This is a genomic window from Pedobacter metabolipauper (genome assembly GCF_004362715.1).
In the GTDB taxonomy this organism is placed as follows: domain Bacteria; phylum Bacteroidota; class Bacteroidia; order Sphingobacteriales; family Sphingobacteriaceae; genus Pedobacter; species Pedobacter metabolipauper.
Genome location: NZ_SNYC01000008.1, coordinates 1 through 96,763 on the forward strand (window position 1 = coordinate 1; position 96,763 = coordinate 96,763).

Sequence of the window (96,763 nt, forward strand, 5' to 3'; positions counted from 1 at the left end):
AATGCAAAACTGGATAAGTTTGTAAGCAAAAATACCACATCAGCTGTTGTAGCAATGAAAGCGGTTAAGTTAACTGCAAACGAAGCAAAATAAGATATAGTTTTTTAGTAAAGTTGAAGAGGGCACCTGGCGAGGTTGCCCTTTTTTTATTGTTAAAATTATACCGATTGGGATGAATAATTAGATTATTGTTGTTGCAATCATGGGTTTACGAAAGGTAGAATTGCGGTATTTGGTTATTCATTAAATAATCATTAAGGTTAACGGATGTAATCGTATTATGTAGATACCCGATATCAATTCTTATTCACGAATTAGTGAATATAGTACTCCACCCGCTGAGATCAGCGATATTAAAAAGAAGCAATGAGCAAAGTTATAGTGGTATCTGAAGATGTTATCATCAATAAAATATACCTGATTAGAGGTTACAAAGTAATGCTCGACAGAGATCTTGCAGAAATGTATGACGTGGAAACCCGCGTGTTGAACCAAGCTATAAAACGGAATGAGAAACGCTTTCCAGGCGATTTTATGTTCCGGATGACCAGCAAGGAATTATTGGATTGGAAATCACAGAATGTGATATCCAATAAAGAAAAGATGGGGCTAAGGAAGCCACCAAATGTTTTTACTGAACAAGGTGTGGCGATGTTGTCTAGCATACTTGGCAGCGAAACTGCAATTGAAGTAAACATACAGATCATCAGAACATTTACCCGTATTAGACAGATGCTAAGCGAACATACCGAACTTCGCCTGGAAGTAGAGAAAATTAAGAAGAAACTGGATAATCAAGATAAAAATATGGAAGTAGTATTTCAATATCTGGATGAATTGCTGGAGAAAAAAGACCAGCCACTGCTGGAACGTAAACTTATAGGTTATAAGATTAGCCCCAATAAAAAATAATTGGATATCACATTCTGTGACATCCAATAAATAAAAGATATGGGTATGACAGAATTCTTTTTTTAATCCTTTAATCTATTCTATAATAACTATTTGCATATATTTGAGCAACAACTTCTATTTTAATGGCTCCAAACTGCTTAAACTGTTCCTCGTCGATCCAATACAACTATTGTCCAAATTGCGGTCAAAAATCAACTACGCACCGGTACTCCATCAAACATTTTATTGAGCACGACTTTATACATGGGGTTTGGCATGTTGATAAGGGGATTCTTTACACCCTTAAACAACTCTTTACGAGACCCGGGCACGGTATAAGGGAGTTTGTTCAGGGTAAAAGGGTCAACTACTTTAGCTTTGTTACTTTAATTCTGCTTTTGGTAACGCTATCAAGCTTGATAGCACCCTATTCGCATGTTCATTTGGCTGATTTGATGCCTAAAGAGAGCAAAGAATTAATGAGTGCTGTAGAAAAGTTCATGGCAAAGTATCCGAAACTCGTTTTGATCATTACCATTCCGATATACTCGTTTTTTAGTTTCATCTGGTTTAGAAAGACAAAGCTAAATTTCTCAGAACATTTGGTTTTGAACTCCTACCGGATTATTCCTGAACTGATCATTGGTTTATTAATGACAGCGCTTACCGTTTTCTATACGAATACAAAGGTGTTGCTCTTTCTATACGTTGTAGTGGTAAGCGGATTTGGATTGGTGTACAGTATATGGGTTTATTATCAATTCTTTTCAGGCTACAATTATTCTAAAAAAGCACTGTTTTTAAGAAGTATCGCAGTTCCTGTTTCCTACATGCTTTTATCGTTTGTGATTGGAATCATTTCTGGGATTGTACAGCAAATGCAACGGTAGTATAAGAGAGAATAATCAATATAGTGAAGATTTTGAATTCGGATCTTATATAAAATATATCTAGTTTTTGTGCGGTGCTATTCCCCATTAAGTAGAATGAAAGAAAAAAGATTATACATTCAAATAACTGGAAATTCTGAAAGGATATCTGATCACGAAGATTTTATTGATTATTCAGCATTGGTAACTAATCTATATACTTTTTATTTGCCGATAGTTTTAATTATAAAAACCCAGAAACTAATAATTGAATTTTCCAACGAAACTAATGCTTTACTTATCTCCCCTAAAGAAATTGGAGAAAGTATTTATACTATAGCTGAGACCTTTCCTTTTGATCTTTTTAAAACATGCGCTTCGGCAAAAAAAATAGAATTGCTGGTTGATCATAGTTATGAATGTTTATTGAAACTTTATAAACACCTTAGACTCGATCTTACGAATGTTGATTTTGCACATCACCTAATTAAGGAAAATAATAATAAATTAAGTTTAAAATTGTGTGGTGGGCTGAAGCACAATAAAAATAGGACTTTTAGCGCTATAGTAACTGCCGGGCATTTTATAGGATATACATTAATCCAAATTGCTTTTTTAGATGACCATCATAAAGTGATTAAAATTCTGCCATTATTTAAAACAGCACCTGTGTATTTCTTTTACTACCGCCTGGCGAAGTCAGCTAAGTGGATGAATAATGATGTGTTTGAAATATTTAATGACTCAAAAGAGTTTTGTATTCAGGTGAATTTAAACGGGGATTATCGTATTATTTATAATCCTAAAGATAGAAATAGTGAGGATATAAGGGAAGAAATCAGATTTATTGCCAAAGAGGTATTGGTTCAAATTTAGATACCGGCGGTAGCTCAATATGAAAGCCGTTAGCACTATAATCCAGTGCGGGTTGCAAGAGCGATTATAGGTGCTGGCTTCGTTATTTATTCAGTTGGCGTAATTGCAGACGAGGCAACTAAATATTATTATGAAACTAAGAGAGAAGAAGCGTTCCAGCAACAACTTGTTATGGCAAGTGGAAAAGGTGAACGCAATCAAGCTGGAAGTGCAGGCGGTACAAATAATCCCTTTAAAAAGTTAAAACCTGATCCGGATAAACCTGGAAATGTTTTAGAAAAGAATAGCCATACAGGTAAAACCACTAGTAAAGTAGCACCACCGGGCTTTTTTGATTGGTGGAATAGCAAATAATCTTAGATGATATGAAAGGAAAGAAAGCATATTTTTTTGCGACGTTATTACACGAAAAGCTTCATAAGTATCCAAATGATCTAGATGAAGATGAAAGGATCTCAGTATATTATGAATACTTTAAATTAATAAAGGAATCAGCTTATTTAGGATACACTGACGCTTTTTTTGATCTGGGACAACAATATGAATCTATGGGTTTTTTGGGAATTAATAATCCAAAATATAACCCTAAAAAATGTATTTATTGGTATTCTAAAGCATGTAATAATGGTCATGCAGAAGCTTGCAATAACTTAGCATCGTTTTATGAAGAGGGAATAGGTTGCGAATTGGATTTAAATAAGGCCTTAGAGTTATATAAACGATCAGCTGAATTAGGATCTGTTAATGGTAAAAAGAATTATAGAATAATGATCAAAGATATATCTAAGGGAGATATTTATGAAAAAAAAAATGTCACCAAAGATGGGGATTCTTAGGTTTTATAAAACTCGACATACCTTGTCACACCCTGGAACAATTCCATGCCACCCTGAGGTGGATTCAAATAATTGTATTCCTGCTTCAATGACCTCCAGAACCTTTCAATAGACACATATCCAGCGCTCTTCCCTTTCCATCAGCACATCCCGACACCATTCTACCGTCATGGTATTAGAAATGCTCCAGCCAACGATCTTGCGACTGTACATATCTATGATGGCAAACATATACATAAACCCCTGAGCATGGGAATATAAGTGATATCTGCCTGCCAAACCTGACTAGTCATTTCTTATATCAGTTTAGTTGTTATCTTTGCCGGTATGAATATTCTACTATTAGGTTCCGGGGGCAGAGAGAGTGCTTTTGCCTGGAAGATCAGCCAATCTGATCAATGCTCACAACTATTTATCGCACCGGGTAATGGGGGTACAGGTGCTTACGGTAAAAACGTAAACTTGAATCCCAATAATTTCGAAGCGGTTAGAGCTTTGGTTCTTAAAGAAGGTATTGAGCTGGTTGTAGTTGGTCCGGAAGAACCATTGGTAAACGGTATTCATGATTTTTTTGCTGCAGACAGTGCCTTATCGCAAATTCCGGTAATCGGCCCTAAAAAGGAAGGGGCTATTTTAGAGGGAAGTAAAGATTTTTCTAAGCAGTTTATGGCCAGACATGGCATCCCTACTGCAGCATCACGCTCTTTTACCAAAGACAACCTGGAAGATGGCCTTGCTTATTTGCAGGCTCATGCGATGCCGGTTGTGTTAAAAGCCGATGGATTAGCTGCTGGTAAAGGCGTATTGATTTTAGACAACCCGGCAGAAGCACAGGCAGAATTGAAATTAATGCTGAGCGGTAAGTTTGGCGATGCCGGAACTACCGTAGTTATTGAAGAGTTTTTAAGTGGTATTGAACTTTCGGTGTTTGTACTTACCGATGGCGATAACTATGTGATCTTGCCGGAAGCAAAAGACTATAAAAGGATTGGACAAGCAGATACCGGCCTGAATACCGGCGGTATGGGTTCTGTATCTCCCGTTCCATTTGCCAGCCAGGCATTTTTGGACGAGGTAGAAAGAGACATCATCATTCCTACCGTAAACGGATTAAAGAAAGATGCGATTGATTATACCGGTTTTATATTTTTTGGACTGATTAAGGTAAATGAGAAACCTTTTGTAATTGAATACAATTGCCGTATGGGCGATCCGGAAACGGAAAGCGTTATACCCAGGATAGAAAATGACCTGGTAGAACTGTTTGTAGCTGCCGGAAAGCGGAAACTGAAAGACTATAAGTTAAACATCAGTCCGAAGAATGCCGCTACCGTAATGATTGTTGCCGGGGGTTATCCTGGTGATTATGAAAAAGGCAAGACCATAACAGGGATTGAGAATATCCGCAAGTCGCTGGCTTTCCACGCAGGTACCATTTTGGAAACTGGTGTGATCAAAACAAACGGCGGACGCGTAATTGCGATCACAAGTTTACAGGATACTCAGTTTGAGGCCCTGCAGTCTGCCACGGCTGATGCGGCACGCATCTATTTTGACGGTAAATATTTTAGAGAAGATATTGGGTTTGACCTGGTTTAAATATTATGAAAAAGATTAGTCTACTACTGCTGTTTACGCTCCTGTTATCTGTAACCATGGGTTTTGCGGCTTCAAAAGATTTTTATCAGATAAAGATCTATCACCTTAAGAGTGCCGCACAGGAGAAAAAAGTTGAAGACTTTTTACAAAATGCGTACCTGCCCGCTTTACACCGTGCAGGGATTGCAAAGGCCGGCGTATTTAAAACGGTAAAGAAAGCAGACTTCAATGTAAACACAGACGAACGCTTAATCTATGTGTTTATCCCTTTTCGCTCCATGGCCGACTTTTCTAAACTGGATAAAAAACTGGAAAAGGATGTTGTCTATAATAAAGATGGCGCTGCGTATTTGGATGCCGCCTACAATGAAACACCATACGACCGGATTGAAACCATTTTGTTAAATGCATTTGATGGCAACCCTCATTTTAACCTGTCTGCAGTAAATACGCCTAAGGCAGACCGCATCTATGAACTGCGCAGCTATGAAGGGCCTACTGAAAAACTATACCGTACCAAGCTTAAAATGTTCAATACCGGCGATGAGATCGGCCTTTTTAAACGCCTGGGCTTTAATGCTGTTTTTTATGGCGAAGTAATCGCCGGAGCGAGAATGCCTAACCTCATGTACTTAACCACGTTTGACAATAAAGCGGCAAGGGATGCACATTGGGATGCATTTGGCAAAGATGCTTACTGGAAAGAGCTTTCGGCCATTGAAGAATATAAGAACACCGTTTCTAAAAGTACCATTACCTTTCTGTATCCGACAGATTATTCAGACATTTAACCGCCTTTAAAGGGCTTTATAACCCCAGATTTTAATATATAAAAGATTAAAGTTAGATTTGCCGCGCACATGAGACATATTTTAACCTTATCACTCGTTTTTTTTAGCCTTACCCAATTGGCAAGGGCAGAGCGTGTGGAAGGCTATAGACTCTTAACCAAACAGTACTGCGACAAGCAACAGGTAAGCACTTCTTCGGCCTCAGTAAATCAGGGACAACCCGAAGATCCACGGTTCCCGTTCTTCTTATCTTACAGTGAACTAACCGCTATTGGCGTACAGCCTCAGCAGGATGTTAAAAGATATTGCGTAAGTGACCACATTATCGTTGACCTGACGATAACCGATACCCCTAAAAATAACAGCCCTTAACTCCCCATTCTTTACAGGAAATTTTTGATACCTGATACCCCCACGGCAACTGACATTGTGGCTTAATAGCTGATATGGCCTGGTTGTTGTGATTTGATCATTTTTTAATTACAAATACTAAAAACACATATATACACATGTTAGGATTTTTAACCAAGATTTTTGGAAGCAAATCAGAAAGAGACATTAAGGTTTTACAACCTATAGTAACTCAGATAAACGAAGAATACGCCAAACTCTCTGCACTTAGCAACGACGAGCTGCGTAATAAAACGGTTTACTTTAAAGAAGTTATTGCTACAGCTTTAGCCAGCATTAATGAAAAAATTGATGGCTTAAAAGCGGATGGCGAAAGTCAGGAGCTTTCTTTAGGTGAGAAAACTGCACTTTACGATCAGATCGATGAACTGATTAAAGATCGTGATAAAGAACTGGAAGTAGTTTTAACCCAGATTTTGCCTTCGGCATTTGCGGTAGTTAAAGAAACCTCCAGACGTTTTTCTGAAAACGCATTTCTTGAAGTTACTGCTACCCAGTTTGACAAGGATTATGCTGCCCGTAAGCAAAATGTAACCATACAGGGTGATAAAGCACTTTGGGCCAATAAATGGGATGCGGCAGGTACCGAGGTTCTTTGGAACATGGTACACTACGATGTTCAGTTGATTGGTGGTATGGTGCTGCATAACGGTAAAATTGCAGAGATGGCTACTGGTGAGGGTAAGACCCTGGTAAGTACGTTGCCTGCATATTTAAATGCACTTGCCGGACAAGGTGTTCACATTGTAACGGTGAATGATTACCTGGCACGACGTGACTCGGAATGGAATGGCCCTTTGTTTGAATTCCACGGGATTAAAGTGGATTGTATTGACAGGCATGAACCAAACTCTCAGGAGCGCCGCGATGCATACCTGGCAGACATTACCTATGGTACCAATAATGAATTTGGTTTTGACTATCTGCGTGATAACATGTCGCAAACTCCAGATCAGCTGGTACAGCGCAAGCTGCATTTTGCCATGGTGGATGAGGTCGATTCAGTTTTGATTGATGATGCCCGTACCCCATTGATCATTTCTGGTCCGGTTCCTTTTGGTGACCAGCACGAGTTCTATGAGTTAAAACCGCGTATTGAGCGCCTGGTTACGGCACAAAGAGAGTACATTACCCGCGCGTTAAATGAAGCTAAGAAGTTAATAAACGATGGTAAAACCGGTCCTGAAGAAGGAGAAGGTGGTTTGGCATTATTGCGTGCCCACCGTGGTTTACCTAAAAATAAAGCTTTGATCAAGTTTTTAAGTGAGGGCAGCGTTAAGCAAACTTTATTGAAAACAGAGAACTACTACATGGCTGATCAGTCTAAGAACATGCCTAAGGTAGATTCTGAATTGTTTTTCTACATCGATGAGAAAAACAACCAGGTTGAGCTTACTGAAAAAGGTATTGAGCTGATTACCAAATCTGGTGAAGACAGCAGTTTCTTTGTGCTTCCTGATGTAGGTACTGAAATTGCCGAGATTGAGAAATCAACCCTGAGCAGCGAAGATAAGATTAGCCAGAAAGATGCATTGATGCGTGATTATTCAATCAAAGCGGAACGCATCCACTCGGTAAATCAATTGCTTAAAGCCTATACCTTATTTGAGATTGATGTAGAATATATCATTGATGAAGGTAAAATTAAGATTGTTGATGAGCAGACCGGTCGTATTATGGATGGTCGCCGCTACTCTGACGGTTTACACCAGGCCATTGAAGCTAAAGAAAATGTGAAAGTGGAAGATGCTTCACAAACCTATGCTACGGTTACGCTTCAAAACTTTTTCCGGATGTACCACAAGCTTTGCGGTATGACGGGTACGGCAACAACAGAAGCTGGTGAGTTCTGGTCTATCTATAAGCTGGATGTGGTTGAGATTCCTACTAACCGGGCTATTTCAAGAACTGATCACCAGGATTATGTATACCGTACAGTACGTGAAAAATACAATGCAGTTGCTGAAGAGATCGTTAAATTAACAGAAGCTGGCCGCCCGGTATTGGTAGGTACTACTTCGGTTGAGATCTCTGAGCTGTTAAGCCGGATGTTAAAGCTTCGCGGTATTAAGCACAATGTGCTGAATGCGAAGATGCACCAGAAAGAGGCGGATATTGTTGCTGAAGCTGGTCAGCCAGGTCAGGTAACGATTGCAACCAACATGGCTGGTCGTGGTACGGATATTAAATTAGGCCCGGGCGTTAAGGATGCCGGTGGTTTAGCGATTGTAGGTACTGAGCGTCATGAGTCCCGTCGGGTAGACAGGCAGCTGCGCGGTCGTGCAGGTCGCCAGGGAGATCCGGGTTCATCCCAGTTCTTCGTTTCACTGGAAGATAACCTGATGCGTTTGTTTGGTTCTGAAAGGATCTCTAACATCATGGTGAAAATGGGTATTGAGGATGGCGAAGTAATTCAGCATTCTATGATCACCAAATCTATTGAGCGTGCACAGAAGAAAGTGGAAGAGAACAACTTCGGGATCCGTAAGCGTTTGCTGGAATATGATGATGTGATGAACTCTCAGCGTACCGTGATCTATGCAAAACGCAGAAATGCATTGTTCGGTGAGCGTTTAGATGTTGATATGAACAACATGGTATATGATGTGGCCGAAGATATTGTTGCGGAATATAAAGCAGAAGGTAATTACGAAGGCTTTAAGCTGGAAGTGATCAAAAACTTCTCTGCCGACACCACCATTGATGAAAATGAATTTGCTTCTAAAGGTATTCCTCATTTAACAGAGAAATTGTTTGAAGAGGTTACTGCCTTCTACGAGCGTAAATCTGATGCGATCATTAACCAGGCCCTGCCGGTATTGACACAGGTTTATGCGGAGCGCGGTGAACAGGTTGAGCAGATCGTTGTTCCGTTTACCGATGGAATTCGTCATGTACAGGTTCCGGTTAGCTTAAAGAAAGCCATCGACAATGGCGGCCGTGAGGTAACTAAATCTTTTGAGAAAACCATTGTACTGGCTTTAATCGATGAATCTTGGAAAGAGCACTTGCGTGAAATGGATGAGTTGAAGCAGTCGGTTCAAAATGCAGTTTACGAGCAGAAAGACCCGTTGATCATTTATAAAATGGAAGCATTTAACTTGTTCAAGAACATGCTGAATGCGGTAAATAAAGAAGTAGTAAGTTTCTTATATAAAGGCGGGATCCCGGTACAAACAGATCCCAATGATGTACGCGAGGCACAGGCAGCAAGGCCGGCTCCTAACCGTTTAAAAATGTCTAAGCCTGAGTTTGCACAATCCAGCAGCTCTGCAGGTGCGATGCCTGAAATGGACGATACACGGGAACTTGCCCCGCAGCAGCCGGTTCGTAAGGAAGTTACTGTTGGAAGAAATGAGCCCTGCCCTTGTGGTAGCGGTAAGAAATACAAAAACTGCCACGGAGCAGGATTGTAATTTGTAATACACATAAAGAATGCCGATTTTTGTAAAAGGAATTCGGCATTCTTTATTTAAAGACCTTTCATGAAATTAGCGTTTACCGGTATCTTTTGTTGTCTTACGTTTAGCCTGCTCGCTCAAACGCGCGGAGTGGTTACCGTAATTAAAGACCCCATGATTGACAGTCTGATCGCCAGGCGTATTCAACTGAATGTTGCTGCGGTAAAGCCTGCGGGTGTAAGTGGAAGCAATGCAGCCAGGCCGTTGCCTGTGGTATCTCAAATAGGCTACAGGGTACAGGTTTTTTATGGCTCAAACCGAAGGGAAGTGTTTAATGAACAAGCACGGTTTAAATCGCTTTTTCCAACCTTTAATACCTACATTACCTACAAAGAGCCCAATTATTATTTACGCGTTGGCGACTTCAGGACCAGGCTGGAAGCCCAGCGGATGATCAATGAACTGAGACCGGTATTTCCTACCCTTTTTATATTCAGGGAAAAAATTAATGCACCTAACTTAGAATACAGCAATGATAAATAAAGATAAGATCCAGGCAATTTCTAAAGATATTTTTGAGCAGGTAGTTGGCTATCGCCAGCACATTCACGCCAATCCGGAACTTTCATTTCATGAATACAAGACTTCTGCATATATCAAGGGACATTTAACGGAATGGGGAATTCCTTTTTCTGATATGGCCAATACCGGTGTGGTTGGTTTGATCACAGGTGATCTTCCCTCTGATCAGATCATCGCCCTGCGTGCCGATATGGATGCCCTTCCAATATTGGAAGCCAATGAAAAGCCTTATGTGTCTAAAACCCCTGGTGTGATGCACGCCTGCGGACATGATGTACACAGCTCTTCTTTGTTGGGTACTGCTTATATTTTGAACAGCTTAAAAGCTGAGTTTGGCGGAACGGTAAAACTAATTTTTCAACCTGCGGAAGAGGTGCTTCCCGGTGGCGCAAGCATCATGATTAAGGAAGGTGTGCTGGAAAACCCGAAGCCGCAGTCTATCGTTGGCCAGCATGTAATGCCGTTGATCGATGCCGGTAAAGTAGGTTTCCGTTCGGGGATTTATATGGCTTCTACGGATGAACTGTATGTTACCGTTCATGGTAAAGGCGGACATGGTGCGCAACCGCATCAGAACATTGATCCGGTATTGATCGCTTCGCATATTATCATTGCTTTACAGCAAATTGTAAGCAGAAATGCAGACCCGCGTTTACCTTCTGTTCTTTCTTTTGGAAAGGTACAGGCTAACGGGGCTACCAATATTATTCCGAATGAGGTAAAGCTGGAAGGTACGTTTAGAACGCTGAATGAAGACTGGCGTAAAGAGGCCAAGCGCCTAATGAAGAAAATGGCCGAAGGGATTGCCGAAAGTATGGGTGGCAGCTGCGAGTTCAGGATCATGGACGGCTACCCGTTTTTGATCAATGAAGAAAAGCTGACTGCCAATGCACGTGCGCTTGCCGAAGATTACCTGGGTAAGGAAAATGTGGTTGACCTGGATATCTGGATGGCCGCCGAAGATTTTGCCTATTACTCTCAGGTTACCGACGCTTGCTTTTACAGGCTGGGTACCGGTAATAAAGAGAAGAATACTACATATTCGGTACATACGCCTAACTTTGACATTGATGAAGATGCCCTTCAAATCTCTACCGGTTTAATGGCTTACATTGCACTTAAGCAACTTGGAAACTAGTAATGAAGAGATTATTGATATTTGCTGCCCTTATTGTAGCTGCACACGCAGGCTTTGCCCAGGAGATTAACCGTTTTAACCCGGATACGATTAAAACCATACAACTGGATTCTAATGTAAAGATCACTGGTCAGAAATTTGGGATTGAAACATTCATCAATGCCATCATTACCGATGAGAGTTTTTACCAGTCGTTTAAGAATATGAAGAGATACAGCTTCATTGCTGAAAACCGGATCTATACCTACAACAAGAAAAATAAGGTTGAAGGACGTATTTACCGTAAGATTAAACACAACAATGACGGCCCGTATAAGATGGAATTCCTCGCTAAACAGGATACCGGAAATGTATATAAGAAGAATGGCAAATACCAGTTGTATACCGTGGAGATGTTTGATTACATTTTTATGAATGCCTACAGTACCGATTTTGTTTCTGATGCCCCTGCAGATGGCGGCAAATCTGGTGGCAGTAACGAAAGTTACAAGGATAAGCTGAAGACCCTGATCTTTGCCCCGGGCAGGCCCATTAAAGGATTACCGTTTATTGGCAACAAGACCCAGATCTTTACCGCCAATATGCGCCAGTATTATGACTATTCTTACGATAGCGGTATATATCTGGACTCGATCCCGGTTTACCGTTTTAAGGTTGCCGTAAAGAAAGATCTGAGCAATGGCACTAAGGACGGGCTGATGATTAAAACACTGACCACCATTTTTGACAGGCGTAACTTCGAAATTCTTGGCCGCTATGTGGATATGAAATACAGCAACATGCTATTTGATTTTGATGTGCAGATGAACATTGAGATGAGCTATTTTGGTGGAGAGAAACTGCCTACCAAGATTACCTATCAGGGTAACTGGGATTATCCGCTTAAGAAGGAAGAACGGGCGAGTTTTTTAATTGTCCACAAAGATTATCACCTTGGAAAAGGGAAATAATTTTCTTTAACTTTATAACCCCGGCTATTCACCGGCTAAAAAATTGGTATGAAACTTTACACTAAATCACTGGTACTGCTGCCCGTATTCTTACTGGTCTTACTTTTCTCTGCTATGAACTATAAACCTAAAAAGATCATTTTCTTTGGCGACTCTATTACGCAGGCCGGCGTAAAGCAAGGTGGTTATGTGAATTTGATCAAGAAGTCGCTGGATTCTACTAAATATGAAGTGATCGGAGCCGGTATTGGTGGTAATAAGGTTTACGACCTGTATCTGCGCATGGAAGAGGATGTATTGAACAAGAAACCGGATTTGGTGGTGATCTATATTGGTGTTAATGATGTATGGCATAAGCTTTCTTCGAAAACAGGTACAGACTATGATAAGTTCATTAAGTTTTATCAGGCACTGATCAATAAAATTCAAGCTAATGGTGCTAAGGTTGTGCTGTGCACTCCGGCTGTAATTGGTGAGAAAAAGAACAATGCCAATGAAATGGATGCCGACCTGGATAAATATTCAGATGCCATCCGTGACCTGGCCACAACAAATAACCTTCCGCTATGCGATTTAAGGAACATCTTTAAAACGTACAGCGCTGAAAATAACCCGGACGATGCTGAAAAAGGAATCCTGACTACCGATAAAGTACATTTAAATGCGAAGGGCAATCAGATCCTTGCAGAGAAATTGCTGCCGCTGGTTCAATAGGAATTTAAAAACGCTCATTACGATCCAGATCACAGGATTTTATCTGTTAACAAATTAATGTATTGTATTGTCGATTAAGGACGGTTTTTGAATAAGTGATAGCTTATGCAATGTGAAACCGGAAGGCATAATAACCAGATAAAAGGATGCATAATCAATGGGAATAACCCGGTTTGGAAAGCGGGATAACCAGTATAAAAATAAAGTATTTACCGAATAGCCTCATCGCTGATGCGAAGGGGATAATAATCATAGAGAGAAGGAAAGCGTAATAGATGATCAATCAGGATACCATCAACAAAATTATGGATACCGCCCGTATTGAAGAGGTGGTGGGTGATTTTGTGTCTTTAAAAAAGCGGGGAACCAGCCTGATTGGGAATTGTCCTTTTCACAATGAAAAGACCCCCTCGTTTAATGTTTCGGTAACCAAGGGTATTTATAAGTGCTTTGGTTGCGGTAAGGGGGGTGATGCGGTCCATTTTATTATGGACCATGAGAAGTACTCCTACCCGGAAGCCCTAAAGTTTCTGGCCAACAAGTACAACATTGAGGTTGAAGAGACGGTGCAGTCGCCGCAAAATATCGAACTTCAAAATGCCCGTGAAAGTTTATACATTGTTTCTGAATACGCCGCAAATTTCTTTGCCAATGAACTGTGGACTGGCGAAGATGGCCGGGCCATTGGTTTAAGCTATTTTAAGGAACGTGGTTTTAGGGAAGACATTGTTAAGAAATTTCAACTGGGCTATTCGCCCGATGTTTGGGATGCGCTGATCAACGGCGCCGTTGCTGCCGGCCATAAGGAAGAATACCTGGAAAAGACCGGACTGGCGATCAGAAATGATAAAGGCAAACTGTATGACCGGTTTAGAGGGCGGGTAATGTTCCCGATCCATAACTTTACCGGAAGGATCATCGGCTTTGGCGGACGTACCTTAAAGACCGATAAAAATGTTCCTAAGTATGTAAACTCTCCGGAAAGTGATATTTACCACAAGTCTAATGTGCTGTATGGTTTGTTCCATGCTAAAAAGGCCATTAGGGAAACTGATAACTGTTACCTGGTAGAAGGTTATGCCGATGTTTTATCGGTACACCAGGCCGGTGTTGAGAACGTAGTGGCCTCTTCCGGTACATCACTTACTACAGAGCAGATCCGTATGATCGGGCGCTTTACCGAGAATGTAACCATCTTGTATGATGGTGATGCTGCCGGTATTAAAGCCTCCTTGCGTGGTCTGGATATGATCCTGGAAGAAGGCCTGAATGTTAAGGTGGTCTCGTTTCCGGATGGTCATGATCCTGATTCGTACATGCATCATGTTGGTGCCGGCGATTTTAAGAAATACATTGAGAATAACCGCAAGGACTTTATTCTTTATAAGGCGAATATCCTGCTTAAGGAGGCCGGCTCTGATCCCATTAAACGGGCAGGTATTATCCGCGATATTGTGGAGAGTATTGCTAAGATTCCGGATGATATTAAGGCTTCTGTATTTATCAGGGAATGCAGTAACCTGCTGCAGGTAGAAGAAAGGGTGCTTCTTTCTGAACTCAATAAAATGCGCGCTGCTAAATTTAAAAAAGCATCCGCAGGAAATAATACATCATTTGCCCAGCAATCACAATATCAGGCACATCCGCAGGATGGTCCGCCAGATAACCTTTTTGAAAACCCCGATCCTTTTTCTCAACCAGAGTCTGACGCCTCGCCGGATAATGACCAGCTGCAGGAACAGGAAATTGTCCGCTTATTACTTGCGTTTGGACATGAGCTCGTAAACTGGGATAAAATTGATAACATGTACATCGGCTCTTTCATCATGCAGAACCTTTCTGATGTAGTATTTGAAGACGGGTTGTGCAAACGCATTATTGAAACCTATAGGGACGAGATTGAAAATGGACACTTACCGGTGGCCAACCAGTTTATTAAAGGTCAGGACCGTGAAATTGCAAATCTGGCCATTACCCTTTCTACCTCCCCATATAGCTTGAGTGAAAACTGGTATAACAAGCATAAGATCTATGTTCGGGATGAAACGGTAAACTTGAAAGCAACAATATTGGGTGGCATATTTCACCTGAAGAAGCGTAAGGTTGACCGCATGCTCCTTCAGATCCTGAGTGAAATTAAAACAGAGATTGACCCGGTAAACCAGGAGATCCTGATGGGCCGGTATTCATTTATAAAAGGCGTAGAAAAAGAGATCTCCAAGTTTCTGGGTTCTGTGATCTTAAAATAATGGCTATTCACAATGACCTGGGCAGAAGGGGCGAAGAGATTGCCAGAGATTACCTGCTAAACCTGGGTTATCACATTGTAAAAATGAACTGGAGGTGCGGAAGAGCCGAAGTTGACGTCATTGCAAACCAGGATGGTAAACTCATCTTTGTTGAGGTTAAGACCCGTACATCGGTGCATTACGGACAGCCTGAAGAGTTTGTAGACCGGAAAAGAGAGCGACAGCTTGAATTTGCATCCGGGATATATATTGACCGCGTGAACCACCAGGGAGAGATTCGGTTTGATATTATTGCAATTGTTTTTGAAAATAAGGATATTTATAAAATTAATCATATCGAAGATGCATTTTGGCCGAGTTAATATCAAAGCATTAGTTGTATTGTGTTCTGTATCCAGCATTTTGCTGATCAGTTCCTGCAATAAGAATACGAACGGAGGTTCTTATCTGAGCTTTAAGCTGCCTGAACAAGGACAAACCTTTAAAGTTGGTGACCCTGTTAAAATTGAACTGGATATTCCTAAAGGTGAAAAGCTGACCGGGGTAAGCTACCTCCTGGATGGCAAGCCGGTTGGAAACAAAGACAGCTCAGAGCCACTGGTGCTGCAGACAACTGGTCTCTCTGTAGGTTATAAGCTGATTACCGCAATTATTGATACAGAGAATAAGAAAGATACCGCAACCATTAATATTGTACTTAATGCAGCAAACAAACCACAGGACTATAGTTATAAGGTCGTAAACGTTTATCCGCATGATACCACTTCATATACCCAGGGCTTAGAGTTTCACGAGGGCAGGTTCTTAGAAAGTACCGGAGAAAAGGGTAGTTCTACATTGCGTTGGGTAGATCTGGCTTCTGGTAAGGCCTTGCAGCGGATTAACCTGGACAACCAGTATTTTGGGGAAGGTGCAACCCTGGTTGGCGATAAGATTGCGATGCTGACCTGGCAGGAAAACATCGGCTTTGTCTTTGACGCCAGGACCTTGAAGCAGTTGAGCACTTTTCCGTATAAAAATAGCCGTGAAGGATGGGGCCTGTGCTTTGATGGCAGAAGATTAATTAAGTCTGACGGTACAAACCGCCTCTATTTCTTGAACAAGGATACCTTTGAAGAAGAAAGCATGATTGATGTTTATGATGATAAAGGTGCTGTTGAATACATCAATGAACTCGAATACATTGATGGCAAGATCTATGCGAATATCTACCAGCAGGATTATATTGTAGTGATAGACCCGGGTACAGGTGTAGTTGAAAAGAAGATTAACCTAAGCGGATTACTGGCAAAGGGATATTTTAAAAATGATAATGAAGCGGCCAATGATGTGCTGAATGGCATTGCCTGGGACAATAAGGGCAAGCGCTTGTTTGTAACCGGAAAGAAATGGCCTAAGCTTTTTGAAATTACCTTAGTTCCGCAATAACGGAACTAAGGTAATGCCTTTTATTTGGAAGCAACAGTTGCCGGATCGCTGATATATCCATTAAAAGAAATCGATTGTTTACTGTTGGAGTTTACAGTAACTGATGCATAGCCCTTGGTGCTTACATGGATCGTTAAACTGTTAATATCCCTTGTGTCTTTTGGTCTGATGGTAATGACCCAGTTTCCTTTTTTCTTTTTTGTATTGGTATAGCTAAATTTCTTTGAGCTAAACTTAATGCCGGAATCATTCGGGTTCAATGGCGCGGTATACGACCTTCCATAATATGGCAGATAAGCATCCACACTGTCTGGAGTTACGGTCAGTTTATATTGTGATCCTGAAAGTTGTACAACACCTGCGCTGCCTATGCCGCCCTGCATCTTACTCAATACTGCATTTAACTCCATATTGGAAAGTGGAGATGCCGTAGTTGCATTGAAGATGAAGTTCTTTGCATTTACCAGTCTGATGGTGGTTGCGGTATCTGTCTGTGCAGACACCTGGATTGCTGTAAAAAGTGCAGCAATGACGAAGAGGTTTTTAATTAGTTTCATACCATTTCAGTTTATTGGTTTAATTAGCTCAATTACAGAGCCTGGATACGTTGAAGCTTCAGCACTTTAGCAAAGGCAACATCAACTTACCCCCATCACAACATTAAAGTGTTCAACGCGCTCAAGGTATTACATTAGCCAGTGCGATTGCTGTTATTTAGTACTCAAGGCGCACGCTCAATCTTTTTAATGCGCTCACGTCTCAACTCAACGCGCTCAATATTCTCAACGCGCTCTTGGTATTAGAACAGATCAGCGCCCTAAAGGTTTAATTTAGAACGCTAATTTGTTAAATATGTTGCACTTACCTCCAGGATTTATATTGATTGATCAATCCATTTGTTGATCCGTCATGAGAAGTAACCGCTGCATCACCTTCCAGTTCTGGAAGAATACTTTTTGCGAGTTGTTTTCCTAATTCTACTCCCCATTGATCAAAGCTGAATATGTTCCAGATTATGCCTTGTACAAAGATCTTATGTTCATAGATCGCAATGAGATTGCCCAGGCTAAATGGTGTCACTTTCTTTAACAGGATGGAGTTGGTAGGGCGGTTTCCTTCAAATACTTTGAATGGCGCAAGTATTTCGATCTCTTCCTTAGTTTTACCGTCTTTTTCCAGCTCTGCAACTACCTGTTCCTTGGTTTTTCCATTCATCAGTGCTTCTGTTTGGGCAAAGAAGTTGGATAACAGGATCGGGTGATGCGCTCCAATTGGATTTAAACTTTGTGCTGGTGCAATAAAATCGCAAGGGATTAAGCGTGTTCCCTGGTGGATCAGCTGATAGAATGCATGCTGTCCATTGGTTCCTGGCTCTCCCCAAATGATCGGGCCGGTTTCATAGCTTACTTCATGGCCATTGCGGTCTACATGCTTACCATTACTTTCCATATCTCCTTGTTGGAAATAAGCAGCAAAGCGGTGCATGTATTGATCGTAAGGCAATATAGCCTGTGTTTCTGCATTAAAGAAGTTGATGTACCAAACACCGATCAAGCCTAAGATTACCGGGATATTGATCTCAAATTCAGCAGTTTCAAAATGCTGATCGGCAGCATGTGCACCAGCCAGCAGTTCTTTAAAATTGTCATAACCAATGCTCAGGGCAATGGGTAGTCCAATTGCACTCCACAAGGAGTAGCGTCCGCCAACCCAATCCCAGAATTCAAACATATTCTCGGTATCGATCCCGAATGCCGAAACGTCTTTCGCATTGGTAGATAGTGCCGCAAAATGTTTAGCAATATCATCTTCTTTAGCACCGTTGTCTAAGAACCATTTCCTTGCGGTATTGGCATTGGTCATGGTTTCTTGTGTGGTAAAGGTTTTTGAGGCAACCAGGAATAAGGTGGTTTCCGGATCAACAAGCTTCAGGGTCTCTGCCATATGTGTGCCATCAATGTTGGACACAAAGTGCATGTTTAAATGATTTTTATAAGCCTTTAATGCTTCTGTTACCATAACGGGGCCAAGGTCTGAACCACCGATACCAATATTAACCACATCGGTTATGGCTTTGCCGGTATACCCTTTCCAGTTTCCGGAAATGATCTCATTGCTGAATTTCTCCATTTTGGAAAGTACCTTATGAACGTCTGTAACCACGTTCTTTCCGTCTACCAGAATCTCTCCGTTTGCAGGCTCACGCAACGCAACATGCAGCACTTGTCTGCCTTCAGTCTGGTTGATCTTTTCTCCGGTAAACATCGCCTTTATGGCTTCGTCAAGTTTGCATTCACGGGCCAGCTGAATGAGCAGGGCAATGGTGGTATCGTCAATGCGGTTCTTAGAATAGTCAACTAGGATGTCTTCAAATACTAAGGAGAATTTCTCAAAACGTGCTTCATCCTCTTCGAATAATTGCTTTAGGTTCTTCTCGTTAATGCTGATGAAATGATCGGCAAGGTATTTATAGGCTGATGTTTCTGTGAAATTTATTGTAGGAAGCATAGGATAAATGTGATTAGTGTTTTTGTAAATGTAATGGTTTATTTTATTTGAAAAAATCCGTTTTCTGATATTGAATAAATGTCGGCTGATTATCTTATATTTAACATAAAAATGCCTTTTTTATGAAAAGATTTTACTTTATCCTGTTGGTATTGATTACCATGAGCGCTGCAGCGCAAAAAAATGCGCTTCGGTCTGAGGTCGCTAAAAAGGCGTTGAGCATTGAGCAAAAAGTCATAGAATGGCGCCGCGACCTGCATGAACATCCTGAACTCGGAAATAATGAGGTCCGTACAGCCGCTTTGGTGGCTAAACATTTGCAATCGCTCGGGATAGAAGTTAAAACCGGTGTAGCTAAAACGGGTGTGGTTGGTATTTTAAAAGGTGGTAAACCCGGTCCTGTTGTCGCCCTTCGGGCAGACATGGACGGACTACCGGTTACCGAACGTGTGCCTTTACCTTTTGCATCAAAGGTTAAGAGTACCTACAATGGTCAGGATGTTGGGGTAATGCATGCCTGCGGCCACGATACGCACGTAGCCATTTTGATGGGCGTTGCTGAAGTATTGGCCGGCATGAAGAAGGATATTCCCGGAACCATAAAGTTCATCTTTCAGCCTGCTGAAGAGGGTGTTCCTGTTGGTGAAGAAGGCGGAGCAGAGCTGATGGTTAAGGAAGGCGTATTGGAAAACCCAAAAGTAGATGCCATATTTGGACTGCACATCAATTCTCAAACCCCGGTTGGTGATATTACCTATCGTCCGGGTGGTACCATGGCGGCGGTTAACGATTTAAAGATTACCATTACCGGCAGACAAGCCCATGGTGCTTATCCATGGAGCAGTATAGATCCGATAGTTGTTTCATCGCAGATTGTAAATAACCTGCAGACCATTGTAAGCAGAAACCTGAATGTTACTGAGAACCCGGGTGTGGTTACCATTGGCTCCATTCATGGCGGGGTTCGTTCGAACATCATTCCAGAAAAAGTAGAAATGCTTGGAACGGTACGGAATTTCAGTAAAGAGGACGAAGCCTTATTTATAGAACGGATTAAGACCATCGCCATAAAAACGGCCGAAGCCAATGGCGCCACGGCTGAAGTGATCATTCCTTATAGCGCACATTATCCGGTTACGTTTAATGATGTTGCGTTAACGGAAAAGATGCTTCCGAGCCTGCAGGCCAGCGCAGGTGCCGATCATGTTAAGTTAAAACCGCCCGTTACCGGTGCGGAAGATTTTTCTTTTTACCAGGAAAAGGTGCCGGGCTTATTTATATTTCTGGGTGGAATGCCCAAAGGACAGGATCCTTTAAAAGCACCATCGCACCATACACCAGATTTCTTTATCGATGAGAGTGGGTTTACACTGGGTGTGAATGCCCTTTGTAACCTGGCATTGGATTATATGGCGATTAAAAAATGATAGGCATGGATAACGTTGCAACTAAAGGCAATTTTATCTAAGTTTGTGGGTATGACTAAAGAACAAATTCAGGATTTAAGGGACAGAGTAGCGTCGCTGAGGAGGCATCTTTGACGTCGAAACACGTTTAGAAGATATTTATATAGAGCAGCAGCTCACACTGCAGACCGACTTTTGGGATGATCCTAAAAAGGCAGAAAAGCATTTAGCACAAATAAATTCCAAGAAAGTCTGGACAGATGCCTGGCAGGCTGTAAGTGCCGAACTGGAAGATACAGAAGTCCTTTTTGAATTTATGCTGGCCGGTGATGCTACAGCGGAAGAAATGCAGGACCAGTACAATAAGTGCCTCAGCATGATTGAGGAACTGGAACTGAAGAATATGCTGAGCAGTAAGGAAGACCAGCTGCAGGCTGTAATGCAGATTACTGCCGGGGCTGGTGGTACGGAAAGCTGCGACTGGGCAGCCATGCTTATGCGCATGTACATTATGTGGGGAGAGAAGAATGGTTATAAGGTTACGGAACAGGATTCTCAGGAAGGCGAGGTGACCGGGATAAAATCCGTTACCCTGCAGTTTGCCGGTGATTTCTCTTATGGCTATTTAAAAGGTGAAAATGGGGTACACCGTCTGGTACGGATCTCCCCGTTTGATTCTAATGCCCGCCGCCATACCTCCTTCGCTTCCGTTTATGTGTATCCATTGGTGGATGATACCATCGAAATTGAAGTTAAAGATTCTGAAATAGAGTTTGAGACGTTTAGATCGGGTGGTGCCGGTGGACAGAATGTGAATAAAGTAGAGACGGCAGTTCGGTTATACCATAAACCTTCTGGTATTGTGATTAAAAACCAGGAGTCGCGCTCTCAACTACAGAATAAAGAGAATGCCTTGCGGCTGTTAAAGTCCCAGTTGTACGAAGCTGAAATGAGGAAGCGCATGGAAGCCACAGCCGCTATTGAAGGTTCTAAAAAGAAAATAGAATGGGGATCGCAGATTAGAAATTATGTGCTGCACCCGTATAAGATGGTGAAGGACCTGCGTACCAATTACGAAACATCGAATGCACAGGGCGTATTGGATGGAGAACTGAATGATTTTTTAAAAGCATATTTAATGGAGTTCTAATGATGAAACATCTTATTGCCGTAGTTTTACTTGCATTTGCAGCAAGCAGCTTAAATGCCCAGGAGATCGTTAATTTGTATACTGGCACAATTCCAGGATCAAAGCCTGCCCCGGCAGATTATCAGGAGACTCCTGCTCCGGGGAAAGCATCGAATGCGGGTGTAACCAAGGTGTCTGTTCCACAGTTTTATGTCTATTTGCCGGTAAAGGAAAAGGCAACGGGAACTGCAGTGATCATTTGTCCGGGTGGTGGCTATGGAGGCCTGGCAATTGGGCATGAGGGCCATGATGTTGCAAAGAAATTTAATGAGATCGGTGTAACCGCCTTTGTATTGAAGTATCGTTTACCAAGTGATGCCATTATGGTAGACAAGTCTTTTGGGCCGATGATGGATGTACAACAGGCTATTTATCTGGTTCGGAAAAATGCCGCCCAATGGAATGTAAACCCCGGCAAAATCGGTATTATGGGTTTCTCTGCCGGCGGACATCTTGCATCAACACTTACTGTTCACTATAAGGATGTTAAAATTGAGAATAAAGAAGGCTTAAGCCTTCGTCCTGATTTTTCTATTCTGATCTATCCGGTGATCACATTTGCCGAATTTACCCATGCCGGTTCTGTAAAGAATTTAATTGGGGCCAATGGTACTGAAGCACAGAAAGAATACTTCTCCAGCGATAAACAAGTAAATGCAGAGACACCCCCTACATTTCTAGTACATGCCAATGATGACATGGCAGTACCCGTACAGAACAGTATATTCTTTAACCTGGCACTGGTAAAGCATAAGGTAAAGGGAGAAATGCACATTTACCAGAATGGCGGACATGGTTTTGGATTAAATAACAAAACTACGGATGATGTCTGGTTTGACCGTTTGGACAATTGGATGAAAGCAAATAAGTTCCTTTAACTATACGCCGGGATTAACCAGGAGGTCTTGCAATTCTTTAAGTTCTTCAACCTTCTCTGCAGAACCCAGATTTTCATAAGCTGAGATCAGGTTACGGATTACCCTTCGGATGATCTCTACGTTGCTGCATGGCGCGTAAAAGCCAGGAAGCGGATCCAGGTTTAACTGGCGTAAGAACTGGTCTACATCATGCTTGCCAAATATAGCGCCCTTGTTAAATGCATTGATGTAGAACAGCACACCAAATTCCTGTTCTTCTCTTTTACTCTCATCAATATAACCGAGGATAAAGTGCTGCGGCAGGTTAACACCATATACCGGAATGTCTAGCTTTTGTGCCAGGGTAGAATAGATGATGGCAAGAGAGATCTGATTTCCTTTTTTACTTTCCAATACCTGGTTGATGTAAGAGTTTTGAGGATCATGGTGATTTTTCGTGTTGCCGCTAAAACCGTAAATGTTATAGAATATGTGGTTGATGAGTTTAATCTTTTCAATGGAGCTCATTTCATACTGCAGGCCAAGCCAGATCTCTCTCTTGATTTCCTCAATCTGAAGGATGATCTTTTCTTCGTCCAAATCAGGATATTGATAGCGGTTAATGACCATTGCACCTTGCAGCAGGTCAAAGGCACCGCTTTGATACCATAGGTTGAGGTCTTCCTTTACATTGCTGAACTGGATCTTGTGTACAATGTTTTCAATGCGTTGCTGAAGCAGTGTATCTAAAGAATGCTCCCAGGCCGTTTCCAGATATTCGATAACCTGGTTACCATAACCGAGCAGACGTTCCTCTACATGCTGATAGATCTCCTGGTCGGGATCATCAAGAAGTTTCACTAAAGCATTTATTTCTTTAACGTTTTCCATTAAACATACAAATTTGAATGCCTATTTTTGTGGTTATGGTTTTTAACTTTATTGGCGACTACATTAAGCACCGCTTTACCTCAAAAAGCAGACATGGTACGCACTCTCCGTTCGTATATAAACTTACGGATGAGGTAATTTACGATTTTAACTCAAAAAAAACGTATAAAAGTATTGAAGCCCAGAGAAAAAAACTTTGTAGTGACGATTCTTTAATTACAGTGACCGATCTGGGCGCAGGGTCTCACTTAAATAAGAATAAAACAAAGAAGGTTAGCCAGATTGCAAAAAATGCACTGAAGAGTCCGCGGTTGGCCCAGTTAATTTATCGCCTTGCTCAGGACAACCATCCTAAAAACATCATTGAACTTGGAACATGCCTGGGCTTAACAACCATATATTTATCAAGGGCCTGTCCGGATGCCGATATCATCACCGTTGAAGGCTGCCCCGAAACGGCAAAGATAGCGTACCGTAATTTTCAGGACCTTGACGTAGAAAACGTGGAGCTGCGGGTGGGTAACTTTGACCTGTTGTTTCCGGAGATCGTTAAAGAAACTGATCAGCTTGATTTTGTATATATCGATGGAAACCATAGAAAAGAAGCCACTTTAAATTATTTTAAACAGGCCTTGCCTAAAGTTCATGAAGGTTCGTTGCTGATCTTTGACGACATCTATTGGAGTAAAGGAATGAAGGAAGCATGGGAAGAAATAAAGGCACATCCGCAGGTTACCGTTACCATTGATCTATTTTGGATCGGACTGGTCTTTTTCAAAAAAGGACAAGCAAAGGAGCACTTTAAAATTAAATATTAAAATAATCCATCTGATTGTCAATTGTTTAATAACGTGAACTGATAATTCAGGTTTGTAACTTATTTTACAGTTGTATAACTGAAAAATAAGTTATAGCTTTACGTTATGGAAGAATTAACGAAAGCAGAAGAGCGCATCATGCAGATTATCTGGAAACTTCAGAAAGCATTTGTAAAGGATATTATTGATGAGATGGATGAGGAGCCCAAACCTCCATACAACACGATCTCTTCTATTGTAAGGCTTCTTGAAAAAAAGGGATATCTCGAATATACCGCTTACGGAAAGACGTATGAATACTTTCCTTCCATTACTAAAGAAGATTATACCAAGACCACATTCAATAAATTATTCTCTGGTTATTTCAACAATTCACCGGCATCCTTATTGTCTTTTATGGTTAAGGAACAAAACCTGAGTGACAAGGATATTGCTGAATTAAAGGAGCTCATTGAAAAGAATCAAGGCTGATGGAATGGCTTACCTACCTGCTTAAAGTGAGTGCCTGCACGGCCTTATTTTACGCGCTCTATCATTTCTTTTTACAAAAGCTGACTTTCTTTAGCAATAACCGGTATTACCTGTTATCTACTTTATTGATCAGTTTTCTGATCCCCGCATTGCAGCTGGAAATTAAAAGGGATGCGGTGCCTGTTCAAATGGAACACAAGAGGGTAACTGCAGCTTCTGGTTACGGAGAAGATATTATTGATCTGGTTAACCCTGCCGGATTACAGTCGCTGGTAACCAGTAATGAGCTGCGGGATTACAGCTGGGAGCATATTGTGTACATCACATATTGGCTGATTGTAGCGATAATTCTCCTGGTATTTGCATATCAATTGATTTCAATTGTAAAGCATGTACGGAAAGTGGATACTATAGTTGGACGATTGAAGGTGGTTTATAAGCCTGATGGTTTTACCAACTGTTCATTTTTAAACTATGTCTTTGTGGATAAGGAAGATTTGACCGATCAGGAAATAGCGGTGTTTATGCAGCATGAAAATGTACATGCATCCAGGTTTCATTCTATAGATAAACTCCTTGTTGCGGCTTGTAAAGTTTTGCTATGGTTTAACCCTGTAGTTTATTTATATGACAAAGCCATTGAGCAGGTGCATGAATACGAAGCAGACCGGGAAACCTCTTTGGTAATAGGAAGCGCATCTTACGCGGGTTTATTGTTGTCTGCAGGGATACGGGAGAACCACATTTCGCTGATGCACAGTTTTGTTAAGAACCCGTTAAAAGAAAGAATAAAAATGCTGTTTACCCATAAATCGAAAGACATGAAGAAATTAACCTATTTATTAGCTGCGCCGGTTAGCCTGGGCTTAGTCTGGCTATTTAGTATTCAAGTGGTGTATGCCACCGCGAATGATTCCACTTTGGAAATAAAGATCAATGAAAAGTCTGTTCCTGCTGCTGAGGCTTTTATAATTAAAGAACGCAGATTAAAAGAATTACAGTCAGCCGGTCCAGCAGGCATCCAGGTTAAAGATACGGTGAAAACACGCAATCTGAAATTGCCTGAGCGGGAAATTCGATTAAATACATCTGGTTCCGATTCAATCAGGTTTGTTAACGGTAATATATGGGAAGAGAACATCAAGGTGACAGTTGATGGCAAAAGTTACGATAAAAGTATTCTGAATACAATAAGTCAAAGCGCTATACGGTCTATGTCCATAACAAAAGATGCAATTACCAGGGAAGCTCAAATAGACATTGTAACAATTAATAATAAGATTGAATATGCAACGGATATTGATAAAGCGAACGCTAAAATTAAAACTGAAGCAGAAAAAAGCAACCCATTTTATGCACGGTATCCGCAAAAGGATGAAAATGGTGCCGACTACGATTTTGTTAGGATAAAATTGATCAGTGCTACAACGGCAGGAGCCATGATAAAAAAAGGAGAGAAAGTTTTAATCCTGATCAATGGCAAAGCATATTCAGAAGAAGAAGCTATACATATATCGGAAGACATGCTTAGAGGAATCCAGAGTATTATGGCTATACCTTTGAGCAGTTCGCATAATTTATTTCCTGAGTATTCAAAAGCTTATGCAGCTGTGATTATACTTCCGAAATTAACAGATGAAGAAATGAAACAACGGCAAGATGCGATGGAAAAACGTCAAAAAAAGAATTAAAGATTAATTAAAATGCTTCCGCCAGGCTGATGTAAAATCCGGTCTGGCGTTTTTCGTTGGCACGTTTCTCGCCAATTCCATAATCCACGCGAACGCTCAATCCTTTTTCAGGGTCAAAGAAGTACCGTCCTCCGGCACCATAAGATGGCTTGAAGCTTTTCATCGACAGATCGCCATTGTCAAACACCTGTCCGGTTCCGGCAAAGGCAGCAAGTCCGAAGCGGTTGTTGTACCGGTATCTAAGCTCAGCCTGTGCGGCCAATAGGTTTCTGTCACGGTAGCGGCCGGAATAATATCCCCTCATAATTTCATCATTGCCCATTTGAGGAAGCAAATAGAATGGGGTATTTTTACCCTGAACAGTATGGAACAATCCATTTACACCCAATACAAATTTGCGGGACAGTGACCAAAAGCTACGCACATTTGCCCGGATCATGCTTCCTGTGAAATTCTCACCACCATAAAAATCTGGTGCATATTGGTAGGTGATCTTTCCCATAAAACCATTTGTTGGGTAATTATTAGAGTTTCTGGAATCATAACTTTGAGAGATGCCCGCATAAAGTACAGAGCCACCTATTTTATGGGTGTAAGGATTTGTTGTAAAAATACCGCCAACCACATCATCATCAAAGTGGTAGTTTTCAAAGCCAAGCGAAAAGCCGGTATATATTTTAGAGAAGAACATCTTTTCAGCTTCAAGCAGAACTTTTACTGAGCCTTGTACCAGGCGGTCTTTATCAGCTTCAACAGTTTCATTGCCCACGCCGTAAAAATCAAAGGGCATCCGCTTAAAGCGAACCTCAGAAACATAATGATGGGTATTGTTTTTTGTCCATACATCACTTTTTAGTGAAACGTTATATTGCCCTTTGGTAGACACCGAAACTAATCCGGCAAAGTTGGAACTGCGGTTGGTCAGGTCTTTTTTATCGAGATAGGTAGAGTAAAGTGCACCCAGGCCAAACTCAGCACCAATTTCCTGGCTGTATCTGAAAATGGGTACCGGCATAAAACTAGGCCTGCGCGAAGAATCGGTTTTATTGGATAAGTAACGCTCTATTAATTTCTTTTGTCCAAGTACGTTTACCGCAATAGAAACGAACATGATGCAAAGCGAGATTTTCTTCATTGGCCTAAAATAGTAGAAAGGTTTTAATAATCAGTGTCTGCATAGCAACTTTAAGGCCACTAATTTGATAAAATTAGATTTGGATAGGTTAACTATTAGGAATCCTTATATTTGCAGCATGACTAAAATTAAATACTTAATACTGTTTTGTGCGGTACTTGGAGTTGCTGCCTGTAAAAAAGATGTAAGTTATGATGAAGAGGCTCAGTTTGCTGCAGATACTGCGGCGATAAGGGCTTTCATTAGTGCAAACAATATACCTGCAGTGGCCCAGGGCAACTCAGGCGTTTATTATCAGATTTATGATGTTGGATCAGGTAACGTAACTTATTCCGGAGATACCCAGGTTACCGTTGAGTATGAAGGACGTTTGCTGAACGGACAGGTTTTTGATAACAGCAACGGTACCCCAAGAATGTTCACACTTGGCGGATTGATCCCGGGATGGCAGATCGGCATTCCGCTGATTCAGCCAGGAGGCAGGATAAGGCTAATCGTGCCCTCATATCTGGGTTATGGGTTCCAGGACAAAAATGGCATCCCTGCCAATTCTATCCTGGACTTTACAATAGAGCTTAAGGCTGCTCAATAGTTTCTATAAAGCAATTTAGTTCGTATAGCTGAAATTTTTATATTTTTGCGCCAAAATCAGATCAAAATGAGCACAACAAGAGGACCAATATCTCAATTTATGGAGCGTAATTACCTCCACTTTAACGCAGCAGCAATGATGGATGCGGCTAAAGGATATGAAACGCATTTAGACGAAGGCGGTAAAATGATGATCACTCTTGCCGGTGCAATGAGTACCGCCGAACTTGGAATTTCATTGGCAGAAATGATCCGTCAGGATAAAGTTTCGATCATTTCCTGTACCGGTGCCAACCTGGAAGAAGATATCATGAACCTTGTTGCGCATTCACATTATAAAAGAGTGCCCAACTATCGTGACCTTAGTCCGCAGGACGAATGGGATCTGTTAGAGAACCATTACAACCGCGTTACGGATACCTGCATCCCGGAAGAAGAAGCCTTCCGCAGGTTGCAAAAACACATTCACAAGATCTGGAAAGATGCGGATGATGCTGGTGAGCGTTATTTTCCGCATGAGTTCATGTACAAAATGCTGTTGAGCGGAGACTTGGAACAATACTATGAGATTGATCCTAAAAATTCCTGGATGCTTGCCGCGGCAGAGAAGAACTTGCCGATTGTTGTTCCGGGATGGGAAGATTCTACCATGGGAAACATCTTTGCATCATATGTAATGAAATCAGAACTTAAGGCAACTACGGTAAAAGGCGGTATTGAATATATGGGCTGGTTAGCGGACTGGTACATCAATAACAGTGCAGGTAAAGGCATTGGCTTTTTCCAGATTGGTGGTGGTATTGCCGGTGATTTCCCGATCTGTGTAGTGCCGATGCTTTATCAGGATATGGAGATGGAGAACATTCCGTTCTGGAGTTACTTCTGCCAGATCTCTGACTCTACCACTTCATACGGATCTTACTCCGGAGCGGTTCCGAATGAAAAGATTACCTGGGGTAAACTGGACATTCATACCCCGAAATTCATCGTAGAATCAGACGCAACGATCGTTGCTCCGCTGATGTTTGCATGGATCTTAAAAATGTAATTTAAATCTCCAAATTCAACCAGAAAGTTGACAGGAAATAGGAATCAGCAGTTTTGTAAAAATTGCTGATTTTCTTCGTTTAAAGCATAAAAAACGAACTATTTAGATTGATTATAAATTGTATTTACTGTCATTTATTTGTCATTGGTAAGTTAATAAGTTTTACTTTTGTGGACGTTTTGGTGAAGAATTTAAGTTCAAACATCAATTGCGTTTATTAAGTTTTTTAAAAAATAGCATAAAATACTCATTATGAGGGATATCTCATTGATCGTTAAAAGAGTTTGGAAGTCGGCATTTATGTTTACGGCTCTTTCTGTTTTAATTGTTTCTTCCACGCAGGCACAAGATGTAGTAGAGGGCCGGAAATTATTTAAGGATAATTGTAGTTCATGTCACCAGCTTGACCGTAACAGTACAGGTCCTGCATTAACACCTAAGCTTACCGAACTGGATGAGGCATGGGCCGTTAAGTGGATCAAAAACTGGAAAGCTTTAGTTGATGCCGGAGACAAGCAAGCCATTGAGGCTTCAAAATTCTCTCCTGCAGAGATGACTGCCTTTCCACGTTTGAAAGACGAGCAGATTAAAAACATCATCGCCTATGCAAAAGCAGGCGAGCCTAAGAAAGCAGGGGAGGATCCAAAAACGGAAGCCGCTTCTGAAGGCGTTTCAGACTTTTCTATCGCTGGTATCATTGCCATCATCTTAATCTCAATCGCCGTATTGGTTGTATTGGGCCGTGCCATAAAGATGCTGGAGCGTTTGATTCTTCAAAAGCAAGGTGTTGTCATTGTTGAAGAAGAAAATGTTTCTTTTGCAACCGGCATTAAGGGATTGTTCAAAAACAAGAAGTTTGTTTTCTTCTTTATCCTGTGCCTGGTAATCAGCTTAGGTTCTTTTGGATGGATGGGCATGTGGAATACTGGTGTTCATACCGGTTACCAGCCAGTTCAACCCATTAAATTCTCACATGAGCTGCATGCGGGCACCAACCAGATTGATTGTCAGTACTGCCATGCGGGTGCATTTAAATCTAAAAATTCAACCATTCCTTCTCTGAATGTTTGTATGAACTGTCACAAGTCTGTACAGGCCACAGAAAAATATGACGGAGAGATCTCTCCTGAGATCCAAAAGATCTACAGCGCACTTGGATACGATCCGGGTACCATGAGCTACGATAAAACAAAACAGAAACCAATTGAATGGGTTCGTGTACATAACCTTCCGGATTTCGCTTACTTTAACCACTCACAACACGTTGTAGTTGGTGAGCAGGCTATACGGAAAGAAAAAGGACTAAAACCTAATGAGCCGGTTTGTTTTGCTTGTCACGGTCCGGTTGATACCATGGAAGAGATCTATCAGTATTCTCCGCTTACCATGAAATGGTGTATCAACTGTCATAAAGATACCAAGCTTGACGTGAAAGGAAATGCATTCTATGACAAGATCATTGAAGCGCATGAGAAAATCAAAAAAGGTGAAAAAATTACACCTGCTGCACTTGGTGGTTTAGAGTGTGGTAAATGTCACTACTAATTAGAGTTAATAACAAGAACGTTCGATAAACAGTAATATAGCTTAAATGGAAAGCAATAAAAAATACTGGAAAGGCTTAGAAGAGTATAAAAATACTCCCGATTTTGTTGAGAATAACAAGAACGAGTTTGCTGAGCCTCTTCCAATAGAAGATGTTTTAAATGAAGCAGGGTTAAGTACCGTAACCCCGCGCCGCGACTTTTTAAAGGCTTTAGGCTTTGGTTTAGGTGCGGTAACGTTGGCGGCTTGTCAGACAGCTCCTGTTCATAAATCAATTCCTTACCTGATTAAACCTGAAGAAGTAGTTCCTGGTATTCCAAATTACTACGTATCCAGCTATAACGGTCAGAGTATCCTGGTTAAGACAAGAGAGGGAAGACCAATTAAAATTGAACCGAACCCAAATGCAGGTGCCTTTAACTGTGGTACTGATGCGCAGGCCCAAGCTTCAGTTTTAGATCTATACGACGTTTCTAAGCTTAAATCGCCCCAGTTAAAATCTGGTAACAGCCTTACAGAAAGCAACTGGTCTAAAATTGATGCTTTTGTAAAAGGAGAGCTAAACAAAGCACAGGCATCTGGTAAAAAGATCCGCATTGTTTCTTCTTCAGTAAACAGCCCTTCTACGAAAGCGGTTGTTGCTGATTTTATTTCGGCTTATCCAAATACCAAACACGTACAATACGATCCCATTTCATATACCGGTATCATCAAAGCAAATGAAAATAGCTTTGGTAAAGCGGTTGTTCCGAAATATAACTTTGATAAGGCCGAGCTTGTTGTAAGTTTTAGTGCCGATTTCTTAGGTACCTGGATCAGTGGTGAAGAATTTACTTCACAATATATTGCCAACAGGGATTATAAATCTTTGGCTAAAGGCAAAATGTCACGCCACTTCCAGTTTGAAGCCGGTATGAGTTTAACCGGTACTAACGCGGATACGCGTGTTCCTGTTAAATTATCGGAAGAAGGCCCTGCTTTATTGGCTTTATACAATGCAGTTACCGGAAATTCATTGGCCGGAGCATCATTGCCAAATAATACGACTGCAGATAAAGTAATTAAATTATTAGGTAAAGAATTACTACAAAATAAAGGAAAGTCACTGGTTGTTTGCGGTTCAAACGACGTATCTACACAGATCCTGGTTAATGCAATCAACTCCGCAATTGGCAGTTATGGCACTACCATCGATCTTGATAATCCAAGTAAGCGTTATGCAGGTAATGATGCAGAATTTGCAGAGTTATTAAACGAGATGAACAGAGGCGAAGTTGCTGCTGTTTTCTTCCTGGATACCAACCCTGCTTACGACATTACCAATACCAAGTCGTTCACCGATGGATTGGCTAAAGTAGCTTTAAAGGTTTCTTTTGCAGACAGAAGTGATGAGACGGCTTCTCTTTGTGATGTGATTGCAATTAACCATAACTATTTAGAGTCATGGGGTGACGCAAATGCATACGAAGGTTATTATTCCATTGTACAACCAACCATTAACCCGGTATTTAACTCTCGTCAGGCTGAAGAAAGTCTGTTGATCTGGTCTGATAACCCGGTTAAGGAATACTATACTTACGTTCGCAACAACTGGGAGAAAAACATTCTTCCTGCGTTAGGAAAAGAATGGAAAGATGTATTGCAAACCGGAGTTTTCGCCGCTGCAGCAAAACCAGCTGGTGCATATACTTTTAGCCAGTCACTTACTGCGGTGATCCCTACGATCATCAGCAACAGTAAGGCTTTAGCAAAGGACATTGAGCTTCAGGTTTACGAAAGCATTCCAATGCGTAACGGTAAACATGCAAACAATGCATTCTTACAAGAACTTCCTGATCCGGTTTCTAAGGTTACCTGGGATAACTACATTGCCCTTGCACCTAAGTTTGCAGAGAAATTAGGCTTTAAAGAGTTTGATATCGTATCCATTACCGATGATAAGTATACCATTGAACTGCCGGTGCTGATCCAGCCTGGACAAGCACAGGGTACGGCTTCAATCGCATTGGGATACGGACGTAATAAAGCGGGTAAAGCAGGAGATAACGTAGGTAAAAACGCGTTCCCTTTTGTAAGCTTTACCAACGGTACATTTAAATATGCAACTACGGTTAAATTAACGGGAACCGGCAAAAGAGAAGAACTGGCACAAACCCAGACCCACCACTCTTTTGAAGGCCGTAACATCATCCGTGAAGCTACTTTTAAAGAATACAAAAAGAATCCTGCAATTGGATCGGGTAACGATCATGCAAAACATAAATCCTACGATATGTGGGACAAATATGAGAAACCAGGTAATAACTGGGTTATGGCAATCGATTTGAATGCCTGTACCGGTTGTGGTTCTTGTATTGTTGCCTGTAACGTTGAAAACAATATTCCTGTTGTTGGTAAAGAAGAAGTTCGCAAACGCAGGGAGATGCACTGGATCCGTATTGACCGCTACTACAGCTTTAATGTAGAAGGTGGCGAAGATGAGGGTGCTCATGGTTCAGGTCATGGTACTCACGGAAGTACAGGAATTAACGCAGTTACTAAAGAGAAAGAAATTGCGCATTTAGATAACCTTGATAATGTATCGGTTGTTCACCAGCCAATGCTTTGTCAGCATTGTGACCACGCTCCATGTGAAACAGTTTGCCCGGTATTAGCTACCGTTCACTCTTCAGATGGTTTAAACCACATGGCTTATAACCGTTGTGTAGGTACAAGATATTGTGCAAACAACTGTCCATACAAAGTACGTCGTTTCAACTGGTTCAACTACTGGAATGATTCACGTTTCGATAACTACCTGAACAATGAATTTACACAGCTGGTTCTTAACCCTGATGTAACTACCCGTTCAAGAGGTGTTATGGAGAAATGCTCGATGTGTATTCAACGTATCCAGGGAGGTAAATTACAAGCTAAGATGGAGAAACGTCCGTTAAAAGACGGCGATATCAAAATGGCTTGTCAGGAAGCTTGTTCTGCAAACGCAATTATATTCGGTGATGGAAACGATCCTAACTCAGAAGTATCTAAAGCATTACGCAGTGAGCGTATTTACTATGTGCTTGAAGAGATCAATGTACAACCGGGTATAGGTTACATGACAAAAATTAGAAACACAGATACAACAGTACAAGCGTAAGCTGATATTAAAGAAAAATACATTATGTCTGGACATAACGAATCAATATTAAGAGAACCACTAATCACCGGCAGTGATATCACGTATGCAAAAATTACGGATGATATTTTAATGCCTGTTGAAAATAAGCCTAACAGGGCCTGGTGGATTGGATTTATACTTTCACTTTGCGGTGCTACACTTTGGGTAGTTGCCGTAAGTTATACCTTCTGGTTCGGTATCGGATCATGGGGTTTGAATAAAACGGTAGGATGGGCCTGGGATATTACCGGTTTCGTATGGTGGGTAGGTATTGGTCACGCAGGAACACTAATTTCTGCCGTACTGTTACTCTTCCGCCAGAACTGGAGAAACTCCATTAACCGGTCTGCAGAGGCGATGACCATCTTTGCCGTTATCTGTGCGGCAACCTACGTAGTATCTCACATGGGCCGCCCATGGTTAGCCTATTGGGTATTGCCATTGCCAAATCAATTCGGATCACTATGGGTTAACTTTAACTCACCGCTGGTTTGGGATATGTTTGCAATCTCTACGTACTTCTCTGTATCCTTATTGTTCTGGTATACGGGTTTACTTCCTGATATTGCAACCATCCGTGACCGTGCTACGGGTGTTAGACGTAAGATCTATTCCATATTTTCTTTCGGATGGTCTGGTAATGTAAAGACCTGGCAGCGTTTTGAGGCTGTGTCCTTAATTCTTGCAGGTATCTCTACACCATTGGTACTATCGGTACACACGATTGTATCCATGGACTTTGCTACCTCGGTAATTCCGGGATGGCATACTACGATCTTCCCTCCATACTTTGTGGCTGGAGCGATCTTCTCTGGATTTGCGATGGTATTGACCTTATTATTGGTTGCACGTAAAGTTCTTGGACTGGAGAATTACATCACCATGTTCCACATTGAATCGATGAATAAGATCATCATTCTAACAGGATCTATTGTAGGTGTGGCTTACATCACAGAGTTCTTCATTGCCTGGTATTCAGGTTCTGAATATGAGCAGTATGCATTTATTAACCGTTCAACCGGGCCATACTGGTGGGCATACTGGATGATGATGACGTGTAACGTGATCTCTCCGCAGTTGTTGTGGTTCAAAAAGATCCGTACCAGCATTCCTGCTACCTGGATCCTTTCTATCGTAGTGAATATCGGGATGTGGTTTGAGCGTTTCGTAATTATCGTAACTTCATTACACCGTGATTATATCCCTTCAAGCTGGGCCATGTTCTACCCTACATGGGTTGACGTAAGTGTGTTTGTAGGGTCAATAGGAGTATTCTTTACCTTATTCTTATTGTTCTTAAGAGTGCTGCCATCTATTGCCATTGCAGAGGTTAAATTGCTATTGAAAAGCGCAAGTGAGCAGGCGAAAATGAAACAAATTAAAGAAGGACATTTAGATAAAGAGCAGGTTGCTGAATATGTAGAGTCTTTAGAGAAATTTGATAGTGTTAAACAAGAAGAATACGCAAAAATATAACAATGAGTAATATCAAATATATTTTAGGCAGTTTTGGTGATCCTGACGAAATGATGCACGGCATCGATAAGTTACAGGAAAACAACATTCATATTTATGATGTGTATACACCAATGCCTATTCACGGCATCGAAGCTAAATTGGGAATTAAGAGATCCAGATTAGATATACTCGCATTCTTTTGCGGGATAACAGGAACTGCGTCTGCATTTGCACTGATCTACTTAACCTCTGTGGTAGATTGGAAACATAACATTGGTGGTAAGCCAGCTCTGGCACTTCCGGATTTTATTCCGATTATGTTTGAGTTAACTATTTTGTTCTGTGCATTCAGTTTAGTTGGTGCATACTATGCATCTACACACTTGTTTCCGGGAAGAGCGCCAAGAGTGATGGACTTAAGGGCAACTCATGACCGGTTCATTATCGCGATTGATGCGAAACAAAATGCGGAACATAGTAAAATTGATGGTTTATTAAAAGATGCAGGTGCTTTGGAAGTGAAGTACAATGAAAGGAAGTATATTAGCTATGAATAAGAATAAAGTAGTTTTAGCCTCATTTTGTATTCTTGCCAGTGCTGTAGTATTTTCAGCATGCAGAGATAAACAAAGTACAGGTTTAGAATACGCAAGGAACATGTATGATCCGCTTGCTTATAATCCGGATCAGCCAAATAACAATTTTGCAAACGGACAAACTGCACAAACACCACCGAAAAATACAGTACCAGTAGGTTTTGTTGAGGAAGATATCTATCCGAACACAGCTGCCGGTTATGAAGAAGCTGGTGTTAAACTGGTAAATAGCCTGCAGTTAACAGAGAAAAATCTATTGCAGGGCCAGCACTTATACAAAGTTTTCTGTGGTCCTTGTCACGGTGAGGCCGGAGACGGTCAGGGTCACCTGGTTAAGATCGAGAAATTTACGGGTGTTCCTTCGTTCATCGATCCGGAGAAAGCTTCTTCAAGAGGTGGCTTAATGAAAGATCTTTCTGCAGGAAAAATCTACCACACCATTAAATACGGTGTGAATATGATGGGGTCTTATGCTTCACAATTGTCACCTGAAGAGAGATGGAAAGTGGTGGCATACGTACAACAATTACAAAAAGGAAAATAGTAAGAAGAAAATGGGAACTCATAATTATAATTTAACTGAGCAGTTTGAGTTTACAGGTAAAGCAAAAACTTTAAGCTTAATCGCTATGTTAGTAGGGATTGGTGCTTTAGCATATGGCTTTTCTGCAGAGATACGTCATGAGCGTACATTTGCAAACCTGTTACTAATGGCTTATTACTTCGCTTGTGTTTGTATGTCTGGCGCTTTCTTTTTAGCGGTTCAGTTTGTTGCACAGGCAGGATGGTCTGCTTCAATACTACGTGTACCTCAGGCAATGGCTAAAACCTTACCAATTGCCGTGGTTATCCTGATCGCTGTGATCGGCGCAGGTCTATATACACATAACTTATACCACCACTGGAATGCTCCGGGTTTAACTGTAGAAGGTGATCCAAACTATGATAGTTTGATTGCTGGTAAATCTGCATTCTTAAATGTGCCTTTCTTTATGGCACGTCAGGTGGTCTTTTTAGGCGTTTACTGCATCTTCGCTTTATTGCTGGCAAGATTGTCAAACAATGAAGATCTTCAGGGCGGTTTAAATTCATACCGTAAAAGCTTTAAATACTCTTGTATATTCTTAGTGATCTACGGATTTACTACACCAATCTTTGCGTTTGATACGATCATGTCGTTAGAAGCACACTGGTTCTCTACCATGTTTGGCTGGTATAACTTTGCCGCCATGTGGGTAAGCAGCTTAGCAACGATTGCGATCATCATCATTCTGTTGAGAAAAGCAGGTTACATGAGCTGGGTAAATAACAGTCACCTTCATAACCTCGGTCAGTTTATCTTCGGATTCTCTATTTTCTGGACCTATGTATGGTTTGCTCAGTTTATGCTGATCTATTATGCAAACATGCCGGAAGAAACCGTGTATTTCTACAAACGTTTTGAGAATTACGAATTCTGGTTCTATCTGAACCTTGTTCTTAACTTCTTATCTCCTGTATTGCTGTTGATGGACAGGGATAATAAAAGACAGGAAAATATATTACTTACCGTATCAATCATTGTATTGTGCGGCCACTGGGTTGATTATTACCAAATGATCATGCCTGGCACGGTGGAAGAACACCATACTTTTGATTTTCTTGAGATCGGAATAGCCCTGGGTTTTGTAGGTTTGTTTACCTTTACCGTGTTGACTGCATTAAGCAAGAAACCACTGATCGCAAAAAATCACCCGTTATTACAAGAGAGTTTGAATCACCACTTGTAACCGGTGATCACGATAGCACAAATAAATAATAGTATAATAGAAGTACATTGTTACTACTTTTAAGGAAATGAGTTTAAGAAAATTTATAAGTAATAAAACAATAGCGGCCCTAGCAGTAATCGGAACTGCATTTGCAAATACTAGCGCATTTGCCCAAGCTGCCGGCGCTGCCGCTGCAACCGCTGAGAAACCTGTAGATATGGGTCCGGTTTATAAAACCGCTATTTTTTACGTCATGGCGTTTTTACTACTGTGCTTATTTATAGCCATAGTAGGTAAAGCGTTAAAGGTGTATGAACTGACCCGTGAGGCTCAGGATAAACCAAAAGGCATCAACTGGAATGCAGTGAACGGAACACTTTTCGCCATATTCCTGATCGTTGGCTTGTATGGTGTATACTGGGAATATACAGTTCATGGTAAAATGATCCTGCCGGAAGCTGCTTCTGAGCACGGTAAGAAAATCGACCAGATGTTTAACCTGACACTGATCATTACCACCATTGTTTTTATTGCTACTCACATTATCTTATTTGCTTTTGCTTATTTCTACAAACATACTGGTAAAAGAAAAGCATACTACTATCCACACAATAATGCATTAGAACGCATCTGGACAATTATTCCTGCACTGGTTTTAACCGTAATGGTTTTAATGGGCTTCCTTACCTGGAGATCTATATTCTACAAGATCGAAGATCCTAACAATAAACCGATCAGCATCGAGATCACTTCTTCTCAGTTTGCATGGGCAATCCGTTATTCAGGACCAGATGGTGTTGTTGGCCTAAAGAACTATAAATTGATTACTTCAGAGAATGCTTTAGGGATTGATTTTAAGGATAAAAATGCAATGGATGATCTTGTTGCAGACGAGATGGTTCTTCCCGTAAACAAACCGGTTCGTTTGATCCTGACCAGTAAAGATGTTTTGCATAGTTTTTATATGCCTCACTTTAGAGTGCAGTTAAACACGGTGCCGGGTATGACTTCTTACTTTGAATTTACTCCGACCATTACTACGGAAGAAATGAAAGCTAAGACCAACGATCCTAAATTTGAATATTTGTTCTTATGTGCTAAGATCTGTGGTGAAGGTCACTACAAGATGCAGAAGAAAGTACGTATCGTTTCACAAAAAGAATATGATGCATGGCTTGCAGAACAAGGCACTTATTTAAATGACGATTTGAGAAAGCAATTTAATATGCCTGTTACGGCTGCTCCAGCTCCCGCCCCTGCAGCGGCAACAGCACCTGCCGATTCAACAGCAGCAGATAGTACTGCCGTTCAAACAACCCAAACAGCTTTAAAAAAATAATAATACTGGAATAGCACATTATGTCAACTATATCATTACACGATACACATAACCACGATAGCCATGATGATCATGGGCATCACAAAGAGACTTTCTTATCGAAGTACGTCTTTAGCATGGATCACAAGATGATCGCTAAGCAGTTCCTGATCACGGGTATTATCATGGCTGTAATTGCTATGGGCTTATCTATCCTGTTCAGGATCCAATTGGCCTGGCCAGATAAGAGTTTTCCGATCTTAGAGACTTTCTTAGGAGAGTGGGCTGAAGGCGGAAGGATTAAACCTGATTTTTACCTGGCCCTGGTAACCATCCATGGTACCATCATGGTGTTCTTTGTGCTGACTGCCGGACTAAGCGGTACATTTAGTAATTTATTGATCCCACTTCAGATTGGTGCAAGGGATATGGCCTCGCCATTCCTGAACATGCTTTCTTACTGGTTCTTTTTCAGTGCCTGTGTAATCATGATGAGTTCATTCTTCATTCAAACTGGTCCTGCCAGTGCCGGATGGACAATCTATCCGCCATTATCTGCATTGCCAACCGCAATTAAAGGTTCTGGATTGGGTATGACCCTTTGGTTGATCAGTATGGTGCTTTTTGTGGCTTCCTCTTTAATGGGTGGTATCAACTATGTAAGTACCGTGCTTAACATGCGTACCAAGGGTATGGATCTTTGGAAAATGCCATTGACCATCTGGGCGTTCTTCCTTACCGCTATATTGGGGATATTATCATTCCCGGTTCTTGTGGCTGGTGTGGTTCTCCTAGTATTTGACCGTAGCTTTGGTACCAGTTTTTACCTTTCTGATATTGTAATGGGTACTCAGGTATTGCCTAATGAAGGTGGTTCACCAATCTTATGGCAGCATTTATTCTGGTTCCTTGGTCACCCTGAGGTATATATTGTAATTATGCCCGCATTGGGTATCTCTTCTGAGGTAATCTCAGTAAACTCCAGAAAACCTATCTTCGGTTACCATGCGATGATCTATTCATTGATCGGTATTACCATTCTATCGTTCATTGTTTGGGGCCACCACATGTTTGTAACCGGTATGAACCCGTTGCTGGGCGGGGTATTTATGATCACTACACTGATCATTGCGGTACCTTCTGCTGTGAAGACCTTTAACTATTTAGCAACCCTTTGGAGAGGTAACATCAAGTTTACCCCGGCCATGTTATTTGCTATAGGTTTAGTATCCTTCTTTATCTCTGGTGGTTTAACCGGTTTGTTCTTAGGTAATGCATCTTTAGACATCAACTTACACGATACCTACTTTGTAGTAGCCCACTTCCACCTGGTAATGGGTTCTGCAGCCATCTTTGGTATGCTTGCTGGTGTTTACCACTGGTATCCTAAAATGTTCGGCCGTATGATGAGCAATAAATTAGGATACCTGCATTTCTGGTTAACATTTATATGTGCTTACCTGGTATTCTTCCCGCTTCACTTCTTAGGTCTTGATGGGGTTCCGCGTCGTTACTATGCATTTACAGAATTTGAGTTTATGCAGAAATGGTTAACCGTAAACGTATTTGTTACCTGGGCAGCTATTATTGGCGGTCTGGCACAAGTGGCCTTCTTATGGAACTTCTTCTATTCTATCTTTAAAGGTAAAAAAGCACCTCAGAATCCATGGGGAGCGAATACTTTAGAGTGGACTGCTCCTGTAGAGCATATACACGGTAACTGGCCTGGTGAAATTCCAACAGTATATCGTTGGCCATATGATTACAGTAAGCCAGGTGCTGAACAAGATTTTATTCCACAAACCATTCCTTTCTCAGAAACAATGAGCTCAAATATGCCTCATGATTTTGAAGGAAATGCAGAAGCTGAACGGATCCAGAAAGAATGGGAAGATCAGAGAGACGCAGACGAAAAAACAAAATTAGACTAGCACATAGTTTATATTAAGATGAGGTATCTGCAGTAGGTAAATACTTACAACAGATACCTCTTTTTTTTAATCAAAACACACCCATGGTTCCTAGATCTGAAAAGAGATTTATCAGGCTTAACCTGATAACGATTGTTGTAACCCTGCTGCTGATTTTAGCTGGTGGCATAGTACGCAGTACAGGTTCTGGTATGGGATGCCCCGATTGGCCCAAATGTTTTGATCAGTATGTACCCCCTACATCGGTATCACAGCTTCCTGCAGATTATAAAGAGAAATATGTTGCGCAGCGAATCGCTAAGAATGAACGTTTTGCTAAAACGCTGGACCGCATGGGTAAAGGTCATCTGGCAGACAGCATCCGCCACGACCAGTCTATTTTACAGCCTGAAGAATTTAATGTTTCTAAAACCTGGACAGAATATTTAAACCGTTTAATGGGCGCCATTACCGGCTTCTTATTACTCGGGCTAACCGTCTTATCCTGGAAGTACCGTAAAAGTGCCGCCCGCATATCCATACTAAGTTTTCTGAACCTCATCATCGTTGGTTTTCAGGCCTGGCTGGGTTCTATCGTGGTATCTACCAACTTAATGCCCTGGGTGGTAACCGTTCACATGCTGCTGGCGCTGGTCATTCTTGCCATATTGGTATATACCTATAATTATGCGCAGCAGCTGCAGAAGGAAACGACTGTAATTATGGCGAAGGTGACCTGGTTAAAGGTGATCATCTTTTTAACCATTGTATTGAGTGTGATTCAGATTGTGCTGGGTACTGAAGTAAGGGAAGCTGTTGATGCCGTTTCCAGAAAGCTCTTGTACAATAACAGGGAAAGCTGGATTGCAGAAACCGGAATGATCTTCTCTTATCACAGGGATGTCGCTATATTTGTGCTGATCCTTAATCTGGTTGTTTACAAGATTGTTAAGGACAAGTTTAATGGTAAAGCTGCGGCATTGTCAGTAGCCTATAAAATTTGGATTGTATTGATTATTCAAATCGCATCTGGCTTAATATTATCTAACTTTGCATTGCCGCCATATGCGCAGGCATTGCATATTTTATTTTCTACTGCTTTATTTACCCTTCAGTACTATTTGTACTTACTGGTTTATAGAACAGATTCATATCAACAAGAGCATTAACTATATATAATTTGAAACAGTTTCTATCAGATTTCTCCAAGCTCATTAAATTCAGATTAACCTTTCTGGTTGTATTTTCTGCATCCGTTACTTTTTTGATTGGATCGAAGGTACAAATTGATGGCGTTATTCCGGGAGTTAACTGGCTAAACTGGGTCATTCTGATTGCAGGCGGGTTCCTGGTTACTTCTGCCGCAAACTGCTTTAATGAAGTGATTGAGGTAGACCTCGATAAATTAATGACGCGGACTAAAGATCGCCCGATGCCCGCAGGCCACATGACCACTGGTCAGGGTTTGGTATCTGGTTTGGTCATGGGGATGCTCGGTACATTTCTGTTGGGACAATTGAATATAGAAACCGGGTTGTTATCTGTGTTCTCTATTTTTCTATATGCCTTTGCCTATACACCTTTAAAGCGTAAATCTCCAATCGCTGTGTTTGTAGGTGCCATACCCGGTGCATTGCCTCCGCTGATCGGGTATGTTGCGGCACACGGCAGGATTGATAATATTGCAGTTATTCTGTTCCTGGTTCAGTTTGTTTGGCAGTTTCCTCATTTTTGGTCCATTGCCTGGGTGTTGGACGACGATTATAAAAAGGCAGATTTCCGTCTTTTACCTACCACTAAAAGAGATACGATTAGTGCATGGGTGATATTCTTAAGTACACTGGTGTTGATCCCCGTAAGCTTACTTCCCGTTTTTTATCACTTTGGCGGTTACTATATTGCAGTTGTTTCTATATTGGCTGGTGTTGTGTTTAGTTATTATGCCTTTGCGTTACTGGCAAAGAAAGATATTCCAAGTGCGAGAAAAGTAATGTTCTGTTCATTCTTTTATCTCCCTTTGGTTCAATTGGTTTTATTATTTGATTTTATAAGTAAATAAATATGGTTCATTCAATCAAACAACAAGAGACGGGCTTAGACTATAGGGCTAAGAAATTTGTGATGTGGTTATTTGTTGTTTCATCTACCATTATGTTTGGTGGCTGGACAAGTTATTACATTGTGTTCTCCGCTTCTAAAGGTAAGGGACATGGTCTGGTATTGCCCGAATTGTTCATCTACAGTACTGCGGTACTTGTGCTGAGCAGCATTAGCCTTTTTCTGGCATCCAGGGCCTTAAAAAATCAACAATTCAATGCCCAGAAAACATTTTTATGTTTAACGATGGTTTTGGGTATTGTATTTGGTTACCTGCAGGTGGATGCCTGGTCTACTATGGTAAAGACCGGAGCCGTATTAATGAATAACAATGCCGCAATTTCCCTGATATATATCGTATCCGGATTTCACATTCTGCACATTTTTGCCGGCATATGCCTGGTATTTAATGCGCTGATGGGAGCATATAAAGAACTGCCTATGGAAAAGCGTACATACCGGATGGAAATCGCTTCTATATTTTGGCATTTTATAGATATATTATGGATATATCTGTATGTTTTTTTACTTTTGAACAGTTAGAATTTTTAACAAACTATTACTATTAACAAAATGAGTTCATTATCACAATTAGATCAGGTAAAAACCACTCCATGGAGCGGAGGCCGCTCGCCGTGGTCAGTAGAGTACGGTAAAATAATGATGTGGTTCTTCCTGGTATCTGATGCATTCACCTTTTCATCATTACTGATCTATTACGGAGCGCAGCGTTTCTCTAAACTTACCTGGCCTGATCCGGATTTGGTTTTTCAATCCATTCCGGGACTTGTAGAAGGCAATGCGCCATTGGTGTTTGTGGGTATTATGACCTTTATTTTGATCATGAGTTCCGTTACTATGGTACTGGCTGTTGAAGCCGGCCACAGACGTTCTAAAAAAGAGGTGATCTGGTGGATGGTAGCTACCATTATTGGTGGTTTTATGTTCCTGGGTTGTCAGGCTGCAGAATGGACACACTTATTCCACGAAGGATTTGGATGGGGTAAAATTCCAAATATGGAAACCTTACACCACTTGTTTAGCGGTGAGGTATCTACCGTTTCTGCATTACAGTTTTCTAACTTGTTCTTTACCATTACCGGCTTTCACGGTTTTCACGTATTTACCGGGGTTCTTATCAATATCATCATCCTGTGTATGACCATTAACGGAACATTCGAAAAACGCGGACATTACCTGATGGTAGAGAAGGTTGGTCTATACTGGCACTTTGTGGATCTGGTATGGGTATTCGTATTTACATTCTTCTATTTAGTTTAATTATTCAATAAAATATTATGTCAGAAATACATACAGACAACGGACATCACGATCACGAACATGGAGATCATGCAGGATTAAGCAAAAAGAAGATATGGCAGGTATTTGGTATCCTTCTTTTGATTACGATGATCGAATTCTTCATCGCATTATGGGTCCTTCCTAAAGGATATATGTCTCATAGCGTAGGTAACTTTGTATACATCGCTTTAACCTTAGTAAAGGCCTATTACATTGTAGCTTACTTCATGCACTTAAAATATGAGAAGCTTGGATTACAGCTGGCCTTATCTATATCATTTATCTTTATTGGGTACTTTATTGTACTCATGCTAATTGAAGGCGGTTATCTGCATCTACACATGCCACTAGTTTAATGAACGCAGCTTCAATAAAGAAAGTTTTAATCCTGGTCACCATTTTAGCGGTACCAGGATTTTTGTATTATTTACTTCAGGATAAAGGAAAGAACAGGTACAGACCGCTCGCTATATTCGGGCCTAAAGCTGTAGCTTCTACCTTTCATTCAGTACGTGGAAAGAACATTCCGGATACCATTTATCATGTGGTTGATGATTTTAAACTGATCAACCAGGCCGGCGACTCTGTAAGCTGGAAAAACTATGATCGGAAAGTGGTTATTGTCAGCTTATTTTATACCACAGGCAATACCCATGCAGTTACCTTTGCCAATAAGGCCATGCGTGCGTTTGATGCAACCTTTGACCACAATAAGTCAGTTAACTTTATCAGCCTGAGCATTGATCCGGTAAAAGACAATCCGGCCGTAATAAGTGCATTTGCGAAAACACTGCCTGCAAAGGCCGGTAAATGGGATATGCTTACCGGCGACAGCACCCATATCTATAACCTGATCAATAAAGGTTTATTTATTGATGCACATCAGGATCTTACCGGTGGAGAGAAGAAATTCATTTACAGCAACATGTTTGTGCTGCTGGATATGAAACACCGAATCAGGGGATATTATGAAGCCACCAGCCAGGAAGCTTTATCAAAACTTGATGATGAGATCAAAGTGCTTATGGCCGAAGAATTAAGAAACACCAATGACGGGAGATAATCCGTTAATCACATTATGACCGAGAACACCCAAATTGAGCAGCGATATAACAAATGGATCATCCTGCTTTCCGTAGTGATACCCATTGCCGTAGCCGTACTTTTTTTTGTTAAGATTCCTAATGCAACACCATTACCATTCTTGCCGCCCATTTATGCCACCATTAACGGTATAACAGCTGTATTATTGGTTATCGCAGTGGTTGCAGTTAAAAATGGTAAGCTAAAGCTGCACGAAAATTTAATGAAATGTGCTATTGGCTGTTCATTACTATTTTTGGTCATGTACATTGCGTATCATATGACCACACCATCCACCTCGTTTGGGGGTGAAGGGATTATACGTTATGTTTACTTTTTCATCCTTTTAACGCATATCCTGTTGTCTATTGCAATCATACCTTTGGTGTTGATTACTTATGTAAGGGCATTGGCCCAGCGGTTTGACCGCCATAAAAAGATAGGTAAAATAACATTTCCATTGTGGCTGTATGTAGCAGTAACTGGCGTTGTTGTTTATCTAATGATTTCACCATACTATAATTTCTAGTCAGAGAATTCGTTTTAATGACGGGGTTATTGCGCTGCGTTTCCTTTTATAATTCAGGATTACTTATATTTGTACCATGAAAACGAAAGTATTTGTTTTACTTTTTATGCTGCTGCTTACAGCCTCATCTATGAATACGGCAACAGCGCAATGTGCCATGTGCTCTATCAGTGCTGAACAAGGTACAAAGAATGGCAATACCCAAGGGAAAGGCTTAAATACGGGAATCATCTATCTATTGGCTATTCCTTATCTCCTGATCTCAGGGATGGGCGCATTGTGGTATTTAAAATACCGTAAGGGGTCGGCAGGATATGCAAAAAACAACTAAGCTATACGCTTTAGTTAAAGGTAAATGTCCGCAATGCAGACGCGGTGATATCTTTACCGGCAGTCTTTACGGTCTTGATATTCAGCACACCAATTCTGTTTGCAGCCATTGCAGTATGCGCTTCGAGATCGAACCCGGATATTTTTATGCAGCGATGTATGTAAGCTACGCGATGAACGTATCAGAAATGATTACTGTAGGAATAGCTACTTACGTTTTTTCTGGCGGTAACCTGGAGTTTGAATCCCTATGGCTTTACCTGACTACTATTTTTACCGGATGTTTACTTTTAGCCCCATTTAACTATCGGTATTCACGCGTCATTTTATTACATTGGCTGTCTCCTAAAATAAAGTATAACGCCTATTACGATAAGCCATGATTAAACCTGAAACCTTAGATTTTATTAAAGACCTGGCCGAGAATAATGACCGCGAGTGGTTTGCGGAAAATAAGGGCAGGTATGAAACTGCGAAGCTCGATATTTATGCTTTCGCTGAACAGGTCATTCCAATCCTCGCAGCAATAGATCCGGAATTTTCCATCGATACTCCGCCAAAAAAATGTTTAATGCGTATTTACAGGGATGTACGGTTCAGCAAGAACAAAGCACCATATAAAAGTAATTACGGAATTACCTTTGATGTAAAGGGCAGGGGGATTACCACTCCGGATTATTACCTGCACGTACAACCCGGTAAAAGCTTTTTTGGCGTTGGTTTCTGGATGCCGGAAGCACCTGTATTAAAAAAGATCCGCGAAGAGATTGATTACAATACCTCCGAATTTTTGGATATTGTTAATGCGCCGGCCTTTAAACGAATCTTTAAGCTTAGCCAGGAAGACACGTTGAAGAATGCCCCAAAGGGATACGATACCGATCATCCTCAGATTGAATTCCTGAAATTAAAGAGCTTTATTGCCATATATCCATTAAAAGATGAAGAGCTTTTAAAGCCAGATTTCGTTAACAAGTTGAAAACTGCGTTAGAAACTATTTATCCATTTGTGCTATTTTTGAGAAATGCCGTTGTGCAATAATCGAGGGTAGCCCGTATCAATTATTAAAAGACATTATATTAATGAGAAAAATCAGTTTAATCCTATCTATTGCATTGTTTGCCAGTGCATTTAGCTCTTGCGTCATCTTGTCACCTAAAAAATATAAAAGTCTGATCGCAACTCAAGACTCCCTGAATACCGGCTGGACTGAATCCCAACTCAGAAACGAAAACCTGGAAAGCCTGATCGGTAAGCTTAGGAAAGATACAACGGGCTTAAGCAGTGCGTTAAATGATTTGAGGAGCAGGTATGCTGATATGGATAATAATTATGCTAAACTGCGCAGCAACAGCTCAACAGAGATCAATAAACTGTCTGATGACCTTAAAAAACGCGAACAGCGTTTAAAAGAAGTAGAAGAGGTATTGCGTAAACGGGATGAGGCTACGAACAAGTTAAAGGAAAAACTGCAGCAGGCCTTGCTTGGCTTTACCAAGAATGGATTAACGGTAGAGATCCGTAACGGAAAGGTTTATGTTTCTCTAACAGATAAACTATTGTTCCCATCAGGAAGTATTGTGATCGATGAAAAAGGAAAGCTGGCTTTAAGTCAGCTGGCAGATGTGCTTAAACAGCAGCCAGAGATCAATATCGCAGTTGAAGGACATACGGATTCACAGAAGATCACCAATCTTGGACAGATCAAAGACAACTGGGATTTGAGTGTGCTGAGATCAACTTCAGTAGTTCGGTTCCTTACAGAAATTGGTAAAGTAGAAAGTGTACGGATGACTGCAACCGGAAAGGGAGAGTTTCAACCATTAGGTGCCAATACCTCAGCCGATGGCAGAAGTAAAAACCGCCGGATTGAGATCGTGTTGTCTCCGAAACTGGACGAGTTATATGATCTGATCAAACAGTAACAGTCCAACGTTAGGTGAGTTCTTTTGGATTGTGTTCATATTGGATTATCTTTACCAAACCAGATCTAAACCCAACATGACACTTCGAGTTTCTTACTTAAAATTTTTAAAGAAAATCCTGCTTGTGGTATGGGCTGCTTTGATGTGCTTACCTGCATTTTCACAATCCAATTTTGAAAATAAGCTGAAACAGCTCAATCTGAGCATTGAGGCTAAGCAAACGTACGACCGCAGTAAACTTCAGCGTATTGCAGGATTAGAGCAAACATTAAAGTTACTGTTGCCTGCAGATATTAACGGCAGGTATAAGGTCTGTACCGCCTTATATGATGAATATAAATCCTTTAACTACGACAAAGCTTTTTATTATGCCCAAAGCATGCTCAGCTATGGGCGCAGGCTTAAGGACCCCGTTAAAGTAGCCAACGGAAAAATTAAACTCGGCTTTGTATTGTTGTCGTCAGGTATGTTCAAAGAAACTTTTGATTCCTTAAATACCGTAGACGTTCATATTCTTCCAGACAGTATTAAACAGGATTACTACTTTTTAAATGCCCGTACCTATTACGATCTGGCAGATTTTGATGCCGATAAATATTATACCCCGTTATATAACTTAAGAGCCGGGATCTACATAGACTCTGCCATTGCATTGTCTACCCAAACATCTTATGATTATCAGTACTACCTCGGCTTAAAATATCTTAAAATGGGTAAGCGTGACCAGGCGGCCGCACTGTTAAAAAAGATACTCCACACGTACCCTTTGAGCAACCACCAGCTGGCCGTAACCACCTCTACATTAAGCGATATTTATATTCAGAACAATGAAATAGATGAAGCGCTGCAGCTGCTGTTCCAGGCGGCAGAAGCCGATATCAAATCTTCTACAAAAGAAGCTGCAGCAATGCTGAACCTGGCCAAGCTGCTTCATACCAAAGGAGACATTAAAAATGCCTATGTTTTTATAAACCAGGCGATGAATGATGCCAGCTATTATGGGGCACGCCAGCGTAAAGTGCAGGTAAGCGCCATATTAATGGTGATTGCCGGTGAAAAAGTAAATTCCGTAGAGGAACAGCGGAGGATCCTTTTTATTTATGCAACCCTGCTAACGCTTTTGGCAGCAGTGGTGATTCTTTTTGCATTTATCATTTACAGACAACTTAAGAAATTAAAAAAGGCGGATAAGATCATTATCGAAACAAACCGTTCTTTACAGGAAACCATAGATCAGTTGAACGAGGCTGAGAAGATCAAAGAAGAATACATTGGTTATTATTTTAACCTGATCTCTGAATCCATAACCAAGCTCGAGAAATTTAAAAGGTCTGTAAGCAATAAATTGGTAACTAAAAAGTTTGATGACATTCAAATGCTGGTAGATAATATCAACCTGAAAAAGGAGCGGGATGAGCTGTTCCTGAACTTTGATAAAGCATTTTTAACCCTGTTCCCAAATTTTGTAGAAGCATTCAATGCACTTTTTGAGCCTGAACACCAGGTTAAACTCAGTTCAGATCAGCTGCTCAATACCGATCTTAGGATATTTGCCCTCATCAGACTGGGTATTCATGACACGGAAAAGATTGCCAGTATTTTAGAATACTCCATGAATACCATATACAACTATAAAGCACGTATAAAAGGCAAATCTATCCTTCCAAATGATGATTTTGAACTGGCTATTTTAACCATAAAGGCCGTATAGGATTTACATACGCTTATATTCCGTTTATATTTTTCTATTTTTATGTTTATTTATCTATCTGTAAATCAGATAAATATAATTATATATTCTTTACTGGGTTTATATTTTGATTTTGAAAATTGTGAGTTGGCAATTAAAGTGATCTCTTTGAATCGCAATTGGGAAATTAACCTGAGGCAGAAACAACCAAATTAAATATAAACAAGTATGAAATCCAATCGAGAATCTACGGGTATGCGGCGAATAACTGTTCCCCGTTCTTAAGCACTCGCTGATACGCTAAATAAAAAACCATTTATAAACTTAAAATTATATTCTAATGAACAAACAATTACTTAAAGCATTTGGGCTTTGCTGTATCTTTTTGTTGATGTCTTTGGTGTCTGCGGCACAAAAAGTTACCATCAGCGGAAGAATTACAGATGAACAGGGCCAGCCCCTGCCTGGTTCCAGCGTCCTTGTAAAAGGAACAAAAATAGGCCAGGTATCTGACAATAAAGGGGCATATAGCATCTCCATTAACAATTCAAGCACCGATATCCTGGTGTTTTCTATGGTTGGTTTTACCAGCAAAGAAATTAAAGCTTCAACAGGCTCAACAATCAATGTTCAGCTTAAAGAAGAAGACCAGCTTCTAAATGAAGTGGTAGTGGTAGGTTATGGTACACAAAGAAGACGCGACCTGACCGGTTCTGTAGCTTCTGTAAAAGGAGATGAATTTAAAAACCAACCCATTACCAATGCTACTGAAGCCCTGCAGGGACGAATAGCGGGTGTTAACATCGTTAAGAGCTCAGGAGCACCCGATGCAACCCCTTCGATTACCATCAGGGGATTATCCTCTTTATACCAGCCAGACCCATTATACATTGTGGATGGTATCCGGGTAACTGATGTGAGCAACGTAAACGTTCAGGATATTGAATCTATGGATGTTTTAAAAGATGCTGCTGCTGCATCTATCTACGGTGCTGCTGCCGCCGGCGGGGTTATTTTAATTACCACAAAAAAAGGAACAACCATTGATCCGGTTATCAATTACAATAACCGCTTTGGTATCACTACCCCTAAAGTGGGCAAACTGCTGGATAAAGACGGTTATATAAAACTTCAAAATATCATTAATCCAACACTATTTGCTGGTGCAGGAAGATTAGATACACTGGCCAATACCGATTGGATCGATGAAACTTTTAACAATGCCGTAGAACAAAACCATAACATTTCCTTAAACGGGTCAACACCTGTTGTTAATTATTTGGTTTCTGGTTTCTACAACAAACAAAAAGGAGTTGCCCGTAAGAATTTCTCAAACATTGGGGGTGCCCGGATCAATACCGATTATAAGCTCGGAAAAATATTCAAATTTGGTGAGCAGCTTTCTATATCAAGACGCAGCACTTCAAACCCACAGAACTATGGCGTAGAAGCACAACTGCACAATTCGCCCTTCCGTACCTTGCCGATCGTTCCGTTATATAATAGCAATGGGGCATACGGTACCATACCAACCAATTACCCCGGACTTTCTTTCTCCGGAACACATCCGGTAGGTGCCATTGATAATGCGAATGTAGAAGATTTCAGGAACAATATGCAGGCAAATATTTATGGAGAAGTAAAGCTGCCGCTCGGCCTTACCTTTAGAAGTAATGTGGGTTACTCGTATTACAACCAAACTTTTAATTTCTTCCAGAATGCATTCTCAATTGGTGGTGTAGGTACCGGAACAAATTCATTAACCAAGCAATCGGTAGAAAGTCAGTCACTGCTTACCAACTTCCTGTTGTCATATATTAAAACGTTTGATAAGCACAACATCAGTGCAGTAGCGGGTTTTGAGCAGATTACACAGCGCTACAATAATGTGAATGTGATGGCCACCAACGTGTCGCCATTGGCGGCCGCAGATTATGCATTTATTGCCACAGCAAGTTCAACTTATTTATTTACCGGTCAACGGGATAACCAGGGACTCGTTAAATCGTTTTTTGGACGTGTAAACTACAACTATAACGGTAAGTATTACCTTTCAGGCTCTATCCGCCAGGATGCAAACTTTACTGTATTTGGTCCGAACAAACAAAAAGGAGTATTCCCTGCTGCATCTGCAGGATGGACAATTTCTGAGGAGCCTTTCTTTAAAACGCTGATACCCGCTTTTAACAGCTTGAAATTCAGGGCCAGCTATGGTGAGCTTGGAAACAGCAACATCGGACAATACGCCTTCCTTTCCGTTTATCAGCCTTTTGCTAGTTTAGGTAATGGCAGTGCTGGTGGTGCAAACTTCTCTCCGGGCGGAACAATTATTCCTGGCGTAGGCTATTCTGCCATTCCAAATCCGGACCTGCATTGGGAAACGATCAAAGAAACTAACATTGGGCTGGATGGCTCGTTGCTAAACAACAAGCTATACTTCTCTGCTGAATATTATAACAAGGCTACACATGATATGCTTTATAATTTACCAATGGCACCAAGTGCAGGTGTTTCACAACCGTACTTAACCAATATTGGTACCGTAAGTAATAAAGGTTTTGAATTGCTGTTGGGCTATAAAAGTAACGTTGGTGCAGTTGGATTTGACCTGAGCTTTACTGGTGCCTGGAATAAAAACGAGGTTACCAAACTTTCTGATCAAACCACCTCTGCATTTTATAATGGATATAACTTTTATAACAATGGTGATTTGGCGTTCCAGATCATGCCCAACCAAACCATTACCATTACCCAGAAAGGATTGCCATTCGGATCGTTCTATGGGTACAAATCCCTGGGCATCTTTCAAACAGATGCAGAAGCTGCCGGACAAAAAGTTAATGGCATAACGTCTGGTGCCGGTGACCTGCATTTCCAGGATCTGGATGGCAATGGCGAGATTAACAGCAATGACCGCCAGGTAATTGGCAACCCAAACCCGAAATTGGTTTATGGTATCAACATGCGTTTTAACTATAAAGGTTTTGATGCGGCATTTCTTTTCAATGGGGTAGCTGGCGTTGATTTATTTAATGGGGTTAAAGCATATGAAATGCGTCCGTTTGCCGATGGAAATACCTCTCCTAAAGTATGGGGTGCCTCGTTCCTGGCTGGGAATGGTTTAACAGATCAGCCACGGTTGGGTGTAGCCAATCCGAATGGAAGCTTTACGCTTGATCCAAATGGTAACTATTCTTCTGTAAACAGTTATTTCGTAGAGAAGGGAGATTATCTGAAGCTTAAAAACCTGCAGATTGGTTATACTTTCTCCAATACACTGCTGCAGAAAATAAAGGTGAATAAGGCCAGGATCTTTGTTATGGGAAATAACCTGTTTACAATCACTAAATATTCAGGACTTGATCCGGAACTCGGTGCTTCTTACTCACCGGCAGGTTTCTCTAATGTAACCACAAGAGGAATAGATGTAGTAAGTCAATATCCGCAAACAAAGATCTATTCAGTAGGAATTGATGTTACTTTTTAATCAACCAAATAAAATAAACAAGATGTACAACAAAATATATATCGCATTACTGGCTGTTTTTTTACTAGCTGGTTGTAAAAAGGACCCGGCATTGGTTGGTCCAACAGATAAAGTCTCTACCTCATCCTTACCTAAAAATTTAGATGAACTCAATACCGTACTTGCTCCCGCTTATGGCAATTTAAAGAGCATTGGCTTGTACGGCTTTGAACTGATGCCTAAGGCATTGGAAAATTCAGTACACGCAGGAGATTCAAATTACAACGGTGATGCCGGATGGAATGAAATGACTGCAAATAACCTGAGCACCACCAATAGCCGCTCTACAAACGCATGGGCGGCATTGTATGCAGGTGTGACCACCTGTAATGCAACTTTAGCCGCCGCCGATTTTTTTGAAGCCACCTATGCTTCATCAGGTCAGAAGGCCGATATTGATGCCATCCGCGGACAAGCGAAGTTTATGCGTGCTTTTTATTATATGCAGCTGGAAACCTTTTTTGGTGAGGCTTACATTAAAACTGGTGGTGTAAATGAAAATAAAATGGGTGTTCCTTTGTTTAAAGAGATCCCTAAAAACCTGGAAGCCACACAACAGCCAAGGGCAACCACAAAAGCCGTTTGGGATTTTATTAAACAAGACCTTTCTGAAGCAGCAGTATTACTGGACAATAAGGTATGGCCGGCAGCTGAAATTGGCAGGGCTACTGAATGGTCTGCCAAAGCATTGCTGGGAAAAGCCTATGTGTTTACGGAAGACTGGACCAATGCAAAAACGACCTTATTGGATGTAATCAACAACAGCGGTAAATCATTAATGCCGTTTGATAAATATAAAAATGCGTTTAACGGCATCATTGCAAATGAATTTAATGAAGAGTCTTTATTTGAGATGAACGTTGACGCCGACAATAAAGGAAATTATGGTCCATGGGGAAGCATCCCCAATGCATCTACCTTGAACGGGATCATCTGGTCACCATATATTCTAAGTGAAGCGGGTACTGAGACCGGTTCCAGACCTTTAGGCTACGGTGGTAACCTAGGTGTTCATGATAAAAATATTACCCGTTTTGGCTACCCATTGGGTTATTACACTTTAGTGGCTAACCCGGCATTTGACAATACCAAACCTGCTAGTTTCAGCAACCCTGCCCAAATCATGGATCCGGTATACCGGGCACAGGCCGAAGCGGTACGTACCAATAAAACGGCAGACCCACGCTTGTATGTTAACCTGGTACAACCATGGATCGATGTTTTAAATACAGACTGGAATGGTGGGGCCAAACAGAATGTGCCGGTTTCTAAACCAGATTACTTAGCCGGAGAGCCCAATACCTATGGATGGGGATTTAGAAAATATGCAGCCATTGATTATCACATCAATGCGGTAAACTATGATAAATGGAACTGGTATTTCCTTCGCCTGGCAGATGTATACCTGCTGTATGCAGAAGCAAGTATCGGTTCAGGTGATGCCGCTACAGGATTGGAATACATTAATAAAGTACACCGCAGGGCATATAATCTTCCAGTTAATGTAGCATCTGCAAGGGATTATACTTCGCTTACTGCTGCTACACCAGCTATTAATGATGCTGTTTTAGGCAATAGCCCATTACGCTATGAGCGCTGGGCAGAATTTTTCCATGAGGGACAATGGTGGTTTGATGTGTGCAGATGGCGCCTGGGCCCTCAGGAAGCCGCATTTTATGGCAAGGCAAGAAACCTGACCACGCCATTGACATTTAATGAAAATAAAAGCTATGCCTGGCCAATTCCACAGGATGAATTCAATGCAAATGCAAAAATAGCCGGACAGCAAAATCCCGGATATTAATCAATATAAATGTGCCGGGTATCGTTTCTTATACCCGGCATTTATAATGCCTTTTAAAACCAATTTCATGAAGAAGATAATTACTTGTTTGTTGAGCATGGCAATTGCCGGAAACCTAATGGCCCAGGATGTAAAACCTGTTGTAGCGAACCTGAATAAAGTAAAGCTGGAGTTTAAACTGGATCCGGAGGGAAAACCAGTCTACGCAGTATATTTTGACGGGAAACCTGTAATCACTAATGCCGCACTTGGCTTTGAATTGGTGAATGACAGTGCTTTTAGCAAGCATCTGGAATTAAGCAATGTGGAGAAAGCAGACTTTGATGAAAGCTGGAAGCCGGTATGGGGCGAGGTAAGTACCATCCGAAACCATTATCAGCAGCTGACTGTTCATTTAAGACAAAAGGAAACTCCAAAACGCCTGATCAATATTGTTTTCAGGGTTTTTGAAGATGGTGTTGGATTCAGATATGAGTTTCCGAAGCAACCCGGCCTGAAATATTTTGTGGTTGCTAAAGAACTGACACAATTTAATTTAACCGGTGATCACAAGGCATTTTGGATCCCTGGAGATTACGATACCAATGAGTATCAATATACCACCAGCAAGCTGAGCCAGGTGGATGGATGGGCTGTATCAGAAAAAGCTACTGATATTGCAGTCAGGGTAGTGCCAGATCAGCATGCTGTGGCTACACCACTGATGCTGAAGAGCGATAATGGTTTATACATCAACATTCACGAGGCTGCCTTGGTTAATTACCCGGCTATGCAGCTCCATGTCAATACCCATAACTTTCAACTGTCTGCCAGCCTGGTGCCTGATGCTTTAGGCAATAAGGCCTATCTGCATGCACCATTTAATACACCCTGGCGAACCATTATTGTAAGTGATCAGGCCGCAGCTATTCTAAATTCTAAAATGATCTTAAACCTCAATGAGCCTTCTGTAATTAAAAACACAGAATGGATTAAACCCATGAAGTTTGTTGGCGTTTGGTGGGAGATGCAAACCGGAAAAAGTACCTGGAGCTTTGCAAATAGTTTAGATACAGCAGATGCTGCCGGAAACTTAATTGCAAACGGTACGCATGGGGCAAATACAGAAAATGTAAAGCGATATATAGATTTCGCCGCTAAAAATGGCATTGAAGGGGTTTTGGTAGAAGGATGGAATACCGGATGGGAAGATTGGTTTGGAAACTGGAAGGAGAATATATTTGATTTTACAACGCCGTATCCGGATTTTGATGTTAAAGGGATAGCAGAATATGCGAAAGCCAAAGGAGTTAAGATGATCATGCACAATGAAACTTCAGGATCAGCAACTACCTATGAACGGTATTTGGACACCGCATTCCGGTATATGAATAAATACGGTTATCCGGCAGTAAAAACTGGATATGTGGGTAAGATTATACCAAGAGGGGAGCACCACGATGGACAATGGATGGTTAACCATTATGAGCGTGTTGCCCAAAAAGCCGCAGACCACCAGGTCATGATTGATTCACATGAATCTAACCGGCCTACCGGATTGCACCGTACCTATCCAAACTGGCTGGCCTCAGAAGCAGGCAGAGGCAATGAGTACAATGCATTTAGTATGGGTAGTGCGCCAGACCATGAAACCATACTGCCTTTTACGAGGTTAATGGGCGGACCAATGGATTATACACCGGGTATTTTTAAGTTGAAAGGTTATGCGGCCGGCGCATCTGACCGCCAGGTTCATACTACGCTGGCTAAACAACTTGCCTTGTATGTAACCTTATACAGTCCGTTGCAGATGGCTGCAGATTTGCCTGAAAATTATGAGGCACATCTGGATGCATTTCAATTTATTAAAGAGGTGCCAGCAGATTGGGACGATACAAAAGTAATTGAAGCAGAGCCTGGTGATTACATCACCATTGCACGGAAAGCTAAAGGATCAGCAAACTGGTTTATAGGATCCATAACTGATGAAAACGCCCGTACCGCTAAGATCCCATTGTCTTTTTTGGATAAGGGAAAGAAATATGCCGTTAAGGTATATAGCGATGCAGCTGATGCAGACTGGGAGAAAAACCCGGAAGCATATGTTATTAAAGAATATAAAGCCACCTCAGCCACGGTATTGAAAATAAACATAGCAAAAGGCGGCGGTGCTGCAATAACTATACAGCCTTTAAATAACTTAAGAAACGTATTCCATTAAGGTTCTGAACGCAACAAATTGATTTTCAAACTGCGCGTTAAGGTCGGACTGTAAGGCTGGTGCAAAATTATCCTGGTAATTCAGGTAGTTTTCCATGCTTTCAGCAACATATTGCGCGCAGTAAGTAACGCCCTCATTTGGGGAGTCTACTACTTTAAGTAAACGGGATGACACAAACATTTCTGTTGCCATAACTTCAGGAATATGGATTTCCTGCATCCATTGAAGCCAGCGCTCAGCAGCTGCATCTTCAATAATTAAGGTTACATTGTATAATAACATGGCACAAAGATAGGAACTATGTGCCAATATTGTCTCCGCGAAGCTTCCTAAAACGCTTCCGTGCTTCAGTAGTATACATGCTGCCCGAATAATCGTTGATCAGCTTTTGGTACAGCACTTTGGCCTGCTCGTTATCTTTTAAGGTTTTTTCATAAAGCTCGGCAAGGGTAAACAGGGCGTCATCAGCCCAAATACTGGTAGCATGTTTATCAATCAGTTCCTGAAGCATTTTAACCGCGTTGCCAATGTCACTGTTTTTGGTAAAGATCCGCGATTTGGCCATTAAAATATCATCGGTTAAACTGTTGGCCGGATAGGTAATCGCTATACTGTCTAATTTGTGCAGGGCTTCCGTATTGCGGTTCCTGAACAGGAGCATTTCTGCATCGGCATACATCTTAAGCGCATTGCTGTCTACCGTAGATTGCAGGTTGTCCGAAATCAGCAGGCTCAGGTTCAGGGCATCATTGGCAATCAACTGTGACGTAGATGCTTTTAAAACATCAGCCTGCGATTTGGCATAGGCAAAATTACCCTGGTAATAAGAAAGCTTTGCAGACCGGTAATGCGCTTCATTACCGCCCACCTGGTTTTCAAATTGCTTGGCTACCTGTTCATACACCAGAAAAGCCTCCCAGGGCTGCTGCGTTAAAATGTAAATGTCGCCAAGGTCCAGTTTAATCTGACCAAGGTCTGGCTTTGACAAGCCCGGAATGAGCAAGGCGGATTCTAATGCTTTCTCCGCTTTACCCGGTTCATTTAAGTAATAAGCTTGTAAATTAGCCCATTTCTTTAAGGCAAAGACCGTACGTGCCGTCAGTCCAAATTCGTCAATAATACTGTAATAAGCGGTTGCCAGATCTGAAATGGCCTGCTGTTCAAACTTTCCTGAGATGACAAGCTCGTATTTTGCATTGATCATTTCTACCTTTGCCGGTAAAAAATACGGGCTTTCCTTTCCCTTGCCTACAAGATATTCATAGGCTTTAATGGCAGTAAGATAAGCCTGGTTGGCCAGGAATGTATTTGCAGAATTGAAAAGTATGGCACCATCATCTTTTGTACGCTTGTCTTGCGCAATGAGCTGCCGTAAAGCCATTTCATAATCCTGCTGCTGCAGGTACTGCCAAATCAATAGCTTAGTATATGTCTCAACCTGTGGTTCTTTCTGGATCTTTTTAAGTAAAGCTGCCTGCAGGAGCTGGTAGTCAGCATTGTCTTCAAATACATTAGACAACACACTCTCGGCCTGTGGAAGCAGCTCGGGCATGGCTGCCAGGGCATTGAGATATTCCTGGATCAGCATGTTCTTGTCCTTTTTAAAACGGTAAATGCTTAGCAGGTCGTAAGTAAAAGCCTGGTTGTCATTTAAGATCTTCCTGCCTTGCAGAAACGTTGAAATGGCGAGGTCGTAATTCTGGAAACTGTAAAATATGTTTGCCAGTTCACGGATCTTCATGTCGTTAGCAGGCATGTTATTGATCGCTTCGGCATATTTTTTATTGGAAGCAGCAGTTTCGCCTTTTTCCTGGTACAAACGGGCAAACGCAATCGTATAATGTAAGTTTTGCGGGCTTTGTTTAGTTAGCTTTTTAACGATCTTTTCAGCCTCATCCAGCCGTTTCAATTTAATCAATGCATTGTAATAGAGATCAAAATAGGCGTCGCTTTTTGTCCGGGTAAATAGCTTTTCCAATAAGACCACAGCTTCTTCGTACTGGCCTTGCTGGTAATATTGAAAAGCCAGCGCATCGTCTATATTATCCTGTGCAGCAGAAATTAGACAGCAGGCGGAAAATAAAAAAAGTAAAAGGAGCTTCTTCATTGGCTGAGATCAATATAAGCACTAAAATACTGATTTTTGAGCTAGGTTTTTGCTTATTGCCACAACATAAATACACATGAGTATTTTAAATGTTACCGAAATTATCATTTCATCCTTGCATAATTACCTACTTTGAGCATAAGGAAACAGTAATCCAGATCAGGTAACAATATTGGTGTATAACCTTTTTACAGGGCCTGTGTGTGTAGCTTTGTAGTCCGAATATAACTTATGATCGTTTATAAAAGATATCTTCTGTTTTTCTTACTGTCACTTGCCTTTGCATGTAAACAAGGTGACATGAGGATCATACCTGTAGACGATTTCTTTAAATCACAGGATAGATTGGTATACCGGATCTCTCCGGATGGAACCAGTCTGTCGTATTTGGTCCTGGAAGGTAAAAATCAAAATCTATACATCGAGAATATTGCAACGGGCAAAGGCCGCAAGGTTACCCAACTGAAAGAACGGAGCATCAACTTCTATTTTTGGGTAAGCAAAAATGAACTTATTTACTACAAAGAGACCGATCCGCAGAAAAGAAGGTCTGATATCTTTATCATCAATAAAGATGGCAGTAACGAACGCCAGTTAACAAATAATGAAAAGAGCAAGATCCGCGTATTGGAGGATCAGCTGATAGATGATAAATATTTATTGGTTACATCCAATAAAAGAGATTCAACAGTTTTTGATGTGTACCGTTTAAATGTACGCAATGGTGTAATGGAGATGGCCGCTAAGAATCCAGGAAACATTACCGACTGGATTACAGATTCTGAAGGTAAACTGAGACTGGCTACCAGCAGCGACGGTGTAAATGAAACACTCCTTTATCGCGAAAATGAGGGCAGTTCTTTTAAACCCATCATGACAAATAATTTCAAAACTACATTCAGGCCCATTGCTTTTTCTCACAACCAGCCGCATATTATTTATGCAGTTTCTGATGTAAACCGTGATAAGAGTGCGCTGGTAGAGGTAGATTGTCATACAGGTAAAGAACTTAAAGTAGTGTTCGGTAACGATTCTATAAACATTACAGACGCGCAGTACTCCCGGAAAAAGCAAAAGATGTCATTTGTGGTCTATGAAAACTGGAAAAAAGAGAAACACTTTTTGGACGACTCGGTGAAACTCTTGTATACGAACCTGGATCACCTTTTACCAAAAACGGAAACCCGGATCATAGATCGCGATAAGGCAGAAAATGTGTTTATTGTGCGGACGTTTACCGACAGGAACCCCGGATCTTTTTATCTGTATTTTGCAAAGACCGGTCAGCTAAGAAAATTAAGCGACTTTAACTCTGCGATTAAAGTCAATGAAATGAGCGAAATGAAACCGATTAGTTTTGTTTCGAAAGACAGCATGCGCATCCAGGGATACCTGACGCTCCCTGTCAATAAAAAAGCACAAAACCTGCCGGTTGTGGTACTGCCGCATGATGGACCTGGCGGACGGAATAGTTGGGGCTATAATGCCGAAGTTCAGTTTCTGGCGAACCGCGGATATGCTGTTTTTCAGGTAAATTATAGGGGCTCATCCGGATATGGGAAGGCTTTTTTTGCTGCAGGGTTTAAACAATGGGGCTGCAAGATCCAGCAGGATATCAACGATGGGGTGCAATGGCTGATCAATGAAAAGATTGCCAATCCGAAACGAATTGCAATCTATGGATCCGGTTTTGGAGGTAACATCGCATTAAATGCATTATACTCTAAAGGCAGTAACTACACGTGTGCGGCATCAAACTCTGGAGTCATCAACTTGTTTACCTACCTGAAATCCATACCGCCGTTCTTAAAACCAAACCTCCAGATGTATTATGAAATGATTGGAAACCCGGTAACAGATGTAGACCGGATGCGTCAATCCTCCCCGTTATTTCAGGCCGACAGGATCAATGCACCGGTATTTATTGCTCAGAACATTAAAGACCCCAATATAAACTCAGCAGAGACCGTACAATTCATTAAAAACCTTCAAAAAAGAAAGGTGAATGTTACGTACCTCGAAAATGACGGGGTTTCGTTTCCGGGCAGTCACCTGGAGGAAAGACAAAAGTTTTACGCTGCTTTAGAGCAATTCTTAGAAGTTAACCTGAAAAAAAAGTAAATTGGGCTCATGCCATCAGAGAAAAAGAGCGGTTACCGTAAGAATTTTTCGTTGATCCTTACCTTCATCATCCTGATGTCGGTACTGTTTATGCTGTCGCTTGTTCTTGCGTACCGGTTTAGCACGAAGTTTATTGAGAATGAATTTGTATCAGAAAAGGTAAATGTGCTTGAGCAAAGTATTAAGCCCTACAACGATTTCTTTCAGAAAAAACTTCCTGAAGTCTCTTATTATAATGGTTACCTGGATTCTGCTACCGCGTCGAATTTTGTAGATACCGTATTGCTGGAATATCCATTCGTATCGAAGGTTATATTTTACGACTCTGAAGTTCGGAACAGCCCGGTAAATGATGGATTGAATACCGGTAAATTCTCTTTCGGCCCAAAAAGTATTTACCAGTTTGGTAGCCTGGTACCCAAAGATTCTGTCGCCTTATTTTCAAGGGACAATACACGGAACTTCATTGTAGGGGATGATTTTAATACCCTTGCCTTAAAGCTCGCTTCTTATATCGAAAGCCTGGATACCAGCCGGGTGCCCAGTCCCGATGAACTGTTTAGCAATTTCAGTAATGTCCGTTCTAATAAGATCACTTACCTGAATATTCCGAGGGTAGAGGATTTGAAGATGTATAAAAGTATGATGCGGAAAGAACTCGATCCGCAGCCTGTTTATCAGCAGGACATGCTCTCTTTCCACCTGGACCCTTACAAGATCAGGATCATCAATACCCGGCCATTGTTATTCCAGTACATCAAGATTGAACCGCTTACTTATGATCCTTTAGACATTTCTACCTCGTATTTAACAACAGAGATAACCCTGCCGGGCCCATTTTCTGATTATAAGCTTTATTTCATCTCTTCAAAATCATTCATAGATAAAGAGATCAGAAGCTATTTCCTGCCTATTGCACTGGCATTGCTGGTTTTTTATAGTATAGTTGTACTCGTTGCCTTTCTGATTTACAGGAACCTGAACATCAACCAAAAGATGTTTAAGCTGCAGTATGATTTTATGAATAACCTTACCCATGAGTTTAAGACCCCGGTAAGTGTAATTAAAATAGCCGGAAATAACATCAAAAGCGCCACCACGCTTACCGAAAGGGAATTGAAAATGTATGGCAAGATCCTGGATGAAGAAGCAGATAAGTTAAACGGGTTAATGAACAAGCTGCTTGCGTTTACGCAAATTGAGAATAAAGCCATTGAACTGAACCAGGATAAGATCAGCATAGTCGACTTCATTGAAAGTACCATCGAATCGCACCGGTTAAAACATCCCGATTTTAATTTCACCTATGAAACATCCGGATTTAAAACATTTGTTACCGATCCGGTGCTGTTGGGCAGCCTGTTCGATAACCTGGCAGAGAATGCCTATAAATACTCTCCGCCGGAGCGTAAAAAGTTACACATCAGCGCACGGCTGATTAAAGGTAAGGTGGTGCTTCGGTTTACGGATAATGGTATTGGTATACCAGCATCAGAAATTAATAATATATTTAAAAAGTTTTTCCGGATCCAGAACCAATACAATCAAAATGGAAGTGTTGGTCTTGGTTTGGCTTTTTGTAAGGAACTGGTTAACTTTATGAACGGTGAGATCACCGTAAAGAGTAAGGTAAATAAAGGATCAGAGTTTAAGATTGTATTACCGTATATTGATAACGATTAAAAGATATGTCAAAGGGAATTAAAATATTAATAGTTGAAGACGATGAAAATCTAAGGTTTTTAGTGGTACACCGTTTAAAGGCAGAAGGATATGATGTTTTAGAAGTTGGTGATGGTGATGCAGCAGAGCAGACCATCATGAGCGAAAAACCGGATATCGTACTTTTAGACTGGATGCTTCCCGGCAAACAGGGTGCAGAAGTTTGTGAGGAGGTGCGGAAGCTTGGCTTTGATAACCTGATCATCATGATGACTGCCAAGGCGCAGGATGTTGACAAGATCGATGCGTATAACTTCGGTGTTTCTGACTACGTAACCAAACCATTTAACATGGATGTACTTGTAGCCATGCTGGATAGCAAGGTGAAGTTCCTTTTAAATAATGACCGTTCGGAGATTCACCGGTTCGGTAATATGGAGCATCATCCAAATATCCATACCCTGTATAGAAATGGCAAAAAGATAGAACTTACCATATTAGAGAACCGGATCCTATTGTATTTTCTGAGAAATCCAAACAAGGTAATTAACCGCGATGAACTTATGCTTGTGGTATGGGGATACAATTCTGATGTGAACACCAGGACATTGGATATGCACATTGTACGTTTGCGTAAGAAGATTGAATTAAACCCGGATAACCCGCAGTTACTGCAGACGGTTAGGGGTATTGGTTACCGCTTTAATCCGGCTTAGTACTTTTTAAAAGGAAGATCTGCAATAGGCTTCTATGATCTTAATCTGTACGGGTGACATTTGAAGAGTATTAGTTGTGGGATTAAGATCTTGATCTGGCTAATGTTAATTTAAAGAGATCTAAAATAGGTTATATGATCTTAATTTAGCTTCAGTATTTTTTAAAAAGCAGACACAAGGTCTTTAAAAGGAAAAGTAGCTAAACAACAGCATCATCATATATTGCAACAGCATGGTGCCGTCCAGGTAAAGAAAATAATAATATTCATTTTTCTTAATGTTGGCTTTAAAGATCAGCCACCCGGTTATGGACAGACTTAAAGTTACAGCAGCAATATCGGGGTTGGAAGCCTGTCTGAATAAAAGCAGCAAAACAAGATACAGTACCAGCAAGCCCAGGCAAAAGACATATGCCTTCTTCTCTCCCAGCATAACAGGGATTGTTTTAAGTGCATACAACTTGTCCTGAAACAGGTCTCTGATGTCAAAGGGAACAGTAATAGCCGCGATGAACAGGAAGCGCTTGGCCACAAGCAGTAAGGTGTCTGCGGAGGAGATCTGTAAGTTCAGGTTTTTTTCCAGCTCAACAATAGGCAGCAATACACAGCTAACCGACCATACCAGCGCAATTAGAAAAAGTTTAATGCCAGGAATATTCCTTAATCCGATTTGCTGGTTGTTAAGGGTGAGAAAAGGTACATTATAGCCGACTGCCAGCAGACCGGTAAATGCCATTAGCAGTTTTGATTCAATGCTCAGGTACCAAAGGCCCAGAGGAATTAAACACATAATCGAGATCAGGGTGATCGAAATGATCAGCCGGTGGTGTGAAAAGATCCAGCGTACCCGTATGTATGGTGAGCTTTGAGGATTTTTAGGTTTGGCCAGCAGCATGCTGAAATTGTACAGGCCGAGCGTAGAAAAGAATAGAAAAGCAAGAATATACCTGTCCGGCGGAGCTTTCAGTAAATGATAGGTAATTAAACCCTGTGCAACGGCACAGATGGCGATGAAGAGGTTGCTGAAAAGCAGAAAGTCAAGAATAGCAAGTAATACCCTTTTAATCATCTGCAGGAAGCGGGATCTAGTTAAGCCCGCTTCAATTCAAATATCGTTATTTCTGGTAGAATTCCAACTCTTCCAGGGTATCCTAAAAATCCATAACCTACATTCACATACAGCTGCTGATTTTTTTCAGTGTAAAGGCCAGCCCATTCTTTGTAGATATATTGCACAGGGCTCCATTGAAAATGTGCTGTTCGTACACCGAACTGCATGCCGTGGGTGTGGCCGCTAAACATGGCGTCAATTTGAGGATACTTTTCCAGCACTTCTCCACGCCAGTGCGAAGGGTCATGAGAAAGGAGAAGCTTAACCGGAAGGTCGTCCGTATCTTTTGTAGCCAGATCCATTCTTCCATATTTAGGAAAACGGCCCATACCCCAGTTCTCGATCCCTAAAATACCGATCTCTTCCCCGTTAACCTTTAGTCTCCGGTGCTCGTTCATCAGCAGGTCCCAGCCCATGATCTGATGGGTCTTAATGACATCCTGCAGATTCTTGGCTTTGGCAGCAGAGGGCTCCAGTCCAAAATGATATTCACCATAATCATGGTTCCCTAGCGTAGAATATACGCCTAAGGGAGCTTTTACTTTACTGAAGATATCCTGGTAATCTCGCATTTCATTGGCGAGGTTATTCACGATATCGCCGGTAAAAAAGATCAGGTCAGGTTTTTCAGCCATTAACAGTTCCACCCCGCCGCGAACAGCTTTCTGGTTGTAAAAACTTCCGGAATGTATGTCAGAGATCTGACCCAGCCTGATGCCTTCAAATGAAGCCGGAAGATTGGGGAGTACAAGCGTTCTTCGTTTAACTTTATAATCATAAGCCCCGGCGGCAATGCCCCAGGTTAAAGAGGTTAAAGGTACTGCAGCCGTAACGAGTCCGGCTTTGATCAGAAAAGAAGAACGGCTGATTGGTTCCCCAACAGCAATGGGGTTATCCCGGGCAGCTTCTTTTGGTTTTGAAGCACGGATCAAACGGATTACAAGCCGTCTTAGATCGTCGATCAGTAAGAATGGCAGCAAGACCATTTTACACGCTACAGTCAAAAAGAAAGCAACAAGTATAATTGACCTCAGACTTAGATATAAGTTGGCGTAGATGGACGCAAACACCGCAATAACGAGCAGCACGGTATAGGTCCACCAGATTATAGTAAATACTTTCCTGGTGGTTGGTTTCCAGGTTTTAAATACAGCTAAAATTGCACGGTAGCAATAGTAATCAAACGCCAGTAAGAAAACGGATAAAAATAAGAGAAGTGGCAGTCGGCCCATTTATATATACTTAAAATTATCTGAAATCAACATCATCCTCATCATCACCAAGGTCGGTGTTAAATAAACTGTCAAACATGTCAGAAAAACCAAATCCTCCCTCCAGGTATTTCTTACTCAACTGCGAGTGCTCGGCAAGCCCATGCAATACAAATTCCATAAGCAGCAGGGTTTGGTTCTCGCTTAGCTTAGGATGGAATTTCTTAACCAGGTCATACAATCCCGGAATGCCCATCAGTTCTTTCTTATACTTGGAAGCAGTCAAAGAATCCGATATATCCAGGGTGTTGCCCTCAGTAAACCATTCGGTAATGCTATTATACGGGTTGGCGGCTTTACTTTTTTTAGCTTTTTCAGGATCCGGGAAATAGCGTGCAAATAACGTTTTAATGGCTTTGCCGATCAAGGTATTTGCAACTTTTGCAGGGCCTTCCAGTTCACCTTCGTAAACCAGCTCAATTTTACCGGTAACGGCAGGAATGATCCCTGTAAAATCTGACAGGCGGACAAAGGTATTTTTCTCCCTGTTGATCAGCATCCTGCGCTCTGCAGTACTGATCAGGTTTTCATAGGCAGAAATGGTCAACCGTGCAGATACCCCTGATTTTTGATCGATGAATTCACTTTTACGTGCCTCAAATGCAACTTGCTCAACCAGATCTTTAACTAGTCCATCAGCCTCAATGCTTTTTTGCTCATCGGTAAGCTTAGCTTCCTGGAACGTTATTTTCCTGGATATACTGATGGTTTTCGGATAATGTGTTAGGATCTGGCTTTCAATACGGTCTTTCAATGGCGTAACAATAGAGCCCCTGTTTGTGTAATCTTCAGGATTTGCGGTAAAAACAAATTGAACATCTAAAGGCAGGCGAAGTTTAAAACCCCTGATCTGAATGTCTTTTTCCTGCAGCATATTGAACAAGGCAACCTGGATCCTTGCCTGCAGATCGGGAAGTTCATTGATCACGAAGATGCTGCGGTGAGCCCTTGGTATTAATCCAAAATGGATTACACGTTCATCGTTATAGGTTAGTTTAAGCGTAGCTGCTTTGATCGGGTCAACATCACCAATCAAATCGGCAACAGTAACATCAGGAGTAGCAAGCTTCTCGGTATATCTTTCAGAGCGGTGCTGCCAGCTTACCGGAGTTTCATCGCCATGCGCAGCAATCTCTTGTTTGGCATACCATGAAATTGGATTTAATGGATCATCAAAGATCTCACTTCCGGTTACATAAGGTATAAACTCATCAAGTAAGTTTACCATTAAGCGGGCAATCCGTGTTTTCGCCTGTCCGCGTAAACCCAATAACAGGATGTTATGGCGTGAAAGGATAGCGGTTTGAAGTTCCGGGATTACGGTTTCATCGTAACCGAGAATGCCTTCAAAACCAGCTTCTTTGTTTTGAAGCTGCCTGATCAGGTTTTTACGAAGCTCGTCTTTTACCGTTAATGATTTATAGTTTGTGGCTTTTAACTGGCCTAATGTTTTGATATTGTTGTAATCCATGCTTGGTATAAATCAGCTTCTATAATGATTAACGGACAGTTTTTCTGCGGTTCTTAATGTAATCTTCAAATATATATTCACCCAGTCCGGTTAAGGAGCTGTAAAATGCCCTTCCGCCATTGATCTGCGTAAATTCTCTTACAAACTGCTGCAGGTATGGATCCTGTGCAATCATAAAAGTAGTAATGGGAATATTTAACCTTTTGCACTGGGCAGCCATATTCAGTGTCTTGCTGATCACTTTCCTGTCTAAGCCCATGCTGTTTTTATAGTAGCGGCCATTTTCTTTGAGACAGGTAGGCTTACCATCGGTGATCATAAAGATCTGCTTGTTATGGGTTTTTCGGCGGCGTAAAAGATCGGCAGCCAGCTCAAGGCCGGCAAAGGTGTTGGTGTGATACGGACCAACCTGTAAATAGGGAAGGTCTTTAACGGTAATTGGCCAGGCATCATTACCAAAAACGACAATGTCCAGTGTATCTTTAGGATACCTGGTTTTAATTAGTTCTGCCAGCGCCATAGCTACCTTTTTAGCAGGCGTAATGCGGTCTTCACCATACAGGATCATGGAATGGGAAATGTCAATCATCAGCACGGTAGAGGTAAGGGTTTTGAAATCCTTCTCTTCAACTTCCAGATCGCGTTCGGTCAATGTGAAATTACTGATACCATGATTGATCTGTGCATTTTGAATGGAAGCGGTCATGTCAATCTGATCCAGGCTGTCGCCAAAAGTAAACTCGCGGCGGTCTGCATTCTTTTCCTCTCCAATCCCGGAAATATTGCTGTTGTGGTTCCCTTTTCCTGCTTTTTTTAACTTTCCAAAGATCTCTTCCAGGGCAGACTTCCGGATCGTTTGTTCGGTTTTAGACGTGATGCTTAGATCGCCATTGGCCGGGTTCTCATTTAAATAACCTTTTTCCTTAAGGTCATCAATAAAATCGCCCATACCATACTCATTATTGGTCAGCTTATATTTCTTATCCAGTTCATTCATCCATGCCAATGATTCTCCGGCATCTCCGGCAGTATAGTTCAGAAGCTGTGTAAAAAGTTTAAGCAATTCATCAAACCCGCCTTTAGGCAGGTCATCCGGCTGGAAATTAGAAAATTGGAAACCTCTCATATATTCATGATAAACGAATAACAAATTTAAAAGTTTGCTTCCGGACTATTTTAAGGCGGATGTCATTTTATGAAGGCTGTTAACCTATTTAGGCAAACCTTTAGCTAAAGCTTTTTCTGCAGTCCTAACGGCCTTTTTTTCTCTGTAAACCGCATAAGGGGCCTTGAATATCTTTTTAAGGATACTGTCAATACCGCCTTTTACAGCCAGGTTATACACGCTTTCCGCTTTTCTGAGCAAAGAAGCATCCCATGCCCTTAAGCTCAGTGAAAAAGAACCATCAAGATACTTCATCCAATGCCACATTCCGGTAGGCATAAACAGGGTATCACCATGCTCCAGAAAAACTTCATAGCCTTCAACACCCTTAAGCGCGGGGAACTTTTCAAAATCAGGGTTTGCAACGTCATAATCTTCCAGGGCATAGGTTGCATTAGGCAGGCAGTACAAGCGTTCTTTCCATTTGTTGTCAAACAGGATGATGTGCTTTCTACCACCAAAATGCGTGTGGAAGAGATGAGGAAGATCGATATCGTAATGTAAGAAAGTAACGGAGTTGGAACCGCCAAAGAACATAGCCGGCATGCTTTCAATAAAGCCGCCCATGAGGTCTTTAGGAATCTTGATATCATCAATTAAGCTCGGTACGTGTTTAAAAAGATTAAAGAAAAAGATCCTTAATTCTGTAGGTTCCCTTTTAATGAGATCCAGGTAATCGCCAAAGCGCATGTGCGCAACGGCAGCATTGATCGGTTTTGACGGATCTGCCTTTGCATTATCGTATAGAGGGACTTCCAGATCACCGCCTATTTCTTTCAAATAATCAGTTGTCCATTTTTCCCTTGCAGGCCAGCTTTTAGTTAAACCCTTAATGATAAGCGGACGTCCGGCATCTAAATAGTTTTTTTTGAAATCAGCAGGAGAAATGTTTTCGACCGTATCTACCGGCTTTAAAATAAAGCTCATAATTTAGGGAATAAGATACGTGCGAACGACTTAATGCCTATTACCGACCTTATTTAGAACAAACATAGATAAAATACTTGTTAAAACAAGATTACCGGATCATACCGGTTCCTGATTTTGTAACGCTTTATTTGCACGCTTATAAGCCAGCTTCTCTTTCCATTCCATATACTTCTCTCTAAAGTTGGCTTTCATGAAATCATCAAACTTACGCTGAACAGTGAGGTTGTACAGGCTTTTTGTTTTGACAGCCCAGGACTTGTCCCATGCCCTGAGGCTGATGGAGAAAGAACCATCTAAATATTTCATCCAATGCCAGTAACCCGTAGGCATAAACAGTGTATCGCCATGCTCCAGAAAAGCTTCTACCCCCTTAACGCCCTTAAGTGCAGGAAACTGATCAAAATCAGGCTGCTCCACGTCGTAATCTTCTAATGCATAGGTTGCATATGGAATTTGATACAGCCGCTCTTTCCATTTGTTTTCAAATAAGATCACATGCTTGCGCCCGTTAAAATGGGTGTGGAAAATATGCGCAAGATCAATGTCATAATGAAGAAAGGTGACTGAACCCTTTCCACCAAAGAACATATTTGGATAGCTGTCTAAAAAACCGCCCATTAATTCTTTAGGTGCTTTATAATCTGCCAGCAGATCCGGAGCATGTTTAATGGGGTCAAAAAGAAAGATCCGTAAGTCGGTAGGCGTATTTCGGATGAGTTCGATGTAATCCGCAAACTTCATTTCTGCTGCCGAAGCATTGATCGGTTTGGACGGATCAGCTTTTGAACTGTCATACAGCGGAACCGACCGGTCTCCAACTACGGTTTTCATGTAGTCTAAATTCCACTTTTCATAAGCAGGCCAGTTCTTTGACATATTCTTAATGATCAAAGGCCTGCGTGTATTTAAATAGTGTTTTTCAAAATCTTCTTTAGAAATATCATCAACGATATCAATTGGGGATAGATCAAACTTCATATTAATATAAGGTTAAGCCAATGCAAAATTATAGAAAAATGAAAAAGTTGTTCTTCCGCCGTATAAAAATTGAAAAACCCTGACAAAACCCGTTAAAAAAAGAATTTGTATATTTATTAATCTTTTCAACGTTTTAATTGTCATACCCTTACACCTCCTAAACGTTATAGTATGAAAACATCAGTCCGGATCATTTATACGTTCATTGCCATTTTAGGTATCGCCTGCATCTTCTCTTCATTTAAAAGAAATGCAGAAAAACCGGTAGATTTTGCCTTTCCCTATAAGCAGGCGGGATTAACTGAGCGACAGGCTGCGGCCCATCTTTTAAGCCGCTTTACTTACGGTCCAACAAAAGAAGCGGTGGATGAAGTGGTGAAAATGGGATTGGAGCAATGGTTTCAGCAACAGCTGGATGGAAATGTGCCAGACGATTCGCTAAATAAAATGCTGGTCCAGTATGAAGATATCAATCTAACCAACAACCAGGTAGAAGATAAGTATCCCCGGCAGGCAAAGCTTGTGAAGCTGGCCATAAAAGACGGCTCCATTCATCCCGATTCTGTAAATAAAGGCGACCAAAAAGCATATCGGGCACAGCTGAAAATCTATATGGATCTAAAGGGATATAAGCCTGAACAAGAACTAATCCGTCAGTTTATCAATCAAAAGATATTAAGAGCGGCCTATACCAATAACCAGCTTCAGGAATTACTAACCGATTTTTGGTTCAATCATTTTAATGTTTCACTTACAAAGAATCAGTGTGCACTATATGTGCCATCATTTGAACGCGATATTATACGCCCAAATGTTACCGGTAAGTTTAGTGATCTGCTGATTGCTACCGCTAAGTCACCCGCCATGCTGATCTTCCTGGATAATTATACCAGCTCGGGACAGCGGCTTTCTGCGGCAGAACTGGCGGCAAATGCGAATCCGGAAATGATGATGGGGGTTAACCTGAAAAATAGGCCTGCAGATAAAAAGCCCAATGCCCAAAACAAACTTCCCCTAAATTCAGATACAGCAGGTAAGGTTAAAAAAGTACTTAAGAAACCGGGAGCAGGATTAAATGAAAATTATGCACGTGAGGTAATGGAACTCCATACTTTAGGTGTTGATGGTGGCTACACCCAAAATGATGTAACCCAGGCAGCACGGGTGCTAACGGGATGGACCATCGCACCTATTGGTGAGGATGGTAGTTATGGTGCCGGTTATAAAAAAGTAATGGAAAACATCGGAGAGCAGAACCTGGAAAAACGGGGCTTTATACATCAGGGTGATTTCCTGTTTGTACCTACCCGTCATGATAACCAGGAGAAGATGGTTCTTGGAAAACGCTTTCCGGCAAATGGAGGCTATGAAGAAGGAATGCAATTGTTAAACATGCTGGCACATCATCCTTCTACCGCAAAATTCATCTCCACAAAGCTTGCTACCAGGTTTGTAAACGATCAGCCCCCTAAAAGGATCATTGATAAAATGGCGAAAACATTTACCAGTTCAGACGGAGACATCAGGCAGGTGATGATTGCCATGGTTACCTCAGCGGAGTTTTGGAAAGTGGATGCATTGAGAGAAAAGACCAAATCCCCTTTTGAACTCGCAATCAGTGCGGTCCGCAGCCTGGATGCTAACGTAACCCAGCCATATCAGCTCTTCAACTGGATCAACCGGATGGGGCAGAAAATGTATTATTACCAGGCACCAACAGGTTTCCCTGATAAAGGCCAGTACTGGATCAATACCGGGGCCTTGTTAAACCGGATGAATTTCGGTCTTGCATTGGCAGCTCAGCGTATTCCGGGTGTAAAGATCAACCTCTTTGCATTAAACAATAACCACGAACCAGAGAGTGCAGAAGCCGCATTGCTTACCTATAGCAAGCTTATTTTGCCAGAACGTAATTTAGAGAAAACACTGGAACGGTTAAAACCGATGTTGAGTGATCCCAATCTAACAGCCAAAGTTCAGAATGCAGCAGATAAGACCGCAGCACCTCAGCCTGTGCCTTTGCAAAAGCCCGTAATGGGTAATACAAATACCATGGAGATGGGTAATGTGATTAAAGATAAGCCGGTTACAGTTAATCCTAAACAAGCATTGATTGCAAACAATAACATGCTGGCACAAGTAGTGGGCGTGATCATCGGATCACCAGAATTTCAACGCAAGTAAAACTTAAAACGACGATCATGACATCAAGAAGAGGATTTATAAAAGCAGGAGGATTGGCATTATTTGGCATCGGACTGGGTGGTATCCCTGGGTTTCTTGCAGATGCTGTTGCCGGAACGAAAACCCCCGCGTTGTTTAAAAGGAAGAAAGTATTGGTTTGTATCTTTCAGCGCGGTGCAATGGATGGCCTGGCTGCGGTAACGCCTTTTACGGACGAATATTTAAAGGCTGCCCGGCCTACGCTATTTATGTCTGCCGCAAAGGGATCAGCAAATAAACCACTGATTGATCTGGACGGACGTTTTGGACTGCACCCTTCCATGAGCGCGTTTGAAACGGTGTTTCGGGAAAAAAGAATGTCTATTGTTCATGGTATCGGCTCTCCAAATACTACCCGGTCACATTTTGATGCCCAGGACTATATGGAGTCTGGTACCCCGTTTAAAAAGGGAACTGAAAGTGGCTGGTTAAACCGGGCAGTCGGTTTACTTGGACATGAGGCTGCAACCCCTTTTCAGGGGGTAAGCTTAACATCATCATTGCCACGTTCATTTTACGGATATAACCCGGCGGTGGCCATCAGCAACCTGCAGGATTTTAACATCCAGATGAAGGGAAATACCCAGGCTGTAAACATGACGGCCAAAAGCTTTGAAGATCTGTACGACCAAACCTCTTCCGGACTGTTAAAGGAAACCGGAAAGGAGAGTTTTGATGCCATCAAGATGCTGCAGAAAATAGATTCCAAGAATTATAAACCTGAAAATAATGCCGTATATCCAAATACCGGATTGGGCAATTCGCTGAAACAAATTGCACAGCTGATTAAGATGGATGTAGGAATGGAAGTTGCATTTACAGAGTCTGGCGGATGGGATACCCACTTTAACCAGGGTACTGAAACTGGCATATTCGCCCGGAATGTAAACGATCTTAGCGAAAGCATGATGGCTTTTTGGGCAGACATGGGTACTTTACAGGATGATGTAACCGTAATGACCATGACTGAATTTGGACGTACTGTAAAACAAAATGGTACCGGAGGCACAGACCATGGCAGGGCTTCCTGCAATTTTATTTTGGGCAATGCCGTAAATGGCGGATTGGTACACGGACTGGTAAATCCTTTGGCTGTTGAAAACCTGGAAGATGGGCGTGACCTTGCGGTAACGACAGATTTTCGCGGTGTATTTAGTGAAGTGGCAGACCGTCACCTGGGCATCCACAATGATAAGGTCCTGTTCCCCGATTGGAGCGGCAAGAAAATCGGTGTAATGCGCTAGGTTTCTGCTTGTATCTTTTCTGCAGCAAGGGCCTTGTCTTCTGATGTAGCTTCCGGAATGTCGTTTTTATGAAGGGCTACAGGATCATACTGTAAATTGATGCACATCGGGAAATGATCTGAGCCGCATCTTTCAAGCCTGTTAATTCCGGTTAACGTAAAGTCTGGGGAGCAGAAAACATGATCCAGCGGAAAACGTAAAAAGAAATACTTGGCATTAAAGGTATTGAAGAAGCCGCGTCCTTTACGTGGGTCCAGTAATCCGCTGATCTTTGAAAAAAGCTCAGTCGTGTAACTCCATGCCACATCATTCAAATCCCCGACAACAATGGTTGGCCCTTTGGTATCCTTTGCCTTTTTAGCAACCATCAATATTTCTTTATCCCGCTCTGTAGATTGTGGATTTTCTTGTGGAACGGGAGGGCGTGGATGTAAACAGAACAATTTTACCAGGTCTCCGGAAGGTAATTTAACTTCCGTTTCAATAGACGGAATGTCGTCTTCTACCAGGTAACGTACAGCACCATCTACCAACTCGAACCTCGAGTATAATAACATGCCGTATGTATTTTCCAGAGGTACTTTAATTTGATGCGGATAATCTTTACCGATGCGGTCCATCTGCTCCATCCACCATTTATTTGTTTCTACCATCAAGAGCAGGTCTGGATTGCATTGCTTAATTAGCGTATGGTAGGAATCAGATTCTTTATTTTCCTGATATACATTCGCGATGAGCAGTTTAATATTTATATCTCCGGGGGCCTTTCTGCTGCCTACGATCTGTTTACCGGATAAAACGGTGAATGGAAAGATGAGCCAGCCGAGGTAAGCCAGGTTAAGGCACAGTACACCAAGCATCACATATTCCCTGCTTGCATTTAAAGGAATAAAAATAACATAGATCAGGATCAATACCAGGTTAACCGTAAGCTTTTGCAAACGGGGATATTCAAAAACCCGAAAGATCCAAAAATCATGGCGTATCAGCGGAACAAGAGAGGCCATTACGATAAAGAGTCCGGTGTAAAACAGGACGTTTTGAAGCAGATCCAAAAAATGAATCTAGAAAAAGTTAATTAAGCTTCCTACAATGGCCATAACCAGGGCGATGATCACAGCAGGGGCAAAACCTTTGATCTGGAAATCGGAGAATAATATGTCGGCAATTTTAATCATCACCGCAGTAACAAAAAGGTGGATTACGAACGAAAGCAAACCAAGAGTAACCACATTCATCGGGAAGCGGATCAGCCAGCCAATGGTTGCATTTAAGAGTCCAATAACCAGGGCCACAAGAATGGCTGTTGTATAGTTTTTGATGGTTACAGTCGGCAGAATGTAAGTCATACCTAGTAAAATCCCGGCATTGATCAGCAATAGAATAATGAAACTCATAGTTTTTAGTTGTTTGAATGCAATATTCAAAAATCAATCCAAAAATATGCGGAAACCGCTAAATAATTTAGTTAGGTAACCTTAGCTGTTCTTAAATATTTAGAAAACCGGAGAGGGAAGAACCGTTTTAACCAAACTCCTTTTACCTCTTTACCGCCTATATATACCTCTTCTTTATGTTGTTGAATGGCTTGAATAATTTTCTCCGCACATGCTGCAGGAAGCATTCCGTTTTCCTGTGCAGCGTCCATTGTGCCTTGTGGGGAACCGTCTGAAGTTAGCGCATTGATGGTAATGTTTGTTTTGATAAAACCCGGACAGGCAATGGTAATATGGATATTTTTATCAAAGACTTCCAGTCGCAGGGAATCAAAGTAACCATGTAAAGCATGTTTGGATGCAGAATAGGCGGAGCGCATGCGTGTTCCAAATTTACCAACCAGGCTGCTGATGCAGACAATGTTTCCACCTCCTTTGGCAATCATAACAGGTAGTACAATCTTGGTTAAAGCTACCGTACCCCAGAAGTTTACATTCATCAGGCGTTGTTCTGTAGCCAAATCTGTTTCAACGGCCAGGCTCCGCTGGCTGATCCCTCCGCTGTGGATTAAGATATCTATGTAACCGAAAATGCGAATGGCTTCTTCAGCTTTTCCTGCCAACGCATCGGTGTTTTCAAGGTCGATCGGTAATACATGAATATTAACCGGGTTCTTGCAGGCCATTTTAACCCGGTATAACTCATCGCGGTTACGCGACGAGATAATTAGCCTTACACCCATTTTGTTGTAAGCATAAACCAGTGCTTCTCCAATACCGGAAGATGCACCGGTGATCCATACTACTTTATTTTTCATCCGTATTAATTATAGTGATCGTCGTGTATTAAAAAAAGCTCCGAGGCAATATAGTCTGCAAATAGTTTGCCGTCGGCAGTTAGGGTCAGGTGTTCATCCTGATGTGTTAACCACTGTCTTTCCAGGAATGGCTTGATGTTTTTCAATGTATCTTTATGAAAGGCTTTACCGAAATCGGCTTCAATCTTATTCAAGCTCGTTCCCCACATGGTACGTAAGGAGGTCATCACGTATTCATTGAACCGGTCGTATTGATCGAGTTCTTCGATGGTCTCTGCAAGTTTACCTTCCTGCAGCTGATTGAGGTATGCCGCATTATTTGCGATGTTTAAATACCGGGTCTGACCATCAAAGCCATGTGCAGATGGCCCGATCCCTAAATAGGGTACACCACGCCAGTAATTGGTATTGTGTACCGCATATTTGCCAGGCTTGCTGAAGTTGGAGATCTCATAATGCTCAAAGCCGCCTGCTTTCAATTTATCTATGAGCGTAATGAATTGCTCGGCACTTTGCTCATCGTTCAGCGGCACCTCTTTACCTCTTTTAATGGAGCTGGCCAATGCCGTTCGGGGTTCAACAGTTAAAGAATAGGCTGAAATGTGCGGCGTTTCAAACTCAATGGCTTTATTTATATTCCGAAGCCATTTACTGTCCGTTAATAAGGGATAGCCATAAATCAGATCAATGCTTAAGTTTTCAAAACCGGCATCCTGACTCCGCTTAATACAGGTTTCGGCTTCGCTGGAATTGTGTGCACGGTTCATCCAGATCAGGTCTTCATCAAAAAAGGACTGGATGCCTATACTGAAACGGTTTACGGGTAACTGTCGCAATTCACTGATCTTTTTTGCATCCAGATCATCCGGGTTCGCTTCTATTGTGATCTCTGCATCCGAAGAAACTGAGAAATGAGTGGTAATGGTATTGAATATTTTTTCGAAGGCTTTGGATGGGAGTACAGAAGGGGTGCCGCCGCCAAAATAAATGGTTCCGACCTGATCCGTGATCCTGTCCTTTTTTTTAATGATCTCTGAGCAGATGGCATCCGTCATCTCATCCACATACTTCAGCGAAGTGCTAAAATGAAAATCGCAGTAGGTGCATGCTTTTTTACAAAAAGGTATGTGAATATAAATCCCGGCCATCTGGCAAAAGTAAGGTATAAATCCGTCTCTTTATACTTCACTTTATTTATTCCTTCTGGTTTCATCTGATAGATAGTATCATTGGGATAAGCTAATATAATCGATGAGTGTGTGGTAATAAGCTGGCTGAAAATGTATCAGTTTAGTTGACGCAAGCATTTAAAAACATATATATATATTATCATTTAATTTACATTTAACATCTGTTAAGATATGAAAGATATGAGTCTGAACTATAGAATGCTCATCTGTCTTTCGCGCTATACGAATTGATACACTTTAATAGTAAATTCATGAAAAATAAATTAGTAAATTCCTCTTTCGTAATATTGGTGATCATCTGCAGCCTGCTCTGCACTGGTTGCGCTCCAAAACGACAAGCTGTTCAACTTTTGTTACGTTCCTCTCCCTGGCATTTTTCGGAAGGATCAGCACTCAGTGCACTCTCACCGGAAAAAACAAGTGGAACTTTCACTGCGCCGTCTGACAGCAGCAGTTTTACCATCAAAATGTCGGTCAATCTAAAAAGGGAAAACTCCATCAAGAATCTTCTTCAAATTCCAGGTGTACTGAATATGAAGACCTTTCAACATGATGCGAAGGATCGAAAAATTCAAAACTATCCAGCTTATCCAATGCCTGATGGCTCTATTCCTGTACTCGAAGCCGCTCTCCGGCTTCATTCTCCTACTGAACCTAAAGGCGCAAGTGACATGCCCATAGGTATTCCCTTAGCGATGTTGGAAAAATCCGAAGGGGAGCATGAGGTGTTGCTTCATTTCTCTGGTGTGAGATGGACCTTGTATCTTGACAACGAGCTTCTTGACAACGACTTCGCCTTAGGCTACCCAAAATGGGGAAAACAAAGCACTTGGGAAATAGATCCTTCACTTGTTTCAAAGGCTGAAATTTTCTTCCCGGGAATTGAGCCACAAAAAGTGGCATTGAAAATACCCCGCTCTTCAGCTGAGATTCAGTATTGGACGCCTCAGGGACATAATACCTGGGTAGGCGACGTCGTAACTTTCTATCATAACGGACGTTATCACCTATTTTATTTATTTGATCGCCGGGGTCATTCCAGCAAATTTGGAAAAGGGGCGCATTATTTCGAGCACCTCTCAACAACTGACTTCAAAACATGGACCGAACACGAAGCTGCGACTCCTATAGAGGAACAATGGGAAACATTCGGGACCGGAACACCTTTTATCTTTAACAATAAACTTTGTGTTAGTTACGGCCTGCACACTACAAGGATCTATCCTAAGGAACAAACCACGCTACCCTTACAGTGGGATTACTACAATAAACATGGCGTTACAGGCTCCTTCCGCTATGATACCATTCCTGGCTATCCGGCCGGGTCCACTTATTCCATCAGTGAAGATGGTATTAGTAATTTCAAGAAAACAAAAATATTATTCCATCCTTGTGAAAACCCAAGTGTTTATACAGACCCCGAAGGACGCTTACGCATGTTAGCGAACTATGGAGCGAAAGGAACCTGGGAATCAAAATCCATAGATGGAGGTTGGAGATCTGTTAATCAGGAATTTCCTCCAGGGGGCGACTGCACATTCTTCTTCCGCTGGAGAAATTTTGATTACGTTATTGGTGGTTTTACCGGCTTTTGGTTAAAGCCGGTAAGTGCACCGGAAGATAAATTTGTAGATGGCGTTAAAGCGGGGCTGGACTTTTACAATGGAATGAACGTGCCAGCCGTGACAGAAATAAACGACGGCCGTTTCTTATTGGCCGGCTGGATTCCCATGGGGCGCTGGGGTGGAGCATTGACTATTCATGAAATGGTTCAATCACCTGAAGGTAGAATTGGGACAAAATGGATGGAGGAAATAATTCCTGCAACCCATAAAGAAAAATCATTGGCGAAAGAAATTAAAGAGACTTCCTCTTTTGCCACAGGATCTCCCTCTTTCCTGCTAACATTTGATGTAGAGCCTGGTACAGATTTGTCTGGAAAACTCGGTGCACTTTTTCTGGGTGCAGATGGTGAAAATCAAGCTTGTGAAGTCCAAATTAGCCCAAAAGCGAAAAAAGCACAATATGGAAAAGGACAACTTCAGAATTTCTCAGGTGTCGAGAAATCATTGCGTGAGGGAGGTTCTCCAAGCAGTGCACGTAATTACGCGATTGAAAATTTGATCAATACGGATAAACCGTTTACTGTTCGCATGATTGTCAAATATGAAGATAAATTTGGCGGTTCACAGATCGACACTGAAATTGCAGGTCAACGCACAATGATCGCTTTCCGCACGGATTTAAAGGTCGAGAAACTCCTGTTAAGATCGGAAGAAACCGGGATCAAAAATGTCAAAATAGCGGCACTTAAAAATTAAGAAACGAGTCATATAGTCATCGTTTTAACAGGTGACTATATGACTTAAATTATTGCAAATATTTGCTTTAATCGATGGCACTTGTATCTTATGTACTCAAGTTTGCGGTCTTATAAGAAATGGATTTTACCTTACCATTTGAAAGTTAAACTTTCAAATGGTAAGGTTGTAGCTCTAAAATCGTGTAATTTGAAAGTTTAACTTATTTTTGTTGTGCTTTAATGATACAACCTTTTCAAACGAAAATGATCCTAAATAAGGATGATGTTAGTTTGCGCTAAAACGGACATACCGGATATAGCCGGTGCCATCGCTTTTTGCAGACAGGCTTTCCGTTGTTAATGGAATTTCCAGGTCTTTAACATGATAGGCTTTGTCTTCAACAGCACTTTCAAATCTTAATTTGTAACCCGCGTTGATCTTTGACTTATCAATTTCTATCACCCGCACAGCGCGGTCTCCACCAGTAACAGAAGCACCGGTTACTGCACTTACATTGGGTTGCTTAAGGTAAAACTTGTTCCATTCCTTAATGGTTTTATACCATTGTTTATCCGGTCCCAATACGCTAAGTGTTTTTTCATAAGCACCCTTGCTATTGATCAGCGATATCACAAGGTATGCGCCTTCGCCCGTGTAATTGGTCATCTGGATCATGCATTTGTATTTATTGGTTTGTGCAGCAGCATGAAAAGACACGCTGCAAAATAATAAAATGAAGAGCGCTGCTGTTTTATATAAATTCGACATCATAATGGAGAAAGATACTATTTAAGAAAAGTAAGGGATACGTTGTTTTTAGTGAGGTATTCATTTTCAGAAGCCAGATCAAAAGCTGTTTCTTCAAAATTAGTCTTTACATCCGTTTTAGCGCCTATTGACAATAAGTATTTCAACACCACATCATCTTTAGAGATCAGTGCAGCTTTGTGTAAAGCCGTAAAGCCTTCTTTATTTTTAGCATTAACATCAAGGCCTAAAGGCTGAAGACGCTTTAATAAGGAAATGTCATTTTTAACTACCGCGAGGTGATATAAAGAGTTTCCATTTTCCTGCGGAGCAGTTATATCTAAACCTTCTTTTTGAAGTATTTTGATCTTTGTTTCAAAGTCCTCCGGCTTTGGACCATTAAAAGTACGTTCACCTGGCCGGCCAGCAGCATCTGCCCTGCCCGCACCAGCCTGCCCAGGCCCCCCCTGTGCACCCGGTCTGCCACCTGAAGGTGCCTGACCGCCTGGTCCTCCAAATCCTGGTCCTCCTGCCGGACGGTAAGATTCCAATGCATAATACGCCAGGGTATTGCCGCTTTTATCCAATCCTTTCACTACAGCTCCCTTACCGATCAGGTAGCTGACCACTCCCGGTAAATTGCCGCGGACAGCCATAGCTAAAGCCGAAACTCCTTTTTCGTTTACCAGGTTGATATTTTTAATATGTGGAAGCAGCATCACAATAACAGCAGTATCACGATTAGCAGCTACAGCATTCATAAATACGCTATTGCCTTCTTCATCCTGCTGGTTTACATCCACACCCCTAGCTAAAAAATATTTAATAATGTCAGTCTGGTTTTGTTTGCGTACAATAGCGTGCAGTACATTTTCACCATTTTTACCGGTAACCGCAGGTTTGATGTTGAGGCTTTCCAGGTACTGGTATACTTCAATCGTATTGGCACCCCGTCTTGATCCCTGGGCTGCCATCAGCATGGCGTATGGATTGGGCTTTATACCTTTTTGCACAAGCGATTTTAACACCTCCACATTTCCGGAACGTGCAGCATAACTAAACGCATTGTTGCCGGCAGCATCAGTGCTGTTGAGATCCAGACCTTTGCTTACAAAATAATTAGTTAAAGCCAGTTCCTTATCATTGGCAATTGCCAGCAACAGCACATTGGCGCCATCCGAATTGACATCTTTTTTCAGGTCGGCACCTTTGGCAATTAACAGGTCATATACCTTTGTATTTGACTGGGCAGCACCTGCAGCAAAAAATAGCGGGGTAGAACCGTGACTGTCCTCATTATCTATTACAGCACCTTTGCTTAGCAGGTATTCCATCACTTCGGTATTTCCCTTGCTGGCAGCCCAATGCAGATAATTTCTGCTATCATGCGTTACTTTGTTGACCTCGTTACCAGGCTGAGACAACAGGTATTTAATACTTTCCGTAGATGCGTCGGCATTGATCGCCATTACCACAGGATCGAAATTCGACCCGTTAAACTGAGATGGACTATTGCCTTTGTCCACTTCCGCTTTTATTGCAGCTGCATCCGGTTTGCCCTGCCAAAAGGCCGGGGTCAGTAGTGTATTTTGCTGGGCATTGGCCGCCAGGAAAAATAACGTGAAAATTGCAGCTAGTAATCTTTTCATATATGAATATTTTAATCTGTTTGACTGAAAAATAAAAAAAGGTGCCGGTAAAAACCGGAACCTTTTGAAGCATCTTTATCGTAAACGATCTAGAACGCTCCGATATAGCGGGCTCTTGTATAGGCAGTCAGCTTAGCACCTTTAGCAATGGTTCCGTTTTTCCAGTTGATCACATAAAGGTTACCCTCTTTACCAGCAGGAGTTAATGGGATATAGGCAAAGTCGCCTTCCATACCTATGTTTTGATGCTGACCAAAGTTTAGATCCACATCCGCCTCAACTTCTGTAGCTAGTTTTTTAGCAGGAGCAGAAGGGTTATTTAAATCAACCAAAGCAATATAGCCACCATTTTTACCAGTTTCCTGGTACATGATTACAGCCTTACCATCCTTAAGATATTTCCATGAACGGATTGAAGTACCCGTAGTACCTAAAGCAGTATTCAGGTCAAAATTGTAGGTGTCGTCATATTTATTGGTGTCTTTACTGATGCGGAGAATCTGTGAGCCACTTGTGGCTACCGCCTGGTAAACATGACCATCTGTACCTACATACTGGGTTTTTGTTCTATAGCCGTTGTTGTTACCTTTAGCTACTGCAGATATAATGAACTCAGGATTTCTTAGTGTTGGGTAATCCAATACCAGCGTAGCTGTTCCTATGGTGTTGTTTGCCGCATCATTTGTAGTCCATGAAACCGTACCGTCAGAGTTCAATGTAGGTCTTGCCGGGTTAATTTTGCTCACCGCACAGCCGATATATAGCTTTGTTTTAGCCTGGTTAACCAGCGGCACATCTGTACGGCCTAACGTATAACCCAGTTTGGCAAGTGCATCAGGAAAAGCCACAGGAACCTGACGTGTATTGATCATTCCAGGATCTTTTAGATCCAAAATAGCTACGCGTACAATCCTGATATTTCTTAAAAATGTTGCGTTCAGTCCCTGTCCTTCATATTCAGTAGAAAGTGTTCCTGTGCCGTCTGAATTGACACCAACACCAATCTCATCTGTAGACTTAACCCAGCGTGGTTGAGTACCCAGAATATCCTGGGTGTTTACCTCACGGCCAAACATGGAGTAACTTCCTGCACCATTCACCTTATAAGTTTGGAACAAACCTGCGTCAGCACCGGTATATTGAATATCGTATAAAAATTTACCATCATCCGAAGCCTGTACACGAGAAGTACGCGGTGATGTTAAAAGCAGACCTTTACCTTCAGGATAAATATCCAGTGTAAAGTTAGGATCTACCGCTTGCTCATGTGTGATACTATAGGCCAAAGTGCCACCATTACCATCCACAGTAGTACTTGTCGGATCAGACAATGCTGCTGTCAAAGTGATCCAGCGTGTGTCAGTTTCCTCAGGTACACCATCGTCAGATCCGTCATTTTTACTGCATCCAGTCAAAGCTACCGCAAACAGAGCGGCAGTATAAAGAATAGATTTTAATAGGTTTTTTTTCATGATATTATATTTATTGGTTTTATAGAAATTTATTAAGTGTATAATTCAGTTTGACGTAGATTCCCCGGCCCGGCTTTTGCTTTTTAAAATTGTCGTACAGTTCGGCATTCAGGATGTTTTTGGCGTCAACGCTCAGCACAATTTTTTGCGAAGGAAAACGATAACTTGTGCCTATATCATGAACATATTGTGTCGGGGTAATACCCCAGTCCGGATTCCGCCAGGCAATATTGTATTCCTGTACGTATCCAAAGTTGTAATATATATTCATGATAGATTTGGGCTGAAACAGGTTGTTCAATCTGTACTGGGCATTGACGTTGATATTAAAAAAAGGCTCGTTTACAACTTGCTGATTGTAATATGGACTTTGGTTACCTTGCTCGTCAAATTCCTGCTTATACAAATTGTTGAACTTGGATATGTTGAAAGAGGCGTTCAGCTTGTTGTTAAACACATAAATAACTTCAGCCTCAAAGCCCCGCGCTTGTGTCATACCGAGATTGATGTATCTGGTCACGTCCTGAATGGCATTGTCGACATTTTCAATGGTGTCGGCATCCAGTGTTTCCGTCGTAATTTTATCATATCCATTGCGCCAGAAAGCACTTGCGTAGAAGGAGACCCTGCTTTTTCCGAAGTTGTATGCATCCGTACGAAAGCCCAGGTTCAGATTGATGTTCTTTTCAGGTAACAGGTTAATGTTTGGAACAATGTTCCGTTCAGGCTCACCAAAAAGCTGGGTTTCTGTTGGGGATACAAAGGAATTTTCATTAGAAGTTACCAGGTATACTTTTGGAGCAACTTTAAAAGCCAAAGCAAAAGAGTAACCCACATTATCAGTAAAAATGGATGTATCACGCCTGTTAATAACAGGTTGTCCTCCCGGATAGGCAAAATCTACCCTTCTCTGGTTATTACGGTTGGCGGTATATTTAAGTTGAGCATTGGTCTTTACACGCTGCTTCCAAAATTCCGTTTCATAATTAAAGGCCAGGATGTTCTGAATGGTTTGACTGGTAGTTACCAGATCCTTGTCTACCGGCTTAAGCAGGTTGTTATCATCGCGGTCTGTTCTTTCAATTTTATGGTTTATAGAGATCTTGTGGCCAGGAAATACCATATATCCCAGGTTGGAGCGGGCATTGATGATATCCCGGTCTATACGGCTCATTGTAGGCCTGCCTTGCTGGGCCTGGTATTGGGTCTGTCCAAATTCATCTATATAGGTAATCCTTACTGGCTTACGCTCACCATCATCTATAAACTCCCGTATAGAGCCGTCCCAGTTAAACCGGGTGGTCACGGTATCCTCTAAACGGGTGCTCCTGTCACTTTTAGTCGCATTAACGTTTAAAGTAAGCCCGTCAATAAATAAATTGCGTTTATTATAGTTTAAACTCCAGACGTTAGCATCTGCTTTATTAACTCGTCCTACATAAGGGGTAGCCATAGAAACGCCATGAGGAATCTCCTCATAACTTTTGGAAACATTATAGCCTATGAAAAAAACATCAGCCCATTTTACATTGGTAAAGCCGGCCTCGAATCTTCCTGCAGTCGATTCATAAACGTTATTAAAGCGCTTGGCACGAAAAGGCCGTGTTACAGCACCCCTGTAGTCCACGTAGGTGGTAGATTCTCCCCAAGTGGTGTAGCTGTTATCGGAATGTGTCCGGAAGCCACTTCCACGAAATGTGAAACCTGTTTTTTCATTTCGAAACGTGGTCGACAGATCGACATTATAGGTGCCAAACGAACCATAGGAAGCCGCTGCGGTAATGTTGTTTAAAGAAGCATCTTTTTTAAGAATGACATTGATCGCCCCACCAATATAATTGCCGGATAAATGAGCAGGCAATACCCCTTTGTATACCTCAATCCGTTCAATCATTGCAGGAGGTATATTGTTGAGATTGAAAGAGGAGCCATAAGTAGAGGTCTCTATTCCGTCGATAAAGATGCCGATTGTACTCCCGGACATGCCATTTAAATTGTACTCTACATTCGAACCAACGCCTCCATTCTGCCTTACCCGTACACCTACGGCTCTGTCCAGCAGTTCATTGGTTGTCAGGTTTCTTAATGAAGCCTCTTTGGTTTCAATGATGGCTACCGCAAAGCCCGAAGTTTCTATCTTTCTTTTTTCTGTCTTACCCTCTACACTAACCTCTTTCAGCTCCCTGTCTTTTGTACCCTTCACCTCGGCATTCACTACCGAAACAGGCGATGCTATTTTGATAGCAATGCTTTTAGGCTGTATGATTACAGAGCTGATCACCAGGGTATAGCTGCCATACTTTACACCCTTAATCTCATACTTTCCATTGTCGTCCGTCATTACGGATCTGCCCAGTTCTTTTAAGGTCACAGTAGCATCGGCAACGGGTTTAGCATGGTTATCGGTTACCTTGCCAGACAGGATTCCGGTTTGCGCCACAGCAGTGGTAGTAAAGCAGGAAATGAGGATCAGGAGTATATGGTGTTTCATTAATACGTGTAACTTTTTCAACATCTTCTTTGGAAACAATCTTAATAAGGATAACTTCGCACAAAGATAGAGGCAACATATGACGCAATCGGGAGAAGTAACAACGCTAAAAGGAGAAAGTACAGACCAGATCTTTAACTTAAAAAGAGAAGCTTCTATTTATTATTCTGACAGCCTTTCGACCTTTAATGACATTAAAAGCGCTTTTATTAAATCTGCCGGTAATTCTAGTTTACAAATGGTCTTCCTTTTAAAGGGGAAGTTGAACGGTTATTTGACAGGATCTAAAAAAGCCTGTCTTACATTTGCCGAACAGCAGCACAATATTTTGCTAATCAATGAAAAGCTTCAATTGCAGATAAAAACTGAAACGCATGAAGCTATCTTTATCCGCATTGATCCGGCCTTCCTTTCTATGTATATCCCTGCAGATCATTTGGGCTATCTGAATTTAAAGGACGGAATGCAGAAAAACGAACCGGCATTATTTTCAGGCTGTAATTTGCATATGACTTCAGAAATCGCCGCCATACTCAACGCACTGAGAACATCTGAACATACCGGATTTTGTGGAAAGCTATTCCTGGAATCCAAGATCCTGGAGCTGCTTGTACTTCAGTTATCGCAATTTGAACTGAGAAAAGATGATCCCGCTGTTCGTCAGTTAAAAGAGGAAGAGCTGGACAAAATGCATGAAGTAAAGGAATTTCTGATGAACAATATGAATCAGCAGTTTTCGCTCCGCAGCCTTGCGCACATGGTAGGTACAAATGAATTCAACCTGAAGCGTGATTTTAAGCTCGCTTTCGGAACTACCGTCTTCGGCTATCTGACCGATTACAAAATGACCCTCGCCAAGCGTATGCTGATTGAAAAGGACGTTACCATAGCAGAGGTATCGGAAAAAACAGGATACAAGTATGCCACCCACTTTAGCAGTGCATTTAAAAAGTATTTCGGCTACCTTCCCAATAAAATAAAGTCAGGGAAATTATCTTTGCTTATCCTTATAGAAGACTTTTCTGTTGTCTTTGAAAACTTTGTCACCATGATCCCATAAGGCCTTTGCCATCTGTTGATTTTTCTCTTTAATTTTTAGCATTTTCTTGCAGCTTTAGCATCATAACATGTCTCTAAATAGCTTGTCTTATATGTCTTTATTATAGTTAGGTTTATAAATTAAGCTTGTCTAAAAAGAAATAAAAACCACCCCAACGGGTAGGTCATTCATTCATCAATTCTCCCGATTTTAGTTGCCGTTAATTTATTCTCCGTGTGGTGAGAGACTTAGCCATTGGTTATAGTTTTTCACAGCGTTAGCAACCAAACTGATGCATACGGAGATAAACCACCTAAGATTATTGAACTGATTTATGCTTAGTGCAGGAGCTGTGCTAAACAATACCTATAACCGAGATTAAGATGCTAAAGATTTTTACGCGCTATATTTTTTTTACACTTCTTTTTACAATATCCTCTGGTTTCTTTAGTAGTTATGCAGGGGAGGTATTAAAACATACAATTACTACCCCTAAAAAATATAAAACCGTTTCTAGAATATCTTCTCTACCTCCGGCTAACGACGAATGCAGTGGAGCTTTGGAAGTTGTGCCTGATGCCAATTGCTCACTGGTAAACAGCTTGATTGACGGCGCGACCCAATCAAGGCCTCCTTCCTCCTGCAGTAATTTTACAAGTCCATCAGCTCTGGATATATGGTTTCGATTTACAGCAAGTAGCTCAAGCCATAACATTAGGGTGTCTACTTTATTTGACGGCGTGCTGCAAGCCTTTTCCGGTAACTGTGGCGCACTCGTGAGCTTGGATTGCGTTGATCAGCATGTGGAGAATAGCACTGAAACACTTTCGCTTAGCGGCTTAATAGTTGGCCAACAATATTACTTTCGTGTTTACCCTTATAGCAGTGGCCAGACGGGTAATGTCTCTGCCTGTATAACGGGTCCCTGCAATGCGCCTACTAATCCGAGTGTGAACAGCATTACACCAGCTTCAGCTTCATTCAGTTTTTCTGCTTACGGTTCGCCTAATAATTATACAGTAACAACCAGTCCAGCCACGGTTACACAGACAGTTACCACTTCACCGGTAAATTTATCAGGACTGTTGCCGGGCACTTACTATGAAGTTACTGTTGTAGCAAATTGCAATGGAAATACAACATCTGCAGCCGTTACAACTTCTTTTACCACCTCGGCCATTAATCCTGCACCCGATGCCAATGGTATACTCTACGTAAAAAAAGACGGAATAGGTAATGGCGGCAGTTGGAGCGACGCCTTAGGTGAACTGGCGTACGCTTTAAAAGGAGCTAAAACCAATACTGCCATTAAGGAAATCTGGGTAGCTGCGGGAACTTACCACCCGCTTTATAAGCCAGATGATTTAAGCAGTACCAATTCTATTGATAGAGCCAACGCTTTTTTATTGGTAAAGAATGTGAAAATATACGGTGGCTTCTCTGCAACGGCAGCCGATGGAGATGGCATGCAAATCCGCAATTGGAAGACTAATCCAACAATATTGAGTGGTGATTTTTCTGGTGATGATCAATATGCTGCTAATGGGCAGCCGATCGGTAATAATGGCGAGAATGCCTATCGGGTCGTAACTTCTTTTGACAATGTAGGAACAGCGGAACTCAACGGCTTTACTGTTAAAGGCGCAAATGGTATTGGGGCTCCCCAGGTAAAGATCGGTTTGAACACACTGATAGCAAATTGCGGCGGTGGTATAGCAAACCGTTCTTCTTCGCCAGCTTTTTCCAACATCATCGTTACAGGTAATACAGCAACGGTTGGTGGAGGAATTTATAATGCTGTTTCAAGCCCGGTTTTCAAGAATATACTTATTAATGGCAACACATCTTCAAGTCATGGTGCTGGAGCTTACAATGCCAATGGTAATCCTACTTTTATAAATGTTACGATTAGCAATAACAATAGTGGTGGTAATGGAGCAATAATGAATGCAAGTGCTAATCCAACGCTAATTAATACAATCGTTTCAGGTAATAACGCAGGTATAACTGGTACAGCCAATATATCCTATAGTTTAGTACAGGGCATAGCAGCTGATCCTGCCAAATATATTCTGGATGGAAATAAAAATGTCCAGTTTACTGATCCCGCAAACGGCGACTATACCTTGAAAACCAGTAGTCCTGCTATCAATGCAGGCAACCCGCAAACTAACGTCAGCGGATCAGGAATAGATGTTGGAATCATCGATCTTGCAGGGAATGTACGGATACAAAAAGGCACCATTGACCTAGGCGCTTATGAAAGTGCTTATGATGACTCCAGTCCCCAACCGGATGCTAACGGAATCTTTTATGTCAATAAAGGCGCAGGGGGAGCAGGTACCAGTTGGAATGATGCACTGGGTGAACTTGATGAAGCATTAAAAGCAGCGAAAACATTAAATGCAGCAACACCCGGTACAGTTAAACAGATCTGGGTAGCAAAGGGAACATACCAGCCAGCTTTAAATTCAGCCTTTAGTTTATTAAACAATGTAAGTGTATATGGTGGTTTCTCTGGAACAGAAAGCAGTCTTTCTGCCCGCAATTGGAAAACCAATGTTACCACATTGAAAGGAAATGGTTCTAGTGTTTTCGTTAATGAAAACCTTGATGATACACCTTTATTAGATGGTTTTAGGGTTACTGAGGGTACAGGCTATAACTTAATTGGTGGCGGTATTTATAATTCTTCTGCCTCGCCGGTCATCTCCAACTGTATAATAACCGGAAATTCAGGAACACAGGGAGGGGGAATAGCAAACATTGCATCTGCTCCAACAATCATCAATTGTCTAATTTATAATAATTCAGCATCAGATTCAGGCGGCGGGATTCATAACAGTGATTCATCTACTCCAATGATCATCAATTCTACCATCAGTAAAAATGACAGGGGGGGAATTGCTGACGATGATAACAATTCCTATTGTAAGATTTATAACACAATTATTTGGGGCAATGTAGGGGCAGGACCGATAGATTATTACAGAGTTTCATCGGCCACTATTTCATCAATTATTCGCTATAGTCTTATTGGAGGCTATGCCGCGGATGCGATACATCATAACCTTGACGGAAATGTTAATCCGCAGTTTACAGATATAGCAAACGGAAATCTTACATTAAAAGATGGTAGTCTGGCCGTTAACGCCGGAGATCCAAAGACCAATAGCAATGGATACTTTTTGCAAACTGGGAATGCCGACCTGGCAAACAACGCACGGATTCAGAAAAGACAGATTGATATGGGGGCTTTCGAAAGCCCATACAATCCGGTTATACAGCCCGACGCCAATGGGATATTTTATGTAAAAAAGGGTTCGCCTGGCAATGGTACCAGTTGGGACAATGCGATGGGCGAAGTTGCAGATGCTTTGAAACTGGCGAAAACCCTCAATACTACAACACCGGGTACTGTTAAACAGATCTGGGTAGCTGCCGGTACGTACCATCCAATATATGACCCGCGTAATCTGGTCAGCAGTGGCCCTGCTGACAGGTTCAGTACATTTGTACTGGTTCCGGATGTTAAACTATTTGGAGGTTTTACAGCCACTGCGACAGATGGTGAAGGATTGGAAAATCGTGACTGGAAAACTAACCGGACTGTTTTAAGCGGAGACTATGACGAAGATGATATTTTTTCGGTAAACGGTCAGCCCAGCGGTAATAATTCCGAAAATGCCTATCACGTAGTTGTTGCCGCTGATGCTGTGGGCACCGCTGAATTAAATGGGTTCATCATTACTGGCGCGAATGGAAACCTAAATGCCTCTATTACTGCGAACTTAAAAGGACTTCCATTAGATGCTGGTGGAGGTTTATATGCAATATCTTCTGCCCCGATAATAACCAATACTACGATAACAGGTAATTATGCCAATTCTGGCGGTGGTGTTTACAATTCGTCGGCCTCTCCAAACCTTAATAATGTTGTGATCAGCGGGAATTCAGCTGGAAATGGTGGCGGAATAGTTAACTATAATTCCACTTCTCCCATATTCAATAATGTGATCGTTGCGAATAATACGGCATCATTTGGTGGCGGAATGCTCAATCAGGGCTCTTCACCAGTACTGAATAACATGGTAATTTATGGCAATACGGCTGCAACTTATGGTAATGGGATTCGTAATATAGCTGATTCCTACCTATTGATTTCTAATAGCATTATTTATGGAAATAGTGATACTGGTATTTCTAATGGACAAAATGTGGGTACAGATATTAATTATAGTCTTATAGAGGGCATATCAGCTAATGCAATAAAGCATAACCTGGATGGCAGTATTAATCCGAAGTTCACTGATGCTGCCAATAATGATTTTACTCTGCAGGCATCCAGTCCGGCAATTAATGCAGGTGATCCTAAAACCAATACTGCTGGATATCCGGTTCAGGTAGGCGGTACTGATATAGCTGGTAATACCCGTATTTTTGATGGACAGATTGATCTGGGTGCTTTTGAGCATCAGACTAAGCATCAGGTCATTACCTTTAGTAATTTAGTCAATGACACGATTGCAACGGTTTATGGTGATGCCGATTTTAGTCCTGCGTCATCAAGCTATTCAGACGCTATAATTACTTATTCTGTTCCGGCTAACAATGATGCGGTAAGTATTGTAGATGGAAAAATACATTTAAAGAATGCCGGTGATGTCGTTATAACTGTAAATGCAACCGGAGATAGTGAATATGATCCGGTGTCAGTTACCAAAGTCTTACGGGTAGCGCCACGTAAACTGACGGTAACGGCAGATGCGCAAAGCAAAATATATGGTGATGCCGATCCTGTTGCACTCACCTACGAGATATCTTTTGGTACATTAGTCGGCGCGGATGAGTTTACAGGTAGCCTAACCAGGGATACTGGTGAAAATGTAGGTACCTACGCGATAAAACTGGGTGATCTTGCTTTAAATGATAACTATGAACTTACTTATCAGGGGGAAAACCTAGAGATCCTTCCGGCAACAATAACAGGCGTTACTTTATCAGACCAAACCTTTACCTATGACGGTACGGTTAAAAGTCTCGAAGTAACCGGTCTTCCGGCAGATGCAAGTATTACTTATACCGGTAACGACCAAAAGGAGTCCGGCACTTATACGGTAACCGCTACGGTTACGCTGACCAATTATGCAGACCTGGAACTGACCGCTGAACTGAAAATTAACAAGGCGGCAAGCGTGATCACCGCCGATGCTACGCAAACCTTTACGTATAATGGAACTGCCAAATCGGTAAGTGGAACCTTAAACCACAGTGAAACGACCCTCAGCTACGATCCTCAGCAAAGCTATACCAACGCTGGCAGTTACAGCATTACACTGAAGTCTGCAGAAACCGCAAACTATCTGGAATCAAGTAAGACTGTTACGCTGAAGATCAACCCGGCAACGATAACAGGTGTTACTTTAGCAGATCAGACGTTTACCTATGACGGTACGACTAAGAGTCTCGAAGTAACCGATCTTCCGGCAGATGCAAGTATTACTTATACCGGTAACGACCAAACGGACGCCGGCACATATACGGTAACCGCTACAGTTACGCAGACCAATTATGAAGACCTGGAACTGACCGCCGAACTGAAGATCAGTAAAGCAACAAGCGTGATCACGGCAGACGCTACGCAAACATTTACGTATAACGGAACAGCCAAATCGGTAACAGGAACCTTAAACCACAGCGAAACCACCATCAGCTATGATCCTCAGCAAAGTTATACCCATGCGGGCAGTTACAGCATTACGCTTAAGGCTGCAGAAACCGCAAACTACCTGGAAGCGAGTAAGACTGTTACATTAAAAATTAACCCGGCAACGATAACAGGTGTTACTTTAGCAGATCGAACCTTTACCTATGACGGTACGGCTAAAAGTCTTGAAGTCACCGGTCTTCCTGCAGATGCAAGTGTTACTTATACCAGTAACGATCAAACGGACGCCGGCACATATACGGTAACCGCTATAGTTACGCAGGCCAATTATGCAGACCTGGAACTGACCGCTGAGCTGAAAATTAACAAGGCGGCAAGCGTGATCACCGCCGATGCCACGCAAACATTTACGTATGATGGAACCGCCAAGTCAGTAAGTGGAACGTTAAACCACAGCGAGACAACCATCAGCTATGACCCTCAGCAAAGCTACACCAATGCAGGCAGTTACAGCATTACACTTAAGGCTGCAGAAACTGCAAACTATCTGGAATCAAGTAAAACTGCTACGCTAAAAATCAATCCGGCAACAATAACGGGCGTTACTTTAGCAGATCAAACCTTTACCTATGACGGTACGGCTAAAAGTCTTGAAGTAACCGGTCTTCCTGCAGATGCAAGTGTGACTTATACTGGTAACGACCAAAAGGAGTCCGGCACTTATACGGTAACCGCTACGGTTACGCTGACCAATTATGAAGACCTGGAACTGACCGCCGAACTGAAGATAAATAAAGCGACAAGCGTGATCACTGCCGATGCTACACAAACGTTTACGTATGATGGAACTGCAAAATCGGTAAGTGGAACCTTAAACCACAGCGAGACAACCATCAGCTATGACCCTCAGCAAAGCTACACCAATGCAGGCAGTTACAGCATTACGCTGAAGGCCGCAGAAACCGTAAACTATCTGGAAGCAAGTAAAACGGTTACGCTAAAGATCAACAGGGCAACAATAACGGGCATTACTTTAGCAGATCAAACCTTTACCTATGACGGTACGGCTAAAAGTCTTGAAGTAACCGGTCTTCCGGCAGATGCAACTGTTGCTTATACTGGTAACGACCAAACGGCCGCCGGCACTTATACGGTAACCGCTACAGTTACGCAGGATAATTATGCAGACCTGGAACTAACCGCAGAATTGAAGATCAGTAAAGCTGCATCAGTAATCACTGCCGATGCTACGCAAACATTTACGTATGATGGAACCGCCAAGTCAGTAAGTGGAACGTTAAACCACAGCGAAACCACCATTAGCTATGACCCTCAGCAAAGCTATACCGATGCAGGCAGTTACAGCATTACACTTAAGGCTACAGAAACCACAAACTATCTGGAATCAACTAAAACGGTTACATTAAAAATTAACCTGGCAACGATAACAGGTGTTACTTTAACGGGCCAAACCTTTACCTATGATGGTACGGCTAAAAGTATTGAAATCGCCGGTCTTCCTGCAGATGCAACTGTTGCTTATACTGGTAACGACCAAACGGATGCCGGCACATATACGGTAACCGCTACAGTTACGCAGGATAATTATGCAGACTTGGAACTAACCGCAGAATTGAAGATCAGTAAAGCTGCATCAGTAATCACTGCCAATGCTACACAAACATTCACGTATAACGGAACCGCCAAATCGGTAAGTGGAACGTTAAACCACAGCGAAACAACCATCAGTTACGATCCACAGCAAAGCTACACCAATGCAGGCAGTTACAGCATTACGCTCAATGCTGCAGAAACCGCAAACTACCTGGAAGCAACTAAAACGGTTACACTAAAGATCAACCCGGCAACGATAACAAGTGTTACTTTAGCAGATCAAACCTTTACCTATGACGGTACGGCTAAAAGTCTTGAAGTAACCGGTCTTCCATCAGATGCAAGTGTTACTTATACCGGTAACGACCAAACAGACGCTGGCACTTATACGGTAACCGCTATAGTTACGCAGGCCAATTATGCAGACCTGGAACTGACCGCTGAGTTGAAAATTAGCAAGGCGGCAAGCGTGATCACCGCCGATGCAACGCAAACCTTTACGTATAACGGAACCGCCAAGTCAGTAAGTGGAACGTTAAACCACAGCGAAACGACCCTCAGCTATGCCCCTCAGCAAAGCTACACCAATGCAGGCAGTTACAGCATTACACTTAAGGCTGCAGAAACCACCAATTACCTGGAAGCAACTAAAACGGTTACACTAAAGATCAACCCGGCAACGATAACAGGCGTTACTTTAGCAGATCAAACGTTTACCTATGACGGTACGACTAAAAGTATCGAAGTAACCGGTCTTCCGGCGGGTGCAATTGTCAATTACACCGGTAATGGTCAAACGGACGCCGGTACTTATACAGTAACCGCTACAGTTACGCAGGCCAATTATGCAGATCTGGAACTGACTGCCGAACTGAAGATCAATAAAGCTGTGTCAGTAATCACTGCCGATGCAACACAAACATTTACGTATGATGGAACTGCAAAATCGGTAACCGGAACGTTAAACCACAGCGAAACGACCCTCAGCTACGATCCACAGCAAAGCTACACCAATGCAGGCAGTTACAGCATTACGCTTAAGGCTGCAGAAACTGCAAACTATCTGGAATCGAGTAAAACGGTTACACTAAAGATCAACCCGGCAACGATAACAGGTGTTACTTTAGCAGATCAAACCTTTACCTATGACGGTACGGCTAAAAGTCTTGAAGTAACCGGTCTTCCGGCGGGTGCAATTGTCAATTACACCGGTAATGGTCAAACGGACGCGGGCAATTATACGATAACCGCTACAGTTACGCAGACCAATTATGCAGACTTGGAACTAACCGCAGAATTGAAGATCAGTAAAGCTGCATCAGTAATCACTGCCGATGCCATGCAAACCTTTATGTATGATGGAACCGCCAAGTCAGTAAGTGGAACGTTAAACCACAGCGAAACCACCATTAGCTATGACCCTCAGCAAAGCTACACCAATGCGGGCAGTTACAGCATTACGCTCAATGCTGCAGAAACCGAAAACTACCAGCAAGCAACTAAAACGGTTACACTAAAAATCAATCCGGCAATGATAACAGGTGTTACTTTAGCAGATCAAACCTTTACCTATGACGGTACGGCTAAAAGTCTTGAAGTCGCCGGCCTTCCGGTAGATGCAACTGTTGCTTATACTGGTAACGACCAAACGGATGCCGGCACTTATACCATAACTGCTACAGTTACGCAGGATAATTATGCAGACTTGGAACTAACCGCAGAATTGAAGATCAGTAAAGCTGCATCAGTAATCACTGCCAATGCTACACA

General features: G+C 41.7%; 75 protein-coding genes. 55 read left to right on the top strand and 20 right to left on the bottom strand.

The genetic code is table 11. The annotated features are described in order from the left end of the window. Positions 1-366: 366 nt before the first annotated feature. From ATK78_RS20455 to ATK78_RS20530, 16 genes are all read left to right on the top strand, one after another. Entirely contained in the window at positions 367-912 is a 546-nt protein-coding gene (locus tag ATK78_RS20455) for an ORF6N domain-containing protein (RefSeq protein WP_133578003.1), read from the top strand. 125 nt (positions 913-1,037) lie between these two features. After that, entirely contained in the window at positions 1,038-1,784 is a 747-nt protein-coding gene (locus ATK78_RS20460; RefSeq protein ID WP_133578004.1) for a DUF3667 domain-containing protein, read from the top strand. A 96-nt stretch (positions 1,785-1,880) separates the two neighbouring features. Beyond that, on the top strand, positions 1,881-2,639 hold the full coding sequence (locus ATK78_RS20465; RefSeq protein ID WP_133578005.1) for a hypothetical protein: 759 nt from the start codon (positions 1,881-1,883) through the stop codon (positions 2,637-2,639). 45 nt (positions 2,640-2,684) lie between these two features. Continuing rightward, complete coding sequence (locus tag ATK78_RS20470; protein ID WP_133578006.1) at positions 2,685-2,993, top strand: hypothetical protein; 309 nt, start codon at positions 2,685-2,687, stop codon at positions 2,991-2,993. 11 nt (positions 2,994-3,004) lie between these two features. Next, on the top strand, positions 3,005-3,475 hold the full coding sequence (locus tag ATK78_RS20475) for a tetratricopeptide repeat protein (protein WP_133578007.1): 471 nt from the start codon (positions 3,005-3,007) through the stop codon (positions 3,473-3,475). A 327-nt stretch (positions 3,476-3,802) separates the two neighbouring features. Beyond that, complete coding sequence (purD, locus tag ATK78_RS20480; RefSeq protein ID WP_133578008.1) at positions 3,803-5,074, top strand: phosphoribosylamine--glycine ligase; 1,272 nt, start codon at positions 3,803-3,805, stop codon at positions 5,072-5,074. Positions 5,075-5,079: 5 nt separating this feature from the next. Next, complete coding sequence (locus tag ATK78_RS20485) at positions 5,080-5,865, top strand: NIPSNAP family protein (protein ID WP_133578009.1); 786 nt, start codon at positions 5,080-5,082, stop codon at positions 5,863-5,865. A 69-nt stretch (positions 5,866-5,934) separates the two neighbouring features. Continuing rightward, complete coding sequence (locus ATK78_RS20490) at positions 5,935-6,237, top strand: hypothetical protein (protein ID WP_133578010.1); 303 nt, start codon at positions 5,935-5,937, stop codon at positions 6,235-6,237. Between the two features lie 137 nt (positions 6,238-6,374). After that, positions 6,375-9,692, top strand: a complete 3,318-nt coding sequence (gene secA, locus ATK78_RS20495) for a preprotein translocase subunit SecA (RefSeq protein ID WP_133578011.1) — start codon at positions 6,375-6,377, stop codon at positions 9,690-9,692. Positions 9,693-9,761: 69 nt separating this feature from the next. Then, on the top strand, positions 9,762-10,220 hold the full coding sequence (locus ATK78_RS20500) for an SPOR domain-containing protein (protein ID WP_166664934.1): 459 nt from the start codon (positions 9,762-9,764) through the stop codon (positions 10,218-10,220). Further along, complete coding sequence (locus tag ATK78_RS20505; RefSeq protein ID WP_133578012.1) at positions 10,210-11,397, top strand: M20 metallopeptidase family protein; 1,188 nt, start codon at positions 10,210-10,212, stop codon at positions 11,395-11,397. The genes ATK78_RS20500 and ATK78_RS20505 overlap by 11 nt, the downstream gene beginning before the upstream one ends. A gap of 2 nt (positions 11,398-11,399) precedes the next feature. Next, the gene (locus ATK78_RS20510; RefSeq protein WP_133578013.1) at positions 11,400-12,347 is read left to right on the top strand and encodes a hypothetical protein; all 948 of its coding nucleotides are present in this window, start codon (positions 11,400-11,402) and stop codon (positions 12,345-12,347) included. Positions 12,348-12,395: 48 nt separating this feature from the next. Continuing rightward, positions 12,396-13,061, top strand: coding sequence for an SGNH/GDSL hydrolase family protein (locus ATK78_RS20515; protein WP_133578014.1), 666 nt, complete (start codon positions 12,396-12,398; stop codon positions 13,059-13,061). 275 nt (positions 13,062-13,336) lie between these two features. Further along, positions 13,337-15,310, top strand: a complete 1,974-nt coding sequence (gene dnaG, locus ATK78_RS20520; protein WP_133578015.1) for a DNA primase — start codon at positions 13,337-13,339, stop codon at positions 15,308-15,310. Then, the gene (locus ATK78_RS20525; RefSeq protein WP_133578016.1) at positions 15,310-15,672 is read left to right on the top strand and encodes a YraN family protein; all 363 of its coding nucleotides are present in this window, start codon (positions 15,310-15,312) and stop codon (positions 15,670-15,672) included. Before dnaG ends, ATK78_RS20525 begins: the two co-directional genes overlap by 1 nt. Beyond that, a complete protein-coding gene (locus ATK78_RS20530; protein ID WP_133578017.1) occupies positions 15,653-16,738 on the top strand; it encodes a glutaminyl-peptide cyclotransferase in 1,086 nt (361 codons plus the stop codon). The genes ATK78_RS20525 and ATK78_RS20530 overlap by 20 nt, the downstream gene beginning before the upstream one ends. Positions 16,739-16,758: 20 nt before the next feature. Here ATK78_RS20530 and ATK78_RS20535 read toward each other — a convergent pair whose 3' ends face one another. Then, complete coding sequence (locus tag ATK78_RS20535) at positions 16,759-17,295, bottom strand: DUF4251 domain-containing protein (RefSeq protein ID WP_133578018.1); 537 nt, start codon at positions 17,293-17,295, stop codon at positions 16,759-16,761. Positions 17,296-17,599: 304 nt separating this feature from the next. Continuing rightward, the gene (pgi, locus tag ATK78_RS20540) at positions 17,600-19,246 is read right to left on the bottom strand and encodes a glucose-6-phosphate isomerase (protein ID WP_133578019.1); all 1,647 of its coding nucleotides are present in this window, start codon (positions 19,244-19,246) and stop codon (positions 17,600-17,602) included. 122 nt (positions 19,247-19,368) lie between these two features. Here pgi and ATK78_RS20545 point away from each other — a divergent pair, with 122 nt between their 5' ends. The 3 genes from ATK78_RS20545 (at position 19,369) to ATK78_RS20555 (ending at position 22,719) form a co-directional block, all read left to right on the top strand. After that, a complete protein-coding gene (locus tag ATK78_RS20545) occupies positions 19,369-20,673 on the top strand; it encodes an amidohydrolase (protein ID WP_133578020.1) in 1,305 nt (434 codons plus the stop codon). A 51-nt stretch (positions 20,674-20,724) separates the two neighbouring features. Then, positions 20,725-21,802 (top strand): peptide chain release factor 2 gene (gene prfB, locus ATK78_RS20550; protein WP_133578021.1). Its coding sequence is split into 2 segments (ribosomal slippage): positions 20,725-20,784 and positions 20,786-21,802, totalling 1,077 coding nucleotides; the frame shifts between segments, so codons are not numbered across the junction. Then, positions 21,802-22,719: an alpha/beta hydrolase gene (locus ATK78_RS20555; RefSeq protein ID WP_317126226.1), complete on the top strand. Its 918-nt coding sequence runs from the start codon at positions 21,802-21,804 to the stop codon at positions 22,717-22,719. The genes prfB and ATK78_RS20555 overlap by 1 nt, the downstream gene beginning before the upstream one ends. Here ATK78_RS20555 and ATK78_RS20560 read toward each other — a convergent pair whose 3' ends face one another. Continuing rightward, on the bottom strand, positions 22,720-23,589 hold the full coding sequence (locus ATK78_RS20560) for a transglutaminase-like domain-containing protein (RefSeq protein WP_133578022.1): 870 nt from the start codon (positions 23,587-23,589) through the stop codon (positions 22,720-22,722). A 17-nt stretch (positions 23,590-23,606) separates the two neighbouring features. Between ATK78_RS20560 and ATK78_RS20565 the strand changes: the two genes are divergently transcribed. The 3 genes from ATK78_RS20565 to ATK78_RS20575 all read left to right on the top strand — a co-directional run bounded on the left by ATK78_RS20565 (position 23,607) and on the right by ATK78_RS20575 (position 26,569). After that, on the top strand, positions 23,607-24,407 hold the full coding sequence (locus tag ATK78_RS20565) for an O-methyltransferase (protein ID WP_243732591.1): 801 nt from the start codon (positions 23,607-23,609) through the stop codon (positions 24,405-24,407). Between the two features lie 105 nt (positions 24,408-24,512). Then, the gene (locus tag ATK78_RS20570) at positions 24,513-24,878 is read left to right on the top strand and encodes a BlaI/MecI/CopY family transcriptional regulator (protein ID WP_133578023.1); all 366 of its coding nucleotides are present in this window, start codon (positions 24,513-24,515) and stop codon (positions 24,876-24,878) included. Further along, positions 24,878-26,569 (top strand): M56 family metallopeptidase, encoded by a 1,692-nt coding sequence (locus ATK78_RS20575; RefSeq protein ID WP_133578024.1) that lies wholly within the window; start codon positions 24,878-24,880, stop codon positions 26,567-26,569. Before ATK78_RS20570 ends, ATK78_RS20575 begins: the two co-directional genes overlap by 1 nt. Positions 26,570-26,576: 7 nt before the next feature. Here ATK78_RS20575 and ATK78_RS20580 read toward each other — a convergent pair whose 3' ends face one another. Next, on the bottom strand, positions 26,577-27,704 hold the full coding sequence (locus tag ATK78_RS20580; RefSeq protein ID WP_133578025.1) for a BamA/TamA family outer membrane protein: 1,128 nt from the start codon (positions 27,702-27,704) through the stop codon (positions 26,577-26,579). Positions 27,705-27,822: 118 nt separating this feature from the next. Between ATK78_RS20580 and ATK78_RS20585 the strand changes: the two genes are divergently transcribed. From ATK78_RS20585 to ATK78_RS20705, 25 genes are all read left to right on the top strand, one after another. After that, on the top strand, positions 27,823-28,296 hold the full coding sequence (locus ATK78_RS20585) for an FKBP-type peptidyl-prolyl cis-trans isomerase (protein ID WP_133578026.1): 474 nt from the start codon (positions 27,823-27,825) through the stop codon (positions 28,294-28,296). A 66-nt stretch (positions 28,297-28,362) separates the two neighbouring features. Beyond that, entirely contained in the window at positions 28,363-29,343 is a 981-nt protein-coding gene (locus ATK78_RS20590) for a deoxyhypusine synthase family protein (protein WP_133578027.1), read from the top strand. A 252-nt stretch (positions 29,344-29,595) separates the two neighbouring features. Further along, complete coding sequence (locus ATK78_RS20595; protein WP_133578028.1) at positions 29,596-30,888, top strand: c-type cytochrome; 1,293 nt, start codon at positions 29,596-29,598, stop codon at positions 30,886-30,888. Positions 30,889-30,934: 46 nt separating this feature from the next. Next, the gene (locus tag ATK78_RS20600) at positions 30,935-34,027 is read left to right on the top strand and encodes a TAT-variant-translocated molybdopterin oxidoreductase (protein ID WP_133578029.1); all 3,093 of its coding nucleotides are present in this window, start codon (positions 30,935-30,937) and stop codon (positions 34,025-34,027) included. A gap of 24 nt (positions 34,028-34,051) precedes the next feature. Beyond that, on the top strand, positions 34,052-35,524 hold the full coding sequence (nrfD, locus tag ATK78_RS20605; protein ID WP_133578030.1) for an NrfD/PsrC family molybdoenzyme membrane anchor subunit: 1,473 nt from the start codon (positions 34,052-34,054) through the stop codon (positions 35,522-35,524). 2 nt (positions 35,525-35,526) lie between these two features. Further along, positions 35,527-36,063 carry a DUF3341 domain-containing protein gene (locus ATK78_RS20610; RefSeq protein ID WP_133578031.1) on the top strand — a complete coding sequence of 179 codons (537 nt, stop codon included), beginning with the start codon at positions 35,527-35,529 and terminating at the stop codon, positions 36,061-36,063. After that, positions 36,056-36,646 (top strand): c-type cytochrome, encoded by a 591-nt coding sequence (locus ATK78_RS20615; protein WP_243732592.1) that lies wholly within the window; start codon positions 36,056-36,058, stop codon positions 36,644-36,646. The genes ATK78_RS20610 and ATK78_RS20615 overlap by 8 nt, the downstream gene beginning before the upstream one ends. Before the next feature lie 10 nt (positions 36,647-36,656). Then, positions 36,657-37,871: a quinol:cytochrome C oxidoreductase gene (locus ATK78_RS20620; RefSeq protein WP_133578163.1), complete on the top strand. Its 1,215-nt coding sequence runs from the start codon at positions 36,657-36,659 to the stop codon at positions 37,869-37,871. A gap of 67 nt (positions 37,872-37,938) precedes the next feature. Beyond that, positions 37,939-39,192, top strand: coding sequence for a cytochrome c oxidase subunit II (locus ATK78_RS20625; protein WP_133578033.1), 1,254 nt, complete (start codon positions 37,939-37,941; stop codon positions 39,190-39,192). A 116-nt stretch (positions 39,193-39,308) separates the two neighbouring features. Beyond that, positions 39,309-41,102: a cytochrome c oxidase subunit I gene (locus ATK78_RS20630; RefSeq protein WP_133578164.1), complete on the top strand. Its 1,794-nt coding sequence runs from the start codon at positions 39,309-39,311 to the stop codon at positions 41,100-41,102. Between the two features lie 83 nt (positions 41,103-41,185). Further along, a complete protein-coding gene (locus ATK78_RS20635) occupies positions 41,186-42,250 on the top strand; it encodes a COX15/CtaA family protein (protein WP_133578034.1) in 1,065 nt (354 codons plus the stop codon). 11 nt (positions 42,251-42,261) lie between these two features. Continuing rightward, entirely contained in the window at positions 42,262-43,140 is an 879-nt protein-coding gene (gene cyoE / locus ATK78_RS20640) for a heme o synthase (RefSeq protein WP_133578035.1), read from the top strand. Between the two features lie 2 nt (positions 43,141-43,142). Continuing rightward, entirely contained in the window at positions 43,143-43,721 is a 579-nt protein-coding gene (locus ATK78_RS20645) for a cytochrome c oxidase subunit 3 (protein WP_133578036.1), read from the top strand. Between the two features lie 30 nt (positions 43,722-43,751). Next, positions 43,752-44,459 (top strand): cytochrome c oxidase subunit 3, encoded by a 708-nt coding sequence (locus tag ATK78_RS20650; RefSeq protein WP_133578037.1) that lies wholly within the window; start codon positions 43,752-43,754, stop codon positions 44,457-44,459. A 17-nt stretch (positions 44,460-44,476) separates the two neighbouring features. Next, a complete protein-coding gene (locus ATK78_RS20655; RefSeq protein ID WP_133578038.1) occupies positions 44,477-44,836 on the top strand; it encodes a cytochrome C oxidase subunit IV family protein in 360 nt (119 codons plus the stop codon). Continuing rightward, positions 44,836-45,543: an SCO family protein gene (locus ATK78_RS20660; RefSeq protein WP_133578039.1), complete on the top strand. Its 708-nt coding sequence runs from the start codon at positions 44,836-44,838 to the stop codon at positions 45,541-45,543. The genes ATK78_RS20655 and ATK78_RS20660 overlap by 1 nt, the downstream gene beginning before the upstream one ends. Before the next feature lie 15 nt (positions 45,544-45,558). Next, complete coding sequence (locus ATK78_RS20665; protein WP_133578040.1) at positions 45,559-46,092, top strand: DUF420 domain-containing protein; 534 nt, start codon at positions 45,559-45,561, stop codon at positions 46,090-46,092. 76 nt (positions 46,093-46,168) lie between these two features. Beyond that, entirely contained in the window at positions 46,169-46,423 is a 255-nt protein-coding gene (locus ATK78_RS20670; RefSeq protein WP_133578041.1) for a hypothetical protein, read from the top strand. Continuing rightward, positions 46,407-46,805 carry a DUF983 domain-containing protein gene (locus ATK78_RS20675; RefSeq protein ID WP_133578042.1) on the top strand — a complete coding sequence of 133 codons (399 nt, stop codon included), beginning with the start codon at positions 46,407-46,409 and terminating at the stop codon, positions 46,803-46,805. The genes ATK78_RS20670 and ATK78_RS20675 overlap by 17 nt, the downstream gene beginning before the upstream one ends. Continuing rightward, positions 46,802-47,464 (top strand): DUF2461 domain-containing protein, encoded by a 663-nt coding sequence (locus ATK78_RS20680; protein WP_133578043.1) that lies wholly within the window; start codon positions 46,802-46,804, stop codon positions 47,462-47,464. The genes ATK78_RS20675 and ATK78_RS20680 overlap by 4 nt, the downstream gene beginning before the upstream one ends. Before the next feature lie 41 nt (positions 47,465-47,505). Further along, positions 47,506-48,348 carry an OmpA/MotB family protein gene (locus tag ATK78_RS20685; protein WP_133578044.1) on the top strand — a complete coding sequence of 281 codons (843 nt, stop codon included), beginning with the start codon at positions 47,506-47,508 and terminating at the stop codon, positions 48,346-48,348. Positions 48,349-48,424: 76 nt separating this feature from the next. Next, a complete protein-coding gene (locus tag ATK78_RS20690) occupies positions 48,425-50,059 on the top strand; it encodes a DUF6377 domain-containing protein (RefSeq protein WP_243732593.1) in 1,635 nt (544 codons plus the stop codon). Positions 50,060-50,378: 319 nt separating this feature from the next. After that, the gene (locus ATK78_RS20695) at positions 50,379-53,525 is read left to right on the top strand and encodes a SusC/RagA family TonB-linked outer membrane protein (RefSeq protein WP_133578045.1); all 3,147 of its coding nucleotides are present in this window, start codon (positions 50,379-50,381) and stop codon (positions 53,523-53,525) included. Positions 53,526-53,547: 22 nt separating this feature from the next. Further along, the gene (locus tag ATK78_RS20700) at positions 53,548-55,368 is read left to right on the top strand and encodes a RagB/SusD family nutrient uptake outer membrane protein (protein WP_133578046.1); all 1,821 of its coding nucleotides are present in this window, start codon (positions 53,548-53,550) and stop codon (positions 55,366-55,368) included. A gap of 67 nt (positions 55,369-55,435) precedes the next feature. Further along, a complete protein-coding gene (locus tag ATK78_RS20705) occupies positions 55,436-57,568 on the top strand; it encodes a glycoside hydrolase family 97 protein (RefSeq protein ID WP_133578047.1) in 2,133 nt (710 codons plus the stop codon). Here the strand turns inward: ATK78_RS20705 and ATK78_RS20710 are convergent. Both ATK78_RS20710 and ATK78_RS20715 read right to left on the bottom strand, forming a co-directional pair. Next, positions 57,548-57,850, bottom strand: a complete 303-nt coding sequence (locus ATK78_RS20710; RefSeq protein ID WP_133578048.1) for a DUF4286 family protein — start codon at positions 57,848-57,850, stop codon at positions 57,548-57,550. The two genes, ATK78_RS20705 and ATK78_RS20710, sit on opposite strands and share 21 nt — an antisense overlap. A 16-nt stretch (positions 57,851-57,866) precedes the next feature. Beyond that, positions 57,867-59,675: a tetratricopeptide repeat protein gene (locus ATK78_RS20715; protein WP_133578049.1), complete on the bottom strand. Its 1,809-nt coding sequence runs from the start codon at positions 59,673-59,675 to the stop codon at positions 57,867-57,869. A 300-nt stretch (positions 59,676-59,975) separates the two neighbouring features. Between ATK78_RS20715 and ATK78_RS20720 the strand changes: the two genes are divergently transcribed. Genes ATK78_RS20720 through ATK78_RS20730 form a run of 3 tightly spaced genes read left to right on the top strand, consistent with a single transcriptional unit; the run spans position 59,976 to position 64,174 of the window. Then, positions 59,976-61,796, top strand: a complete 1,821-nt coding sequence (locus tag ATK78_RS20720) for a S9 family peptidase (protein WP_243732594.1) — start codon at positions 59,976-59,978, stop codon at positions 61,794-61,796. A gap of 9 nt (positions 61,797-61,805) precedes the next feature. Continuing rightward, complete coding sequence (locus tag ATK78_RS20725; protein WP_133578051.1) at positions 61,806-63,479, top strand: sensor histidine kinase; 1,674 nt, start codon at positions 61,806-61,808, stop codon at positions 63,477-63,479. Positions 63,480-63,484: 5 nt separating this feature from the next. Then, positions 63,485-64,174 carry a response regulator transcription factor gene (locus ATK78_RS20730; protein ID WP_133578052.1) on the top strand — a complete coding sequence of 230 codons (690 nt, stop codon included), beginning with the start codon at positions 63,485-63,487 and terminating at the stop codon, positions 64,172-64,174. A 183-nt stretch (positions 64,175-64,357) separates the two neighbouring features. Here the strand turns inward: ATK78_RS20730 and ATK78_RS20735 are convergent, their stop codons facing one another. From ATK78_RS20735 to ATK78_RS20760, 6 genes are all read right to left on the bottom strand, one after another. Further along, a complete protein-coding gene (locus ATK78_RS20735) occupies positions 64,358-65,242 on the bottom strand; it encodes a UbiA prenyltransferase family protein (RefSeq protein WP_133578053.1) in 885 nt (294 codons plus the stop codon). A 20-nt stretch (positions 65,243-65,262) separates the two neighbouring features. Further along, positions 65,263-66,516 carry a metallophosphoesterase gene (locus tag ATK78_RS20740; RefSeq protein WP_133578054.1) on the bottom strand — a complete coding sequence of 418 codons (1,254 nt, stop codon included), beginning with the start codon at positions 66,514-66,516 and terminating at the stop codon, positions 65,263-65,265. A 16-nt stretch (positions 66,517-66,532) separates the two neighbouring features. Beyond that, positions 66,533-68,026 (bottom strand): sigma 54-interacting transcriptional regulator, encoded by a 1,494-nt coding sequence (locus tag ATK78_RS20745; RefSeq protein WP_133578055.1) that lies wholly within the window; start codon positions 68,024-68,026, stop codon positions 66,533-66,535. 28 nt (positions 68,027-68,054) lie between these two features. Further along, a complete protein-coding gene (locus ATK78_RS20750; RefSeq protein ID WP_133578056.1) occupies positions 68,055-69,152 on the bottom strand; it encodes a vWA domain-containing protein in 1,098 nt (365 codons plus the stop codon). 84 nt (positions 69,153-69,236) lie between these two features. Continuing rightward, positions 69,237-70,118: a cupin-like domain-containing protein gene (locus tag ATK78_RS20755; protein WP_133578057.1), complete on the bottom strand. Its 882-nt coding sequence runs from the start codon at positions 70,116-70,118 to the stop codon at positions 69,237-69,239. Between the two features lie 99 nt (positions 70,119-70,217). Then, a complete protein-coding gene (locus ATK78_RS20760; protein WP_133578058.1) occupies positions 70,218-71,099 on the bottom strand; it encodes a cupin-like domain-containing protein in 882 nt (293 codons plus the stop codon). Between the two features lie 171 nt (positions 71,100-71,270). On the opposite strand from ATK78_RS20760, the gene ATK78_RS20765 reads away from it, so the two are divergent. Continuing rightward, positions 71,271-73,283 (top strand): DUF1800 domain-containing protein, encoded by a 2,013-nt coding sequence (locus ATK78_RS20765; protein ID WP_133578059.1) that lies wholly within the window; start codon positions 71,271-71,273, stop codon positions 73,281-73,283. Between the two features lie 17 nt (positions 73,284-73,300). Beyond that, on the top strand, positions 73,301-74,566 hold the full coding sequence (locus ATK78_RS20770) for a DUF1501 domain-containing protein (protein ID WP_133578060.1): 1,266 nt from the start codon (positions 73,301-73,303) through the stop codon (positions 74,564-74,566). Here the strand turns inward: ATK78_RS20770 and ATK78_RS20775 are convergent. The 4 genes from ATK78_RS20775 to hemW all read right to left on the bottom strand — a co-directional run bounded on the left by ATK78_RS20775 (position 74,563) and on the right by hemW (position 77,968). Then, positions 74,563-75,621: an endonuclease/exonuclease/phosphatase family protein gene (locus ATK78_RS20775; protein ID WP_243732595.1), complete on the bottom strand. Its 1,059-nt coding sequence runs from the start codon at positions 75,619-75,621 to the stop codon at positions 74,563-74,565. The genes ATK78_RS20770 and ATK78_RS20775 overlap by 4 nt on opposite strands. A 9-nt stretch (positions 75,622-75,630) precedes the next feature. Then, on the bottom strand, positions 75,631-75,963 hold the full coding sequence (locus ATK78_RS20780) for a phage holin family protein (RefSeq protein ID WP_133578061.1): 333 nt from the start codon (positions 75,961-75,963) through the stop codon (positions 75,631-75,633). Positions 75,964-76,034: 71 nt separating this feature from the next. Continuing rightward, positions 76,035-76,820: an SDR family oxidoreductase gene (locus ATK78_RS20785; RefSeq protein WP_133578062.1), complete on the bottom strand. Its 786-nt coding sequence runs from the start codon at positions 76,818-76,820 to the stop codon at positions 76,035-76,037. Between the two features lie 5 nt (positions 76,821-76,825). Further along, the gene (gene hemW / locus ATK78_RS20790; RefSeq protein WP_133578063.1) at positions 76,826-77,968 is read right to left on the bottom strand and encodes a radical SAM family heme chaperone HemW; all 1,143 of its coding nucleotides are present in this window, start codon (positions 77,966-77,968) and stop codon (positions 76,826-76,828) included. A 293-nt stretch (positions 77,969-78,261) separates the two neighbouring features. Here hemW and ATK78_RS20795 point away from each other — a divergent pair, with 293 nt between their 5' ends. Continuing rightward, positions 78,262-80,331, top strand: coding sequence for a glycoside hydrolase family protein (locus ATK78_RS20795; protein ID WP_133578064.1), 2,070 nt, complete (start codon positions 78,262-78,264; stop codon positions 80,329-80,331). A gap of 267 nt (positions 80,332-80,598) precedes the next feature. Here ATK78_RS20795 and ATK78_RS20800 read toward each other — a convergent pair whose 3' ends face one another. The 4 genes from ATK78_RS20800 to ATK78_RS20815 all read right to left on the bottom strand — a co-directional run bounded on the left by ATK78_RS20800 (position 80,599) and on the right by ATK78_RS20815 (position 86,672). Continuing rightward, entirely contained in the window at positions 80,599-81,084 is a 486-nt protein-coding gene (locus ATK78_RS20800) for a DUF2271 domain-containing protein (RefSeq protein WP_243732596.1), read from the bottom strand. A gap of 14 nt (positions 81,085-81,098) precedes the next feature. After that, complete coding sequence (locus tag ATK78_RS20805; protein WP_133578065.1) at positions 81,099-82,709, bottom strand: ankyrin repeat domain-containing protein; 1,611 nt, start codon at positions 82,707-82,709, stop codon at positions 81,099-81,101. A gap of 89 nt (positions 82,710-82,798) precedes the next feature. Then, the gene (locus ATK78_RS20810; protein ID WP_133578066.1) at positions 82,799-84,181 is read right to left on the bottom strand and encodes a hypothetical protein; all 1,383 of its coding nucleotides are present in this window, start codon (positions 84,179-84,181) and stop codon (positions 82,799-82,801) included. 19 nt (positions 84,182-84,200) lie between these two features. Beyond that, complete coding sequence (locus ATK78_RS20815) at positions 84,201-86,672, bottom strand: TonB-dependent receptor (RefSeq protein WP_133578067.1); 2,472 nt, start codon at positions 86,670-86,672, stop codon at positions 84,201-84,203. A gap of 79 nt (positions 86,673-86,751) precedes the next feature. Here ATK78_RS20815 and ATK78_RS20820 point away from each other — a divergent pair, with 79 nt between their 5' ends. Continuing rightward, complete coding sequence (locus ATK78_RS20820; RefSeq protein WP_133578068.1) at positions 86,752-87,732, top strand: helix-turn-helix domain-containing protein; 981 nt, start codon at positions 86,752-86,754, stop codon at positions 87,730-87,732. A gap of 698 nt (positions 87,733-88,430) precedes the next feature. Further along, positions 88,431-96,763 (top strand): MBG domain-containing protein (locus ATK78_RS20825; RefSeq protein WP_208112414.1); only part of this gene is annotated, 8,333 nt, incomplete at its 3' end.

Excerpts from the sequence above, each read along its gene's own strand:
- ATK78_RS20635 (WP_133578034.1), top strand. The coding sequence starts at position 41,186 with ATGGTTCCTAGATCTGAAAAGAGATTTATCAGGCTTAACCTGATAACG.
- ATK78_RS20670 (WP_133578041.1), top strand. The coding sequence starts at position 46,169 with ATGAAAACGAAAGTATTTGTTTTACTTTTTATGCTGCTGCTTACAGCC.
- ATK78_RS20565 (WP_243732591.1), top strand. The coding sequence starts at position 23,607 with ATGCCTATTTTTGTGGTTATGGTTTTTAACTTTATTGGCGACTACATT.
- ATK78_RS20610 (WP_133578031.1), top strand. The coding sequence starts at position 35,527 with ATGAGTAATATCAAATATATTTTAGGCAGTTTTGGTGATCCTGACGAA.
- ATK78_RS20645 (WP_133578036.1), top strand. The coding sequence starts at position 43,143 with ATGGTTCATTCAATCAAACAACAAGAGACGGGCTTAGACTATAGGGCT.
- ATK78_RS20700 (WP_133578046.1), top strand. The coding sequence starts at position 53,548 with ATGTACAACAAAATATATATCGCATTACTGGCTGTTTTTTTACTAGCT.
- pgi (WP_133578019.1), bottom strand. The coding sequence starts at position 19,246 with ATGCTTCCTACAATAAATTTCACAGAAACATCAGCCTATAAATACCTT.
- ATK78_RS20545 (WP_133578020.1), top strand. The coding sequence starts at position 19,369 with ATGAAAAGATTTTACTTTATCCTGTTGGTATTGATTACCATGAGCGCT.
- ATK78_RS20660 (WP_133578039.1), top strand. The coding sequence starts at position 44,836 with ATGAACGCAGCTTCAATAAAGAAAGTTTTAATCCTGGTCACCATTTTA.
- ATK78_RS20680 (WP_133578043.1), top strand. The coding sequence starts at position 46,802 with ATGATTAAACCTGAAACCTTAGATTTTATTAAAGACCTGGCCGAGAAT.
- ATK78_RS20555 (WP_317126226.1), top strand. The coding sequence starts at position 21,802 with ATGATGAAACATCTTATTGCCGTAGTTTTACTTGCATTTGCAGCAAGC.
- ATK78_RS20780 (WP_133578061.1), bottom strand. The coding sequence starts at position 75,963 with ATGAGTTTCATTATTCTATTGCTGATCAATGCCGGGATTTTACTAGGT.
- ATK78_RS20465 (WP_133578005.1), top strand. The coding sequence starts at position 1,881 with ATGAAAGAAAAAAGATTATACATTCAAATAACTGGAAATTCTGAAAGG.
- ATK78_RS20620 (WP_133578163.1), top strand. The coding sequence starts at position 36,657 with ATGGGAACTCATAATTATAATTTAACTGAGCAGTTTGAGTTTACAGGT.
- ATK78_RS20730 (WP_133578052.1), top strand. The coding sequence starts at position 63,485 with ATGTCAAAGGGAATTAAAATATTAATAGTTGAAGACGATGAAAATCTA.
- ATK78_RS20600 (WP_133578029.1), top strand. The coding sequence starts at position 30,935 with ATGGAAAGCAATAAAAAATACTGGAAAGGCTTAGAAGAGTATAAAAAT.
- ATK78_RS20655 (WP_133578038.1), top strand. The coding sequence starts at position 44,477 with ATGTCAGAAATACATACAGACAACGGACATCACGATCACGAACATGGA.
- ATK78_RS20455 (WP_133578003.1), top strand. The coding sequence starts at position 367 with ATGAGCAAAGTTATAGTGGTATCTGAAGATGTTATCATCAATAAAATA.
- ATK78_RS20575 (WP_133578024.1), top strand. The coding sequence starts at position 24,878 with ATGGAATGGCTTACCTACCTGCTTAAAGTGAGTGCCTGCACGGCCTTA.
- ATK78_RS20675 (WP_133578042.1), top strand. The coding sequence starts at position 46,407 with ATGCAAAAAACAACTAAGCTATACGCTTTAGTTAAAGGTAAATGTCCG.
- ATK78_RS20725 (WP_133578051.1), top strand. The coding sequence starts at position 61,806 with ATGCCATCAGAGAAAAAGAGCGGTTACCGTAAGAATTTTTCGTTGATC.
- hemW (WP_133578063.1), bottom strand. The coding sequence starts at position 77,968 with ATGGCCGGGATTTATATTCACATACCTTTTTGTAAAAAAGCATGCACC.
- ATK78_RS20760 (WP_133578058.1), bottom strand. The coding sequence starts at position 71,099 with ATGAAGTTTGATCTATCCCCAATTGATATCGTTGATGATATTTCTAAA.
- ATK78_RS20805 (WP_133578065.1), bottom strand. The coding sequence starts at position 82,709 with ATGAAAAGATTACTAGCTGCAATTTTCACGTTATTTTTCCTGGCGGCC.
- ATK78_RS20510 (WP_133578013.1), top strand. The coding sequence starts at position 11,400 with ATGAAGAGATTATTGATATTTGCTGCCCTTATTGTAGCTGCACACGCA.
- ATK78_RS20765 (WP_133578059.1), top strand. The coding sequence starts at position 71,271 with ATGAAAACATCAGTCCGGATCATTTATACGTTCATTGCCATTTTAGGT.
- ATK78_RS20485 (WP_133578009.1), top strand. The coding sequence starts at position 5,080 with ATGAAAAAGATTAGTCTACTACTGCTGTTTACGCTCCTGTTATCTGTA.
- ATK78_RS20665 (WP_133578040.1), top strand. The coding sequence starts at position 45,559 with ATGACCGAGAACACCCAAATTGAGCAGCGATATAACAAATGGATCATC.
- ATK78_RS20475 (WP_133578007.1), top strand. The coding sequence starts at position 3,005 with ATGAAAGGAAAGAAAGCATATTTTTTTGCGACGTTATTACACGAAAAG.
- ATK78_RS20490 (WP_133578010.1), top strand. The coding sequence starts at position 5,935 with ATGAGACATATTTTAACCTTATCACTCGTTTTTTTTAGCCTTACCCAA.
- ATK78_RS20810 (WP_133578066.1), bottom strand. The coding sequence starts at position 84,181 with ATGAAAAAAAACCTATTAAAATCTATTCTTTATACTGCCGCTCTGTTT.
- ATK78_RS20505 (WP_133578012.1), top strand. The coding sequence starts at position 10,210 with ATGATAAATAAAGATAAGATCCAGGCAATTTCTAAAGATATTTTTGAG.
- ATK78_RS20720 (WP_243732594.1), top strand. The coding sequence starts at position 59,976 with ATGAGGATCATACCTGTAGACGATTTCTTTAAATCACAGGATAGATTG.
- ATK78_RS20795 (WP_133578064.1), top strand. The coding sequence starts at position 78,262 with ATGAAAAATAAATTAGTAAATTCCTCTTTCGTAATATTGGTGATCATC.
- secA (WP_133578011.1), top strand. The coding sequence starts at position 6,375 with ATGTTAGGATTTTTAACCAAGATTTTTGGAAGCAAATCAGAAAGAGAC.
- ATK78_RS20735 (WP_133578053.1), bottom strand. The coding sequence starts at position 65,242 with ATGATTAAAAGGGTATTACTTGCTATTCTTGACTTTCTGCTTTTCAGC.
- ATK78_RS20800 (WP_243732596.1), bottom strand. The coding sequence starts at position 81,084 with ATGATGTCGAATTTATATAAAACAGCAGCGCTCTTCATTTTATTATTT.
- ATK78_RS20580 (WP_133578025.1), bottom strand. The coding sequence starts at position 27,704 with ATGAAGAAAATCTCGCTTTGCATCATGTTCGTTTCTATTGCGGTAAAC.
- ATK78_RS20460 (WP_133578004.1), top strand. The coding sequence starts at position 1,038 with ATGGCTCCAAACTGCTTAAACTGTTCCTCGTCGATCCAATACAACTAT.
- ATK78_RS20715 (WP_133578049.1), bottom strand. The coding sequence starts at position 59,675 with ATGAAGAAGCTCCTTTTACTTTTTTTATTTTCCGCCTGCTGTCTAATT.
- ATK78_RS20740 (WP_133578054.1), bottom strand. The coding sequence starts at position 66,516 with ATGGGCCGACTGCCACTTCTCTTATTTTTATCCGTTTTCTTACTGGCG.
- purD (WP_133578008.1), top strand. The coding sequence starts at position 3,803 with ATGAATATTCTACTATTAGGTTCCGGGGGCAGAGAGAGTGCTTTTGCC.
- ATK78_RS20650 (WP_133578037.1), top strand. The coding sequence starts at position 43,752 with ATGAGTTCATTATCACAATTAGATCAGGTAAAAACCACTCCATGGAGC.
- ATK78_RS20785 (WP_133578062.1), bottom strand. The coding sequence starts at position 76,820 with ATGAAAAATAAAGTAGTATGGATCACCGGTGCATCTTCCGGTATTGGA.
- ATK78_RS20500 (WP_166664934.1), top strand. The coding sequence starts at position 9,762 with ATGAAATTAGCGTTTACCGGTATCTTTTGTTGTCTTACGTTTAGCCTG.
- ATK78_RS20770 (WP_133578060.1), top strand. The coding sequence starts at position 73,301 with ATGACATCAAGAAGAGGATTTATAAAAGCAGGAGGATTGGCATTATTT.
- ATK78_RS20525 (WP_133578016.1), top strand. The coding sequence starts at position 15,310 with ATGGCTATTCACAATGACCTGGGCAGAAGGGGCGAAGAGATTGCCAGA.
- ATK78_RS20695 (WP_133578045.1), top strand. The coding sequence starts at position 50,379 with ATGAACAAACAATTACTTAAAGCATTTGGGCTTTGCTGTATCTTTTTG.
- ATK78_RS20630 (WP_133578164.1), top strand. The coding sequence starts at position 39,309 with ATGGATCACAAGATGATCGCTAAGCAGTTCCTGATCACGGGTATTATC.
- ATK78_RS20755 (WP_133578057.1), bottom strand. The coding sequence starts at position 70,118 with ATGAGCTTTATTTTAAAGCCGGTAGATACGGTCGAAAACATTTCTCCT.
- ATK78_RS20625 (WP_133578033.1), top strand. The coding sequence starts at position 37,939 with ATGAGTTTAAGAAAATTTATAAGTAATAAAACAATAGCGGCCCTAGCA.
- ATK78_RS20815 (WP_133578067.1), bottom strand. The coding sequence starts at position 86,672 with ATGAAACACCATATACTCCTGATCCTCATTTCCTGCTTTACTACCACT.
- ATK78_RS20705 (WP_133578047.1), top strand. The coding sequence starts at position 55,436 with ATGAAGAAGATAATTACTTGTTTGTTGAGCATGGCAATTGCCGGAAAC.
- ATK78_RS20745 (WP_133578055.1), bottom strand. The coding sequence starts at position 68,026 with ATGGATTACAACAATATCAAAACATTAGGCCAGTTAAAAGCCACAAAC.
- ATK78_RS20750 (WP_133578056.1), bottom strand. The coding sequence starts at position 69,152 with ATGAGAGGTTTCCAATTTTCTAATTTCCAGCCGGATGACCTGCCTAAA.
- dnaG (WP_133578015.1), top strand. The coding sequence starts at position 13,337 with ATGATCAATCAGGATACCATCAACAAAATTATGGATACCGCCCGTATT.
- ATK78_RS20570 (WP_133578023.1), top strand. The coding sequence starts at position 24,513 with ATGGAAGAATTAACGAAAGCAGAAGAGCGCATCATGCAGATTATCTGG.
- ATK78_RS20595 (WP_133578028.1), top strand. The coding sequence starts at position 29,596 with ATGAGGGATATCTCATTGATCGTTAAAAGAGTTTGGAAGTCGGCATTT.
- ATK78_RS20560 (WP_133578022.1), bottom strand. The coding sequence starts at position 23,589 with ATGGAAAACGTTAAAGAAATAAATGCTTTAGTGAAACTTCTTGATGAT.
- ATK78_RS20535 (WP_133578018.1), bottom strand. The coding sequence starts at position 17,295 with ATGAAACTAATTAAAAACCTCTTCGTCATTGCTGCACTTTTTACAGCA.
- ATK78_RS20590 (WP_133578027.1), top strand. The coding sequence starts at position 28,363 with ATGAGCACAACAAGAGGACCAATATCTCAATTTATGGAGCGTAATTAC.
- ATK78_RS20615 (WP_243732592.1), top strand. The coding sequence starts at position 36,056 with ATGAATAAGAATAAAGTAGTTTTAGCCTCATTTTGTATTCTTGCCAGT.
- ATK78_RS20585 (WP_133578026.1), top strand. The coding sequence starts at position 27,823 with ATGACTAAAATTAAATACTTAATACTGTTTTGTGCGGTACTTGGAGTT.
- ATK78_RS20530 (WP_133578017.1), top strand. The coding sequence starts at position 15,653 with ATGCATTTTGGCCGAGTTAATATCAAAGCATTAGTTGTATTGTGTTCT.
- ATK78_RS20685 (WP_133578044.1), top strand. The coding sequence starts at position 47,506 with ATGAGAAAAATCAGTTTAATCCTATCTATTGCATTGTTTGCCAGTGCA.
- ATK78_RS20820 (WP_133578068.1), top strand. The coding sequence starts at position 86,752 with ATGACGCAATCGGGAGAAGTAACAACGCTAAAAGGAGAAAGTACAGAC.
- ATK78_RS20690 (WP_243732593.1), top strand. The coding sequence starts at position 48,425 with ATGACACTTCGAGTTTCTTACTTAAAATTTTTAAAGAAAATCCTGCTT.
- nrfD (WP_133578030.1), top strand. The coding sequence starts at position 34,052 with ATGTCTGGACATAACGAATCAATATTAAGAGAACCACTAATCACCGGC.
- ATK78_RS20515 (WP_133578014.1), top strand. The coding sequence starts at position 12,396 with ATGAAACTTTACACTAAATCACTGGTACTGCTGCCCGTATTCTTACTG.
- ATK78_RS20710 (WP_133578048.1), bottom strand. The coding sequence starts at position 57,850 with ATGTTATTATACAATGTAACCTTAATTATTGAAGATGCAGCTGCTGAG.